Here is a 115343-nt window from a genome sequence, read left to right as displayed (position 1 = left end):
TAAAATAAAACGAACTACCCCAAAAATTCAGTAGTTCGTTTTATTTTACATCACAATCATAGCTTTAATCGTTTTTCTATCAGCCATATCTTTGTAGGCTTGGTCAATGTTTTCCAATTTGTAAGATTAAGTGAAAACTTTACCAGGATTGATTTGGCCGTCTAGAACTGCTTTTAACAAGACTTCTTTATCATAAGTTGTACAAGAAGCAGGTCCACCAGCCATTGCCAAGTTGACCATCCAATAGTCACCAATATTGATGTCTCCTGTATGTGGCACTCCGACACGACCAACAACCGCACCTGGACGCGCAACCTCTCTGACCTCCATTTTTCCTGGTTCTACAAAAACTGCTGCTTTCATCTTATTGTTCCTTTCTCTATTAAAAAGATGATGCTCCACATTCATCAAAAAATAAACTATTTACAATTTTATTATATACCTTAGAGTTAACTCGAAGTCAAGAATTTTTTGAAAAATCTTGCTAGCCTCTGCTTATACTCAACTAAACTTTTTATCAAACATATCGTTCAGTACCGTCTTTTATACATTTTTATGCTAAAATAGACTTAGAAATTTCAGAAGAAACAGGATTAGATATTTTATGCCCAGAAGAAATTATAACAATGTACGTTCTAGAAGATGGATCGGTATACTGCTTATTCTTATCGCAGTTGGTATTATTATACAGTACCTCATTCCAATCCTTCTTTCCATCGGCATAGGCTACGGAATTTACTACTATGCAACTCATAAACCGAAAAAAATCACAGAGCCAAGCGCCAGTCAGCAAATTGAAGATTTGAAAAAGGAAATCAGGGCTGCAGATAGTCGAATCAAACAGTTGGACAATTATCTGAAAGAAAAATCTTATGCAAATTACCAACAATTAGCTGATCAGCTCTTGCCTCAATTGAGTTATATTCAAGGCCGAGCCAACACCTTAAAAAAATATATCTCGCCTGAAATTTACCAGCGAATTCAACGGAAAGTGCAAAATGTAACAACAGATATCCATGAGCAACTACACAATCTTCACGCTCAAACTTCCGAAAGTTTAAAACCAAACTTGGAGGAATTAGCACCTGAATTACTTGAAACTATTCACAATATTCAAATCGACCACGAAGCGATTCTCAAGAAAATTTCTCAGTCAGAAAGCAATAACAAGGAAGAATTAACTGCGATCCATCAGTCTCAAATGGAGCATTATGAGGATATTTTGGAAGGCTACCTAAAAATCAAGACCTCACCGAAAGATTTTTATAATGCAGAAGAACGACTTTCTAGCGCCAAAGCAGCTATTGAGCAGTTTGATTTAGACTTGGATGAAACACTCCGTCAACTCAACGAAGCGGATCTACGAGATTTTGATATCAGCTTGAGGATTTTAAGTAAAAAAGAACCCAATACCGAACTATAACCATCAAAAGGAGACCTTATGAGCCAAGAATTTAACTTTGACATCGACAAAATCGCTAATAATGCCATTTCCAAAACAGACAGAACTACTGAAATCATCGAATCAACCGAAACACAAGCAAACGGACAGATGAACTTTTTGGAGAAATTAACTCCTGAACAACAAGATGCGATCATAGCAAAAGCCCCTCAGCTGGTAGATAACTTTATTTCCGATCAAAATACTCTTTTAGATTTTGGGCAGGCTGCAGTCGAAGAAGTTAATAATACTGTTAATCGCATTTTAGCCGAACAAAAGAAACTTCAAATCCCACAAGTAGATGAATTGTTAAAAAACACCAACAAAGAGTTAAATGGTTTTGTTGCTAAATATAAGGATACTCAAATTGCAGAACTAGATAAAAAGCCAAATTTTTTAGAAAAACTCTTTAAACAAAGTAAGAACACCTTACAAGAGTTCTATTTTGATTCACAAAATATTGAGCAAAAAATGGATAGCATGGCTGCCACTGTCGTCAAGCAAGAAGATCTGCTCGCACGCAATATCGTTTCTGCTGAAATGTTAATTGAAGACAACACCAAATCCATTGAAAATCTAGTCGGTGTCATTTCCTTCATCGAAGCCACTCAAAAAGAAGCTGGTGCGCGTGCCTCGACTCTTCAAAACGAGGTGGCACAATTAGATACTGCCACTCTCGATTACCAAACCAAATCACAAGAATTGGCTCGCTTAACTGAGGTTGTGAATACATTGGAACAACAACATACAGAATACATCAGCCGTCTATATGTCGCTTGGGCCACTACCCCGCAAATGCGTAATCTTGTAAAAGTATCTTCTGATATGCGCCAAAAACTTGGCATGCTCCGTCGCAATACCATTCCGACTATGAAGCTCTCTATCGCTCAACTAGGGATCCTGCAACAATCAATGAAATCTGGTCAAGTAGCAGATGCTATTTCTAATGCCAACAATGCAGCGCTGCAAATGCTAGCTGAAACCAGCAAAGAAGTCATTCCACAAATGGAGAGGATTTCCCAAAATCCAACAATCGCTGTCGAATCCGTCACCAAATTAGCTGAAAGCTTAGTCGCTCAAAACCAAGGAATCATCTCTGCCATTGATAAAGGGCGGGAAAAACGCGCTCTCCTTGAAGCAACTGTAATCAAATCCGCTGAAACCATTAATGACTCTGTTAAATTACGCGACCAAAAAATTATCCAAGCTTTGCTAGATCAGGGAAAAGAGAGCCAAAAAGAAGTGGATAAACCGACTACAAGTGAAACATAACGAGCTGAAACATGAACGTAAGACAAAAATAAACTCTTGTGGTATGCTGTTTCATCCAAACAAAGTAACAGTATACAGCACTAACTCTTTGCCATGTAAATAATGACCAACCTCGTTAATGGTGCGGGGCAGGACAACAAAATCACTTTCTTACGAAATACTGATTTTTGTCCCGCTCCCTTTTCTTTTTTATGTTACAATAAAAGGTATGGATAAGATTATTAAAACTATTTCAGAAAACGGAGCTTTCCGAGCTTATGTACTAGATAGTACCGAAACTGTTCGAACAGCTCAGGAAAAACACCAGACCCTTGCTAGCTCAACCGTAGCGTTAGGTCGCACACTCATTGCCAGTCAAATCCTTGCCGCAAACGAAAAAGGAGATACAAAAATCACCGTCAAAGTACTAGGGACAAGCTCTCTTGGTGCGATTATCACCGTCGCAGATACAAAAGGTACTGTCAAAGGCTATGTGCAAAATTCCGGTGTGGACATTAAAAAAACTGCAACAGGTGAAGTGTTGGTTGGACCATTCGTTGGAAATGGCGAATTTCTCGTTATTACGGATTATGGAACTGGAAATCCCTATCATTCTATGACTCCACTCGTTTCTGGTGAGATTGGAGAAGACCTTGCATTCTATCTAACAGAAAGTCAACAGACTCCTTCAGCCATTGGCTTGAATGTACTACTAGATACCAACGACAAGGTCAAGGTTGCTGGCGGATTTCTCTTGCAAGTTCTCCCTGGTGCCAAAGAAGAAGAAATCACCCGCTTTGAAAAACGAATCCAAGAAATGCCTGCTATTTCAACACTTTTGGAATCAGAAAACCATATTGAAGCCTTGCTTTCAGCTATCTATGGCAACGAACCCTACAAACGCTTGTCAGAAGAAGAGCTCCGCTTCCAATGTGATTGCAGCAAAGAACGGTTTTTAAATGCCCTCTCAAGCCTACCTAAGTCAGATCTTGAAGAAATGCGAGATGAAGACCACGGCGCTGAAATCACTTGCCAATTCTGCCAAAGCACATATCATTTTGACGAAAAAGACTTGGAGGAACTCATTCGTGACAAATCTTAATACCCCTTTTTTGATTGGTGATGTAAAAATTCCCAACCGGACTGTTCTTGCTCCCATGGCAGGCGTCACCAATTCAGCTTTTCGGACAATTGCAAAAGAGCTTGGCGCAGGACTTGTCGTCATGGAAATGGTCTCAGACAAAGGCATTCAATACAATAACAAAAAGACACTCCATATGTTGCATATTGACGAAGAAGAACATCCCGTTTCCATTCAGTTGTTTGGGAGTGACGAAGATAGTTTGGCGCGCGCTGCCGAATTTATCCAAGAAAATACTCAAACAGATATTGTGGATATTAATATGGGCTGCCCCGTCAATAAAATTGTCAAAAACGAAGCTGGAGCAAAATGGCTCAAAGATCCAGAAAAAATCTATTCTATTATCAATAAAGTTCGTTCTGTTCTAGATATTCCGTTGACCGTGAAAATGCGTACTGGTTGGGCAGATGCCTCACTAGCTGTGGAAAATGCTCTTGCAGCTGAAGCTGCTGGTGTGGCGGCTCTTGCTATGCACGGTCGTACACGCGAGCAGATGTATACTGGGCATGCTGATCTTGAAGCCCTCCACAATGTTGCGCAAGCCTTAACCAAGATCCCTTTTATTGCCAATGGTGACATTCGTACCGTGCAAGATGCTCAACAGCGTATAGAAGAAGTGGGGGCAGATGCAGTCATGATCGGGCGTGCTGCTATGGGCAATCCGTATCTTTTTCATCAGATTAACCACTATTTTGAAACAGGAGAAATCCTGCCTGATCTCAGCTTTGAGGATAAAATACAAGTCGCTTACGATCATTTGAAACGTCTAATTGACCTCAAGGGCGAGCATATCGCTGTTCGAGAATTTCGGGGGTTGGCACCTCATTACCTTCGTGGAACGGCAGGAGCTGCCAAGCTTCGTGGCGCTATTGCACAAGCTAATAGCCTCGTAGAAATTGAAGCATTGCTCCAAGTCTAAATATCAGAAAAACACCAATCATCTGGGAAATTATTCCTAAATGGTTGATGTTTTTTATTAGTCATTTCTACTAGGTATCCAGCCGAACCATTTCAATCCTTGCCTGATTGCGATAAATGAGATCTTCTCGAACAGAGAATCCTAATTTCTCCCAAAACTTGCTTCCTTCTTCATTCCTTTTAAAGACAACCAAGGCAACCTTATGAATTTTCAACTCATCTAAGACAGTTAAAACTGTTTCAACCAACTGTCGAGCAATCCCTCTCCTACGGTAATTCGGGTGAACAGCTGTATGATAGATATATGCCCTTCGACCATCAAAACCAACTAAAATCGCTCCAATAATTATTTGATTTTCTACTGCTACCAGACAAGTTTGAGGGTTCCTTTTTAGAAACTGTGCAATCCCCTCCTTAGAATCATCCAAATGATTTAAGCCCATACCTGCACATGACAGCCATAATTGGTAAACTTGATCGTAATCTTCTTCTATCATTTCACGAATGTTCATATTAAAACACCTTATCTACTCCCTGATGAATGCTTCGAATAGAAACTCAGAGCACTTCAAACTTCAATTTTCCAGCCTTGACACCGACTTTCAAGCTTTGCCCCATTTTTAACTCACCTGATAAAAGTAATTCTGATAAATGGTCTTCCACTCGAGTTTGTAGAATTCGACGCAATGGACGAGCTCCCATTTCAGGATCATAGCCCTCTTGAGCTAGAAGCTTCAAAGCACTCGGTTGGAATTTGAGTTTAATTCCTTTTTCTGCAAGACTAGAAATGAGCGGTTGCACCATAATTTTCACCACTTCCTGCATGTCTTCGCTAGTCAAACTGTGAAAAACAACCTTTTCATCAATTCGGTTAATAAATTCTGGACGATAAGCTTTCTTTAGCTCTTCCATCATTCGTTTTTCCATATTTTCATGATCAAAGCGAACATCTCTTGCTCCGAACCCAACCGTCTTATCGTCCCGTAAACTTGTCGCACCAAGATTGCTGGTCATAATGATAATAGTATTGGAAAAATCTACCTTACGGCCCTTGCTATCCGTCAGAACCCCGTCATCTAGGACTTGGAGCAGCACATTGAAAATATCAGGATGAGCTTTTTCCACTTCATCAAAGAGGAGCACAGAGTAAGGACGATTACGCACCTTTTCAGTTAATTCTCCCCCTTCTTCATAACCAACATAGCCTGGAGGTGCTCCATTGAGACGACTAGCAGCAAATTTCTCCATGTATTCGGACATATCAAAACGAATTAACGCTGTTTCGTCATCAAAGAGAACTTCTGCCAAAGCCTTAGCTAGCTCAGTTTTTCCGACCCCAGTTGGCCCTAAGAACAGAAAGGAGCCAATTGGACGCTTGCTAGTGCGGATACCGGATTGATTGCGCCGAATCGCTCGACTAATAGCAGAAATTGCTTCATTTTGTCCAATGACCCGCTTGTGCAGTTCCTTTTCTAAATTGAGGTATTTCTTCGCATCTGTTTGTGTCAACTTTTGCACAGGAATACCTGATAAACTGCTGAGTGTTGCTAAAACATCCTCGTCTTTCACCCTTAATTTATAAACAATTGGCTGACTCTCTTTCTCCAACAACGTATCAACTTTGTTCCAATCGCCTGCCATTAAAGCCTCATCTGCTGCACTCAATTCTGCTTTTACGTGATTTTGCGGGCTTTTATTTTGTACCCTTGCAGCAGCTTCGTCTAGCAAGTCAATCGCTGAGTCAGGTAGATGTTTACTAGTCAGGTAACGATGCGCATACTTAACAGCCGTCTCAATTGCCGAATCCGTAATCACGACCTTGTGGTGATCTTCATAACTTTTCTTGAGTCCCTGTAAAATAGCAATGCTGTCAGCTACCGTTGGTTCTTCAATAGTAACCTTGGCAAATCTTCGTGAAAGAGCTGCATCTTTTTCGATATATTTTTGGTACTCTTCTTGTGTTGTTGCACCGATCGTTCTGAGCGTTCCTTTAGCCAAAGCCGGCTTGAGAATATTTGCTGCATCTAATGTCGAGTCAATCCCGCTGCCAGACCCCATAATGGTATGAAGCTCATCAATGAAGAGAATAACATGCCCATCTGCTTCAATATCATTGATAATATTGTTCATCCGTTCTTCAAAATCACCACGAAAACGAGTTCCAGCCACCACATTCATTAAATCTAGCTCTAAAACTCTCATCTTTGCAAGCTCATTTGGAACTTGACCATCTGCCACACGTTGCGCCAAACCCAGAGCTAATGCTGTCTTCCCAACTCCTGCATCTCCTACCAAAACCGGATTGTTTTTTGTCTTACGACTTAAAATCTGAAGTATGCGAGAAATCTCTTTATCCCGCCCAATGACCGGTTCTAAAAGGCCCATATGAGCCATTTCAGTTAGATCACGAGTATAATCTTCTAGTCCGCCACTGGTTGCAGGAGGCATTCCCATCATATTAGCCATCGTTTGTCTTGTTGCTGCAGCACTTTTATTTAGGTGACGAATAGCCTTTAAATCCTCTTTATTCCAGCTGGCCTTATGCTCTAAATTTTTCCGCAGATCTGTCATGCGCAAAACGCCTTCTTTATCTTCGTAACTAAAACCAATAAATTCAAGAATACGCGCTGCCAAGCTTCCTCGGTCAAATAACATAGCTAGCAATATATGCTCTGTCCCAAGATTATTAGCATGAACCGCCCCTGCAATTTGTTCAGCAGTCAAAAATAGCACTTTCATGCGATAAGAAAACGGCCAAATAGTAAAGTCTCCCTCTTGTTGATAGACTTTCCCCGTGATATGAAAAGCTGCCTTTTCAAAATCATCAATTTCAAGTGGGTAATCATTTAAAACTGAACCAGCAACACTATAAGGATTATTTGCCATAGCAATCAACAGCTGCCAAGACTCTAAATAATCCGTTTCAAAATGACTTGCTAATAACTGTGCTGATTCAATACTTTCTGTCAAAGCTTTTGAATATTTCATATATTAGTTTTTCCCTTTTCTATCAACTTGCTGTAAAATTTTCTTTAACATCCGCGCACGAATCTGTGCAGCATTTGTCCCCAATACCCTGTCTGTTGTCGTTGCTAAAAGAAGGTTCCCTTCTCGTTCTGTCATGATCTGTTCATCAAATAACAGCTGAATAATATCTGTAAAGACCTGATGGCTAATCTGCTCACCAACGCTATGCAACAAATCACAAAGCAACTCATGGTGATTGGAAAATTCAATTCGACCAATCCGAATGTAGCCACCTCCACCACGCTTACTTTCAACAATATAGCCACGACTTTCTGTAAATCGTGTCTTTATTACATAGTTTATCTGACTAGGAACAACTTGAAAAACATCTGCAATCTCACTTCGCTTCAACTCTGCAATTCCTGCCTGCGCCAAAAGAGTTTTAATATATTCTTCAATACTATCTGATGTATTTTTACTACTCATGCCAACTCCTTCCCTTTAGACCTCATTCCAAAAATCATATCTGCAACTGACATTGACTATCTTTGACTAATATTATACCGAAATTCTTCCATTTTTGAAAGAGAAAGCGCTAAATGAAAAACTGAAAAGTCTGATTATTCAAGCAAGTGAAAAAGCTTATCTACTAGTAACAATTTAAGTGTAAACGCTTGCCTTTTAATTTTAAAGCGTTATAATATAGATGAAAATTTGACGATATCAATAAAGGAGGCCAAATGAATGAAAATGGATTGGTTCAAATATACACGTCATGTACTGGTTTGGTGGTTTTCAACTTTGTTCTTTTTTACAATTATTTCTGCTAACTATGTAGATGTTCAAGTCGCTACATTAGTCGCCTGTTTGTTTGCCCCGTTTTTATTTGAACCGTCTTCAATAAAACCAAAAACAAAATGGATAATTGATTTAGCCATCATTGTCATCAGTGTCTTTGCTGTTCTTTTTACACAAACTTACCGAATCGCTTTTACCTACTCCGAAATTACTTATCTACTCATCTCCTTGATTATTTTAATCCTTATCGATTTAGTTATTTCTCACAAGGGATTCACTAAAAGAATTGTAAAATAGTAACCGCAGCTAAAAAAGGTTAGAGAACTTCATCTGTTCTCTAACCTTTTGTTTGTTATTACATAATTGATTAACTTAGTTTTGTCCAAGTGCAGCAGCCATCGTAGCAGCTACTTCTGATTCAAAATCATTGGCAGCTTTTTCAATACCATCACCCACTTCAAAACGTGTGAAGCCAGCGATTGTAACACCTTGACTTTCAAGGAATGCTTCAACAGTTTTGCTGTCATCCATAATATAAACTTGAGCTAAAAGTGTATATTGTTGGTCGACTTTTGTGTTATCTAACATAAAGCGATCCATCTTACCAGGGATGATTTTGTCCCAGATTTTTTCTGGCTTACCTTCAGCCGCAAGACCTGCTTTAATATCTTCTTCAGCTTGTGCAATCACTTCATCTGTCAATTGAAGTTTAGAACCAAATTTGTAGTGTGGAAGTGCTGGTTTACCAACCATTGCACGGCTTTCATTGTCTTGGTCAATTTTATGGTTCATTTGCGCCAATTCATCATGGATAAATTCTTCGCTCAATTCTTTGTATGAAAGAACGGAAGGTTTCATAGCGGCAACGTGCATTGCTACATGTTTTGCAAGATCTTCGTCACTACCTGAAAGAACAGTAATAACTCCGATACGTCCACCATTGTGTTGGTATGCGCCAAATACTTGATCATCTGCTTTTTCAACAACTGCAAAACGACGGAATGAAATTTTTTCTCCAATTGTAGCAGTTGCACTAACATAAGCAGCTTCAAGCGTTTCTCCTGAAGGCATTATCAAAGCAAGTGCTTCTTCATTGTTCGCTGGTTTGCCTTCTGCAATCACTTTAGCCGTTTCGTTTACTAATTCAACAAATTGAGCATTTTTTGCTACAAAATCTGTTTCTGAATTCACTTCAACGATAGCAGCGATATTGCAACTCACATAGACACCAGTCAGTCCTTCAGCAGCAACACGATCTGCTTTTTTAGCAGCTTTTGCCATACCTTTTTCACGTAGCAATTCGATTGCTTTTTCGATATCGCCATCTACTTCTACAAGTGCTTTTTTAGCATCCATGACACCAGCACCAGATTTTTCACGCAATTCTTTTACAAGCTTAGCTGTAATTTCTGCCATTTTGATCCTCCAATTAAGATATTACGATTTGATTGAATAAAAAGGGGAGGGCTAGGCCCCGCCCCATAGGTTCGTTACTTGATTATTCGTTTGTGCCTTCAACAACTTCAACGATTTCTTCGATAGAATCAGCTTGTGTATCAGTTGCAGCTAATTCTGCTTCTACTGATTCAACGTTATCTTCACCTTGGCGCCCTTCGATAATCGCATCAGCCATTTTCGCAGTGATTAATTTAACAGCGCGGATAGCATCATCATTTGCTGGAATAATCACATCAATGTCATCTGGATCTGTATTTGTGTCGACCATCGCAACCACTGGGATACCAAGCTTCTTAGCTTCTTTTACAGCGATTTGTTCTTTATGTGGATCAACAACGTACATTACGTCTGGGATGCGAGGCATTTCTTCAATACCACCCAAGAATTTTTCAAGACGAGCGCGTTGTTTGTTCAAAAGAGCGACTTCTTTCTTAGGAAGCACGTCAAAAATTCCGTCTTCTTCCATGCGTTTGATTTCTTTCAAACGAGCAACACGTTTTTGGATCGTTTCCCAGTTGGTAAGGGTTCCGCCCAACCAACGGTGATTGATGTAGTATTGACCTGCACGTTCTGCTTCATCTTTTACAGCATCAGCAGCTTGCTTTTTGGTACCAACAAACAAGATAACCGCATCGTTAGCAGCAGCATCACGCATAAAATCATATGCTTGATCTGCAAATTTTACAGTTTGCTGAAGGTCAATTACGTGGATACCATTACGTTCTGTGAAGATGTATTTCGCCATCTTAGGGTTCCAGCGACGAGTTTGGTGACCAAAGTGAACACCAGCCTCAAGAAGTTGTTTCATTGAAATTACTGCCATGAGTAAGATCTCCTTTTTGTTTTTTTCCTCTTTCAGATTTCAACTTGCAAAATCACCCGTAGGCAACAATTTCACAATTCATCTGAAATGAGTATTTGCCGATTACACGACATCTACTATCATATCAAAAGTTCTTCTATTTTACAAGAGGTATTCTACTTTTTTATAGTCTTCTCAATCTCCATCCGTTTATTCTAGAGTTTAATCTTAGGTGATGAAGCGCTACAATTTTACCGAGAGAAACAAATCTACACTCTTGACGAAAACGATTTTTTACGATAAAATAATAAAAGTTGTGGCGGTATAGCCAAGTGGTAAGGCACGGCTCTGCAAAAGCTTGATCGTCGGTTCAAATCCGTCTACCGCCTTTCAATACCTGACTTGTCAGGAATCAACCGAACAAAAAGCCTGTAAAATCAGGCTTTTTGTTTTACTTTGAAACTAATCTGGGAATAAATTTGAGGCTATCTATTTGGTAACACTTTATTTTGTTTATACATAAAAAGCGGACATTACTGACCGCTTCTATATTATTCACGTAATTCTGTACGGATTACTTACTGTAATAGCTGACTAAAGTTCATTTCATTTCCTTTTCCTATCTCTACAAGGCAACTTATATGTAAAAATTATACTCTCAATCTACAGTACCCCTTCTAATAAAGTTGCAAGGTCATATTTGTATGCACTCATTCTATCATAGATTTGTTTTTGCCATTCTTTATCAAGAGTTCCATCACTATTGACAAAAAAGTTAGCATCCATATAACGAATAATCATAAATTCAGAAGTCTTTTGATCAAAACCGTTTCCACGACTGAAATCTATTCCCTTCCCTATATTTTTAGTAACAATCGCTTCAAATAAAGGTAAAGTAATTTCATTACAAGGAACCTTCATATCAGGAATATCCCAAAATGACTTTTTATCACTTTTGTACAGTGCAAGATTTGAAATCGTACCATTTGTTACACATTGTACTCTACGAATATCTTCAATACTAATTTTATGCTTTGAGCCATAAATAATACCACTAGCAATACGGATTTCTTTTTCTTTCATGCTAAAAGCCAGTATTATATCAAGATCCCTTAGGTTATTTGGGAAATCTTTTGTAAGTTTACTTGCTGCAAAAGCCAGTAGGATTGCTTTCGTTTCCAAAATGTTATGGCCATTATTGTAAATGGTGGTATCTGTATCAAATTCAGCCATATTCTTTCCATTTTTATCTCGAAAAATGAGATTATAACTTGAATTAGAGTTACAATAACGAAGTGACAAGATAGTAGAAACTTTGTCAAATGAAATATTCAGATTTTTCTTTTCACTTTTTGCATCTAGATAAGAAAAACCATCATTTCTAACAATGACCGTACTTCCATTCTTACGGTTCAATTTGACTTCTTGATTTTCAAAAATAGTCTTCACAACTTCTCCTTAAAGATGATTTTTTGTTCTATCAATCCTTATTCTAACATTTTCAAAGAATTATGTATTCGTTTTCAATAACTGGAAATCTATCATTATCAAGAGCATAAGCTCTTAGAGAGAATATTAAAACTTGCAAGTAAGCTAAAATAGCATATAAAAAGAGTGGAAAATTTTTCCCAACCCTTTTTATGTTTTTCAAGGAATTATAGCTCTGCAATTTGGCTGAGATTAACTTCTGCAACCGTGTCATTGCCAAACATAGAGATAATCATTTTTACCTTGCTATTATCAATTTCGGTGATTTTACCTGTATAATCTGCAAAAGCTCCATCAATGATACGCACAGTATCGCCAACTTTCACATGAATATCGAATTCTTGAACAGTTTGGCCCATTGAAATCAAGATTTGGCGAATTTCTTCTTCCAAGAGCGGAGTTGGTTTAGAGCGGTTCCCGTGTGAGCCAACAAATCCTGTTACATTCGGTGTATTCCGCACGACAAACCACGCTTCATCTGTCATCACCATTTCTACCAAGACATAACCTGGAAAACGATTTTCTTCAACTTCTTTCGTTTTTCCATTTTTCTCTACTTGTACCGTTTGTGTTGGGATTTCCACGCGCAAAATGTTTTCCAACATATTGTAGGTTTGCGCACGTTGCAAAAGATTTTCTTTTACTTTATTTTCATAACCCGAGTAGGTTTGCAGAACAAACCAGCCTTTATCAAAACTGTCCATGAGTTCTTCCTTTCCTAAATAAAAAAGCCTGTGGGCTTCGGTTTCTTTCTAGCCCTATTATACCATAAAAATAACAAATACAACCTTTTTATCGTTATTTTTTTACAATAAAAACCTACTTGACAAATAGCAAGCAGGTTAAAAATTAAAAGATATTTAACAATCGTACTAAACCTCTTGTGACAAAGAGATCGAAAAGATAAATAATAACAACAAAGAAAGCGGTATATTCCATAACTGAGATAAAATCTACCCAGCTTTGCTTTCTAGTTGGCCAAGTTGTATCTTTTAACACTTGAAATGTATCTCTGATGAATTTCACAACTTTCTCCTATCTAGTTTCTTTATGAATCGTATATTTACTACAATGTTTACAATATTTATTTACTTCCAGACGTTTTGGTTTTGGCGTACTACTCAACTTAATTGAATAGTTTCTCGATCCACAAACCGTGCACGCCAGACTTGCTTTTTTTAGTGCCATAACGCCTCCATCTTTTTTATTATATCAGGAAAGCTAATTTTTGACAAGTCTATCGGAACCAACTCTTAACAGCATCCCAAAGATTCCCTGCTTTTTCAGAAATTTTGGCATCATCGATTGCCTTTTTGGCTTGGTCGACCAGATTCTTAGCTTTATCTTGCACATCTTTCAAGATATCTGAATTACTACCACCTTGGTTTCTAGTATTATTCGTACCAGCCGTGTCCACCGGTGCGATGCCATTTTTAGCATAAGCATTTTTGTCACCAAACTTCGTGCCATTTGTGTACGGCAAAATACTGTTTGCCAGACTTCGGAAAATAGCGGAGGCTTCATTAGCGCTGGTCCCTGTAAGATAATGATTTTCATCTGTTTTTGGAAAACCTAGCCACTGGCTGATGACTACATCCGGCGTGTAGCCAATGACCCACTGGTCTCCTGATAAATCTGGATTAAAGTTAGTTTCTGTCGTTCCTGTCTTCCCAGCCATAGTATAGCCATAAGGAGCAGCATAAACACCTGTACCATTGGTAAATGTTCCTAGCATCATACTGGTCATTTTTTCTGTTGTTGAGCGGTTGAGTACTCGAGTCGAGGTGGATTTATGAGTTTTAACGACTTGTCCACTAGCATTTTCAATTTTGGTAATCAAATGGGCGTCATTCATAACCCCATTATTTGCAAAAGTAGAATAGGCTTGTGCCATTTGCAGCGGATTAGTTGTTACGCCACTACCAAGAGCTACCCCAAGGGTCTGCTCTACTTTATCCATATTCAGGCCAAATTTCTTACCATATTCAAAAACCTTTTTCAGCCCCAATTCATTGGCAGCTGCAACTGCGGGAATATTTAGAGATTGAGCCAAAGCTTGGTACATTGGTACAGTCGGACTAGACTTGATACCACCGTAATTGTTCACAGTGTAATTCCCATAAGTCGTTGTGCTATTGTCCAACTCTTTATTAATGGACCAACCTGCTGCAACTGCGGGACTGTAAACTGCTAATGGCTTAATAGTGGAGCCAGGACTTCTTGCGGATTGTGTAGCATAATTAAAACTTCTGAAATTAGCACTCGTACTATTGATTTGCCCGACAAGCGCACGAACTCCTCCCGTTTTAGGGTCTAGTGCTACGCTGCCAGATTGGGCCCTCGTACCATCTGCTGCTTGTGGGAACAAATCTTTGCGGTCATAAATGACTTGCATGCTAGCTTGATAATTTTGATCTAGCTCTGTGTAAATACGATAGCCATTATTGACAATATCAGATTCTGTCAATCCATAATCACGTACTGCTTCATTGATAACTGCATCAAAGTAAGATGGATAACGATAATCTGCCGATTTCCCAGTATAAGCATCTCTCAACTGGCTGCCCAGACCAATAGCGGTAGACTGGTTAGCAGTTGCTTGATTAATATAACCAGCAGCTACCATATTTTGTAAAACGGTATTGCGTCGATTCGTTGCGTTTTTTATAGAAGCAAGCGGATTATATAGTTCCGGTCCTTTGAGCATTCCTGCTAAGGTAGCTGCTTGATCTAGTGTCAGTTGGCTAGCAGATACTCCGAAATATTTCTTAGAAGCATCTTCTACTCCCCATACACCATTCCCAAAGTAAGAATTGTTGAGGTACATAGTGAGAATCTGCTTTTTACTATATTTCTTAGTTAATTCTAAAGCTAGGAAAAACTCTTTTGCCTTCCGTTCAATGGTCTGATCCTGAGATAAGTAAGCATTTTTAGCTAATTGTTGTGTAATGGTAGAACCACCACCAGAACGCCCAGCTGTTAAGACTGCTAGAATAAAACGACCATAGTTAATGCCACTATTTTTATAAAAGGAACGGTCTTCTGTCGCAATGACGGCATGTTGTAAGTTCGGACTAATTTTGGACAATTCTACGTAAGTACCCTTTTGCCCCGACAAACTTCCAGCTTTTTTTCCATCCTTATCATAAATTGCAGTTGTTGCTTTCAACGCATTCTGCAAGTCATTGACGTTAGTGGATTTGGCAACATAAAAGAGATAGCCTCCTGTCACCAAACCAAAACCAAGTCCCAGAATCAAAACAATTTTCGTTAGATGATAGCGACGCCAAAATCGACGAAATGGATGTTGAGAAATTGGCTTTTTCCGACTTTTTCCAGAACGGCTCAAATGCGATTCGCTTTCTTCCGCCTCTGTCACCTCTTGGTGGTTGCGCTCAGGACCATCTTTTTTAAAATGATTCACTACTATTTCAAATAATTCACTCAATTTTTTCATATCCTTATTCTATCACCTTCTCCATATCCAGACAAGAAAGGACCTCTCATTAGGCTTGTAGTTTAGAAAATTTTAAGAAATTGTTCAAGAATTAGCTGACTATTTGCAATCATCTACTATTTTGTTACAATAAAATCATGCATTTTACAATTACGATTCCACAAGATCTGCCAGAGATGACAGTCAAAGAATTGCTGGAAGAACACTTTTTAATCCCGCGTAAAATTCGCCATTTTTTACGTATCAAAAGACATGTCTTAATCAATCAAGCGTCAATCAATTGGCAGAGTATTGTTCATCCATCTGACGAAATCACGTTAATGTTCGATAAAGAAGATTATCCGGAAAAGTCTATTTTAATGGGTAAAGCTGATCTTGTGGAAGAATTATATCAAGATGAACACATCATCATTGTCAACAAACCTGAAGGTATGAAAACACATGCTAATGAACCGACGGAGCTGGCACTTTTAAATCATGTTTCTGCTTATGTTGGCAATACCTGCTATGTCGTTCATCGCTTGGACAAGGAAACTAGTGGGGCTGTCCTTTTTGCTAAAAATCCATTTATCCTCCCTATCTTAAATCGACTGCTGGAAGACAAAAATATTTCACGTGAATATTGGGCTTTAGTGCAAGGGACATTTCTCCAAAAGAGCCAAACCTATACGGATAAAATCGGACGCGACCGCCACGATCGACGAAAGAGACTGGTAGATAATAAAAACGGTCGGTACGCTGAAACCCATGTCACAAGATTAAAAGAATTTAGAAACAAAACACTCGTCAACTGCCAACTTAAAACTGGACGAACTCATCAAATTCGGGTACATCTTACGCATCACGGATACCCTATTATCGGTGATCCATTATACAATCCACAGGGTGCAAGACGCCTTATGCTTCATGCTCATCGCTTAACTTTCACACACCCTTTCACACTTGAAAAAATTAGTGTTGAAGCATTTTCCGAAAGTTTTGAAGAGGGATTAAAGGAAGAAAACTAAAAACGGACAGGCGTCAGTATATTTGCCTGTCCGTTTTTAATTACGCAACATTGACAACTTTATAAATTGTTTTAGCGAGTGCTGCTTGGTAGTCTTCTGCGCTGTAAGTGTGATCAGTAGTTACAGTAGCAACCTTTGTATCTAGATCAATTTGAACGTCCGATACCCCTTTTAGTGTTTGGAAGTGATTGGTAACGTGCTTCACGCAATTTTGGCAAGATATATTTTCTAAAGTGACGATTTGTTTCATGATGAACTCCTTTTATGATTTTAGTTTAAAACGTCGCAAACGTAATGCATTGGTCACGACAGAAACTGAGCTAAAACTCATAGCAAGACCCGCTAACATAGGATTGAGCAGCGGCCCCCCAAATATATACAAGAACCCCATTGCGACTGGTATCCCTAGGGTATTGTAGGCAAAAGCCCAGAAAAGATTTTCTTTGATATTTTTAATCGTAGCTTGGCTGAGCCGGATGGCCGTCACCACGTCTAACAGGTCACTATGCATTAAGACAATATCAGCCGAGTCGATGGCCACATCTGTTCCCGAGCCAATAGCAACCCCAACTTCAGCTTGTACCAGAGCAGGTGCATCATTAATTCCATCACCTACCATAGCAACCTTTTTCCCTTTTACTTGCAAGTCCTTGACTAGAGCTGCTTTGCCGTCCGGAAATACTCCTGCAATCACTTGATGAACACCAGCTTCTCTTGCAACAGCTTGAGCTGTCTCCTCACGATCACCTGTCAACATTATCACTTCTAAACCCATTTTTTGCAATTCAGAAATAGCTTCACGGCTATTTTTTTTGATTTGATCAGCAACTGCTACTATCCCAACTAAGTGTTTATCCAAAGCGACAAGCATAGCTGTCTTTCCTTGATGAGACAAGGAAATCAAGTCAGAAATATACTCCCCCAACTCAACTTGGTATTGTTTCATCAAACTTTCATTCCCAATCAAAATCTCTTGATCGTTAACTTGAGCCACGATCCCTTTTCCTGAAACTGCTTGGAAATCTGTCACTGGAGTCAAAGATACATCTTCTGCCTGAACTGCTTGCAAAATGGCTGTCGCTAGTGGATGCTCTGAATGTTGTTCACTACTTGCAATCAAACTTAATAAATCCCCTCGTGAAATAGTACCGAAGGTCAGTACATCAGTCAAACTGGGCTTTCCTTCCGTAATTGTTCCTGTCTTATCTAGGACAACAGTATTCACCATACGAGCTGCTTCAAGAACTTGTCCAGATTTGATAAGGACACCATTTTCAGCTCCTTTTCCTGTGCCTACCATAATAGCTGTCGGTGTGGCTAACCCCAGTGCACAAGGACAGGCAATGACTAGAACAGCAATGAAAATAGAGAGTGAGAATTGCAGACTTTTGCCTGCTACAAAGAACCACGCTAGAGCCGCCAAGATTGCTAAAAGTAAGACAATGGGTACAAAGTAGCGCGAAATTTTATCTGCCATAGCCGCAATAGGTGCTTTTGACCCTTGTGCTTCCTCCACCAAATGGACAATCTGGGCTAAGGTCGTGTCTGATCCAACTTTGCTTGCTTCATAGTCAATAGAACCCGTTTGATTTACCGTAGCACTCGTGATTCGATCTCCAATACTTTTTTCAACAGGAACACTTTCCCCTGTCATCATAGACTCATCCACATAAGTCTGGCCAGAAACAACGATACCATCAACTGGCATCCTCTCTCCTGGTTTAATCCGTACAATATCCCCAAGCTTGATGTCTTCGGTATCAATTGTCACAACTTCCCCATAACGAACAACAGTCGCTTGGCTAGGTACCAGACTCATCAAACTTTGAATCGCTTGCGAGGTTCGGCCCTTAGCATTGCCTTCTAAATATTTCCCCAGTAAAACAAGAGTGATAATTACACCAACTGATTCAAAATACAACTGGTGTACAAAAGAATAATGCCCCGATAAAACTTGAACAACCGAGTATAAGCTATAAAGAAAAGCTGCACTCGTTCCCACAGCAATTAAACTATCCATATTGGGATGCCGTTTTGCTAGGTTCCGAAAACCACGTGTATAAAAGCCTCGTCCTATCCCAATAGCTGGTAAAGTCAGGAGCAGTTGTACCAAAACAAAAGTTATCGGATGAGCTCTGGAGTCTAAGAAAGCCGGGAGAGGTAAACCAATCATGCTCCCCATTGACATATAAAGCAGGGGGATGGTAACTCCTACCGCAAACCAAATCCGGCGTGCCATATGACGTACATTTTCTTTCTTTTCCGCGACCTGTTTTGCATAATCAGACGGCTTTTGTTCTCCTTTTTCTGCCGCTTGGTAGCCAGCTTCTTTCACAGCCTCTAAGACTTGCTCGCTTGTAAATCCTTCTTTTGGAAAAACTGTCAATTTTTCCGTTGCCAAGTTCACAGTAGCTTCTTTTACTGTTGGAAGTTCTTTGACTACCATTTCAATGGTCATCGCGCAAGCTGCACAAGTCATTCCAGATAATTTATACTCTTTTTTATCATTTTCCATTTTTTTACTCCGCTATTTGATTAGAGGCGATTCATTTCATCCTGACAATCCCTACCACACGTACATTGACCTGGTGGACAATTGCATTGAACCCTTTTAGGAGCTTGTACCTGCTTTTCTTTTACAACATCTAGGATACGAGACAAATCTTTCCGACTGAATTGATTGCTTTCTAATATTGAAATCACTAAATCACCATGTTTAGTATTGCACATATTATCAAGCAAGGTGCGCCAGCTATTTTGCAAATGCTCATCTTCTAAAACCAAAGCATCATAATAAAATTTTCCTTCAATTTTTTCCATTGAAATAAATTCTTTGGTTTTCAAACGATTCAGTAAAGTTTTGACAGTAGCGGGCTTCCAAGCAAAATCAGTTTCTAGCCGCTCTATCACTTCCGTGCTTCTAATATGAGGATATGCCCAAAGTACGCGCATAACTTGCCACTCTGCCTGACTAATATTTTGGTGTTCCATTCTTTCTTATCTCTTTTCTGATTACACTTGTAATTTTCAATTTGTTTATAGCTTACATCTGTAATCAGAAATTGTCAAGCAAAAAATCGAGAAGATTTCTCAACTCGATTTTTCTCATTTTGTATAGAAAGCAGTAATTTTTTCTTTGCTTCTTCTTAACTGACATGGACTAAAGCCTTAAATAAATAGGAAAATAAACTATAAGGCGACTCCCTTAAAATGAATTTCCTATTTTTCAAACTTCTTGCATACACTTTTCATCGTGCATCAATGCGCCAGCATTTCTTGAGCAATTTCTTGTCCACTTAATTTAGTTGGGTAGTAAGTTGGCCAATTTTCTAATTCGTTGAAAAGTGCTTCTTGACTTTCACCGCCGTAGAAGATATGGAAATGCGCTGCTTTTGTTGGTGCAATATTATGGTCGCTAAATTGAACGTATTTATACTTACCTGCATCTGGGTCTGTCGCTTCAAACATGAAACGCACGCCTCGGTTTCCTTTAGAGTACGTCAATGTATGCTTGCCAACATATTTATAAGTATATTTCTTCTTTTGTCCGTTGACTACAAATTCCATAGTCTTATCTGTGATATTGATATGAGACACATCTGTCTTATAGCCTTTTTCATAATACGCTTTGTACTCAGCAGCTGTCATCTTACCAGTTAATTTTGCCTTGTAATCAAATACTTGGTCTAAAGTGCCATCTTGTAAGTATGGATAAACTGATTGCCATTGACCTGCATAGTCAGACAAAGTACGGTCTTTGACAGCACTATCTTCAAAGTAGCCATTTTGTACAGTCTTTGTATTTTTTTCTTTTTCAGCAGAAATTTCAGTACCAGCTTGATCTGTCGTCTTTTTCAAAGCTTTCAAGTTTGATTGCATGATGGAAATGTAGTCTGCTCCATCTTTTGTTTGCTTTTCAGTCAAACTTTCAAGCGGATTAAGGACATCTAACTTCACACCTGTTTCTTTTGCCAATGTAGAAGCCAATGCTTGAGAAGCATTTTCTTCAAAATAGATATACTTAATATTGTTTTTCTTAATATATTTTGTCAACTCAGCCAAACGCGCTGCTGAAGGCTCACTATCTGGTGAAAGTCCTGAAATAGGAACTTGTTTCAAACCATAATCCAACGCAAGATATCGAAAAGCAGCATGTTGCGTTACAAAACTTTTTTGTTTTGCATTTGCTAAACCAGTTGCATATTCTTTATCCAGACTTTCTAATTTCTTAATGTAAGCTGCTGCGTTCTTTTGGAAAGTCGCTTTCTTATCAGGATAGCGTTTACTTAAGCTGTCACGAATATTTTCCACCATTTTAATAGCACGTTTTGGTGATAACCATACATGGGGATCGTATTCATGATGATGTCCTTCTTTACCATGATCATGATCTCCTTCCTCTTCTGTACCAGGCAGTAGCAACATCTTCCCAGTCGCCTTCACCACATTCACTTTACCTTTTTTCAAAGTTTTAAGCAATTTTGGCACCCAAGTTTCCATGTTTTCATTTTCATAAACGAAAGTATCTGCATCTTGAATCGTTGCAACTGCCTTAGCAGAAGGTTCATATTCATGTGGTTCTGTCCCTGCACCGATTAGCAACTTAACATTAGCAGTATCACCTGTCACTTGCTTAGTAAACTCATAAACTGGATAAAATGTTGTCACAACATTTAGCTTCCCATTTGCGCTTTTTTGATTGGAACAAGCCACTAAAAAGAGACTTAGCAAGCTTGCTACTAATAGACCAATTTTCTTCATTTTTCACTCCTATTTGATAAATTTTTTTAATAGATTCACTAGTAAAAATACGCCGACAAAAATAATCGTAATACTTGCACTGGCTGGCGTTTCAGCATAGTAAGAAATATACAATCCAGCAATCATACCTACAAATCCGATAAAATTCGCTAATAAAATGACCGACTTGAAATTTTTCCCAAGTCGCAAAGCAATACTTGCCGGCAACACCATAATGGTAGATACCAACAGCGCACCTGCCGCTGGAATCATGAGAGCAATCGCAACACCTGTCACAATATTAAATAGAATAGACATAGTACGCACAGGTAGACCGTCTACAAAAGCTGTATCCTCATCAAAGGTCAAAATATACATCGGACGAATGAAGAGAAAAGTCAAAATAAGTACGATCGTCGCAATAATAAATAGTGAGATCACTTGTTCCGTACTAATCGTGACAATAGAACCAAATAAATATTGGTCTAAGCTCATGGAACTGGAACTTTTACCTCTGCTCATCACAATCAAAGCAATAGCAAGTCCTGTTGACATTAAAATAGCCGTTCCGATTTCCATAAAATCTTTGTAAATGGTTCGCAGATATTCTAAGAAAACAGCTGCAACCATAACAATAATGACTGTTGAAATTGTAGGTGAAATACCCAATACCAAGCCAAATGCAACTCCTGAAAGCGACACATGACTAAGTGTATCACTCATCAAACTTTGACGACGTAGAATTAAAAACGTTCCTAAAATAGGTGAGAACAAACTCATAGCAATCACAGCCAGAAAAGCCCGTTGCATAAAATCATAAGTTAGTAAATTAAACACGGCTCACCTCCTTGTCACTCTCATGAACATTGAAGCAGCGCCATGGCGAATCTTGATTTCGCACTAAATGGATATTGCGGTCTGCATATTTTCGGACTTCCTCTGGATCATGTGTAATCATCAGAACAGCTTTTCCATGCCGATGCGCACTATGGTGCATCAAATCATAAAATTCATCCTTACTACCAGCATCCATCCCTGTTGTTGGCTCATCCAAGACAAAAATATCCGGATCTGAAGCAAACATGCGCGCTATAACCGCTCGTTGCTTTTGTCCCCCTGACAGTGAACCTATCCGCTTATCTCGATGTTCCCACATACCAACGGCATCTAGACTGACTTTGATATGCTCCTCATCATGAGCATTTAAATGACGGAACCATCCCTTACGCGGATACCGACCGGATTTGACAAATTCGTAGACAGTACTTGGAAATCCCGCATTAAAGCTAGCAATTTGCTGCGGCAAATAAGCAATCCGCAACTTTTTACCAGCCGTATTTGTCTTAGAAATTGTTACCTTTCCAAACCGAGGCTGTAAAATTCCGAGACTAGCTTTAATCAAGGTCGTCTTTGCAGCGCCATTTTCTCCCGTCAAAGTTACAAACTCGCCACTATCTAAAAAGTAGTTGATATGCTCCAACACAGGCTCTTTGTCATAATAAAAAGACAAATCTTCAACTGTGATATACCTCATCTTCCGATTTCTCCCACTAAGGTTTCTAAGAATTGTTGAATAATCGCTTGTTCATCAGAACTATATCGATTAGCAATTTTTTCATAGATTTCTATCGTATGATGATGGTGGTGCTGATGTTCAGCCGCGACTGGCTTCGCCAACTCTGTCAAACGATAAAAAATGATGCGTGCATCTTTCGCATCTTTAAATGGTTCCAACATTTCTTTCTTAATCAATGACTTGATAGCCTTTGTTACCGCCGCCTGACTAACCTTTAAGCGCCTTGCTAACTCTGAATTTGTCAAAGATTCCTCAGATAACAACATCAAAATATGCTCTTGAGTATTGGTTAATGGCACATCACTCGTGCAAGACCCAATTAAAATCTCATGTTGATTCTCAGATTTTAAAATAATTTCATTTAAAAAACGATCAATTTCATGTGCTAACTGACTCATTGTTCTCCTTTTCTGATTAACCGGTTAATTCTTTACTAGTTAAGTATACCACAAAGAAAATAAGAGTCAAGCAAGAAATGTAGGTCCTTTTGTTATTTTCTGGTAATTTCATGGAAAAATGGGCTTCTTGCTACTTGTAAAGCTGTTTCTAACTCCATACACTTCCCCAATAATTAAAAATTTACAACCAAATATGTGGTTTTTTATTAATGTATAAAGCATATTTATAGATACAGATAAACAAATATAGAAATTTATATACTCACTCTTATAAACCTTCACTTTTTAAATATATAAATTACCAAACATTTATATTTTTCCATAAATACCTATATATAGCCGCTTTATCCATCTAACTCTTATCCCCAAAATATTTATCTAAAATTTTTTAAACATTATATAACTTTGAAAATGTACAAAAATGTTTATGTAATGACACAGATCGGTCTGTTATTTGTGTGTTTTTTATAAATTTTTGTTGATGTTTGCTCATCATAGTGTTAATATATAAATGAAAGCGTTAGCAATTTAGCAAAAGGAGGCTAATTTATGAAAACTAAGCAGAATATTGCTCGCAAATTGTCAAGAGTTGTTTTATTAAGCACTCTCGTTCTCTCTTCGGCAGCACCGATCTCAGCTGCATTCGCTGAAACACCTACCAAACCAAAAGCAGCTCAAACAGAGAAAAAACCCGAAAAGAAACCGGAAAACAGCAACTCTGAAGCTGCAAAAAAAGCTCTGAATGATTATATTTGGGGATTGCAATATGATAAACTAAACATTTTAACACACCAAGGTGAAAAATTGAAAAACCACTCTAGCCGCGAGGCATTTCATCGCCCAGGTGAGTATGTTGTTATCGAAAAGAAAAAACAAAGCATTTCAAACGCAACATCTAAGTTATCTGTAAGTTCAGCAAATGATGACCGCATCTTCCCAGGTGCATTGCTAAAAGCGGACCAAAGTTTGTTAGAAAATCTTCCAACCCTAATCCCAGTTAATCGCGGCAAAACAACTATTAGTGTAAACTTACCGGGATTGAAAAATGGCGAAAGTAATCTTACAGTTGAAAATCCATCCAACAGTACAGTTCGAACAGCTGTTAACAATTTAGTTGAAAAATGGATTCAAAAATACTCTAAAACTCATGCTGTACCAGCTAGAATGCAATATGAATCTATTAGTGCCCAAAGCATGAGCCAATTACAAGCAAAATTTGGTGCTGATTTCTCAAAAGTCGGTGCACCACTTAATGTTGACTTCTCATCTGTTCACAAAGGTGAAAAACAAGTATTTATTGCGAACTTTAGACAAGTTTACTACACAGCTAGCGTAGATTCTCCAAATAGTCCTTCTGCACTCTTTGGCTCTGGTATAACACCAACTGATTTAATCAATCGTGGAGTTAATTCTAAAACCCCACCAGTTTATGTTTCAAATGTATCATATGGCCGTGCAATGTATGTGAAATTTGAAACTACAAGCAAGAGTACAAAAGTACAAGCCGCTATTGATGCTGTTGTTAAAGGAGCAAAACTTAAAGCTGGAACAGAATATGAAAACATTCTAAAAAATACTAAAATCACTGCTGTTGTTCTCGGTGGTAACCCAGGTGAAGCTTCTAAAGTCATCACAGGTAATATTGATACTTTGAAAGATTTGATCCAAAAAGGTAGCAATTTCAGTGCTCAAAGTCCAGCTGTACCAATCTCTTACACTACTTCTTTTGTAAAAGACAATTCTATTGCAACTATCCAAAACAACACAGACTACATCGAAACAAAAGTAACATCCTATAAAGATGGTGCTCTCACCCTCAATCATGATGGTGCTTTCGTTGCACGCTTCTATGTTTATTGGGAAGAACTCGGACATGATGCTGATGGCTACGAAACTATTCGCTCAAGATCTTGGAGTGGAAATGGCTACAATCGCGGTGCACACTATTCTACAACTCTCCGTTTCAAGGGAAATGTTAGAAACATTCGCGTAAAAGTACTAGGAGCCACTGGACTAGCTTGGGAGCCTTGGAGACTAATCTATAGCAAGAACGATCTTCCTTTGGTTCCACAAAGAAACATTAGCACTTGGGGAACAACCCTTCATCCACAGTTTGAAGATAAAGTTGTGAAAGATAACACTGATTAAGCTTGTTTCATTGAACTATCTTCCATTCTAAAAGCCCGAGAGAAGCCTTGAATCTTCGCATATGAGGTTCATTGGATACATCTGGCTTATCGTTCAAAAAGGAATCATCACAATGATGATTCCTTTTCTTGTGTACTAAATATCTTTTCCCGCTTCTAAGGCGATATACAGTTTGACACTTCCCATTAAAGCACAGCTTTATAGAGCTTCTTGCGATAGCGTTTCCTTAACGGAGGAGGGCCCTCTCTTATTATCTGGCTCTCCTTCTCAAACCCTGTTCCTTCCAAATTAGTAATGGAACTTTTCATCAGATTCCGAATATAATCCTTTGTACCATCTCGTATAAAGACCTGTGGGTTCTCCCCATTCAACTCTAGTAAATTCGTATGTGGTTGCCAAGTGAAATAATAGATCTTCCCATTTTCAACTGAGCAATATTGTAAATAATGAATACCATGCTGATCTACCCAACGATTTTCCAATAGAAACAACTCTTTCCGATACAGCATCTTCTTACTAGAAGCATAAATCTTCAAGGAAGGGTTCGTATAATAGATGGTATGACGATTCGTAGTGCGTGTCAATAAATAACTTCCTATCGGCGAATCAGTAGAATCCGTCGGGAAAATATACAAAAACAACAAAGGCAATGCAAAGAACAGGGCAGGATACAGAAATAGATTCATAAAGAGAGGTCGCAACTCATAAAAGAAAGGTCGCTTGAAGAGGAAAAGGAGAAAACGAGGCATATTCATAGACGTCATCACGACCGCTAAAAGTAAACCAAAACGAAATCTCAAAGCAGAACAGATATTCCTCAATCTTTGCACGAAGAGACGGAAAAACTGCACCAGCCAAGAAGGCAGAAGCTTCTTCTGTTCGACAAAGCCATACCGAATCAAACGCGAACCATGGTGAGTTTAGTTTCCTAGGCTGACAATCACCCAAGCTAATAGCTTTTCTATTGCTAAGACTGTCCCATAATAAAACGAGAAAATCTTCAAACCTTCTGGAACACTCTCTAAAAAGTAAAAATAAAACCCAACAAGCGTTTGAATAATAAAGGTTAAAGACAATACAATCGTAAGCAAGTGGCTCAGGAAATAAAAACGACAAACTTTCTTTTCGCAATAATAGGCAATGAGAATATAGAAATACATTACCAGCAAAGAAAATAATAGTTGCACATAGGGAATCCGATAAACAAGAGTGTAGTACAAATTGGCTACTGTATTAATCACTTCATTGGTGTCGTCCTGCGCAAGATACACTAAGATCCGCGTCATTAATAAAGGAAACGTGAAGTAAACACTATAGCGATAGAGAAAGTCATGCTTGTGCAGACGTTTCCCATCTGACGTTCTAGCCCTGTAATAGCGCAAGCGATTTAGAAAAAGGTAAACAGGCAAGGTGAAATAAAACAAACCTCTATAAACTCCTTTGTAAAACCACCTATCTTTGTATGAACGAAGCAGCTGATAAACGGGATAAAAGTCTTCACGCTCAAGCGTCCGAAGCAAGCGTTTATCCACTGTTAAACAATAAATAAGATAGAAATAATAATAGGAACTGATTGTAATCCATAAAAGATGTTCTCTATCCATATAATCCCTCCTAGAATATATTTTTTTACTTTTTTTAGGTAATACTAGTTATACTTTTTTTTGGGTCCGTTTAGATAATATTTGACTAATTTTTTTCTAATATTTTACTATGTTTTTCGTTCCGCTACAAGTAGTACCTGCCAATAAAACACCAGTTTATGACTGGTTTAAAAAAAATAACATTAAAGAGGAATTTCTAGAGCATATCAAGAAACTACTGCATGACTCAGATAAAGATTGCCATATAAAAAAAGAAATCTAATGAGATCCTTCGTTGCTACGAAAATTCTCACTAGATTCCTAATTTAAACGACTCTTTTCTGATAAACTCTTATCTTATCAAGATTTCTTCTTCATCAGATAAACTGCACCAGCCAAAACAATGAGTCCAATGAAAATAGCTAAGGTATGAATGACAGTACCTGTCTTAGGCAAGCCCTTCTTCGGTGGAGTATAGCGATTTTCAAATGTCTTGATGTTCTTGTCGTAACTTACTTTGGCAACCAGATGACCATTGGCATCATCTGTGACAGTTACTGTCACCTTAATCACTTTCTTATCATAAGTGATTCCTTGAAGTTTTGTATTCTTCTCGGCAATCGTGTAATGGTAAGTACCGGTTGTGTTATATTCAAGAGCATCAAAGTTTACGGATCCATCTGCTGCATTTTTCTTCGTTTGAAGCACTCGACCTTTTTCATCCTTCAATACAAATTCAAATTCATTTGCTTTCAAGGCACGGCCAATCAATTTCTTGGTTACTCCAATAGTAGCAGGGACTGGATCTGGTGTATAAGTATTGTTGAAGACACGATCTTTTGTATCATAAGATACAGTTGCTACCAGTTTTCCTGCGCCATTATCTGTCACAGTAACAGTTGCTTTAATCACTTTGGTATCATATTTCACACCGCCAAGCTTCGTATCTTTTTCGGTAATCGTGTATTGATAAGTACCGACTGCTGTATAAGTTAGCGTCTTAAAGGTAATCTTACCGTCCTTATCATTTGTCACCGTTTCAAGCACTTCGTCCTTGTCATTTTTCAGTTCAAAACTGAATTCACCGGCTTTAAGGTCACGACCAGTTAATTGTTTATTAGCTGAAAGCTGAGCAGTCGTTGGAGCAGCTTGGTATTGGTTCGTAAAGGTTTGGTCGTTCTGCTCATAGGCAACTTGTGCTACCAATTGACCTTGACCATTATCTGTTACGGTTACGGTTGCTTTAATCACTTTCTTATCATACGTTACACCACCTAGTTTTGTATTCTTTTCAGTGATGGTGTAATGATAAGTACCGGCTTTCGTATACTCAATCGTATCGAAAGTGACACTACCGTCTTGAGCATTCTTCTTGCTTTGAGTAACTTTATCATCTTGGCCTTTCAATTCAAACTCAAACTCGCCATCTTTCAAAGCACGACCTGTCAAGGCTTTCTTAACAGAAAGTTGTGCGTTTGTTTTAGCAGCGGAATAAGTGTTCTTGAAGGTCTGATCATCTTTTTCATAAGCAACTTTTGTTACTAAGTGGCCTTGACCATCATCGGTAACAGTGACTGTCGCTTTAATCACTTTGGTGTCGTACTTCACACCACCGAGTTTCGTATCTTTTTCGGTGATGGTGTAATGATAAGTACCCACCTTAGTATACTCAATGGTATCGAAAGTGACGCTACCATCTTGTGCATTTGTCTTCGTTTGGCGAACTTGATCATCTGTACCAGTCAGTTCAAATTCAAATTCCCCTTCTTTGAGGTTGCGACCTTCTAATAGCTTCTTAGCAGAAAGAGTCGCAGTGGCTTTATCTGCTGAGTAAGTATTCGTGAAGGTGTTTTGGTTGTTTTCATAAGCAACTGTTGCATGTAGTTGACCTTTACCATCATCCGTGACAGTGACTGTTGCTTTGATTACTTTGGTGTCATATTTCACACCGCCTAAAGCACCAGCTTGTTCTTTAATGGTATAAGTATAAGTTCCAGCTGTCTTGAATGTCAACTCTTTGAATGAAATCTTACCATCTTTAGCGTTCTTAGCGGTATCCACCACTTTACCGTCTGGACCAATCAAGTCAAAGGCAAATTCATTCGCTTTCAATTCGCGACCAGTTAGCACTTTGTTCGCTTCTAATGTCGCAGTTGTTTCCTTAGCAAGGTAAGTATTGCGGAAGGTTGGATTAGCTGTATCATAAGATACTTGGGCAACTAACTGACCATTGCCATCATCAGTAACTTTGACAGTCGCTTTGATTTCTTTCTTATCATAGGTCACACCACCTAAGCCATTGTCTTTCTCTTTGATGGTGTAATGATAAGTTCCGACTTGTGCATAGTCAATCGCATCAAAAGTAACACGACCGTCTGCTGCATTTTTCTTCGTCTGACGAACGTTGTCATCAGATCCGACTAATTCAAATTCGAACTCTTGATCGTTTAATGCACGACCTGTCAGTTCTTTGGTTACGCTTAGTTGTGCACTAACCTTTTGACTAGAGTATGTATTGTTGAAGGTTTGGTCATTGTTTTCATAGGTTACTTTTGAAACAAGCTGACCTTTACCGTCATCAGTGACTTCAACTGTTACCTTGATGGTCTTGGTGTCGTAAGTCACACCACCCAATCCTGTATTTTTCTCAGTAATGGTATAGTGATGCGTTCCTACTGCTGAATACTTGATTGCATCAAACTGAACCTTACCATCTTTGTCATTCTTCTTGGTTTGAATTAATTCATTTGTGTCAGTATTTTTTAACTCAAAGCTAAACTCGCCATCCTTCAAAGCACGACCTATTAATTTCTTCGTAACAGAGAAAGTAGCATCGGTACCTTTGGCTGTGTATTTATTCGTAAAGCCTTGTTTAGAAATTGGATTCTTACCGCTCTCGTCAAGACCGAGGTAGACGATATTGTAAATCAACTGCCCATCATCTTCTTGTTGAACACGAATGGTAACCTTGATTGGTTGTTTATCGTAGTCAACACCCGGAACAGTGCCGTCTTTCTCTTTGATGAGGTAGTTGTAGAGACCAGCTTTAGTGAACTTAAGAGCTGTGAAAGGAATCGTACCATCTGCTTTATTTTTAACTGTTTGAAGTAGCTTGTTTTGTCCTTCATACAGCTCAAACTCAAACTCGTCATCTTGTAGATTGCGACCAGTTAAAGCTTTTGTCACTTTTAGTGGTACTGTGATTTCTTTTGGTGTGAACGTATTCTTAAAGGTCTTTTTACCACCGTCATAAGTCACGGTAGTACTTAGTTTCCCTTTACCATCATCCGTTACTTTAACTGTGACTTTGACTTCGCTCGAGTCATAAGTAACCCCTGTCAGGCCATTATTTTTTTCTGTAATGGTGTAGTGGTAGTCACCTGCTTTATCGTAGGTAATAGCTTGGAACTGAACTTTTCCTTGAGCATCATTTTTAGCTGTTTGAAGAACGTTTGGCTTACCATCTTCCTTCAACTCAAACTCAAATTCTTGCGCTTTCAGTTTGCGACCTGTTAACACCTTGGTCACATCGAAGGTTGCAGAAGTAGCTTGAGGTGTATAGGTGTTGTTGAAAGTGGTATCATTTTTTTCATAGATAATGTCAGAATGTAGTTTGCCTTTTCCGTCATCTGTAATTTTGACAGTAGCTTTCACTTCTTTCGTATCATAAGTAATGCCACCTAACTGACCTTTTTTCTCTGTAATGGTATAGTGGTAGTTACCTGCTTCTTTATACTCTAATTCTTTGAAGGTCACTTTACCATCAGTGTTGTTTTTCGCAGTATCTTCAACAACTCCTGTGTCATCGTTCTTCAACTCAAACTCAAATTCATCTTTTTGTAGCTGACGGCCTGTCAGAATTTTATTCACTTCTAATCGAGCAAAAGTCTTTCCTGGAGTATATCGATTGATAAAAGTCGGATTTTCGATCTCTTTATTGGCTTCTGAATACGTCACTTTGGTGACTTTCAGCTGACCACCCTGATCTTCAACTTTTACCGTAACTGAAATAAGATTAGGGTCATACTCTACACCAGCAACATTACCCGATTTTTCTGTAATAGTATAATTGTAGGTTCCGGCTTTAGTATATTCAATCTCTTTGAATTCAACCTTACCATCTGCTTTATTTTTTACAGTTTCCAAAATTTTGTTGTTGTTTTGTAGATCTTTCAGTTCAAATTCGAATTCACCATTTTGAAGATCTCGACCAATTAGCTTCTTAGTTACAGCAAGTTTTGTACTTGTCTTATCCGGAATATAATGGTTTGTGAATTTATTCTTTTCTTCTCTACCACCCTGAGCAGCAAGACCTTCATATTTGACAGTAGACACTAATTTACCAGACGCATCTCTTGAAACAGTCACTGTCGCATAAATATCATTTGGATCGTAATTGATTCCTTTTTCAGGATGGTCTTCACGCTTTTCAGAGATTATATACTCGTAAGTTCCGACTTCAGTAAATGTCAACTCTTTAAACTTGACTAAACCAGCACCGTCATTTTGCACAGTCTCTTCAAGATGTTTATCCGATTTTCTTTTTAATTCAAATGTAAATTCTTTATCTTTGAGTTGGCGACCGATCAATTCCTTCTTAACCTGAAGTTGAGCAGAAACTTTTTCGTTTTTCTTATTGATGACTTCAGCCTTATAAATTTTATCAGCACCAAAATCGGTTGGTCTTATTTTTATTTCTTTGTCAGATAATTGATAACCATCTGGAGCTTTTACTTCTTTTAGTGTGTAGTTATCTTTTAAAAGATTTTTTATCTCCGCATTACCATTCGCATCCGTTGTGACTTTTTTTACTTCACCAGTACTATCACGTGTCAATTCAAATTCTGCGCCCTGTAAATTGTTTCCTTTATCATCTTTTTTATGAACCCTAACACTATAAACGTAACCTTCAGCTTGACCACCACCTGCAAGATATCTTAACGAAAATGAGGTCTCATATTTTAGTTGACCATTTTCTAGTAAGGTTGCGTTATTCTTAAAAATTTCTCCATCTACTGGAGTATAGGAAACCTTTACTTGGTATTTAATGTAATATCCCTTGTTACCAACCTTACCAAGATTAACAGAAAAACCAGATTCGTCATTATCAAGCTTAGCATCAGAAGAACTTGTTACATCTCTATCACCAGCATGCTCATATTTCCCATTTTTAAAAGACCATGTTACTTCATAAACTTTAAGAGAACCCTTAACTATTTTTAATTTACTATTAGCAAGGCGATCTTTGACGATCACATTACCAAGATTTTTGCGGCTACGATTAACAGGGATACCATAATAGAATAAGGTTTTGTCATTAGAGTCTCGCCAACCACTTTTTTCCAGTATAGATTCATACGGTGGATTTGGACCTCTATATTTAACTTTTTTATTTGTAAATACAACTTTATTGTTGATTGTTAAAGTAAGGTCTATATCTTCTGCTTGTTGAACTTTATTATCATCAACACGTGCATAGAAGAAGAAGCTTCCTTTTATATCAGAATGATTATTCACATAATCAGTATAGGTTAGAGTAATTGTCTTTGTCTTCGGATCAGCAACTGCCTTTGCAACAACTTGGTTATTGGCATCTTTTAAATCAAAAGTTAACGATGCATCTCCCATCATCAATTTATCAGGTAATTTAATGGTTGTTTTATCCCCACCACGAACTGTGCTAGGAAGAGAAAAATTCGCAGTTATACGGAAATTCTCCCATTGTTCAACCGTTCTCTGTAAAGGTTTTCCTGAAGAATCCGTAATATTAAAATTAGTAAAATTCGCTTCTACTTCCTTCACATCCAACGCACCAGCAAAAGCGGATCTCCGTGTTCTTTTACTTCTCGGTGGAGCACCTGGTTGAGTTTCACTCTTTTCCTCTGTTTTGTTCGATTTTGATGATTCTGCACCTTTTGGAGATTGTTTCGACTTATCCCCAGTATTAGTAGTGCTGCTTGATTGTTGTGCTTGCTCCTTTGACACCTCTTTTGATCCACTAGTTGTTTGACTAGTTTGTGTACTGTTTTGCGTTTGTGCAACAACTGTACTTATTGGTGTTAAAATTGTTGAAGCGAGCAACAATGTTACTCCAAGCAAGCTCATCAATTTTTGACGCGCTTTCATGTTCGTCCTCCTTTAATAATCTTATGCATGCATAATGCACTCATTTTATATTATAACTATATAATCAATTAATTTCAATATAACATTTCTCTTTTTGTTTACAAACCGTCAACTTTTCGACCCCTTTTTACTAGACTACATATACTTTTTTAATTACAATATTTATAAGGAGGAATCACGATGGTACTGGATACAAGAAAAAAGATTTTAGAGGCTTTTTTTGAGCTTGCTATGGAACACCCCAATAAATTGTATTTTTCATTAGCAGATATTGCAAAAAAAAGCGGGAATTTCAAGACAAGCTATTTACAAACGTCATTTCAATGGAACTTATGAGATTCTTGATTATATCCATAAAGAGATTGATGCAGAATTTCAAACGCTTTTTCAGCAATATAATAAAAAACTCTATCCAAATCCTTTTATATTTTTTGCTGAGGTAGTTATTCCCATCTTGTATACTCGACGAGAACGGATTAGTTGTCTCTATAAGACAGCAGCTGATCCTTATTGGAGAGACTTTTTACTAAAAACCTATGGACAATGGATTGAACAACATATTACGATTGACTATCAAAAATTAAATATTCCAAAAGAAAAAGCAATTCAAGTTCTGGTCAGTAACATTTTAATCTTTATTGAAATTTGGATTACTCAACCTGAACCTACTCCTCCTAAACAATTCGCAAAGACCTTTTTAAATTTGATTCATTTCCCTCTTGTAGATTATGTTTGTTTCAAACCACGTTCTCTTAATGATAAACTAATGATTCCAAACTGTTTAGAAGGTAAAGAAAAAAACTATGATAAGATGATTCCTAATCTTAGACAATAAGCTTTTAATAATGATGAAAACGAGATAGATTGTAATTTCCAACAATTCCAGTTATCTCGTTTTCTTTTTCTCTTATTTTTTTGTGGACTAAATAAAAAGAAAAGCAACTATTTTGCTTCCCTTTAACGGATTATCTTTTTTATATCTACTAACTGATTGATTTTTTGATTGATTGTTGGTCGGTAATCACAGAAATTGATGGATTGAATACCGCTGTTAAAGGCCACATCTACATCCAGCGTTCGATCACCGATATAGTAAGTCATTTCTTTATTCAACTGATATTTTTCCACCAGATAATCCACCCCTTCTGGATCAGGTTTTCTTGCAAATCCATTAGCCGTCGTCACAATTTCTGTGAAATAATCCAAAATATCTAAATCAGCTAAAACTCGGTAGGCATTTTTCCCCTTATGGGTATAAACAAACTGCTGAATACCTGCTTCCTGCGCCCAAGCAAGGATTGTCTTAGCACCATCCATAAGCTCGATTTGAGCATTCTTCTCTTGCAAGCTTTGCCCTCTAAATCGATTCATCTCTTCTGCATTCAAGCCTTTTTCAACTGCGACTTTTTCCAGCAATTTTTGAACAGAATGCCGCAAAATATAAGCATGGATACCCTCTCGGTCAAAGTCCAATCCATAGTGAGTATAAGTTTCTTCAATCCCCGCCAAAATAGCGTCATAGGAATCTAGCAATGTTCCATCCAAATCCCAAATAAAAGCTCTTGTCATGTCCGCTCCCTCATTTTCCGTTGATAGAGTATTTGTAAAAATAGCCAGCGAAAGCCATTGTCCAAAAGAGTAGCCGTCCAAACTCCAGGCAAGCCCAAGCCCATCGTTACCCCCAGAAAATAGCCTGCTACAATGCGAATGAGCCACATACCAACCGTCGTGGCATAAAAAGGCAGCTTAGCATTGCCCAACCCTTGCCAAACAGCTGTATAGATGACTGTTCCTGCTGTCATAGGCACTCCCAAAAGTGAAAACAGAACAACAAATAAACTAGCCTGAACAGCACCACCGTCAGCTGTATAAAGTTGTGTTAACGGCTGCCCAAACCCAAAAAGAAACAGAGCTATCGGTAACATGAGGCTTAGAGATAACCAGTACGTCTGCTTTGTCAGCCTCCTAACTGCTTGAAGGTCTGCTTGTCCCACTGCATGAGCTACCAACATGACTGTTGCAGTAGCGACACCAAAGCTCGGCATGTAGTTAAACTGGGTCAGAACCTCTCCAATAGCATTTCCTGCGACAGCATCTGTCCCGAACTTAACAATAATAGCAATCATCACAACATCCCCGGCTCGCATCATCAATCGTTCCCCAGCAGCTGGCAGAGATAAGCGCAGCAGTTCCCAATCCAGCTTCCAACTCCAAGGCGCCAAAGGTAGCGGCAATTCTTTCCATAAAATGAAGACGCCCACCAGACGAGCTAAAATGGTTCCCAATGCCACTCCAACAATTCCCATGTGGAAAATAAAAATTGCAATGCTGGAAAAAAGGACATTAAGTAGATTGCTAAAAAAGCTGACATACATAGGCAGGCGGGGATTGCTGGTCGCTCGAACCAAAGCCCCTAGACTTGTCATCATTCCCAAAAGAACAATTGTTCCTCCGATTAAAGCGAGATAGAGACCACCTGCATTAGCGACTGCGGGCTCCGTTCCCAACCAAGCCAATATTTGCCGTCCAAAAGCAAGCGAGAAAAGTCCCAGAAACCCACTCAGTATCAGGGTCAATTTAATGGCTTCACTAGTATGATAAGCCAGATTATCTCGATTTCCTTCTCCTAAACTCTTAGAAATTAGACTGGATACTGCTGATCCTAGTGCAATAAAAATGGCCTGGTAAATGCTAATCATACTGCCAGCAACCGAAACTCCTGAAATAGCCACCAGGCCTAGACTAGCTACTAAATACGAATCTACCATTCCCATTAGCATCTGCAAAAAGTTTTCTACCATGGCTGGCAAAGCTATGTTTAAAATCTTTTTATAAGTAGTCATGCATTATGAAACTCCTGCTCTAATGATACCCTTTGCTGTATGAGACTTGCAATAGACTGTTTACAAGCCGAAAACACTCAGGTAAGTCCCCTCTGAGTGTTGAAAATGGTTAAAGCCCTAAATCCTTTTCTACTGCTGCCTGCATCTGGTCAGCAGCAACAATCATTTTATGGCGGACTTCAGCCGTTTCGATGCCATCCACTGCTGCTGGAATTGACACACCAGTAAGATTATGCAACTGAGCTAAAGCTTCAAAATCACTCAGTCCGGTTTGGCCAGTCACAGCTTCGACTGCAACAACTGGGAATTTGTAAGGACTGGCAGTTGAAACAACGACTGTCTTCGTGTCATCACCTGTTTTGGTCCGATATTTTTGATAAACGGCTGATGCTACTGCTGTATGCGGATCTTCAATATAGTTAGATGTTTCATAAACCCGTTTGATTTCAGCCGCGGTCTCCACTTCTGTGGCATATTCAGCCGCAAAGAGTGCTAGCATTTCTGAGTCAAAGTTGGTCAGCTCATACTGACCATATTTTTTGAGATTGGTCATCAACTCTGCTGTCTTTTCGGCATTATTTCCTAACAGGTGGAAAATCAAGCGCTCTAGATTTGAAGAAACTAAAATGTCCATAGACGGGCTAGATGTCACCTTGAAACAGCGCTTCTTATCATAGATATGTGTTTTAAAGAAATCTGTCAAGACATTATTTTCGTTGGAAGCACAGATTAACTTGCCAACTGGAAGACCTATTCGTTTAGCATAGTAGGCTGCCAAGATATTACCGAAGTTTCCAGTTGGAACAGAAAAATTGACTGCTTCACCAGCTCGAATCTGATCGGTTTTGACCAATTGTGCATAGGCATAGACATAATAAACAATCTGTGGCACCAAGCGCCCGATATTCATAGAGTTGGCGGAAGAAAATTGCAACTTGTGTTCTGCTAGTTTTTTGCGAAGCACAGCGTTATTAAACATCTGCTTGACATTGGTCTGAGCATCATCAAAATTCCCTTCAATAGCCACTACATGAGTATTGTCCCCTGTCTGAGTCGTCATTTGTAGCTCCTGAACCTTGCTGACACCGTCTTTCGGATAAAAGACGATAATCTCGGTCCCAGGAACGTCTGCAAAGCCTGCCATAGCTGCCTTACCCGTGTCGCCAGAAGTCGCCGTCAGAATGACAATTTTATTTTCCAAGCCATGCTTTTTCGCTGCAGTCGTCAGTAAATGCGGAAGGATGGACAAGGCCATGTCCTTAAAAGCAATGGTCGAACCATGAAAAAGCTCTAAATTGTACTGACCATCTAGCTTGATTAAGGGAGCAATGTTCGGCGTATCAAACTTATTATCGTAAGCATGGGCAATACAATCATCTAGCTCTTGATCTGTGAAATCATCTAAGAAAGCAGATAAAATTAATTTTGCTACTTCTTGATAGGAAGCATCTTTTAGTTTTGCAAAATCCAACTCGACCTGAGGATAAGAAATTGGAGTAAAGAGACCGCCATCTGTTGCCAATCCCTGCAAAATAGCTCGACTGGCTGTCGTTGTATTGTTTGCGTCACGCGTTGATTGATAAACTAAAGTCATAAATTTTTATCCCTTTCATGTAGTCTGTTCTATTATAACATGACTTATCAGAAAATTCTCGCATTTCTATGGAAAATACTAATGTGTGTAAACTTTTGGTTTATTCTTGCTTGCACGTCTAATCATCGAAAAGAAAAACAGACGTCAACTCATCAAAGCATCGTCCGTTTTGTTTTTTGATTATCGTTGTCAGCCATAGAACTGAATGTCAGTGACAGTGATTTTAAATATCGAGTATCCCACTACCGACTTATTACACAACATTATTTGGCTACCTCAGTTTTTTGAACACTCTCCCATCATTATTTCACTTTCATAACTCTCACTAGACTAGCTCGTTCAGCCTCTTCTAGCTTCATTTCGATATATTGAATGGTTTCTATGAGATCTGGAATAGTTGCATACTCTAAGCCATTGACCCGGCGGCGAGTTTTTTCAATTTCATCCGCCATCAACTGACAGCTCTTTTCAATCTCTGCTAAGCGCAAAAGATCTGACAATAGGTTACTCATATCTTCAATCGTCTCATCCATCTGGCTGTTGGATGCCACGTAGCTATAAACTACATCTCCCTCATCATCACCGTAAGGATTGGCAATATGGGCATGCATCTTAGGAACTCGCACGCTCATGATATTTTCCTGTTCGATATGGAGATTGATTTCTCGCATAGGGACAGCAAAAATTTCTTCCACCATAAGGTCGCTTTCCAAAGCTTTTGCCAACACAAAGTCCTGCATATGACCAACTAGAGCTTCTTCAACTTTTTGGCGAAGGCGATTATTTTCGCGAACAGCTTCAATAAAACGACGCATCAGTTCATCTCGCTTATCCTTGAGAAGTTTATGACCGCGAGTAGCTGTTTTCAAGCGCTCTTTTAGATTGTTGAGTTCCATTCGAGTGGGTTTGATATTCAAACGAGTCATCGGCTCACCTCCTTAAGCTTGCCGCCTACTTTCTGGTAAATATTGGTCAATCATATCATCCTTAATCCGCTTAAGCTCCGTCCGTGGCAAGATAGACAACAATTCCCAACCTAAATCTAGGCTTTCTTCAATCGTTCGATTGGTATAAAATCCTTGATTGATATATTCTTTTTCGAATCGCTCAGTAAATTGTACATAGAGCTTATCCGTATCAGATAATGCAGACTCTCCTAGTACAACTGCTAATTCTTTGGCCTGTTTACCTTGTGCATAAGCCGCAAAAAGTTGATTCATCGTTGCCGCGTGGTCTCCCCGAGTCTTTCCTTCGCCAGATCCTTTGTCCTTGAGGCGCGAAAGGGACGGTAACACATTAATTGGCGGACGATAGCCACTATTGTAAAGGTCACGCGACAGGATAATCTGACCTTCAGTAATGTAGCCAGTCAAATCAGGAATAGGATGAGTGATATCATCCTCAGGCATGGTAAGAATTGGAATTTGTGTGACCGAGCCTTTCTTCCCTACCAAACGTCCCGCACGCTCATACAGAGTGGATAGGTTGGTATAAAGATAACCCGGATAGCCTCGGCGTCCTGGCACCTCTCGACGAGCAGCGGATACTTCTCGCAAGGCCTCACAGTAGTTCGTCATATCTGTCATGATGACGAGAACGTGCATGTCCTTTTCATAAGCCAAGTATTCGGCAGCCGTCAAGGCAATTCGTGGTGTCGCAATCCGCTCAATAGCAGGATCATTTGCTAGATTGATAAAGAGGATAGAGCGGTCAATAGCCCCCGTCTCCCGCAAGTCATTCATAAAAAATTCAGCTTCTTCAAAGGTTGTCCCCATAGCTGCAAAAACGACTGCAAAATTTTCTTCTGAATTGAGCACAGTAGCTTGACGAGCAATCTGAGCAGCCAATTCCTTATGAGGCAGGCCCGATCCAGAAAAGACTGGCAGTTTTTGACCGCGTACCAAAGTATTGAGGTGATCAATAGCTGAAATCCCAGTCTGAATGAACTCATCAGGATAATCTCTTGCTACTGGATTGATCGCTTGACCGTCAATGTCCAGGTATTTCTCAGGCAAAATATCTGGACCACCATCAATAGGCTTACCCATCCCATTGAAAATCCTTCCGACCATATCTTCTGATACTGGCAATTCAAGAGGATGACCGGTAAAACGCACCTTAGTTTTCCCTAGATTGATTCCGCTAGAGCCTTCAAACAGCTGCACCATCGCCTTATCTTCTTGCACTTCTAAGACCTGCCCTTGACGCTTCGTTCCATCATGGAGTTGGATTTCCACTAATTCATTGAAATGCACCCCTTCTACTCGATCCACAATCATCAAAGGACCGACAACTTCACTGACGGTACGGTATTCTTTAATCACGTTCATTGGTTGCTCCTCCTTGGGCAAGAATATCATGCAGTTTTTCCCGAATAGCGGTATCCAAACTGCGAATTGCTTCCAACTGATCCTCTGGGATAAATTTAGAGCGGGCAATCTGATCTCTCAACTCCACAGTACCATTCATAATCTCAGTAAAATAGGCACCTAAATTCAAAGAACGGTTAGCTTCTTCATCGAACGTTAGGATATTAGTAAGAAGAGCTACTTGTTTTTTAAAGGAAGTGTAGGTATCCACTTCGTCAAAAGCATTCTGCTGCAGGTAGTCCTCACGGATCATTTTTGCTGTATTCATGGTAAGACGATCCTTTTCAGACAGCGAATCCAGACCAACCAACCGTACGATTTCTTGTAGTTCACTCTCTTTTTGAAGAATGTTCATTGCCTTGGTTACCTTTTCTGACCAAGTCAACTGTTCATGTTGATTGATATAGTGCCCTACCTCATCTAGATAAAGCGAGTAAGAACTAAGCCAGTTGATAGCCGGAAAGTGACGACGTTGTGCCAACTGAGCGTCCAATCCCCAGAAGACCTTGACAATCCGTAGAGTATTTTGCGTGACGGGCTCCGAAATATCTCCACCTGGAGGGGAAACCGCACCAATTGCAGTAATACTTCCCTCGCGCTCGTCACTACCTAAGGTTTTCACCCGACCAGCTCGTTCGTAATATTCAGCAATCCGACTGCCGAGATAGGCAGGATAGCCTTCATCGCCCGGCATTTCTTCCAAACGCCCGGACATTTCCCGCAGAGCTTCTGCCCAACGTGAGGTCGAATCTGCCATAATGGCCACAGAGTAGCCCATATCTCGGAAGTACTCAGCAATTGTAATTCCTGTATAGATAGAAGCCTCACGCGCCGCAACTGGCATGTTGGATGTGTTCGCAATCAGAACAGTTCGTTGCATAATTGACTGACCAGTTACTGGATCGATTAGCTCTGGAAATTCATTTAAGACATCCGTCATTTCATTTCCCCGCTCGCCACAACCAACATAAATCACGATGTCCACATTAGCAAATTTGGCAACCTGATGCTGAACAACGGTCTTGCCAGCTCCAAATGGGCCAGGAACAGCAGCAGCCCCGCCCTTGGTGACTGGGAAAAAGGTATCAATCACGCGTTGACCCGTCACCAAAGGTTCCTCTGGGATTAGCTTTTGAGCAAATGGACGGCCTCTCCGGACTGGCCACCTCTGCATGAGACTACCGACAAAGACAGAACCATCCGCACGCTCAACTTCATAGACTGCTTCCTCGACCGTGAAGCTACCAGCTTCAATAACCGTCAGCCGACCACTAACACCAATCGGTACCAGAATACGATGCACTACCAGCTCGGTTTCTTGAACGGTGCCTAGAATATCTCCAGCTTGGACTTCATCGCCGACAGCTAGACAAGGTACAAAGTCCCACTTAGTCTCACGATTCAAATTAGGCAGCTGAACTCCACGTACCAGAAAATCACTCTGTGTCACCATTTGAAAGCGTGCCAAAGGACGTTGAATGCCATCAAACATTTGCGAAATCAGCCCCGGCCCCAACTCAACCGATAACGGACTGCCTGTTGTTTCTACTGGTTCTCCTGGCCCCAGACCAGAGGTTTCTTCGTATACTTGAATAGAAGCCTCATCTTGACGCATCTCGATGATCTCCCCAATCAAGCCCAAATTGCCTACATGACAAATATCCTGAATGTTCGCTTCCTGCATTCCAGAAGCAACCACCAAAGGACCTGAAACTTTTATAATCTTTCCTTGACTCAAGTCTTGCTCCTTCTAATTTAAAATATTTTGTCCGACTGCTTTTTCTACATTCTCACGAATGCGTCCCCGTCCTAATCCCATTATTCCTTTATGAGTCGGGATTAAAATAATCGCCGGCAATACTTGCTTATCATAGTAAGCCAATGTTTCAGGGATTTCTGCAGCCACATCCTCTGTCAAATAAATAATGGCAAAATCTTCTCGGCTCAGTCGGCGTAAAGCATTCACAGCATCAGCTGCTCCTGTGACTGGAAAAGTCTGAAAACCAATCAGGCGAAAAGGTAGAATGGCATCACGATTTCCTACCACACCAATTTTATAAGTTTTACTGGCCATAAATTGGTCTCATCCTTTCTTTAATGATTTCTACTGGAAGCTGATTTGTCAAACCGGTCAAAATAAGTCGAAGATTTTTCACTTCTAGCTCTTTTCCCAATAAATAGCGAGCTAATGGAAGTGGACCACTTGTTTCAAATCGTCCTTGCTCTAAGAGTTTAAACGGAACCAAGTCTGCTAAATATTCCAGTTCAAGATTTGTCAGCTTCCCCAAATGCATTTTTTCTTCATAAGAGCGCAATTCTGCATCAAATTCTAGTGGGTTTACTTGAGAAAACCAGTTCGTTAGTTGCCCTTTTTCTGCTAACTCAATCCATTCTGCACTTGTCAAAGACCCATCATCAGATAAGAGTTGTGTCATAAAACTATGCGGTTTTTGGTGACGAATGGCACGCTGCACTGTTGTTGCATTGTAAAAATCAATCGTCAACCGCACTAACTGCTTAAGCCGCTCATCTTCAAATTCAGATTCCAACCTTTTTAAGTGTGCGAAATAAGCTAGGTCCATTCCGATTTCCAAAACACGCACATCTTGGTAATCTTGGTATTCTGCCCAAGTTGCTTCTATTTCATCCACCATCAATTTTGGACAGTATTCCGCAGAAAAGGTTGTAATCAGCTGCTCCAGCATGTCTAACGAATATGACCCGACAGGAATCAACAGATGCTTTAAATTTAAGCCTGTTGCCTTGTGCTTAAGCAACACTTTAAGATTGTGATAGGTATATTTAAGCGTGAAAAACTCCACCAAAGCAGATGTTGGACTGACTTCAAAAGCCCATGTATACTCTGCAAACAAATGCTTCATGAGAAATCTCTCAATCGTATTTAAGTCAGTTAGTTGTTCATGATTCGGATTATATGCTGTCCCTTCCAAAGCTGCTGAGCGACTTTCAGAAGTTGAAGCTCGCAACAACTGCTCATATTGCGCAGGACTTAAGAAACTACTCTCATGAATACTAATTTCCGTATTAACTTGTGCGAAAGTATTGTCATTCATGAACAGTCTCCTTACTCTTCTTTATCTTGGAAAATAGCCTGAGCGATCCGATAGCTTTCCTCCTGCCATAAAGAATCCACCAAATAACGGTAGAGATAGTTATCGTCAACATTCCCTCGCGAAAGGAGAAAACCCGCTTCTCCACTCACAACTGAAGAAGCTAATTTCACTTGCGGATAACGCTCTAACAATTGTTCTAATTGAACGGCTGAATATTTACCAAATGTTCGTGAACCAAATGTCAAAACCAGCTCTTCTTGAGGATACTTTTTTAAAATCTGCTCCAAAAAAGCCTGTTCTTGTTTGAGCGACCAAGCCGCCATCTGCTCATAAGCTCCTGCAAATAATTCTTTCAAAATCCGTTGCTTGGTCGCCAAAGTAGATTGACGTTTTTCATTTTCAAGTTGCTGCACTTCACGCTGTACTTGACGTTTTAGCACTTTTACTTCTTGCTCACGTTGTTGCATTTTTTCTTGTTTCAGCCGTGCTTTTTGTTCTTTAGTTTCGCGATCAAGGGTTTCTTGGGCATTAGCTACTAACTGTCGCCCATTTTCATGCGCCTGCTCTAAAACCGAATCCCTCAATTGAGATTCAAATCCCATATCTGCCTCCTTCTATGAAATCAGATGGTTCAAGACCCTAAAAACTGTCTCATTGTCATTTCACATTCAAAACCATTAAAAGAGACACAACAAAGGCAAGGATAGCATAGGTTTCGACCATGGCAGCAAGGATTACTCCTTTCATTACGTCTTCAGGACGTTTTGCCAAAATCTGCATGCCTGCTGTCGCTACATTTCCTTGATATTTAGCAGAATAATAACCAACAATTCCGATTGGCAGTGCGGCAAAAAAGAGTGCTAAGCCTGTTTGGAGAGCCATTTCGGGTTGAACTTTAAAGAAAATTAAAATTCCAATAACAAAACCATACAAACCTTGCGTACCTGGCAACAACTGCAAAATCAAAGCGCTAACAAATTTCTCGGGCTGTTCTTTTAACAACGCTGCTGCAGCCTGACCAGTCGAGCCGACATTCCGCGCAGAACCAATACCACTAAGAAAAATCGCCAGAACTACACCTAGTGCTGCGAAAAAGGCACCGCCATAAGTTGAAAAATAAGATGAAAAAGCTTGCATAAATAAACTCCATTTCTAATAGTAAATACTATTTGTTTGATTGTTCTAATTGTCAATGGTATAAAATTCTGTCTGAGCAATTAAAACAATTTCGCTGAACTACTTTTTGTAGCGAACATATTTCCCTGCTGGTTTCAAAGGTTTAAAGGCTTTTCCACCACCATCGTAGAATTTTCCAAAAAATTCAACAAAAATCAAACGTGCTCCGTGTACATAGCCTGATAAAAAGGAGAGGAACATATTGATACTGTGAAGGGCAATAAATAGCACAATACCAATACTGAAGCGAGCAAAAGGAGGAAAGAGACTAACAATTAAGTTAAAGGCCGAACCAATACTCGCACCTGCAAGACCCAAAGCCATAAGTCTCGTGAAACTCACTAAGTCGCCCACATAACTGCTGATATTGTATAAATTAAACAATGCAGGCCCTAATCCTTTCAAACTCTTAGCGCTGATAATAGAAACGAGTACAATACCCCCAGCATTTATAATAGCAAGCCATTGTCCGATCAAACCAGCAATAGCAAGCGATGGGAATAATCGGCCCGCTGCTAATAAAGCCAGCCCGACGAGAATCAGCATCCAAGCAAAGCCTGAATTATAGGCTTCCGCATAGTCTTTCATGCGAATATTCTTTGCGCCACTGAGGTAAAGCCCTGTCATGACTGTAATAAACCCAATCACGACCGACATAATGAGAATGGTGATCACATCCGTACTAGTATCAACAATCGCAAAAGGCAATTTGAAACCAAAGAATGAACCGTAGATGACTCCCCAGAGTGCAACACCGACTCCTAAAATTCTAAAAAAGCGTAAATTCTTAGCCAGATTTGGCTTGATATGTAGGGCCTTCAAAGCCCAACTTGTTCCACCAAAGAGCAACAAACCATAGCCAATATCAGCTGCCATCATACCAAAAAAGATAAAATAAAACAGCGACACAACGGGTGTTGGATCTTTGTCTTCGTACTTCGGCAGCGAATACATTTCCGTTACCAATTCAAACGGCTCAATCAGCGCATTGTTTTTGAGTTTTGTCGGCACGCGCTGTCGATCAGCTGCCGTCATTTCATGGATTTGAAGCAAGACAGCACCACCAAATTGCTGCTTGAGTCCCATTCTCAAATCTTCTATCTGCTCCTGCTCAATCCAGCCCTCTAAGGCAACCAAATTCTGTGTACTAGCAAGAGCTTCCTTGCTTTCTTGACGAGAAGTTAAATTCAATACATAATCCAACTGACACTTGAGTTGTTTTAATTCTTCGTTTGAAGACGCCAGTTGTATTTTTGTTGAAGTTATGAGTGCTTCTTGCTCTTTTATCATCGCTTGTAATGCTACCAAACGCTCCTTTGGCAATTCCTCAAAAGCATATTCAAACAGCTTGAAACCAAGTTCTGTCAAAACTGCTTGGGTTTCCTTAGCAACTTCTGCTTTGCATAACACAAGGATTCCTTTTTCTGTACTGCTAGTAAAAACCTCTCGAACTTCCAGATTGGGATAATCCTGCAATCGAATATTGAACTGATTGTTTCCACTGGTTGGAATGGTTCCCACAAACGCACGAAGATGTTTAAATTGCTTAAGTGCTACTGGAGTAACATCTAAACTTGCCCATTTTTCCAACTCCGCCACTTCCGACTGAGCCGTTTCTTTGGCTTCTTGTGCTCTTGCCAACACTTGAAATTGTTGCTGAATCGCCGCAAGAAACGCTTCTTCGTCACGTGCTTGTCCCACCTGTTCTAAACTGACAAAGCTTGTTTCCAACGGAGCTTCCTTCAATGATTCCAGCATTTTTTTCTTAGGAACAAATGCTTGCAGGTTTTCAATCATACGTGCGAGTTTTTCCTGCCGCCGAGTCAAAGCTTGAAGATGTTCCGAAAAAGATGTATCAGGATTCCACACTAACTCTTTCTCAAAAGCACCTTTCCAGGTCTCTTTTGCTTGTAAATCCTGAATTTCAACCGATTGGAGATTTTGCAGATAGGAAAGGATTTCATCCAACAATTCTCTTGGCAACAGCAGCGACAACTCCTGCATCTGACTAATTGCCATATTTTTCTACCACCCTGTCTACAATCATTTGCAGTAACGCCTCTTTTTTATTTGACAAAGCTGCTTGGACTTTTTCTTCGTTCTCTTGTTTCGTTTTTTCCAAGTCTTGTGTCAAGCTAGCAATCTCTTTTTCAGATTGTTCCTTTAACTCAATAAACAACTGTTGTTTTTCTTCATCATAGGCTCGCCCTAGTTGCTTCAAATCGCTGGCAGCTTGGTTTTGCAACTCCCGAATCTGATGTTGATAACCAGCTAGCACTTCGTCTGCTGCTCGCTCAATTTCTTGCATTTGCTCAAGAGTAGCGTTCGTCATATCTTGCACCTCCTTTGTATCATACAATGGCTGTAACGTTTACTTGTGTAAATTATAACACATTTTCAAACCATTCGTCACAGAGTTTTATCCCTTTTCTTTGCAAACAAGAATTATTTTACACGAAACACTACCATTTGTTAGACCAGCCTTATTTCCTTTTACTTTTCATCTGCTTGTATCATTTCTGAAAGCTTCGTTAATTCTCCATCACAACCACTTACTCAAAATACGGCATCATAGCAAAAAAACAACTTAAAATATTTGACTATCTGAATAGTCAAATATTTTAGCCCTCTTCTCTTACTTATTTTAGTTAAAATAAAGAATCTAAGATTTACCCCTAGATTCTCTAATGTCAAAAACAATTATTCCTTCAGTAATTTTTATATCTTAATGCATCCATCAATAACAATCTTTTACAATGATGGCACAAATAACCTAATTATCGTCTAATATTTCAAAGACTTGGTTAATAATTGTGTATCTTCTAATAACCTTCCTAACTGCTCACTATCCTTTTGAATCATAGCAAGATACAGCAGGTCTGTTAAAAATAAAGTATTGTTTCTAGAGTCAATAGCTCCCACTCTCACCTCTTGTTCATGTTTAGGGACACGAAATACAAGATCCCCTAACTGCGTCAGCGGATTTAGCCCAACACCTGTAATGGCAATCGTGAATACTCTTTGTTTTTTTGCAAATTGTAGTGGAGCAACAACCTCCTTTGTCAATCCACTATAGCTTATTCCAATTGCTAAATCTTTACTACTTGCTGAAGCAATACTGGCCATTTGAACATGACTATCCTGGACATACACACAGTTTTTTCCAATCCTATTTAACTTATAATAAAAATCACTACATACTGTTCCAGATGCACCTACCCCAAACAGATAAATTTTACTTGCTTGATTTAGTAAAGTACTCGCTTGTTCCAGCTCTTCGATTTTTAGAAGCTCCACTGTCTGCTTGATTGATTCTGTGTAAGAACTTGCTAATTTTAGCACTAAATCACTCAAACTATCATTGGACAGAATACTACCATTATACAAATTATCATACTTGGTTTTTGATAATTCTAATTTAAACTTAGCAAAATTTGAATAGCCGAATTTTTTCGCCAATCTACTCACTGTAGCAGTTGACACTTCTGCTTGTTCTGCTAAATTCCGGATAGTTAATTCTTCAATGTGCAAGAGGTTCTTTTCTATATAGTTTAACAACTTTTGTTCTGCTTTTGTTAAACCGCTTATTTGATTATGTATGATCGCCATATAATTTCACTTCCTTTGTTACTATTTTACATTTTTTTAGATAAATATTGAAATTTTATAACTTTTGTTTTATAATATGATTTGAGTAAGCGTTTACAAAAATGAAAGGGGCTTTATAAATGGATATTGACCAGCTCAATACTGAACAAGCAAATCCTGATTCGTTCGAGATTGAAAAAATGACCACCAAACAGATTACATCTTATATCAATCGAGAGGATCAAAAAGTACCTTTAGCAGTAGCACAAGCCCTACCGGCAATTAATAGCTTAATTGATGCTACTATTTCTCAATTGCAGCAAGGCGGTAGAATCATTTATGTAGGAGCTGGGACATCTGGACGTTTAGGAATTTTAGATGCTTCAGAATGTCCGCCTACTTATGGAGTAGAAGCTGACTTAGTCCAAGGGATTATAGCAGGAGGAAACAGAGCTATTCACCTTGCTCAAGAAGGAGCAGAAGATGATAGGCAAGCGGCTAAAATAGACTTAAGTAAGCTCAAATTATCAGATAAAGATATGGTTATCGGATTAACAGCTTCAGGTCGGACACCTTATGTAACAGCAGCACTCAAGTATGCCCATGAGCAAAATGCCCAAACAGGTTCCATCTCCTGTGTAAAAAATGCCGAAATTTCTACTATTTCAGATTATCCCATAGAGGTTTTAGTCGGTCCGGAAGTAATCACTGGATCAAGTAGAATGAAAGCAGGAACTGCACAAAAATTAATTTTAAATATGATTTCTACTACTAGCATGATCCGTCTTGGTAAAATATATAAAGGTTATATGGTCGATGTGAAACCAACAAATGAAAAACTTGTGGAAAGAGCCCAGAGAATTATTCAGAAAACAACCGGTGCCAACTCACAGGAAGCAAGAGATATATTTGAAAAAGCGAAAGGAAACGTAAAACTTGCGATTTTGATGCAATTAGGTCATTTAACTACAGAGCAAGCGGAAAATATGTTACTTGAAAATCACCAAAACATTGCGCTGTCTATTGAGACTCTATTACAAGAAAAGGAGAATACTCATGAATGTTGAACAAGTGGCAACTGAACTTTTAAACAATGTTGGCGGATCCAATAATATAAAAAGTAATGCCAATTGCATGACTCGGTTAAGACTAGGACTTAAAAACCCTGAATTGGCTAACATTGAAAAATTAAAGAAAATTGATGGCGTTTTAGGCGTTGTAGAAGCGGATACTTTGCAGATTATTTTTGGGCCTGGCATTATTACTAAAGTAGCTCAAGCATTTGCGGAACTCTCTCATCTTCCTCTCGGAAGCATAGACGAAACTATCGATGTTGAAAATCTCACCAAAATCAATAAAAGTGCTAATAAGCAAAAGCATGACAAACCACTACAACGCTTTTTGCAAAAAATAGCCAATATTTTCATCCCTTTATTACCAGGAATCATCGCTGCAGGAATGATTAATGGCATCACCAACATCATCAATGTTTCAACGGGAAATGCCTTTGCCATGGCATGGTGGTATCAATGTATTCGGACAATGAGTTGGGGATTATTTACATTTCTACCAATCTTTGTTGGCATGAATGCTGCAAAAGAATTTAAAGGTAGCCCAATTTTAGGTGCAATTGCTGGCGCTATGTATGTAAGTGTTCCCTCTATGCCATTACTAACAAAAGGGATTTTACTTCCTCTTGTAAACAAAGCTTATTCAACCGGAATCGGTGGGTTATTAGCGGCTTTATTTGGTGGTATTTTATTTGCTTATTTAGAACGCACCATCAGAAAATTTATGCCAGATTTTCTTGATACATTTCTCACACCACTGCTGACAGTCATTATTGGTGGTTTTTTAGCTTTGCTGATCATTCAACCACTTGGTGAGTTGATTACGGGAAGTATTTTTACTACTTTAAACTTCTTCTATGAAAAATTAGGTGTCCTTGGAGGTTATCTCTTATCAGCAGGATTTTTACCTCTTGTTTCAGTAGGACTACACCAAGCACTCACCCCTATCCATGTTCTCCTCAACAATCCATCTGGACCAACCTCAGGGATTAACTATCTGCTTCCAATTTTAATGACAGCTGGGGGCGGACAAGTGGGGGCAGGTCTTGCTCTTTATCTGAAAACGAAAAACAAAAAATTAAAACAAATTACGCGCGACTCTTTACCAGTTGGAATACTAGGAATTGGTGAACCGCTAATGTACGCTGTCACTCTACCTCTTGGGAAGCCATTTATCACAGCATGTCTTGGTTCTGGCTTTGGTGGTATCTTAGCTGTATTATTCCACTTAGGTACTGTCACTCAAGGGGTATCAGGCTTATTTGGTTTGTTAATAATGGTGCCTGGCACACAAATCCAATTTGTTATTGCAATGCTTGGTGCCTACTTAGCTGGCTTTGTGATCACCTGGTTCTTTGGTGTGGACGAGGAGCGAATCAATGCAATATACAACTGACCAGACGTTTAACACTCCTTTAGGCTTTTCCCTTTATACATCCAACAATTTAGCAGACAGCAAACAGTGGATAAGAGATTATCAAAAGGCAGGTTTCTCATTTGCTTTCACATCATTAAATCTTCTTGAAGAGGCAGACCAATCGAATAAAATACGTCCACTGCTTCAAGAATGTCAGGAACATTCTATTCATACCTTTGTAGACATTAATCGTCAAGTTTTAGATAGCTTCGGAATTGATGGATTAAAGAAACTCGGAATTGTTGCCCTGCGGATTGATGATGGCATTACTGATTCTGAGATCGTAATATTATCAAATCATTTTAAAATTGTTTTGAATGCATCCACTCTTACATCTCAAAAAATCAGTCGTCTAAAAATACAGGGACTAAAAACAAGCCAGTTAATTGCCTGCCATAATTATTACCCCAAACCATATACAGGATTGAGCCTTCACAAAGTGAAACAATTCAATCAGCAATTACACCAGTATAATATCCCTGTTGTTGCGTTTATTCCAGGAGAAATAAAAAGATTACCGATTTTTGAAGGTTTGCCAACTATTGAAGAACAGCGCCATATAAAACCTCTGCAAGCTGCTCTTGAATGCTTAGTAGCTGCTGAATGCGACTACATTTGTATAGGGGACAATGCACTCTCGGCCTCCTCACTAAGTAAATTTTCTTTCCTAGCAAAAGAGGTTATTCCATTAGAAGCCGCTGTCCCTTCTCCCTTGTATCATATGATTTTTGAAAATCGACTAGATAGTAGCGATTATGTTATTCGAGCGGCTTATTCGCGGCAACAACTAAAACAATTTAAGCTATCAGGAGCAATTCAGCAACGACATCTCGGCGATATTGTCATTGCCAATGAAAAATTTTTACGCTATGAAAAAGAATTAGAAATTTGTCTTTGCAACCTTCCAGTAGATGAACGACAGACTATAATTGGAAAAGTCCGAAATGAAGATTTAGCTTTATTACATTATGTTCAATCCCCATTTAAATTTTCTTTTGTGAAATTGAATGTCAAATAGTTTTTTATTAGTCGTTGGAGACAAGATCTATCAACTACTAATTTTTTAAATCAACCTCCTCATTTATGCGCTTACATTTATTATATCATTAATTTGGTTTACACATCACTTCGATAAAATATTTCAATAAATTTACAATTCCAATCCAGCCTTATCTTAAAAAAGCATGTTATAATATAACTACATAAGTAACAAATTGTTATATAGTAATGCAATGGAGATAGTGTTTGTATGAAAAATACGCAACGTATCATGGCGAGGATTGAAAGCCATTTTGATAGTATGACCGAGTTAGAAAAGCGGATTGCAAACTACTTTTTAAACCCTTCTAGTATCTACGACGATCTTTCCTCACAAAAAGTTGCGCAAACTCTCTACATCTCCCAAGCAGCATTGACTCGCTTTGCAAAAAAATGCGGATTTAAAGGCTATAGAGAGTTTAATTTTCAATATATTCACCAATTGCAAGGTAGTATTGAGCAAACAGAACATTTACAAAACGACCTATCTCGTAGAGTTCTACGAAATTATACTCAAATTCAGCAACAAACTGAAGAATTGATTGATGAAGACAAACTACTGCGCGTTGCTAATCTCATCGAAGTAGCTGACCGCGTCTATTTCTTTGGAACTGGAAGCTCTGGTCTCGTCGCACGTGACATGAAATTGCGGTTCATGCGACTTGGTGTTATCTGCGAAGCCTTGACAGATCAAGATGAGTTTGCTTGGACAACGAGTATCTTAGACGAAAATTGCTTGGTTATTGGATTTTCTTTGTCCGGAGGGACACAATCTATCATCAATAGTCTCATTGATGCTCAAACAATGGGGGCCAAAACAGTGTTAGTAACAGGTCACTCCAACAAAGTCAAAGAAACCTTTACCGAAATCATCACCGTCGCTACTCAAAACAAGCCAGAATATATTTTACGCATTTCAGCACAATTTCCTATGCTACTGATGATTGACCTCCTTTATGCCTTTTTCTTAGAAATTGACCGAGAAAGAAAAGAAAAAATATTCAACAGCTTTTGGGAAAATCAAAAATTAAATGGCTATTATAGGCGACATAAATAATGCATCAAACAAAAACGAGCAGCTCCTCACTGAAGGATTTGCTCGTTTTCATTAGATAGGAAGTTTTCCGTTAAGGATGTTTATTTTTAAAGTGATAATAAGCTCCAAACATACCAGCTGCATTTTGATGGTGAGCAAAAGCAAGTTTGGTCTTTTCAGCGATACTTTGTACCAAACAAGATTTCATGGCCGCTTCAATTCGAGGGCGGAGAATCGCTTCTTGCCCCATAATACCACCACCCAAAATCACCACTTCTGGATTGACTACATAGCAAATATTCGCAATCCCTTGTCCCAGATAGTTAACCATGCGGTCAATGCCTTGGATACAGCGTGCATTTCCTTCTGTTGCTTCCTTGAAAATGCGCCGTCCATTCCACATAGCAGGTTCCTCGTCGTGAAGTTTTGCTACATAATTGACCAAGGCAGTCGTTGAAGCCACATCTTGGAATGCACCATCTGATAGATACACATAACCGACTTCACAAGCTGAATTACTAAAACCATGAAAAACCTGACCATCCACCAGCAAACAACCGCCGATACCCGTCCCAATCGTCAAACAAATCGCAATATTCGTGCCCTTTCCACTCCCGGACATGACTTCCGCTAAGCCAGCACAATTGACATCGTTTTCAATCTCACAAGGAACGGCAAATGTTTCTTCTACCACTTTCTTGAACTGAGTACCAGCATAATTTGGAATCTGAGGGCCAGCATAAAAGATTTCTCCTTTATCTGGATCGACCATTCCGGCTGAGGAGATACAAACCCCAGCAACTGGAATTTGTTCTAAATAACGTGCTACAATTCCCTTTACCTTGTGTAAAATTTCTGGACCGCCCTTATGAGCCTCTGTTGGGATTTCATGCGCTTCCAGCAAGGTGTCCGTATCATCAATCAGACCATATTTGATATTTGTTCCACCAATATCAATGGCAACATATTTCCCCATAATCCACCTCTTTTTTATTACAAGAACGTTTCCTTAGCTACACGAATCAAGCGAGCTGCTTCTTCTACAATCGGACGATCTGTGTCTGTCACTGGTGTTAACGGAGCACGAACAGAACCAATGTTTAGACTTTCATTGATTTTCAAGACTTCCTTGATGACAGAATACATATTTCCATGTGCAGCAGTTAATTTTCCGATAATAGTGTTGATGGTAAATTGTAATTCTTTTGCTCTCTCCAATTCTTTGTCGGCAATCAATTGGTTGAGCTTTAAGAAAAGTTCTGGCATAGCCCCATATGTTCCGCCGATTCCTGCTCTTGCTCCCATCAGGCGACCGCCTAAAAATTGTTCATCTGGCCCATTAAAGACGAGGTGATCTTCCCCACCAAGTGCTGCAAAGATTTGAATGTCTTGGACAGGCATAGAAGAATTCTTCACGCCAATCACACGTTCATTTTTGAGCATTTCTTTATATAAACTTGGCGTCAGAGCTACACCTGCCAACTGCGGAATATTGTAGATCACAAAGTCTGTATGTGGGGCAGCCGCGCTAATATCGTTCCAATATTGAGCAATCGAGTATTCTGGCAAACGAAAATAAATCGGTGGTATGGTCGCAATAGCGTCCACTCCCAAGCTTTCTGCATGGCGCGCTAACTCCATACTATCCTTGGTGTTGTTGCAAGCGACGTGAGCAATAATAGTTAATTTCCCTTTTGCCACTGCCATTACTTCTTCCAAAATCAATTTTCTATCAGCAACACTTTGGTAGATACATTCACCAGATGAACCATTGACATACAATCCTTGAACTCCTTTGACGAGAAAATATTCTACCAAGGCCCGCACACGTTGCGGACTAATCTCGCCTTGATCATCATAGCAAGCATAGAAGGCCGGAATGACCCCTTCATATTTTTTTAAATCTTTCATATTTTATTCTCCAAGTTAATTGGTTTTATCGTTTACACTTATTAAAAATAGTTTCCATAATAGGCAATTGTAAAAATCCTAGGGCTGCAAACCCGATTAATACAAAAAGAGTAAAGCCCAGCAGCAATACAAATCCTGAACTAGAGAGGAAAAAGACGATTACAGCTAATAAGGCTATCATCAAAAAGAACCACGGGAAATGCAAACTCACCATGATCAGTCCTGTTTGTAAGATATCTTTTACCGTCATTTCAAACTTAGCTGCCAAAGGATAGATGCATAAAAACAGCAAACTAGTAAAAATAATGACGCCGATACAGGTTACTTTCAGCAGTTGAAATGGCATTGTTTCCTGCCTCCAAAAAAGCACAAGGTCAAATAGACTGATTCCTACAACTAGCAGTTCTAGTAAACCAAGCTTTAAACCGACTTTCCAACTTTTCCGAAAAGCCTGTATATATGCCACTGTGACTTTTATACGACGTGCACCTTTGATTTCAAACAAGGTCTGATATAGACTAACTTTTGCAATACCAATCGTGACAATCGGCAGACACGTCAAAAGAAAGATAAGATTCACAGTAACCAGATCTAATATTTTCTCACATACTCTCATAAAGAAATTATCTGTATCAAATAGACTTCGTATTAACTGAGAACCTCTCTTTTCCATGGTTCTACCTCCTAATCAATTATTTCAATCGTTGAGCAAAACTTTGACGACACATTTTTTGACCTTCTTACCTTTCCCAGCAAGTCTATTGGGCTGATGAGACTCATTGGGTAAAAATAGAACAAAATTCTGTTTATCCAAATAAAATGGAAGAGATTGCTCACAAGTCACAAAGCCAATGTCCTTCTTTTTATCATACGGTTTTCTCACTTCTTTTACCCTGTTGCCATATCGAATGATTTCATGCCCTGCTAAAAGCAAATGCAAGTCCAGATAATGGTGATGAAATTCAAATTCATCTGTCGTGTCAGAACACAATTCATTTTCCTGTACAAACAGAAATACTTTTTCTCCGTCAATCTCATACCGTCCCGAATCATAATCGTTTACATCGTGAGTTAAGAGATAATCAATAGCACAATCCAAATGCTTATGGATACCTTTGTAATGGGCAAGATTTTCCAATTCATCGAAAATCATTCGTTTTCCCTCCTTATCCTTTCACAGCTCCCATGGTAATACCTTGTGTGAAGGATTTTTGGAATATTAAGAAGACAGCTACAATCGGAACAGCTGCCATCGCAGCACCAGCCATAATCAAACCATAATTCGTTGCCATTTCAGCTTGCATCGTTGCCACTCCAAGTGAAATCGTTAGATTCTGCCGTGATGTCAACATGACCAATTGCATAAAGTAATCATTCCATGTGTTGATAAAGGTAAAAATGGCAAGGGCAGCAAAACCTGGTTTCACAATCGGAAAAGCAACATTCCAAAATGTCCGAATCTCACCACAGCCATCAATCTTAGCAGATTCTAACAATTCCGTTGGGATATTTTCACTAAATTGCTTCATGAGGAAAACCCCAAAAGGCCAACCGACAAGAGGCAAAATAACTGCAGCTAGTGTATCATGAATTCCCATAAAGTTGACGATACGGACCAAAGGAACCAGTACTACTTGTTTAGGCAGCGCCATGGCAGCGATAAAAGTTGCAAAAAGAATCCGCTGCCCATAGAAACGTTTCTTCGCTAAAACATAACCTGCTAAGGAAGATGTGATACAAACCAAAAACATGGTCGCTAGCGAGATAAAGACACTATTCCACATCCATTGCAGGGCTGGGTTTTGCACCATCAGCTGTTGGAAATTTTCTAATGTTGGCATCTTAGGCCACCATTGAGGTGGAATGACAATCGTATCTGGTTGAGACTTAAAGGCTCCGGTCAAAATCCAATAGAAAGGGAAAACAAAGAGAACGGTCAACACCAATAGAATAATCGTTGAAATAACCGTAAAGGCACTGATTTTTTTCTGTTTCATCTTGTCTCTCCTTTCGTTAATATTCGACATCATTTCCAAGAATCTTGAATTGGGCAAAGCTAATCAAAGCAATCATGACAGCTAAAAATACTCCCATGGTATTAGCATAACCATATTCAGATAACTTGAAGGCTTTTTCATACAGGTAATACATCAATGTACTGGTTGAATAGTTTGGACCTCCGGATGTCAACAGCTGAATCAAGGCAAAACATTGGAAGGAATTGATTGTTGTAATGATCGCAATATACAGAGTTGTTGGCAAGAGACTTGGCCATTTAATCTTCCAAAAAACTTGCAGCTCTGTCGCTCCGTCAACACGCGCAGCTTCCACCAATGAATTGTCAATGTTTCCCATAGCAGCAATATAGAGAATAATAGGCTGTCCGACAGAAGTTGTCAACAAAATCACAATAATCGCCATCAATGCCCAATGCTTATCTCCTAGCCAAGAAATATTCTGGTTGATAACATGTCCCGACTTCAGTACGAAATTCAAAATCCCTGACAGCGGGTCGTAAATCCATTTCCATACAACCGTTACAGCTACACTCCCTGTTACCACCGGCAAGAAGAAGACGAACCGATAAAATGACCGTGCAATCGCATTCTGACTATAGGTTTGAGAAGCCACAAACAAAGAGAACAGAACAACAATTGGTACCGAACCAATAACAATAATCACCGTATTAATGAGAGATTTAATAAAGACTGGATCTTTAAACATTCGTGAGTAATTGTCCAATCCAACGAATGAAAAGGAAGTCATAGAATAATTAAAGAAACTCGTTACAAATCCCATCACCATCGGTGCCAATACAAAGACAATAAAGAATAATAGAACTGGTGCCAAAAAAGCATAGGAAATCACCGTTTCTCTCATTCTTATTTTATTCACTTTCACATTCAACACCTCATTTAGCTAGAGGAGATACTGACCTCCTCTTTTTGATAAAAAATTCCCTTTTCCTATTTTATGAAACCAACAACAGAAAAAGGGAAATCGTTACATTATTATTTTTTACTTTTTTTAATGGTTTTATTTGCTTTTTCTGTAAAGGTCTTCAAAGCAGATTCAACTTTTTCATCGCCATTTGAAACAGATTGCAACATTGGGAACCAGAGTGTTCTCATTTCTGCAAATCCATCAATCGTGTTGTAATATGGTGAATAATATTTTGTCCAAGTGCTGATTTTTTCCATCCGTTTGTCATTATATAATTTTCCAAATGAGGAACGGACTGGGAAGGCACCTGTACGAACAACATTTTTTGGCCCCCACTTTTTATCATCCGCAATAAATTTGACAAACTTTTTAGCAGCTTCTACTTTCTTTTTATCTTTATTGTTAAAGATACCAAAACCATTTACAAGGTATTCCAAAGCTGGTTTTCCGTTATCTGATGGGAATGGCACTTCCACAACTTCGACGCCACTGGCTTTCAAGAGTTTAGCTTGGATGCCTTTTTGCGCAGGTGCCCAAAGAACAGTATAAGAAGTTTGGCCATTTGCAAAGTTTTGAATATCTGCTCCACCATCGAATTGAGAGCCGTTTGTCATCAAACCATCTTTAATCCAACTAACTGCTTTATTTAGCCCTTTGACAAAGTTTGGACTGTCTGTTGTATATTTTGTCACTTTATCATCTGTAACAGAACCACTATACAAATTAGCAATGAAAGCACGTGTTCCTTGGTCACCACCTTGACCATTACTGAAGAGCGAGCCAGGAGTATACCCTTTAGCTTTCAATGCTTTTAATACTTTTTCAAAATCAGCAGTTGTCCAGCCCTCTTTAACAAGGTCTAACACACCAGCTTCTTTCAGCATTTTCTTGTTCAATGCCATGTAAAATGGTGCAGAGCTAATTGGATACATATAAGCTTTGTCACCAGCTTTGCTAGCCTGAATGATTTGATTGTTATTGACATCTTTGACAAAATCATTTGTAAAGAGATCGTTCAAATCCGCCAATTTCCCATTTTTACCATATTGAATGATCCGTCCAGGTGCATCAAAGAGGACATCTGGTGCTGTTCCTGCTTCAATCGCAGTTGTAATTTTTTCTGGCCCCGATTTAAAGTCAATCGTTTCCAATTTCACCTTAATATCTGGATTAGCTTTTTCAAATGCCTTAATAATCTCTTTTTCATAAGTGCCAACACCATCGCTTGCTTTTGCTTGCGTGAAAACTGGAAATGCCCACCATGTAATCTCCGTTTTACCAGAAGAACTGCCTGAGTCAGCTGACTTCTTTGAACCACCTGAATTTCCACATGCTGCCAAAGATAAAATTGCAGCTCCTGCAACTAACGAACAAAGTATTTTCTTCATCCTCATATTGTTTCTCCTTTTATTGTCATCCTTTTTAGGATAAAATTGTTCCTACTTTTCACTTACTGCTGCAACAAAACGCTCTGTAATTTCTTTTGGACGCGTAATGGCACCACCTACTACAATTCCTCTAACACCTAAGTCATGAATCGTTTTGGCTTCACTTGGATAATGAATTTTCCCTTCCGCGATAACATCCAAACCTGCATCACATAAGTTTTTTATCAAATCAAAATCCGGCCCCTCACATTGCAAACTATAAGAAGTGTAACCCGACAAAGTTGTCCCTACAAAGTCCACACCCGCTTCTACCGCAGCAGTTCCCTCTTCAAAGGTACTCACATCTGCCATGAACAATTGATGAGGATATTTCTCCTTCACTTGCTTGATGAAATCCACAATCTTTAAACCATCAAAACGCTCCCGCTTTGTACAATCAAAAGCAATCACTTCAATATCAAGAGCTGCCAGTTCATCAATTTCTCGCATCGTTGCGGTAATAAATGGCTCTTGAGGTGGATAATCTCGCTTGATAATACCAATAATGGGTAGCGAAGTGACCTCTTTAATTTCCTTAATATCCCGCACGCTATTCGCTCGAATACCAACAGCACCTCCTTGTTCAGCCGCTTTCACTAAAAGAGGAATAACCCCACCTGCATCAGTATAAAGCGGTTCATGTGGCAGAGCTTGACAGGAAACAATAATGCCATCTTTTATTTTGGCAATCAGCTCGTCTTTTGTCATTTTTGCCATAGACAGCCTTCTCCTTTACTATTGTAGATTGATTTTTAAAGCGCTTTCAATCTCACAATGCTATTATAGCTGTTTTTTAAAGTGCTTTCAACGAAATCCGATTTTTAGGTTTTAATTTCTGTAAACGGTTACTTTTTCTTAAATTCTGAAAGTAGTTTCAACAAAAACACCCCAAATGTTAGACATAGAATCTAACATTTGGGGTACTGTTCTACGATAAGCAGAAGAAATACTCTTCAACAATTGAAAAACCTCCCTACTTTTTTGTAGGGAGGCATGACTGATAAAGAACTTATTTCCGACGTCCTGGACGTTCTTTGTATCCATAATATGCATCTTCAATAATTTCTTGCATATGATCAACCATTGGAAGACGAGGATTCGCTGGTGAACACTGATCTTCATAAGCTAAGAATGCTAACTCACGAGAATGTTCTTTCCATTCTTTCTCATCGATTCCTTGATCACGGAAGTTCATTTTAATTCCTACACGCTCACCAAGTTCGTAAACCGCTTTGGCATATGATTCAACGGCTTCTTCTGGAGTAGAAGCTGGAAGACCGAGCAATTTAGCAATATCTTGGTATTTTTCATCAGCACGGTAGTAGTTGTACTTAGGCCATGTAGCTGCTTTAGCAGGGCGAGTACCATTATAGCGAATAACATACGGCAACAGGATGGCATTTGTCCGACCATGAATTGTATGGAATTGTGCACCAATCTTGTGAGCCATTGAGTGAGAAATTCCAAGGAAAGCATTGGCAAACGCCATACCCGCCATAGTCGAAGCATTGTGCATCTTTTCACGAGAGTGGAAATCAGCATTCTTCACAGAATTTTCAAGATGTTCAAAAACTAATTTAATCGCTTGCAATGCCAAACCGTCTGTAAAGTCATTTGCCATTTGAGAAACATAGGCTTCTGTCGCATGTGTCAATACGTCCATACCAGTATCAGCTGCGATAAATCCTGGAACAGTCAATACCAGCGCAGGATCAACAATGGCAACTGTCGGCGTCAATGAATAGTCTGCAATTGGGTATTTACGGTTATTAGCTTTATCAGAGATAACAGCAAATGGAGTAACTTCTGAACCTGTACCTGAAGTTGTCGGAATACCGATAAATTTCGTTTTTCTGCCAAGCTGAGGGAACTTGAAGGCACGTTTACGAATATCCATGAATTTTTGAACAAGGTCATGGAAATCTACTTCTGGTTGTTCATAGAAAAGCCACATAACTTTTGCCGCATCCATTGGTGAACCACCACCCAAAGCAATAATTGTATCCGGTTTGAAGGTACGCATCAAATCTGTTCCCTTCATTACGGTCGAAATATCTGGATCTGGTTCAACCTCTGCAAAGATTTGATAGGTTACTTTATTGCGACGAAGTTCTAACTGCTCAATAATGCGGTCAAGGAATCCTAATTCAACCATTGAGTGGTCTGTGACAATCATGACACGCTCTACATCACGGCATTTTTGTAGATATTGAATTGAATTGCGTTCGAAGTATGTTTTTGAAGGAACTTTAAACCATTGCATATTATTATTACGTCTTCCTACTTTTTTGATATTCAAGAGATTTACAGCACTGACATTATCACCAACAGAGTTGCGTCCATAAGAGCCACATCCTAATGTTAATGAAGGTAAAAATGCATTGTAAACGTCCCCGATACCACCGAAAGTAGAAGGTGAATTGCAAATCACACGAATCGCTTTTACAGCTTTACCAAATTCTTTTGTCAATTCTTCATCTGCTGTATGAATAGCAGCTGAGTGACCAAGTCCATGGAATTCAACCATTTGACGAGCCTTGTTAATGCCGTCTTCACGAGATTCTGATTTCAAAACAGCGATGACTGGTGATAATTTTTCACGTGTCAACGGTTCTTTTTCGCCAACTTCCTTACATTCTGCAGCCAAAATATTTGTATCTTCTGGTACAGAGAAACCTGCTTGTTCCGCAATCCAAACAGCTGATTTACCAACAATATCTGGATTTAATTTAGCACCTGCGCAATTTTTGCTGTTGGCTTTCACACCAAAGCAGAACTCTTCTAAAAGAGCTTTTTCTTTCTTATTGACAAAGTAAGTGTGATAAGATTTAAACTCTTCAAGAAACTCATTGTAGACTTCTTTATCAATGATAACAGCTTGCTCAGAAGCACAGACCATTCCGTTATCAAATGATTTAGACATCACAATATCATGAGCTGCTTGGCGGATATTAGCTGATTTTTCGACATAAGCTGGTACATTTCCAGCACCAACTCCAAGAGCCGGTTTCCCACATGAGTAAGCAGCTTTCACCATCGCATTTCCACCAGTTGCAAGGATTGTTGCAATCCCTTCGTGGTTCATCAGTGCTGAAGTAGCTTCCATTGATGGTTGAGTAATCCACTGTACACAATTTTCGGGCGCACCTGCTGCAATCGCTGCATCACGCACGATTTGTGCCGCATGAGCAGATGATTCTTGAGCTGATGGGTGGAAAGCAAAGATAATAGGATTACGCGTTTTCAAAGAAATTAATGATTTGAAAATTGCTGTTGAAGTTGGGTTTGTTGTCGGTGTGATCCCACAGACAACGCCGACTGGTTCTGCAATAAGTGTCAAACCAGTCACGTCATCTTCATCAATGATTCCAACAGTTTTGGTATGGCGCATATTGTTTACCACATGTTCACAAGCAAAAAGATTTTTGGTTGCTTTATCTTCAAAAACACCACGCCCAGTTTCTTCTAGAGCATGTAAAGCCAGTTGACCATGTGCATCAAGCGCAGCAACAGAAGCTTTCGCAACGATATAATCAACTTGTTCTTGATCTAATTTACGCATTTCCTCAAGCGCAACAAGACCCTTTTGAACAAGTTCATCCACGTGTTTTTGAGCAGCTAAGACTTTGTCTTCTTTTGCTACAGTTTTTTTATCAGCCATATCTTCCTCCAATGGTTCTTAGGATTTTAAAACCCTTGTTAATTTTTTCACAAGATTATTATACCCTATTTTCCTGATATTGTAAACACTTTCACTTAAAATTCACAATCTTTTTATTTTATTTTGTGAATACCTTTTAAAAACGCCGTTCTAATCACATTTTTACAATCTATATTGTGAAACAATAAATATAAAATATTTATTTCACATACTTTCTCTGAAATTTGTTGAAATATAGCAATTACAAAGAAAGCGCTTTCTTGATGTAGGCCTTCATTTTTGCTGTAAAATCACCAAATAGTATTTAATATGAAAAAACTCTATGAACACTAAATCCATTCACAGAGTTTCGACTGTTATTCAAAATATAAAGCTACTTCTTTACACTTCCTTTTTTCGTTGCCTCATCAATCGTTTGTTTGATTGTTTGAGCATATAGTTCCCCACCTTTGGTGATAGTCGTGGACTCTGCACCAAAGTGTACATAATCTGTACCATACCAAATTTCGGGATGCTGAATTGCCGTCTTATACCAATCCGCTACAAAAACATAATCATACTTTTTAGCCAATTCTAATTCATACTGCCGCGTTTTTACAGCAATACTAGCCCCATTATGTGCAGTGCGTCCATCATAAGGCGTAACTAAAATCAAACGATGACCTTTCGGTAGCTTTGCCACTATTTGATTGAGCAATGCTTCATAGTTTTCTACAGTATTTGTACCAAGGGCAACTACCACATTCTCTAGTAAAATTTTATTTGAAATAGCTGTTTGATAAACTTCCAAACCAGACGACAAATTACGGCTAACAGCAGCATCCACTTGAATTTCTGGCATAGCTTGTTTAAGCCATGCACTTGCCCTCAAGGCGACAGAATCTCCGATGACTGTCGTACCTTTTGCTACATTGTATTGACTCGCAGTCGCATTATCAACTTGTGTACGAGTAATTTGCATTTTATTATCAGCTTGAACTAAGCTATTTGTCAAGAGATTTTCTTCAAAAGCACCAATTTTAGGAGCCGTTATGATGATGACCAAAGCAACTAACGTTAAGGGAATTAAACTATAAAATGCGGGCATTGTGATTTGCTTGATATCCATTTTCAAGCCAAATACTTTAGGTGGTTTACCAGCTAAAGTCGGCTCCAAAAGGTAGAAGGAGCCCGCAGCAAAAGCAAAGGAGAGAATGGTGGTCAAAAGCACTGCCAAACCATTGTTCAATAATTGAGAAAAAATGATATAGAATGGCCAATGGAACAAATATACACCATAGCTCGTATCTGCAATAAATGTGATAACAGGCGGCTCATCAAGATGTGGCGTTTTTTCGTGTAGCACACGCGTTGCTAGAATCATCACTAATGAAAAGACTGTGGAAAAAAGGAAACCAAATAGATAGGTTAATAAATTGTCAAATTTCAGAAGAAATGTCAGTAACAGCAAAGCTCCAAAACTAACACCAAGTAGATAGAAGGTTTTTTTCAAATCAAGCGCCTGTTCCATTTTTCGGAAAGGTGCCCCTAAGTCACTTATGCCTGAAACTGTAGCGAGAACACTGCCAGCAAAGAACGGAAAAATATGAGTAAAGCTTGAAAAGTAGATCACAGAGAAGTTTGAAGAGAAAAATGCTCTTATAAACATCGAAAGAAAACTAATGAAGAATAAGGCAGATGATAAAAGAAAAATCATTCCGCGAAATTGTCCAACCGATTTACTTTTTTTCGCTAAAAACCAAGTAGCCACACCCCACAATAGATAGTAGTGCATTTCCAAGGCCAAACTCCATGTATGTACAAAAAGATGCGGGATAAACTGACTTTCATAATTTCCGCCAGATAAAATTTCAAAAAAGTTTGTCACAAACCCTAGAGCTGCAGCAATCTGTGTGCCAATACCAGCTACAAAATCTTTCCGAATCAACACTGTAAAAGGCATGACAATCAAAACCATCAACACAAGCGGTGGCACAATCCGATAAAAGCGACGTTTCAGAAAGCCTCTGAGATCAATTGCCTTACTTCTAACAAATTCATCAATCAGGAGTGATGTAATCAAAAAACCTGAGAACGTAAAGAATATATCCACACCGATAAATCCACCAGGAAAAGCCTTCTGAAAGAAATGATAGAGTAAAACTAGGAGTAAGCCTGTTATCCTCACTAATGAAAACCATTTAATGCGCATTTTGATAAATCCCCTGTTTAAACTTTCCCTTGTAAACAACATTATTTTCTGTTGTTAATTTACCTTGTCCTTCAGGCTGACCGTTAACAAAATCACCCTCATACTTCCAGCCAGTCTTAGCAGTAAATGTTCCTTGTCCATCAAAAGTTCCATTTCTAAAATGACCTTTATAGACATCACCATTTTTAAAAGTCAACGTTCCCTGTCCGCTCATTCTACCACGAACCAGACTACCATTATATTTAATTGTTCCCTTATCTAAAGTCAATGCCCCTTGGCTAGGAATACCTGATGTAAAAGTCAGCAATGCTGATAGAACAATAACAGTTACTGCTAATAGCTCCAAATTGTGTCTTGTAATATACATGTTATATTTTTTGTAAAACTCTTTTAATGTATCCATGCTCTCCATTAATCTTCGCTTTTTACACGCTCAATCCATTTCTGACAGCCTGCCAAAACAAGCTGATAAGTCTCTTCAAAATCACCTGTGTACCACGGATCTGGTACACTTTTTTCTGCAAATTGAAAAACCTTCTCCAGATATTCATCTGGCGCAATTTTCATCAACTCTTGAAAATTAGATTCATCCATTCCAACAATATAATCAAAGTCTACAAAATCCTGCCGAGAAACTTGCTGAGAAGTTTTAGTTTTGTCATAAGGAATGGCATATTTTCTAAAAATCCCTTGTGTTCCAGAATAGATTGGATTCCCATGTTCCCAATCCGAAGTCGCTCGACTTTCCACATAAAATTCATCTGTCAAATTCTTCATCACAAATTCTGCCATTGGACTACGACAAATATTTCCCAAGCAAACAAACACAATTTTCTTCATAACATAGACCTCTTTACTATTATAACAAAATCTAAAGAAATATCACTTTTAATCCTCTCTAGTAAATAAAAAAATTCAAAATAGACTCTTACAATCTCTTACTTCTAAGCCACAAAGCTAACACAACTATCATAACAAAGATTATCTCACACAAATAAAAAGACTGAACTCTTTTGTACTGATCCCCAAAAGTTAGACATAAAAAATCTAACTTTTGGAGGTCAGTACACTCTTCTCAGCCTTTAATATTTTAATAAACTTTCATTTTGAGCTGCCGCCTTCTATATCGAAAATAGACAAGTGCAAAAATGATAAAAAGAATCGTTCCTCCCGTAATCAGAATAAGATGTAACACAGGATGCTGCCTAGTCGACTTATTGATTGCCTCTGAATTTTCTTTCTCTTTAAATATTCGATGTCCCCTAACTAACAAACGATGTGTATTCACACCATAAGGTGTACAGGTCACAAGAGTACAATAATCTTGTACAGGGTCAATTTTTAAAGCAGACAAATCTTCTGGTTTCACAGTCAAACTCTGATCTACTTCATAAATCAGCGTTCTTCCTAAAACGTGAATCATAAATGTATCACCGTTTTTTAATTGATTTAAATTTGAAAATAACTTTGCTGAAGGCAGACCGCGATGACCTGAAATAACTGCATGAGTCCCTTTCCCTCCAATGGGAAATGACGTCCCTGGAATATGCCCGATTGCTATTTCCAACACAGCCTCATCTGTTCCATGATAAATAGGAAGCTTAGTCTTTAGCTTAGGAATCTCAACATAAGCCATGATACCTGTTCCAGTGATATCTAAAATCTTGTTATAACGATCTTTTGCAGCGTTAGTAAGATTAAGATGAGGATTAATACCTACGGGAAGTAGTTGATTATAAGCCTCTGCAGCTACTAGCAATCTCTTTCCCCTTTGCCGACTCATATCATTCACATCATGTTTATAAGCTGCAATCGCCTTAGATTGATGATAAGAATTCCAAATATTACTAAATGTAGGATACAACAGTAATGATAACCCACTTAACAAAAGACCTATCAACAAACATGTAATGAAATGTTTCTTTATAAAAGAAAGCATGTTAAATGAGTTCACCCCCTTAAGTAAATAAAGGAGATAGATATTCAATTCCATCTCCTTTTCACAATATATAGTTTACATTATTGTGCATTCGTACGTTTTCTGATAACAAGTAAAGTTCCTGCTCCAATCACTAAGAATGAACCGATTAGATAAAGAACTGTCGTTCCGATGCTACCCGTTGAAGGAAGAATTGAGCCTTTCTTATTGACAACATTGGTCGTTAATGAACCAGCAGTAGTGTTGGCAGTAAAAGTCAATTTATTTGTAGAAGTTGATGTAGCCGTTAATGTCTTTAAAGTTGGATTATCAGATGTCTTGTCAACATCAGCAGTAATTGTAAATTCTACATCAGCAATTGTATTATAGCCAGCAGGCGTGGTAGTTTCAGAAAGTTTATAATCCCCAGCATTCAGTCCTTTAAAGGTAAAAGTCGTAGTTTCACCAGCTGCTATTTCTTTCACCTTATTGTAGGTCCCAGTCGAATCTTTCTTATACAGTGTGAAGCCTGCTCCTTTAAGAGGTGTTTTTGAATCTTGATCTAATTTATTTACGATAACTTGATAAGTGAAAACAACAACTTTATCCTTTGGTGTTTCACCCTTACTTCCACCACCCGTACTATTTGGATCATTTGAGTAGGTTAGACTAGCAGTATTTGAGTTCCCTTCTGATCCAATCACTGCGTTTTCATTTAGTTTTGCAGTATAGCGTACAATAACTTTCGAATCTTTTGTAATGTTTACAGCTTGACCACTATCATCTGTTGTTACGGTTTTCAAATTATTTACCGCATAACTTGACCCATTTGTAGCAATCGTGAATTTACTAGTTATTTCTTGTTCAGTAGAACCATTAACAACATAAATTTTTGCGTCATTATTATAAGTCAAGCCAGATGATAATGAATCGTTAAATGAAAGATAATATTCCTTATATGATTCATAATTGCTTGGCAACGTTGCAGTTAATTGGTATGGTACTGAATCGCCAATTGCATAGCTAGCCGCATCCTGATAATCAGTCCCTGATTGAACCTTCTTTTCAATTTTTGGTACATCAGATTTTAAATTAGCCTGTGTGTTCTTAACGACTTCTAAAATAAAGCGAGTATAAGCATCATTGGTTCCATTTTGTGAACCATCCTTATCTTTAACTAGATAGTAACCAGCAGCCAAACCTGAAACAGTTGTTGTAGTTGCTGTACTTGCTACTGTTGCAGAAGGATTTTGCAAATATGGTGCAACATCTTTTGCAAATTGTTGCGCTTCTGCCGCATCTTTTGTCTTTCCATCTAAACTTTCAGCTTTAGCAACAGCATCTCCAAGAGCCGCTTGCCCCTCTGCACTGACTCCCGTTCCCCATTTTATATTTGAAAGAGTACTATTAGATAAATCCCCACTAAAGATTTGATAAACTTCGTAAGTATGACCAGTTGTTGTTCCGTTTAAAGTTAATGTATAGGTATCTGCATTAGCGAACACCTTGCTGCCGATAACCGTCATTAATACAGCTACAAGGCTCATTAACGCCCATTTAAAGTTTTTCATATTTATTCTCCTTAAGATAAATTACCGATTTTGATTTTTAATAAAGAAAGGGAAATAGTGTTTATTTAAAATTAGCTTATTTTCTTGTTAGATGGTGCTTATAACGTAAGACTAAGAAAATTATAGAAATTGCGGTAAGTATTCCACCAGCAAGCATGTAAAACATTACGCCTTTGCCTCCTGTATTAGGCAAACTATATTCTTTTTGAACAGTGTTTGTAATCGTAATATTTCCATTATTGTTGGCAGAATATGTTGTGTCATAACCTTTAACTGCATTTTCTTTAACAGTATAGTTTATTTTTTTGCCATCACTAGTATATTCTGGTAAGTTGGTAAATTCATGTGTCCAATTCCCATTCGCATCAGCAGAAATTGTCACTGTTTGAATGACCTTACCATCCGCTAACAGGTTAACAACAATAGATTGCGGGCGTTTTTTGTACTTGTCATTATCATCATCCCATACTTTTGTGGCTTTAACACTCGTTCTCGTTGGAGTGGGGTTTTTCGTTGTATTGGTTTTAACCTCATTGTCTCCGGATACTACTTGAGCTGTATTTTCAATCAGCTTGCCATTGGCATCATCATTTACTTTTACTTTAAAAGTAACCTTAAAAGTTTCACCATTGGCAACATTCTTCGTCCAAGTAAGCTTACCATTAGCGAAGACTCCCCCGTTATCTGCCGACCCACTAACATAGGTTGTATACTCAGGAATAGCATCTGTAATGGTAACATCACGTGCTTCACCAGTCGTATTTTGATAAGTTACTGTGTAAGTAAGCGTCTGTCCCCACTGAACTTTTTTGCCATCAATACTAAGATTGGAATCATTTAAGACATCTTTTTCTGGTTTTTTAGGCGTTGGATTATTAGTAGGATTGGTATCTACATTTGTTAAGCCATCACTCACATGTCCAATATTAGTGATTTCCTTACCATCCACATTATCATTTACTTTTACTTTGAATGTAACTTTAAAAGTTTCATTCTTAGCAACCCTTTTGACCCAAGTGAGTTTACCACCAGCATATACACCACCATTATCTGCTGAACTATCTACATATGTTGTCAGTTTTGGAATAGTATCTGTAATGGTAACATCGCGATCACTGTCTGTTGTGTTAGTATAGCTAATAGTGTAAGTTAGAACATCTCCAGATTTAACTGCTTTACCATTAATCGTTGTACCTGAAGCATCTTGAACATCTTTCACTGGTTTAGTATATTCTTCGATAACCCATTTCCCAATAAAGTGGGCATCTTTGTTATTGATAACCTCAGAATCTTTATCATAGCCCTTAAAAATCCAGTTACCTTCTGGAACACTAACCTTAACAATCCCATTCTTAGGTTGGTCTGGTGTTACGGTTGTTCCATTCGGAATATTCAATTGATCTGTTGGTAATAAATCTAGAACAGCTTTTGGTAAGTTCTTGCCTGGTGTTCCACTAATAAATTCGTGCGTTTTTTTATAGAGAACTTTGGTCGTGACAGTATTTGAATGAGATGGAACATTATCTATCTCCTGAGTAACACGGTTTTTAATCTCCGTCCCATTTTGCAGGATTTTATTATTCGTTACCGTCTTATAGGTAATCGTATAATTTTGACCACCATTACCTCGAACTAGATGTTTTTGGTCAATAGTAACTGTTACCTTTTGCCCTTCAACTGTTACGGTATAATCTGTTCCCTCCGTTAATGTCCTTCCTTCAAGCTGAACGGTGAGGCTCTTATAGTCTAATCGTTCATCAAAAGTATCAATCATTTTCATGGAAGTCAAATCACCAATAACATCTTTACCTGGAACCGGCATCTTATATTTAGCTGTATAGGTCAACTCTTGACCAACTATTGGCTTAATAGTATCTTTGTCCACTTCTTTTGTAGGTGGTGTGGACGGTACTTCAGTATAGAATCCAAAGAGTCCTCCACACACAGCCGTTGTTCCATAAGAAAAGGACATTTTATTATCCACTGAACGAACCGCAAGTCCTGTTTTATTATGTTCAGCCCAATCGCCACTTGTTCCAGCAGAATCTGTAGGTAGCCATGTCGTTTTATTGCCAGTAGTTGCTTCTAGAAGATTATTAGCGTTATTTTCAACTATCTTATCAATTGTATTATTGATATTATATAACGAGAATGATTCTTTCAAATTCCCACTGATAACATCAATATCAGAGGGATTCATAACCATTTTTAAATCACACGGTGTTCCATCCTGATATTTTAGTTCAGCTGTTACATCAGCATCAAACCAATAAGTTTGATACATATCATGCGTAACATTTGCATGATCTAAGTAGATATAGTCCATAATTTGAATAGACTTTGTTCCCCAGTTTTCATCTACGGTTAAAAAAGGGACAACTGTTTTTGCTTGATTATAATAGTCACCGTTCTTACTTGCAAGATGAGTTTTAACATTTTTAATTGTTACATACACATCAACAGTCTTACCATAGACTGTACCAGCATTGGTGAACTTCAAAGTAAGTGGGCGAGAGAAATCTTGTGAATCTTTAGATTTGTCTACTTTCAAAGAGAACACTGTACTTTGTTTTGGACGATTCCCGTTAGGTGGGATAATATCCTTCACAACTGAGCTACCTTGATTAAGAATTTCCATATTTTCTTGTGTCAAAGTAAATTGGTACAAGTTAATTCTCGACAAATCTGTATCATCTTTAATTCTTGTCAAAGCAAAAGAATTCTGCGTTGAAAAAATCAAGCAGAAAAAACTTAAAATAGCTATTATTGACAGCGAAATCTTTTTATATGTCAAATGAACCATAAACCTTCTCTCCTAACTTTACTCTCTTTTCTATAAAATGCACTTTATTATACATTTATCATCCAAAATATTAAAGTATCATCACCAGTTTACTATTATATATCAAACTTTTGTATAAGTCAACGTCTTTAACATATATTATAAAATTACTCAATCAAAAAAAGCCACCGATTAGATGGCTCTTATAGGGAGATTATTATGAAAAAGAAAAGTTTTTAGGAGTTCAAGTTAAGCTTTTCTCAACTTGTGACTATAGTATAACGATGTTGACTTAAATTTTTCTTAAAGATTTTACCTTTTTCTAAAAAAATTTAAAGAAATTCGATTTGAAGCTTACTCCACTTCTTCTGCCACTCTTTTTTCTGTATTCTCTTATTATAAAGTTGTCTCCTACTTATATCTTCTAGGAAATGTGGAGTGGGCTGAACATAAAAATGGAAGATATCATCTAAACCGTAAGGAGCAAAAAGTTCCAACTGGCCATTCTCCAGCAAACGCAACCCCACAGCTGTACATCGCTCTGGATATTTACTCATGGCGTCTTGTGAGCTAGTATAGGGGCGGGTATTGGGACTGTGGAGATGCATATAGACTTGATTTTTGACTTCCCAATGGTAACTAGGGTAAGCTCGCTTAAGTCGGTTTTCAATGTTGATCGTTTCCTCATACGAAATATCTGGGTCAAAGAAAATCACATCCACATCGGTTTCTGCATTAAAACCCGATTTCCCCAATAGAATATTCCAGATAAAGTTTCGTACGCTACCAGCAGCCAACCAACTATCTTTTAATCGCAAACTGCGAATAAGCGTCAACATAGTCATTAAATCTTTATCTGCTGCGAACTGTTTTAAAACATCCTGCTCTGCTATTTTCATAAATTCTACTTTTCCAAATATTCATAACCCAAATGCTCATAAGCTTTACGCGTTGCTACACGTCCTGTTCGAGTTCGCATAACAAAGCCTTTCTGAATCAAGTACGGCTCATACATATCTTCCACCGTTTCTTGCTCTTCTGCAATATTGACAGACAAGGTTCCTAAACCAACAGGTCCGCCTCCATACACCTCAATCATGGTTTTAAGAATCTTCTGATCCACATAGTCTAAGCCTTCTTGATCCACATCAAGCATCGTCAGGGCTTGATCGGTAATCCGATCATCAATCAATCCGTTCCCCATGATTTGAGCAAAATCTCGTACGCGTTTGAGAAGCCGATTGGCAATTCGAGGGGTCCCTCTGCTACGTAAAGCCAACTCCTCAGCCGCTTCATGTGTAATCTCCATCCCAAAGATTTCGGCCGTCCGCTCTACAATCTCGGTCAAATCCGTCTCTTCATAGTATTCCATATGTCCAGTAATACCAAAGCGAGCCCGCAAGGGATTTGACAACATACCAGCTCGGGTCGTTGCCCCAATCAAAGTAAAAGGTGGTAAATCCAAATGAACACTGCGACTGGTTTCACCAGAACCAATCATAATATCAATGTAAAAATCTTCCATAGCACTGTAAAGCACTTCTTCAACAGACATGGGTAAGCGATGAATTTCATCGATAAAAAGGACATCTCCTGGCTCCAGATCATTCAAGATCGCTACCAAATCGCCCGATTTCTCAATCACAGGCCCCGAAGTCTGTTTGAGATTGACTCCTAGCTCATTCGCGATCACAAAAGCCATCGTCGTTTTACCCAATCCCGGAGGTCCGAAAAGTAGGGTATGATCTAATGCCTCATCTCGCAACTTGGCTGCCTCAATAAAAATCTTCAGTTGATTTTTAACCTTATTTTGGCCTATATATTCTTGTAAGTACTGGGGACGCAATGTCCGCTCAACGAGCTCTTCGTCTCCCATCAATTCATTATCTAACATTCTATTCATAACTATTATTATAACAAAAAATAGGTTAGATGGATAAAGTAGATTAATAGCCAGAGAAAATCTGCCTAATTTGGTATCCTACTTTCTATTCACTTCCTCATCCATACAGATACTGGCAGTTTTCACTATTAAAAAACCAATCCTCTTCCATTCAGAAGAACAAATTCATACTGAGCTTTTTATTAAATTTTCATTTCTACTTTATTCTTGAAGAAGCTATCATTTTGTCAAACTACTGTGCATCCTTTTGAGAATATTTGTTTTCCAATCAAACAGAATGTCATTTAGAAATCAAAGAACCCCTTTGATGATTACGGATTGATTTATCATTTAAAATATGTTACCTTTAATATGATTCATTTTGTATGCGCATACATTGTTGTTGTTTTATGAAAGGAGATATCAAATGAACAACATCCTTAAATACAGTTCAAAGCTTTTCTTCTTAGGACTGGCAGCCAGTACAATAGCTCTAGCCACTAATGTTCCTGCAACTGCTGAAGAAACACCTCAAGCTGGACAAGAATTGGTCAATCGCGCTGATGGGCAATGGATTAAGGACGCTACTGGTTGGTGGTTCAAATATCCTGATGGCACATATCCGAAAAACCAATGGAAACAAATCAATAGCCGATATTACTACTTTAACAATCAGGGTTATATTACTACTGGATGGAAGCAGCTAACTGGCTTTAATAAACACAAAGAGGTATCCTGGTATTATTTTGATTCCACAAACGGAGATATGAAAACAGGTTGGCAAGCCATTAATGGAAAATGGTACTATTTTGATCCAACAGAAGGCTATATGCTAACGGGAGTTAAACAAATCGGCGCACCTGGAGTTAGAAAATATTACTATCTCCATCCGACCAACGGCGATATGCAGACAGGTTGGCATAAATTACCACATTCCTATGCAAATGGGGAAACCATTTACTACTGGCGTTATTTTGATCCAGAAGATGGACATAGAGTTGAAGGTTGGCGGAAAATTGATGGCGATTGGTATCATTTTACAAGAGGCATGGGCGTTATGTCCTCATCTGCATGGAACGGCCAATATTATCTAAAGGAAGATGGAAAAATGGCACACGATGAAACTCTTTTAATTCGCGGAAAATATTACACTTTTAACTCAGATGGTATTGTAACGAGTGTTAAAGAAAAATAAAGCTATCACTTCATATAAAACAACCCAGCAGAATTGAACTGCTGGGTTGTTTGTATTCAAATACAGAATAATCTATCAATATTTTTTCGATATAGCTATTTATCCTGCTCCACAGTAGCATGATAAATGGTCGTGCTGGTAAAAATCTCGCCTGCTTTCAAGATAACATCTGATTTCAAATCGCTATGAATCGCATCAGGAAGTCCCTGAGTTTCCAGAGCTAAGCCGTTGTGCTGGATCATGGGATGCCCATTTAAAATGACCGTGTCATCCACAAAGTTTGCTGAGTAAGTCACCAAACAAGGTGCACTAGTTTTGAAAGTGAGGTAACGCCCAGATTGTGACTCATATAGAGATCCAGCGTATTCCTGCTTTTTATCCAAAGCAAATGGATGATCTAAACCGGAAACAATCTGAATCTGCTCATCTTGATCTGCAAAAATATCCTTCATAGAAACGCCTTGGCACAGCTGTTTTACAAAGTTATGTTCTGAATCTGGTATTTTAGCAGGTATTCCATCTGGTGCGATAGGATAGACACCGAGAGTATTCAGCTGCAAAATACAATGATCAATTGGCTGACTGAAATCGCCTGTTAAGTTAAAGTAACTGTGGTTAGTTGGATTAACTAAAGTGTCCTTGTCCGTTTGAACTTGATACGAAACCTCTAGCTCACCCAATTCTGTTAAAGTATAAGAAACCCAGACCTTCAAATTTCCTGGAAAACCACCTGTTCCGTCTGTGCGTTCAATATAAAAAGTGACACTTTCATTCGTGACCTCTTCCACTTGAAAAATGGCACTATCCCAGCCAGTAGACCCGCTGTGATTACAATTTTCTGCATTATTGACCTCTAACTGATAGGTTTCTCCATTCAACTCGAACTCAGCCTTTGCAATCCGTCCTGCAACTGGTCCAACGCTTGCGCCATATTTAGGGCTATTGCCTACATAAGCATCAAAAGAATCAAACCCAACTACGATATTTGTAAATTCATGATTTCTGTCCGGAGTGACATATTCTAAGACAGTCGCTCCATAAGTCATGACTTTCAAACGATAGCCCAAATCATTTTCAAATGTGTAAGAAACAATATCTTGCCCTTGAAATGTTCCGAAAATAGCTTCTTGATAAGATTTCATACAACTTTCCTTGTTTTTATTACCATTTTACATTTTCCTATTTTAAATTTCTAACTTCTCCATCCACGAAACAGCTGTTTCACGTAAGACACGATTTAAGTCGTTAATATTTTGACGCCCTGTTTCATCCAACCAAGCTCTAGCTGCATCCGCTCCTTGATCTGCAAAGACCGTAACAGCTTCTTTCCAGGTAGCACGACCACAAAGGACACCATTAAATTGAGAACCTGCCTCATGTGCCACTTTCAGTGTTTCTTGGAAAAGCTCTGCGCTAACTCCAGCACTCAAGAAAATAAATGGTAGATGCGTCGCATCAGATTGTTCCTTAAAGAAAGCCTTAGCTTCTGCGAGACTATAAACTGGTTCTACTCCATCTTTAGCAAAACCTTCTACAAAATTCATATTTACAGGAACTTCGACTTTTAAAACGTCTACATTATAACGTGGTTCTGAAAAGAGCTTCATGGCTTCATTGACCTTGTGAGGTTTTACTTTTGCATAATCTGCATCTACTACACTAGCACGCTTCGTATCATAAGTCAGAATTTCAAGGAAATAAGGTATATTTTCTGCTAGACATTCACTCCCTACTCGCTCAACCCAAGCTTGTTTGATATCGTTGATTTCAGGTTTGTCATCTACATCATAATAAATCAAAACTTTGACTGCATCGGCGCCTAGTTCTTTAATGCGTTTAGCAGACCAATTTGGTAGCAAGTCTGGCAGGCGACCTTCTGTTGTCGCATCATACCCTGTCTTTTCATAAGCAACAATAAGACCGCACTCTGATGCCCGTAATTTAGTAGCGGGGACACCATATTCTGGATCCAAAAGAATAGAAGTTGCATACGGAGTCAACTGACTGGAAATCAATTGTTTAAACTCAATCAGTGCTTCATCGCCCGATACAGTACGTGCACCACTTGCCAGCATTTTTTTCAGCGAACCTCTCTGATCAATCGCCAAAGCTCCAATCATACCATTTTCATCTGACAGCTTCCTTAAATGTGATAACTTTTCGTGACTAATTTTTAATTTTTCCATAGATTCCTTCCTATTCTTTATCAAACGGGTGAATGATGACACCTTGCACAACACGGTTGACCGTTCCTGTCGGAGACGGTGTGTCTGGACGATTTTGAACCTTAAGGGATGTTAATAAGGCAAATAATTGACCATAGACAATATAAGGGAACACGCGATAAACGTCATCTGCTAGTGATTGGCTAGAAAGAATGATCTGTTCAACATTTTCCAAATCTTCCCTCTGATCTGTCAATAAAATCACCTTGCGGGCAATATCATCTCCAGCCACTTCTCGTACTAAATCAAGATCATATAATTTGGTGTATGAGTCTGTCGAACCAAACACCACAATGACCGTTTCTTCATTTACTAATGATTTTGGACCATGGCGGAAACCAACAGGGCTTTCATACATCGTCGCCACTTGCCCGGCAGTCAATTCCAAAATTTTCAGTTGGGCTTCATGCGCCAAGCCAAAGAATGGCCCTGCTCCCAGATAAATGACTCGATTGTAATCCAAGGATACCATCTTTTGAATCATTTCTGCCGAATCTAGCACCTTTTGACTCAAAGCTATTAAAGCAGCAATCTTCCCTTCTTTTACAGCTAAATCTGCCTTGTCAAAGACGAGCAAAGCGGTTAACATCATAGACGTAAAGCTTGAGGTCATAGCAAAGCCAGCATCATTTGATAGTGCAGGCTGAAGCAAGAGCAAATTGCGTTCATCACCATGTGCTTGCTGCGCTAACTTCCCTTCTGCTGCACATGTAATTGTAATTTGGTACAGTTCCTCAACCAAGTCCTTTGCCAAATCAACTGTTGCCACACTCTCTGGCGAATTTCCGCTACGGGCAAAAGAAACCAAAACAGTCGGTACTTCCTTATGTAAATACGCCAAAGGATTGGCTACAATATCCGTTGTTGCAATGGCGTTGAAATTCCACTTGCGTTCATCATACAGCTTTCTAAAATAAGGTACAAGCGTATCTCCGACATAGGCTGATGTTCCAGCCCCTGTCAAAATAACCTTGATATAGTCATGCTTTTCATCAATGCCATTTAGAAACGCTATAATCTCATCAGCTTGTGCTTTATAATTTTCAAAAGCCGTCTGCCAAACCTGTGGCTGTTGATAAATTTCTCTCGTGGTGATTTCCGCACCTAATTCGACTAATTTTTCCTTTGTATAATTGAGCATATTTCTCCTTTCTGCTTTGCAGATGTGATGTTTTCTATTAACCAAAAGAAGGGGGCGGGAAATAAAGATTTCTAAGAAATCCATTCTCTTATCCCCTCCTCCTTATTATACCAAGTATGCGCTTTCTCGGCCACTATTAACTGGATATATTTTTATTCATCTTCCTCATCATTCATTGCTGCCAACATATCATTGACCTTCACAATGTATCTGTTTGCTTTTTCAATATATGTTGCTTCCACACCAGTCAAGGTAGAATTGATAAATTCTATCACCATGGGCATATTCATTCCTGCATAGAGTTCAATTTGAAGTCCTTCCAGAATCAGGCGACTAACGACATTACAAGGTGTTCCTCCAAGCAAATCAGCAAAGACAATGTAATCATCTAACTCTTTTACAGTCGCTAAAAATTTAGCCGTAAAGTCATCTATTCCTTCTGCTGGAAGTAAGGAAACTGTATGAACGAATTCCAGAGGTCCCATAATCATTTCGGTACTTTTTTTCAATTCTTCGCAAAAGTGACCATGGCTAACTAGTATAAGTTGTTTTGTCATTTATAGAAAAGCTCCTTTTAAACACCTAAGATTGGCGTATGAGTAAAGTGTGAAAGCGCAGAAACACCAATTGCAATAATAATGACAATAAAGATTGCTTTGGTTGAATTCATACCTTTCTTACCAAGCAGCCAATAAACAAATCCAGTAAACAATGCCGGAACCAAACGCGGGAAGATTTTATCCAACGTTTCTTGAAGATTGAATTTTACACCACCGAAACTTTGTACATAAGTAAACTTAAAGTTAATCATCGTAGCAATCAAAGCAGCTACCATGAACACACCAAGAACAGTTGCAGCATCTGTGATTGCGGACAATTTATCCTGCATCGTTGTAACTAATTTGACGCCTTCTTTGTGGGCAAATTCTAATTGTTTCCAACGAAAAACGTTAATCGCAATCGTTACTCCTATCCAAAGGAAAATACCAAGAGGATTGCCATCAATGGCAAGACCTGCTGCCAAGCCACCCATGATTGCAGGAATAGTTGAACCAAAAATCGCATCCCCAATCGCTGCAAATGGACCCATTAACCCCGTTTTAATCCCTGTAACAGTATCTTTAGCCGCAACCCCTTCATTTTCTTCAAGCGCAAGGTCAATCCCTGTCACCAAAGTATGGAAAAAGTTAGACGTGTTGAAAAATTGCGTATGTGTTCGCATCATTTCTTTTAATTCTGGTGTACCATCACCGTATATCTTACGCAACTGCGGCAAAATCATATAGAGATAACCTGATGCTTGCATACGCTCGTAGTTCCAACCCCATTGGAAAGTAAAGAGACTACGACGGTTGATTTGTTTAAAATCTTCTTTTGTTAATTTGTAATTAGAGTTCGTCATCGTCAATTTCCCCACTTTCTGATTGTTCTGCAGCAACAGTCACCACTTGTTTGTTGATAGCATTTTGATAGCTAAGAGCTGCCAAAGCAAAGCCAATAATCGCAATTCCAATCATTGGAAGACCTTCAAACTTAGCTCCACCGAGAGCCTTTGCAATGGGTTTGACAGCACTTGATGCTGTCGCTAATGTTGAAATATAGTCAAAAACAACTTTCAACATCGCTGTAATGGCAAAGCCTAAACCAAGATAATGAAGGTTTTTCTTTACTGAAAGGTAACGAAGCAAAATTGCAAAACCGACACCAGGAAGCATTTTACCTGCAAGAATCAAACCATCTGCAATCCATTGTGCATTATTGGCAAGCCAATCGGAGAATGCTTTTACAGCATCCCCACCAAGCCACAAAGCTAAAAATACTGGAAGTGCTCGTGAAAGCCCCCACGGAATAGCACCGAGTAAGTAATTGCGTTCAACACCTTTGTAGTCAAATTTTTCAACTGCTGCATCAATACGATGTGCAAAGTAAGTTGTAGAGAAACGTCCAAGAACATCAGTATAAACCAGCAACGCTGCTACCGGAACTGCGATAGCTGAAATCGCCAATTCCGCTTTGATACCTGTTGCCACAGAGAATGCTGTTGCAAGAACTGCACCAGAGGTTGCATCAATCCGAGAAGCACCACCGAATGTACCAACCCCGAGTACAACGAGTTGGAGACTACCACCAATAAATAAACCAGTTTTTAAGTCTCCCATGACCAGACCCGTGATAAAACCTGCAAAAACAGGTGAACCAGCTGATGAGTTAATTGTTAACTCATCCAAAATTTGATACGCTGAATACAGCGTCAATAAGAGAATTTGCCACCATTGTATCATAACAATGCCCTCCTAAATTTATTTCAATAATTTCATAAAGTCTTCAACTGGATCATTTGGAACCATTTGGGCTGTTAGAACCACACCTTTGTCATGTAATTTGTTAAATACGGCTACATCTTCATCCACCACGTTGATCGATCGTGTGATCGAACGCGTTTCAGATGTCTGTGACATATTGCCCACATTGAGCGTTTCGATTGGTACTCCTGCTTCCACCAATCTCAAAAAACGATCTGGCTTTTTCGCAACAATGAGCAGACGCTGGCTATCGTATTTGCCTGCTAGGATATTTTCTGCCGCTTTTGCAACTGGTAACACACTCAATTTTACACCAGCTGGTGTCGCCAACTTGAGGCCACTCTTTTCAATAGCGTTTTCTGCTACTTCGTCATCCACAACCATAATGCGTGAAATATTTAATGTTGTAGTCCAAAGATTGGCTACTTGGCCATGGATCAAGCGTCCATCAATCCGATTAGCTATAATTGTCATAATTTGTCCCCCTTTATTGGTTTAAATGTAGGTTTATGAACTAAATCAATGAATTTACTATATTTTCCTTCAGTTTCAAAAATAATAATGCGATTGTTTCCGATCCGTAAGAGAGCATGTGGAATGTAAAGTGATAAGGTTGGGCCAACATCCCAGAAACGACCAATATTGACGCCATTGACGAAGACAATTCCCTTACCAAAATGGGTTAAATCTAAATACGTATCTTTAAGCGCTTTCAATTCAACGTCAAATGCATAGAATGCTGGCTGATTTTCATGCCATTCTTTCGTAAAATTAATCGCTTCTGGATTTTTGAACTCTAATGGATACTGATTCCAATGAAGCATAAAATGGAGGTCTTTGCAAACTCCTGTGCGAATACCTTTATGCTGGCTCTCTGCCAGAAGTTTATGCCCATAGTTAACACGCCCCATATTCTCCATCAAAATATCCAGCCTGTGTGTCGACCGTTTCTGTTGTGAAATAAAGATATCTTCACCAATTTCTGTCTGATACTGAGTGGTGATGAAGTTCCCATCTACAAAAAGCTGCATCCGATCACGCCCGTCAATAACACGAACCCGTTCCGTATCCGCATCCCATTCTGCTTGTGTACGATAGAGCAGATAGCCAACATTTTGACCCAACTCCTCCATTTTCATAGGATACAGACTCTCGATTGGCTGCGCTATATCTTCTAAAGTCTCAAATAAGCTAACTTTCTCACTGAGCGGAATATTCTTTAACTCAAACGTTTCTTTTACCAAAGGCTCTCTCTGTGGATACTCTGGATAATATTTTTTTAACATTCGCTGAATGGCAAAGTATTTTGGTGTTGGATTTCCTTGTTCATCAAGGAGAGCTTCGTAATCATAAGACGTCACTTGCGGTAGATCAATGTTTCCTCGCGCTGAACAGCCATTCATAAAACCAAAATTTGTCCCCCCATGAAACATATAAAGATTAATACTACCCTGTTGCAAGACTTCGTGAACTGCTGTTGCCAACTCTTCTGGATCTCGTGTGATGACCGGCTCCTTCCAACGATTGAACCAACCATCCCAAAATTCCATACATATGAGTGGCCATTTCTTGCCATATTCATCGAAGAACTCCTGCATTTGTGCAAAATTTTCTTTCGCTTTGGAACCAAAATTCCCCGTTACAAACACATCATCTTCAATCAGCGTTCCTGCCCGTAGGGTACCCCGCCAGGGTCCATCTGACGTAAAGAGCGGACAAGTCACACCTCGCTCTAGCATCATGTCTCGAACAGCTCTCAAATATTCCTTGTCTTCACCATAAGAGCCATATTCATTTTCTACTTGCATCATGAGAATACTGCCACCATTTTCCAAAAGATGTGGCACTAATCGTGGAAGCAATTCATCATAATAGTTGGCAACTGCAGCAAGATAAGCAGGATCAGAAGACCGAATTCTCATGTTTTCTTCTAAGAGCCAAGCGGGTAAACCGCCAAATTCCCATTCTGCACAGATATAGGGAGAACTCCGAAGAAGAACATACAGTCCCAAATCTTGTGCTGTTTGCAAGAATTTTTCTACATCAAGGATACCTTCAAAATTGAATTGCCCTTTCATTGGCTCATGCGCATTCCAAGGGATATACGTTTCTACTGTATTAAAGCCTAAAGCTTTCAGATTATAAAGCGAATGATACCAATCATCTGGCTGAATCCGAAAATAATGAATAGCACCAGATAATATTTTAAAAGGCTGTTGATTCAGATAAAATTCTTCTTTAATCTCAAATCTTGCCAAACCATTCCCCTCTTTCATACACTATTTTGCAATCGTTTCCATAGGTTAATATAATATATATTGCACAAAATGTCAATAGTTTTTTAAAGATTGAATAAATTTAACCATTTTAGCAAAATTTATGGTAAAATTTTTTATGAGAGGGAAGCGAAAGAGAGGTGAACAACATGGCAATCCCTAAGTACCAATATATAAAAGATGAACTCAAAAGCAAAATTATCTCAGGCCAATTTGAAAATGGGGATAAATTTTATACAGAAGCTGAGCTAATTACAATGTATGATGTGAGTTCTATTACCGTCGTCAGAGCTCTAAATGAACTAGCAAAAGATGGGTACATTATCCGCCAACAAGGAAAAGGAACATTTGTATCACGTGCGCGCAAGCACAAACTTGTTGAATTTTCTGATGTTGAGATATTCCCTACCCAAAATGATCAAGTAACCGTTTTATCTATCGAACGTGGAAATGACTTAAAATTTCTTGACAAGTTAGATTTAAAGAGATATCAATTTTACTATAAAATTGAGAGACTTCGTAAAGCGAAAAATACTCCTTATATCTATCATCAATCTTATATTCCAGAGCAATATATCAATGCCAATTACCCAAACCTTGAATATTACAGCTCGATCTACAATCGCTTCAAACAAGATTATCATATTCACATGAATGACGAACACTTTGAAGAAACAAATGAATTAATCTTCCCGACGCCAGATGCTGTTGCAACATTACTGGAAATTGACACAAACTTCCCGACAGTTTTCCAAGTAAAAACAACGCAATTGGAAAGCACGGGGCAAATTTTAGAGTACAGTGAAACCTACAAACGTGGCGACTTCTTTAAAATCAAGTTTGTATCACGCAATGGCAATCATTAATTATTTCACGTAAAGAACATCTGAGTATCAGTTGTTCTTTTTTTAAACCTAAGATTATTATAGCCTATCTAGACCAATTTGCAAAGTATTTTATTCATCAGCTTTCTCATCATCGTTATAAACCAAAAGAAAAGGTTGGGACAACTATTCCCAACCTCAAAGCGTGCTGCAAAAGAAATTAAGCAGCTTACGACAATATTTGTTTTATTACATAGTATACTTTGAAGCTAGGAACTCTTGTCTCAGCTTCTTTGGAATTTTGTGTTAATCCAGACCTATACGGTGGAAAATGTCATCCACGCGCTTGGTGTAGTATACTGGGTTGAAGATTTCATCAATTTCTTCTTGAGTCAAGCGAGAAGTGACTTCTGGGTCCGCTTCGAGCAGAGGCTTGAAGTCCACTTGATTGTCCCAGGACTGGGCAGTCTTTGGCTGTACCAAGTCATAAGCCTGCTCCCGCGTCATGCCTTTCTCAATCAAGGTCAACATAGCCCGCTGGCTGAAGATAAGGCCAAAGGTTGAGTTCATGTTACGCTTCATGTTTTCTGGGAAGACGGTCAGGTTCTTGACGATATTACCAAAGCGGTTGAGCATGTAGTCGATAAGAATGGTCGTGTCCGGTGCGATAATCCGCTCAGCAGATGAGTGGGAAATGTCGCGCTCATGCCAGAGAGAGACATTCTCAAAGGCTGTCACCATGTGGCCGCGAATAACACGCGCCAGACCAGTCATATTTTCAGAGCCGATTGGATTGCGCTTATGCGGCATAGCTGAGCTACCTTTTTGACCCTTGGCAAAGAACTCTTCGACTTCGCGCTGCTCAGACTTTTGCAGACCACGGATTTCAGTCGCCATGCGCTCTATAGATGTCGCAATCAAGGCTAAGGCTGAGAAGTATTCAGCGTGGAGATCACGCGGCAGGACTTGGGTCGAAATCTCCTGCGGACGGATGCCTAATTTCTCACAGACATAGCTTTCCACAAATGGCGGAATGTTAGCAAAGTTCCCAACCGCACCAGAAATTTTCCCAGCTTCCACACCCGCAGCCGCAATCTCGAAACGCTCGATGTTGCGCTTCATTTCGCTGTACCAAGTCGCAAGCTTAAGTCCGAAAGTCGTAGGCTCCGCATGCACTCCGTGGGTTCGTCCCATCATGATGGTGAACTTGTGCTCCCGCGCCCGCTCCGCAATGATGTCAGTGAAGCGACGCAGATCCTCACGGATGATGTCATTGGCCTGCTTGTAGAGGTAACCGTAGGCCGTATCCACCACGTCGGTTGAAGTCAGGCCATAGTGCACCCACTTGCGCTCCTCGCCCAGCGTCTCAGAAACCGCCCGCGTGAAGGCCACCACATCGTGACGCGTCTCCTGCTCAATCTCCAAGATGCGGTCAATGTCAAAGCCAGCCTTCTCGCAAATCAAGGCCACATCTTCCTTGGGAATCTCACCCAGCTCAGCCCAGGCCTCATCAGCCAGAATCTCTACCTCCAGCCAAGCCTTGTACTTATTTTCCTCAGTCCAAATGTTCGCCATTTCGGGGCGAGAGTAACGGTTGATCATAATTAATTTTTCCTTTCCTTTTATACTTGCCTTAAGTAGTGGGAACAGAAGTGACCTCTTACAGAGTTCCATTTCCAAGTTGTGAGCCTTTAAAGGCTCACAACTTCCCTGCAACCAAACTGATAGTTTGGTTGCAGGGAAGTATCTAGTGGGCGACCTACGGTCGCAAGATTGATTTCATCTCTTATTTAATACACTGTTGCAACTTATTTACACAACTTCTCCAAAAATTTATGAATAAATTTATAACACAAAGATGTTCAATTTTTAAGAACTCTCTTTTTGACTCCTCATTATATATAATTTTTCTATAGGCAGCATTATCAATAATACGATTTTTATAAGTTTCACCACCAAAATAAATTGCATCTCTCAAATCTTCATATGTGGCGTTTTCACTGTATAATATACTATCATATATGTTAGAGGCTCTCAATTCTCCTAGTTTCAATTTAATATTAATAATAAAACTACCAAGTACATAGCCAGATAACCATAAAAAATTAATAGTTGAAAATATTTTCAGCTTACTTTTTATTATTACTAAAAATAATAATTCAATAGTTTCATTAATCTCTTTAATAAATCCACTTTTGTATAATGAATCATAAAAATCCCTAGGTAAAACATTTGATAAGTTTTGCACCGTCATGGTGGATTGTGCAAACTGACCTATAACATAGTTTGATAATATATGTTCCATTAAGGTGGGAACTATGATAGAAAATAATGCTCCAAAAATTAATGTTGAATTAGTCACTTTTCGAAGATAAGGAACCGGCAGCAACAAAGTGAAAATCAGATACATTATTATCACAAAGCAAAAATACTTAACAATTGACTCAGTAGTACCCACATCTTCAATTTTAACCGATAATAGACTTAAAGAAGTAATAGGAATTATAAAATAATATGTGGGAGTCCAGTGATATCTCAATTTTAATATAATAGCTATAAGTACTAATAAAATGGCTACATGAGCTACATTCAAATCACTACCGAAAATTTTCATTTTACGTAAATCTATTCCAACTTGATTAAATAAATAAAAACTTAGAACTACTGCAAAAAATATTCCATACGCTGTTATCAGAGACACTTCGTCAATTTTTCGTCTTTTGACAATGTCGGTTTCATGACCTAAGTCTGTTACATAAAAATAGACACGCTCTCGGACCTTTTCTCTACTTTTTCTTGTATCTGTCCACTTCTTTATAATTTCCTTCCGCCAAAGTGCTAACATGGAGAAATAATATATAGAGAATAAAAAAATTAATAATTGTTGATTTGGATAATAGTAATTCAGTAACATTATCAAAAAAAACAAACCAAAACTTACCCATTGTTTTGGCGTAAATTGTATTTTAGGGTTGTTATTCTGCATAAACTCCTCCCTAGAATTGTTTTATATTAAAGTCTAAATTCTTCTTTAATTTGTTTTCTTGAGAAATAATTAGATATCTGGATACTCTCTTCATTTACCAATCAATCCCTTTCCCAAACTCCTCAACCTCATCCGGCGCATCACTAAACACTGTCACATGCCCTACCTTACGGTTGTGCTTGTCTTCTATAATCATTTATTTACTGCCCACTCCGCTGCTTTCTCTGCATGGATCACTGTTGTGTCGTAGAGTGGCAGGTCTGTGTCGGATTGCTTGACGAGGAGACCAATCTCGGTACAGCCCAAGATAACAGCTTCTACGCCTGCTTTTTTCAAATTATCTATAACGGCAAGATAAGTCTGCTTTGAGTTTTCTTTGATATCTCCTAGACAGAGCTCGTCATAAATGATCCGATTGACTTCTGTAATGCCAGCTTGGTCTGGAATCAGCACTTCTAATCCAGACTCTATTAATTTCTCCTTGTAAAAATCTTGAGTCATGGTGTACTTGGTCCCTAGGAGGCCAACTTTTTGAATACCGTCAGCCAACAAGGCCTGCGCGGTTGCTTGCGCAATATGCAAGATTGGAATTGCAATCTGCTCTTGTATCTGCGGAGCAACCTTGTGCATGGTGTTGGTGCAAATAACGATGAAATCTGCACCTGCTTGCTCCAGGCGCTTAGCAACATCTGCCAAAAGTTGACCGCTTTTCTCCCAGTCCCCGACTGCTTGATAATGCTCAATCTCTGCAAAATCAACACTGTAAAGCAGAATCTTAGCTGAATGCAAGCCTCCCAGCTCTTTTTTGATGGTTTCGTTGATGATTTGGTAGTAAGATGTGGTACTTTCCCAACTCATACCACCAATCAAACCAATAGTTTTCATAGACTATTCAAACTCCTCTCGACCTATCGCCACCGACGGATAGTGTGGCAAGCTACTTAGAACTGTATCCAATGGCAAATCATAGATAGCTAGATAATTGTTTGGATATTGAATCTTTAATTCCTGATATTTGGCTTTTACTTTTTCATGGTCGGCACTGGCAAAAAGCACTTCCACAACGGCAGTTTCTTTGCCTTCTTCCAAAAAAGCATTAACGATGATTTGAATCATAAACTGGTCTCCATTTAGCTTTAAAGATTATCATTTTCTGAGTCTTCATGTATAGAAAATTCAAATGAAATTCTCTCAGGATGTCTAGGCAGGCCGTAACTACTCAGATAATCCTTAACTTCCTTCACGGAACAAGAATATTCTAAGACTAGCTGATTGCCAGCTCTCTCTAAAATATGAATCCCCTCTCTATCCGCAATCTCTGGAACAATCAAATCGTCCGTATAAGTCAGTGTTACGGTCGTTATTTCATCATCTAGCAATTCATCAAATTCTTCTGTCATTTCAAAAATCAATCCCCTCCCCAAACTCAACCACACTATCCGGCGCATCACTAAACAAAGTCACATGCCCCATTTTGCGGTTGTTCTTCGCTTCTATTTTACCATACATGTGGAGGTGGGCGCTTGGATTTTCTGTGACATATTTTTCAGCAGCCTCGACATGCTGGCCGAGAACATTAAGCATGACAGCTGGCGCATGTAGGTGGATAGCTGGCAATGGTGCTCCGAGAATGCCCAGAATATGGGTGTCAAACTGCGAGAAGTCGCAGGCTTCGATTGAGTAGTGGCCAGAGTTGTGTGGTCGTGGAGCAATCTCATTGACGACGATGTCATCAGCCGTCGCGAACATTTCCACACAGAGGGTTCCAGACAAGTTAAGCTGTTCTGCGATTCGCACCGCCATAGCTTGGGCCTTGTCAGCCAGACTTTCTGAAATGCGGGCTGGCACAATGGTCTTAGACAGGATATTGTTGCGGTGGATATTTTCCTGAACTGGGAAAACCGTCACATCCTTGCCATTTCCTGACACGATGACGGAAATTTCAAGGTCAAAGTTGACGAATTCTTCTAAGACGCAGTCTGCTGAGTCAGCTAGCGCATAGGCTTCTTCCAAGTCTGCTTCTGAGCGAATGACCTTTTGCCCATGTCCGTCATAGCCACCAGTCGCCGTTTTAAGGACATAGTTTTTTGATAGGTCGATACCCGCCAAGTCTTGGCTAGAAGTCACGACTTTGTAGGGTGCCACGGTGACTTGAGCCTTGTTTGCAAGAAAATCCTTTTCAAAGATCCGATTTTGCGAAATGCGCAGCAAATCAGTCCCCTGCGGCAGCTGAGCGTCTCCTACGACCGCATCAAGGCCGTCAGCGTCGACATTTTCAAACTCATAGGTCAGCAGGTCGCAACGCACAGCCATTTCTCGCAAAGCATTCACATCATCGTAAGGCGCCACAATCATCTCAGACACGCGCGAGGCAGGACAGTCCGCCGTCGGATCCAGCGTCACCACCCTGTGCCCCATGTAAACCGCCGCGATAGCCATCATCTGACCCAGCTGACCGCCGCCGATTATGCCAATGGTTTTAGTTAAGTTCATTCGTTGACTCCTCTGCGATTTTTCCTTGTTCCTCTGCGAAATCTGCTAACGCGGCTGCCAAGTCTTGGTCTTCAATGGCCAAAACACGCAGGGCTGTCAGGGCAGCGTTGGTCGCTCCCGCTTCACCAATAGCCATGGTTGCCACAGGCACACCGCCCGGCATCTGCACAATGGAATAGAGCGAGTCCAAGCCGCTGAGGGCGCGTGATTTGACAGGCACACCGATAACAGGCAGTGTTGTTTTAGCTGCCACCATACCCGGTAAATGTGCGGCACCGCCTGCACCTGCAATGATGACCTTGATGCCGCGGCTGCGGGCTTCTTCTGCATGTTTGAACATGAGGTCTGGTGTGCGGTGGGCTGAGACGACTTTCTTCTCATAAGCTACGCCGAAGTTATCCAAAACTTGAGCGGTTTTTTGCATGGTTCCCCAGTCGGATTTGGAGCCCATGATAATAGAAATAAGTGGTTTCATTGTTAATATCCTTTTTCTTTTTGATAATGGTCTTAGGTGGTGAGTCGGAAGCAAACCTTCGGTTTCATTCCTAAAATTTGAGCCTGAAGTCTCAAATTTTCCCTAGACCAGAACATACACTGTTCTGGTCTTTTCACCACAGCGACCATTATCGTATTTGGTGACTGCGTAGCCTAAGCTAGCGCTAGTATTGAAAATGCCCGAATAAATTCTCAGAATGACAGGGCAAAACGATGAAGTTCGAACTAAAGTTCATCAAAGAGCTTTAACACAGTCAATCGTAGATTCTCGAAGCGTTTTATTTAATCGCCTTGCTTCCGATGTCCGTACGATAAAAGAGGCCTGTTGTGTTTTGTTTATTCAACTGGGTGTAGATTTTGTCCTGCGCAGCCTTGACGCTATCGGCTGTGGTAACCAGCATATAGACGCGGCCGCCGTTTGACAAGAGTAGCTGGCTATTGCCATCAAACTTAGCCCCTGCATAATAGGTGATGATATTGCCACCAGTCTTTTCTGGCAGAAGCACCCCTTTTTCGTAGGTGAGCGGATAGCCATTTGAAGCAACCACCACGCCTAGGGTCACGCCCGAATCCAGCCAAGTGATGTCAGGGTTCCTGCCAGCCAAAATATCCGTGATATTCTGTGCAAAGTCAGAAGTCAGGCGCGGCAGGATAACTTGGGTCTCGGGATCGCCAAAGCGAGAGTTGAACTCAATAACCTTAGGACCGTCCTTAGTCAAGATAAGCCCCGCGTAGAGCACGCCAAGATAAGGGCGACCCTCAGCAATCATACCCTCAAGCACTGGTTTGACAATGGTATCAACCGACTGGTCAATCACGCTTTTCGGCAGGTGAGGAACAGGAGCGTAGGCACCCATACCGCCTGTGTTTGGTCCCTTGTCACCATCATAGGTACGCTTGTGATCCTGCGCCGCAGGCATAATGTAAAACTTGTCCCCATTAACAAAGGCAAATAGGGAGAATTCCTCGCCATCAAGGAACTCCTCAATAACCACGCGCGCACCCGAGTCGCCGAACTTATTGTCCAGCAGCATTTCATGCGCCGCCTCGACCGCCTGCTCCACGGTTTCAGCCACGACTACTCCCTTACCCAATGCCAAGCCATCCGCCTTGACCACGATTGGAGCGCCCTGCTTTTCGATGTAGGCTTTAGCTTTCTCGAAGTCGGAAAATGTGCCATAGGCTGCTGTCGGAACACCATATTTGACCATGATTTCCTTAGCAAAATCCTTAGACCACTCCAGCTCTGCTGCTAACTTAGTTGGACCAAAAGCCTCAAGCCCAGCTCGGTTAAAATCATCAACGATACCAGCCGCTAGTGCATCATCAGGACCAATAAAGGTCCAAGCAATAGCATTTGCTTTGGCAAAGTCAATCAACTTGGAATGTTCGGAAATTCCGATATTCACCAAATCCAAACCATCTAGAGTCATGCCATCATTGCCGGGAGCAACAAAGACCTGCTCAACATCCTGAGACGCCAACAACTTCTTAGCAATCGCATGCTCACGACCACCAGAACCAACAACCAAAAGTTTCATAATGCAAGATACCAAGAGCGAATAGAAAAAGCAGCAGAATTTTAATGAATCAACGCAGTGTGCTTGGACACAAGACGATCCCTCTAAATTCCGAGCCTTCCGCTCGGGTTCAATTCCTTTCATTTCGCGAATTATACAGGGATATTATAACATATTTGTTCGTAATTTTAAACAAAGGAAAAAAGATAAATGTAACTTGATCATCAACCCCAATAATATACAGTGTAGGTTTAAAAACATTATCTCTAGCATAATCATACCAAGATAAAATTTTTAATTTTAACAATATTGAATGTATTATTTTTTATACTTTTACAAACACCCTTATTTGACCGATTTACTATCCATAAAATACTGCTTTTTCAACTAAATTCTCTATTTAACGAGTAATTATCAGCCACTTAATTAATATTTTTGATAGTTACTTATCTCTTATATTTGCATTAATAAAATATTTTACTTTTTTAATAAAGTATTTTCATCCAACTTTTGATGAGTGAATAACTTACCTATTTGTAATTGAGCATGATAACCTCCATTTTCTTCGACACCTTCAACCAATTCATAGTTTTTATTCAAAATATCAAAAATATTTGTCATTTTAAAACAATTATGTTTTGGAAAATTCATCAAATTATAAATAAATTTTTCATCAGACAACTCATAAACTACTCCCTCGTCAAAAGAAAGTTTTCCTGTACTAATGTCACCAAATCCCATTAAATCTGTTGTATAGTTACGTTTTACTAAATAAAGATTCCAAACACCTTTATATTGCTCATTTTCAACATTTTTAACAAAATCTCTAAAATCAAAATTTTCTTTTTTGGCTTCTGGAAGAGATAAAAATTTCCCAAATACTGCTTTGATTATTTGTAATTTTGTTTTTCTTTGAAAACCTTTAACCTTTTCTGGATTACCAAATACATTAAAAAATTTTTGATAACTTTCATCATACTTTCCTAAAAATGTATTACAAGCCCTACATAAAGAATAGGCTGTGCGTCCTTCTGGATATAAATCCGTAGCTAAATAACTGTCAAAAATTTCACCAATTACATTTTCATACTTTTCTCCTTTAATAACCTGCTTGTTAATTACATTGTGTATTATAGGTGACTGTATTGTATCTATCATTTTTGTAAAATCAAGAGCTATAATATCATTGTTTCCGACACTTTTTGCAGGATAATGCTCTGCACTTAGTTCAGACTTTTTAAAATAGTTTTGACATAGTGCACACCTGTATTTTCTTTTTTTCTTTGACATATATACCCCCTTTTTCTAACTACAATAATAAGCTACTTTTCCCATTATATCAAATACTTTAGAACATTTTAGGAAACGTTCCAAAAGCAAGCCAAATACCAATCAGAAAAGGCTCGGTAAGTCCATTGCAGAACGTCCAAAAGCCATTAACGATCGCTCTGAATTTGGTCATTAGGAAATTGACTTAGTTCTTGGGAAGAAAACCAAAGGTGAAGCTGTTCTGATGACCTTAGTAGAGCGACAAACACGATTTGCCATTGCTGTGAAACTAGCTGACAAGCAGGCTAGAACAATCAATAGTGCTGTGAAGAAATTATTAACACAGTATCCTATTTCTTCAATCACAGCGGACAATGGTTCTGAATTCAGTCTCTTGTCTGACTTGAAAGGCATTAATGTTTATTTTGCTCATCCTTACTCATCCCATGAGAAAGGTTCAAATGAGAATTTCAATGGTCTCTTGCGAGAGTTTCTACCGAAAGGTGTTTCTCTTAACTTCTTAACAACAGCGGAATTCAATCTCTACGTCTCGGTCATCAATAACAGATCTAGACGACTTCATCAATACTAAACCGCAAATGTTCTGTTTGAACTAGCCCGAACAGCCTAAGAAGAGGAAATCTAATTCAGCTTCGAACCTGTTGCATTTGACTTGACAACAGGGCAACATTATTTTTCTTATTGAACTTCTGAAAAAAGACTTGACAAACAATTCAAAAAAATAAATAATGAATTAGGTGAAAATTATGAAACTAGATGACAAGCAAATTCGAGAAGTTTTAAAAGAAAGATTATCAACATATAAAGATTGTTATATTTATGATGAATTTACTCTTCCTTCAGGTAAGTCAAGAGCCGATTTAGTTGCTGTTAATGGACATTTCACTGCTTATGAAATCAAGAGCGATTTTGACTCTCTCAAAAGATTACTTTCCCAAGTAAAAGAATATGATAAAGTGTTTGAGAAAAATTATATTGTTATTGGAAAAAAATTTATCAATCAGATTGAACCTCAAATTCCCAAACATTGGGGAATCATTCTTGCCTCCACAACAAGGCAAGGTAAAATTACTTTGAATTTTGTACGAATTGCTAAGCTAAACCCCAACTTTTCTTTTCATTCATTTCTTTATTTACTATCAAGCAATCAAATAAAGTATCTAGCTAAAGAATTGCCAAATTATCAAAAAATATATAAGCGAACAGATATCCAGGCAATGATGAAACAAGATATTGTTACAATGATTAACTCTAATGCCTCTAAAAAACAGCAAAATCTGATAAAAAATCTAACTCGTCAAATTTTTAAAGGATATGATATCCGAAACTTATATAAAGATGGAACACTTCTATAGTGTTCCATCTTTACTATATTGAAATAATTATTTATCTAGTTTCATCTATACATAGTTGAATATGGTGATTTAAACCTATAGACACCCAAATACTTGGATTACCTTGATTATTTCCCGTTACGTGAATTTCTTGAATCAATTGCTCGCCCCAACAATGATTCTCATCAAAAATGGGATGTTTACAAATTTCATTGGCCACTGGAAACAGTTTATAATTCCCCCTAAATTGACCATTTCGTACAAAAATATAATTATCTGAGGTCGTATACTTAATTTGTACAGTTGCAGTAAATCCTTTACCCATAGGCAACGGATGAATAGTGCCATAATCACTATATATTAGTTTTTTATGGGTCAAAGTCTGTAATTCATTGAATAGCAATTTCTCATATCTTTGCAAACTGTAATTTTCTTCTCTCTTTACAGGAACCACATCTGGAACTGCACCACTTGAAATTATTATATTTTTTGTATTTAATCTTCTTATGGCACCAGAAACTTTATTTATATCCTCAATAGTGGGCATTTTTGAAATATATCCAAAATCAAATATAATATTTTGAGGAATATCTTGACTATCAGAAACAAGCCAATTACTAACTATAGGATTAAGTTCAGTAAGAGAAATTTTTAAAAAATCACTTACCGCAGTGTTATTAGAGAGATTATCCAAATTATATACTAATGAAATATTAGAACTTACAGAATTGATATATTGAATAAGATCTGGAAGCTCATTTTTAGAAAAATTCTTAGTATCTACCAGAAATTTCAGCTTGTAATCTTGGATAATAGAAGAAATTTCTTGCTGATATTTCTTCACTTCATTACTCAATATAAAATTAGGAAGAAAATCAGTCTCAGAAAGTCTTGTAAGATGTGAAACAGCCCTTCGTTCACTTTGTTTAGGGTTCAAATTAATTATATACATACTGCGTCTCAATTCTAAATTTCACTTTGTTTTAATGCTTAAAATATATTAATGAAAGAGTATACATTTTTAAATTAAAATTGTATACTCTTTCATTATAACAAAAAAGCAAACTATATAGGGCTTACTTCTCGTCCAATATTTATGTTAAAAATGTTCGCCTTGTCACTTCAAAGAAAGGTGGGCGATCCTATTAACATCATTTTACTAAAGTTATCAGTAATTTGTCAAGAAAGAAATGCTTATTGCCACGACGTCCGCATGAAAAATCCACCCTTCCCAGCTTACTTCTTAGTATAAACATCTTTCCTGTTTCTATTGTTGACAGCTACAATAATCTGATGCGATAGTATCCAACGTGATGTCATCATTCCCCTGCCCCTTTTCGAACATTTTACAAATAGAGCAAAGCTGACTCTTCCGTCATCTCACAAATTCACAAAAAAATAGTTTTTTAATTTTTAATTTCTTTCCCGAATAATCTAAATGGAACTATCCAAATTATTTATTCAAAGGAGATTTATGAAAAAATATAGTCAATTGTTTTTACTATCCAGCGCCCTTTTGAGTGTTTCTTCAGCTCAACTAACAGTTCAAGCCTCGGAAGCAAATAATGCTTCAAAAAGCTCAAATCCAACAACTCTTGCTAGCGATGTTACTGTCAATGTTTCTGGCAATAGCGTTTCTATCAACTACATACGTTCACAAGCCCAAAACCCCTACACCATTTCCCATGCTGTTTGGTCTGATGAAAATGGACAAGATGACCTTAAATGGTATTCCGCATCTCAAACATCAACAACTGTTGATTTGAGCCAACATTCTGGGTACGGTACTTTCCATGTCCATACATATATCAACATCAATGGAAAAATGATCGGTTTAAATGGAACGACATTCACTCTGAACAGACCTACTAGTCAAACAAAAATTACGACAGCTGGGCAGATTGGGCAAATTCATTTTACACGCAATAAAGATCAAAAAAATTCTAAAATTATTCATGCCGTTTGGTCTGATGAAAATGGTAGTGATGATCTCAACTGGTACGATGCTGAACAGGAAATAACTAAATTTGACTTTTCCAAACACAAGGGTTATGGGAGATATTTTGTAGATACTTATGAAAATAAAAATGGTAAAATGATTTACCAGTCAGGTACCACTTTTAACCTTGAAAAACCAAATCCTGCCATTCAGACTAGTTTTCCAGAACCTGGTATTATGGATATTCAGATCAAAAATGTCCCTGAAACAATCTATAAACTTACTGTTCCAACTTGGTCTGATAAAAACGGACAGGATGATCTTCAATGGTATGCAGCTACTAAAAATCCTGATGGAAGCTACAATGTTAGAGTTGAGCTAAAAAAACACAACTATGACACAGGAACTTATCACATTCATCTTTACGGAGAAAGCTATGTCAAACCAGAGTTTACTGGCTTAGCTGGAACTACAGTACAAGTTCGTCCCGATCAATTACCTTCGGAAGAAGAGCAAAAGCCATTATTCTCTGTTGAAAATATCAATCAAGAACAAGGAACATATACGGTCAAAATTAAGGAAACTTCAAAATCCAAATCCATTCAATCCGTTCGCGTTCCTATTTGGAGTACTACAAATCAGAGTAATATCAAATGGTACACAGCCACTGACAATGGAGACGGAACTTTTTTAACAACCTTTAATATCCGCAATCATCAGGCTTTGTCCGGAACCTACATCAATCATATTTATGTAAAATATAAAGACGGTAGTGAGCATAGTTATGCAACAGATTCGGTTAGCATGTCCGCAGAACAGATAAAAACGAAAGTAGCTGTCACGAAACGCTCGATCTACAATTATGAAGTAACAGTAACAGATGCTTATGGAGATGGAAATATCATCCTGCCTACCTGGTCTGAAGTCAACGGGCAAGATGATATCCAGTGGTACACAGCTACTAAAACTGAAAATGGTATCTACAAGTTCACTATTGATACGCTAAAACACACTGGTAACGGGCTTTTCCACACACATGTCTACCGCAATCTCAACGGTAAAATGATTGGACTAACAGGTACGAGCTATCAAGTAGAGAAACCTGTTATATCCTTTCAACCCAATTATGCCGCTGCAACGACTTATCCAAAAGGTCAATGCACTTGGGGCGCTAAAGCTCTAGCACCTTGGGCTGGAAATTATTGGGGAAATGGTGGCGATTGGGCTACTAGCGCCAGACGTGCTGGTTTTAAAACAGGAACAACTCCACAAGTCGGAGCCATTATTTGTTGGACAGATGGTAGTTACGGACACGTTGGAGTCGTCACTCACGTCGCCTCAAACACACGCATTCAGATTCAAGAGGCAAACTACGCTGGGAAACAGTACATTGGCAACTTTCGTGGCTGGTTTAATCCCCATACAGCAGGACAAGGTGCAGTTAGTTATATTTATCCAAAATAACTCTCTCTAAACAACTTTAAAAACCTTGGAAAAAATTCCAAGGTTTCTCCTGTTCTCAATGTCTAAAATGTCTCACACCCGTAAATACCATAGCAATGCCGTATTTATCAGCCATATCGATAGACTCTTGGTCACGGACGGAACCGCCGGGTTGAATGATAGCTTTGATACCAGCAGCTGCAATTTCTTCAACGTTATCAGCAAACGGGAAGAAAGCGTCAGAAGCAAGAACAGCCCCGTCAAGGCGATCTTTAGCTTGGTCAATGGCGATGCGAACAGAAGCGACACGATTGGTCTGACCCGGACCGACACCAAGTGTCATGTGGTCATTGGTCACGATAATGCCATTAGACTTGACATACTTGATAGCTTTCCAAGCAAATTCAAGAGCAGTTTCTTCCGTTTTAGTTGGCTGGCGCTTGGTAACGACCTGCCAATCGGCTGGACTTTCTTTGACCACGTCTTGATTTTGCACAAGGAGGCCACCAACCACGCCAGTATACTCTTTTTCAGCCTCGCTAGCTTCTTGAGCGTCAAAGGGAAGTTGCAGAATACGCAGATTTTTCTTTTTGGTTGTGAGAATAGCTAGCGCTTCGTCTGTATAAGATGGCGCAATGATGATTTCTAGGAAGATAGCGTGCATCTTCTCAGCTGTCGCTACATCAACCTCACGGTTTAGGACAACAATGCCACCGAAGATCGAAACTGAATCAGCCTCATAAGCGTAATCCCAAGCTGTTTCAATGTCATCAGCCTGACCGATACCACATGGATTCATGTGCTTGAGCGCCACAACGGTTGGACGGTCTTTAAAGTCACGAATGACACGTATAGCCGCATCAGCATCGCGAATATTGTTGAAGGACAATTCCTTACCGTTGAGCTGCTTAGCAGAGGCAATAGAATAAGCAGTTGGCAAAGCTTTTTGGTAGAAATCCGCATCCTGCTGTGGATTTTCACCGTAACGCATTGGCTGCTTGAGGTCATAAGTCAGCGTTAGTTTTTCAGGTTTTTCTTCACCCACTTGAGCAGTGAAATATTCAGCGATGAGGGCATCGTAAGCTGCGGTGTGACGGAAAACTTTAGCTGCCAGACGCTTACGAGTTTCATAAGTTGTTTCTCCGTTCGCTGACAATTCGTCAAGAACCTCAGCGTAGTCAGCAGGGTCAACCACAACCGTCACACTGGCATGGTTTTTAGCTGCTGAGCGCAGCATAGATGGTCCACCAATATCAATATTTTCAACCGCATCCGCATAGGTCGCATCTGGTTTGAGGATGGTCTCCTTGAATGGGTAAAGGTTAACAACGACCAAATCAATCGGTGTGATACCATGTTCTTTCATAGCATTAACATGACTATCAAGGTCGCGGCGCGCCAATAGACCGCCATGAATGTTTGGGTGAAGAGTCTTGACACGACCATCCATCATTTCAGGAAAGCCAGTCACATCGTCAATAGCGATGGTGTCAATCCCTGCCTTGTCAAGGGCAACCTTAGTTCCGCCGGTTGAGACAATTTCCCAACCCAAGTTTTTCAATTCTTGAGCAAAGCCAACAATGCCCGATTTGTCTGAGACGCTGATAAGTGCGCGTTTAGTCATGTTTTTTCCTTTCATTTTATCAATAGATTCCTTCAAATTATCTAAACTAAAGACTGGCGATTATAGTCTGTAATCTGATTTCCAAGCTCTTGCAACAATTTCCTTACCTCAAGCTTACTTGTTTCACTTTCATAAACACTTCGCAGTTCTGCATCTGTCGCACCAATCAGAGTGACAAATTCTACTTTTCCATGAGGAGTATCTAGAGGCTTAGCTAGATTGTCACTAGCGGTCAGAAAACCTGTCAGTTTAGATTTCTGCTGGATATCGATTCCTACCGTTTGCTTCATATAAATATATTCTTCTGGTAAAACTACTTTACCTGTTTTAAAAATATATCTTGCAACATACTGCAATAAACCACAGCCATTTTTGATTTCTTCTTCGTCATTAGTAGATTTCTTTAACTTAAAAGTCAATTCAATCCCATAACCACTGTATTCTGAGTCGGTGCTTTCTTTTGTATATAACTCCGACAAGCCATAGCTGACAAAATGCCAAAAATCTCCCGCATCGTAGACACTTATACCGTCAAGCGGATCTGGACCCCCAAACATATACTTGACAACCGTCCCATAATGAAGAGGATTGGGCTGATCAGGATATAAACGATCAAATTCTGCATCAATCGCTTCCCATCCTGGAGCGCTATCATCTATATCTTCAGATTTAACAACAGTCTTATCTCCATCTTCAATTGGTGTCTCTTCACTGGAAGATTTCTTCTTAAAAAAATCAAATAGACCCATAAAGTTCTCCTTAGCTAACGCCCCTACTCATGATTTACCAACCCTGATAGAGATAGTTTATGAACAGGCCTTTACCTTTACCATAAAATCATCTCTCACTACCTTCTTATCTTCTCTCGACCCCTAAACTCTCCAGCACTTGAGGATAGAGCTGATACTCGGCAGCATGGATGCGTTCTTCAAAACTTTCAATCGTGTCATGAACTAGCCGTGGGACACGGACTTGTTTAATGACCTTGCCAGTATCCACACCTGAGTCCACCCAGTGAATGGTCACTCCGCTCTCAGTGACACCGGCATTCCATGCATCTTCGATACCATGAGCACCTGGAAATTCTGGCAAATAGGCTGGATGGATATTGATAATGCGACCTTGATAGGCAGCCAGCAAGGTTGGGCCAACAATTTTCATGTAACCAGCTAGGCAAACAAGATCAATAGCATATTTTTCCAAGAGGTCAATGATAGCCTGCTCATAAGCAATTTTATTGTCAAATTCCTTGAGTTCAAAGGCGTAACTTTTGATACCGAGATTTTTAGCACGCTCCAAGACATAGGCATCACGATGGTCAGAAAAAACAAATTCTACTGGGAATTGCTCGCCGATGATCTGAAAATTTGACCCATTACCGGAAGCGAAAACAGCAATTTTTTTGCTCATTATTTGATCACCACACTTGCGTCAGCTTTTTTCACGATACGCCCAAGCTCATAAACAGGCTCATCAAGGACTTCCTTGACACGGTCAACCTTTTCAGGACTGACAGCCAGCATGAGCCCGATACCCATGTTGAAGATTTCAAACATTTCGTCGTGCTTCAGCTCACCATATTTTTCAAGCGCCTTGAAGATTGGCAGAACTGGCACCTTGTCTTCTTCGATTTCGGCTGCCAAATCGTCCCGAAACATACGTGGGACATTTTCGATAAAGCCGCCACCTGTGATGTGGGCAATACCGTTGACTAATTCTTCCTTAATCAATGGCAGAGCTGCTTTGACATAGATACGAGTAGGTTCAAGTAAGACATCTTTGAGTTTTTTACCTTCCAATTCTGGCAGTTCTTCCTCACCAGTATAGTCTGCAAAGACACGGCGGACAAGCGAATAACCGTTTGAATGGATACCGCTGGAAGCCAATCCCAGTAGCACATCTCCTTCTTTGACTTTTGAGCCGTCGATGATTTGTGATTTTTCAGCCACACCGACCGCAAAACCGGCCAAGTCGTAATCGTCTTTGCCATACATACCAGGCATTTCAGCTGTTTCGCCACCAATCAGACCAGCACCAGCTTGGACACATCCTTCAGCCACACCAGCAACTACCTGCTCCAGTTTAGCAGGTCCATTCTTACCCGTTGCAATGTAGTCTAGGAAATAAAGAGGTTCAGCACCCGCAGCAATGATGTCGTTGACACACATAGCCACACAGTCCTGACCAATGGTATCGTGTTTGTCGTACTTGATAGCCAGTATGAGCTTGGTTCCGACACCGTCCGTTCCTGAAATCAAGACAGGCTCTTTGACGTCCAGCTGGGACAAATCAAACATCCCACCGAAGCCACCAAGAGCTCCTAGAACACCTAGACGCTCCGTACGCGCCACGTGTTTCTTAATTCGAGCAACAACCTCGTATCCCGCCTCAACGTCAACACCAGATTGAGCGTAAGCATTTTTTGTCATAATAATTTTCCTTCTCTTTTTTGTCAAAAAACTATATTGAAGATTGCGACGTTTTTTCAGTCAAACCATAATTTTGACTGAAAAAGCTAGTCAGGTCTTTAGCTTTGGCCCCATAGGACAAAGCGTCCACTGACAAATGCTTTAGCCTTTAGTCAGTGGTAAGACGTGGAGCGTAAGCATTTTTTTCTGTCATAATATTTTTCCTTCTTTTTTCCTTTGGAAATAGCAGAGCTGCTATTGAGTTCGGTCTATCAATAAAAACTAACCTTCTCATCCAAGCTTCTACGATAATCTTTCTCGTAATCGTAAATCGGTGTTGGGTACTTGCCATCAAAGTAAGCAACACAGAGACCGCCGTTTGGGGCATTTGTTTCAAGTCCGATAGAGTCAATCAAGCCGTCAATAGACAAGTAAGTTAAGCTATCCGCACCGATAATCTGGCGTGTTTCTTCAACAGAATGATTAGCCGCAATCAATTCACGTCGTGTTTGAATATCAATTCCATAGAAACATGGATATTTTAGAGGTGGGCTAGCAATTGCCACGTGAACTTCTGTAGCTCCAGCTTCTTTCAAGAGCTGAACGATACGACGTGAAGTTGTCCCACGCACGATGGAGTCATCAATCATGACGACACGTTTGCCTTTAACCACTCCAGATACGGCAGAAAGTTTCATGCGAACCCCTTGCTCACGCAGTTCTTGCGTCGGCTGGATAAAGGTTCGTTGGGTGTATTGATTTTTGATGAGACCCATTTCATTTGGCAGTCCTGATTCTTCGGCGAAGCCCATAGCTGCGCTGAGTGAGGAATTAGGTACACCGACCACAATGTCTGCCTCATGTTTGAACTCACGCGCCAGCTGTGCTCCCATACGTTTACGAGCAGTGTGGACATTGACCCCGTGAATATTTGAGTCAGGACGGGCAAAGTAGATGTATTCCATTGAACAAATAGCCAGCTGCGTATCTGTCGTGTAAGTGTCGTACTGGATACCACTGTTATCAATGATAACCACTTCACCCGGCTTGACATCACGAATCCACTCGGCACCCACCACTTCAAAGGCACAGGTTTCGCTGGAAACAACGATGGCACCATTTGCCATTTTACCAATAGAAAGCGGACGAAAACCGTTTGGATCAAGAGCTGCAATCAGCTTATCTTCCATCATCAGAAGATAGGCAAAACCACCTTTGACCGTATTGAGCGCTTCCTTAACCTTACCCATAAAGCTTGGATTATGGCTGCGGCGAATAAGATGAGCCAGAATTTCCGTATCAGATGAAGAAGAGAAGATAGCGCCGTTATGTTCTAATTCTTTCTTCAGGGTTTTCGTATTAGTCAGGTTACCGTTATGTGCCAGACCAAATTCCATATCGTAAAACTTGAAATGGAAAGGCTGGATATTATCAATGGAGGCTTCTCCAGCCGTTGCATAACGGACATGCCCAATAGCAGCCTGACCTGTTAATTTTTCCAAATTAGCTGGATTTTTGAAAACTTCTGAAATTAATCCTGTATCACGATGTCGTATCAATTTGCCAGCATCATTTGTCAGAATGCCAGCACCTTCTTGACCACGGTGTTGCAGACTATGCAATCCAAAATAAGTGACTTGAGCTGCTTGAGGATGTCCCCAGATACCGAAGACCCCACATTCTTCGTTGAGAGATTTTACTTCGTATGTCATTTTATATACCTTTTGTACTTAAATTCTAGGCATCAATAAATTTACTTGCCAATTTATAAACTTGGTTAATTTCTTTACTTTCTAATTTCCAATTTTTCAACTCAATTTTAACTAAATCTGGAAATTTTTTGCTAATATCTCTTAAAGCATTCCCTACTGATTTCCTAACATATTCGCTTACATCCTCTTTTAAGTCAGCTATTCTTCTGATAGCTTCATTAGGGTTCTCTTTAAAGTATGGTCTATTTGTCCATATTCTTAACCCTTCTGTAACAGCTCTCCTCGTTATGGAGATTGCTACCTTTTAACCATTCATCAATAATTGGAAGTGCTTTTTTATATCCTATTTTCTTACAAAATTCATCAAACGCCTTTGCTAACACTTCTTGAACTCTCCAGTCATTATCTTTAGAAACTTCATCTCTCATGAATATTAAAATTTCTTTATCTTTTGATAAGTATCCGAAAAGGAATACAGCGTACATTCTTACTTGGTAAACATCAGATTGATAAGCTAAAAATGCTAATTTCTTGATATACTCACCATCATTGGATTTATAATCAGTTAAGGCTCTTTGTTCTTCCTCTTTAAATCCGTGTTCTATGAGTGAAAAATCTTTTTCTAGCCTTGCAACATACTGTTTCATAATATCCCTTCTACAAATAGGCTATTTCCCAGTAAAGTATTTCACTGCACTTTCAAATAGGCCTTGATCTTTGTTACCTGGGATGTTTTGAAAGAGCCCGTTTTCATAGCGTTCCGAGTGTCCCATCTTACCAATGATTTGACCGTTCTTGCTCGTAATCCCTTCAATAGCGTTGAGCGAACCGTTTGGATTGTATTTAGAATCCATAGAAGGCTTACCATCAAAGTCCACGTATTGGCTCCAGATTTGACCATTGTCGCACAGTTCCGCAAATTCTTCAGCTGTCACGACAAATTTCCCTTCACCGTGAGAGACTGGAATCGCATGAATATCACCGACCTTAACACCTGCCAACCATGGAGAGTTGGTATTAGTGATACGGGTTTCCACCATCTTAGCCACATGCTGATTGGCATCATTGTAGAAGAGGGTTGGGCTTGTCTCACCAACTTCTTCAAAGTCACCATAAGGCAGAAGACCGGATTTGACAAGAGCTTGAAACCCATTACAGATACCGATGATGAGGCCACCCCTTTCAATGAAGCTGTCAATAGCAGAGCGAACTTTTTCATTAAGTAAGATATTGACGATAAACTTAGCCGAACCGTCTGGCTCATCTGCCGCTGAGAAGCCGCCGACAAAGAAGATAATATTGGCTTTAACAATGTTGTCAACCATGGTGTCAACAGAAGCCTCAATCGCTGCTTCATTAAGAGTCACAAATGGCACTGAGTTGACTTTGGCACCAGCTTGTTCAAAGGCCTTAGCTGAATCGTACTCTGAATTGGAACCAGGGAAAACTGGGATATAAACCAGAGGCTGTGCAATTCTTTCTTTAGCTTTAATAACAGCATCAGATACCACAGCAGGTATTTCTTCAAGAGCTGTTGACTGTTCAAATTCGGTTGGGTAAACCTCCTCTAACCTGCCCTCAAAAGCTGCAAGTAATTTCGCAGCAGACAGGTTGACACCATTGACAGTTACTGTAAAGTCTGCCACAGTTTGACCAATTTTCACTGCGTCAGCAATGGCTTCATCAGATGTAAAGACGAAACCACCAAGCTGCGATGTCAAGCTGCTGTCAAGCTCAGCTATTTCTACAGTTGCACCAATACGGTTACCAAAGCTCATAAGTGCTAAACTTTCAAGAACACCGCCGTATTTAATAGCTGAAGCTGCTGTTACTTTATGCTTAGCTTGAATGGCTTCAAATTGTGCAAAGTTATCTTTGATTAAGTCAAAATCAATATCTTCTGAAATAGCCTGTCCTGGGATGTAGTAAATGTTCTCACCAACAGTCTTGAATTCTGGTGAAAGAACCTGACGACTATCTACTGTTGTCACACCAAAGGCAACCAAGGTTGGCGGTACCGTCAATTCTTCAAAGGTCCCTGACATAGAGTCCTTACCACCGATTGATGGCAAACCAAGTTGGATTTGTGCCTCGATCGAACCAAGCAGAGCAGCTACTGGCTGACCAAAGCGATCCGCTTGTTTATCCATGCGTTCAAAGTATTCTTGGTAAGAGAAACGCGCACGAGACCAATCAGCACCTGTCGCTACCAAGCGAGCTGTTGCTTCAATAACAGCGTAAGCTGCACCATGATAAGGTGACCACTCCGCAATATAAGGATTGAATCCCTGTGCCATGACAGAAGCTGTTGTTGTGACACCATTTTGTACTGGCAATTTTTGCACAGAGCTTTCAGTAGGCGTAATTTGATAACGACCGCCGATTGGATGATTAACTGTTGAACGCCCAACCGAGCTGTCAAAGATAGTTTGCAACCCTTTTTGACTAGCGTGGTTAAGATCAGACAGAACTTTCACTGTGTCTGCTTCAAGTGTTGCTGCTGATGTTGTACGCACCTCAGGAAGGGCAACATCCTTATCCACAACGTTTGCATCAACAACCACACGCACACCATTGGTATCAAGGAAAGCACGTTCCAAGTCAACGATGGTTTCACCCTTCCAAGTCATGACAAGGTTTGGTTTTTCAGTAACAGTCGCGACAACAACTGCATCAATGTTCTCTTTATGACATGCTGCAATAAAGGCGTCCACATCACTTGGACGAACAACAACAGACATGCGTTCTTGTGACTCAGAAATGGCAATTTCGGTACCGTTAAGACCTTGGTATTTTAGTGGGACTTTGTCCAAGTCAATTTCAAGACCATCTGCCAATTCACCAATAGCCACACAGACGCCGCCAGCACCAAAGTCATTTGATTTCTTGATGAGACGAGTGACATTGCCATTGCGGAAAAGACGTTGAATCTTACGTTCTTCAATAGCATTCCCTTTTTGCACTTCGGCACCTGCTGCCTCAACCGATTCAACCGTTTGAACCTTAGATGAGCCTGTAGCACCACCGACACCGTCACGTCCTGTTTTTCCACCAAGAAGGATGACCACATCACCAGCTTCTGGTTTTTCACGCACGACATTTTCTTTTGGTGCTGCACCGACAACAGCACCTAGCTCCATACGCTTAGCAACGAAGCCTGGATGGAAGTACTCTTTGACATAGGTAGTCGCAAGTCCTATTTGGTTCCCGTATGACGAATAGCCGTGCGCCGCCGTTTTAGAGATGACTTGTTGTGGCAATTTACCAGCGCGTGTTTCTGCTATTGGTGCGGTAATATCACCTGCACCTGATATACGCATAGCTTGGTAAACATAAGAACGACCTGACAATGGGTCACGAATAGCACCACCAATACAAGTTGCAGCTCCACCGAAAGGTTCAATTTCCGTTGGGTGATTGTGGGTTTCATTTTTGAACATGAGCAGCCAAGGTTCTTTGATGCCATCTACATCTACCTCAATTTCAACCGAGCAGGCATTGATTTCGTCCGACACTTCCATGTCGTTCAAACGACCGTTAGCACGCTCATAACGACCAAAGATTGTCGCCATATCCATAAGCGTCTGTGGCTTTTCAGAACGTCCCAATTCGTCACGCATGGCAATATATTTATCATAAGTTGCCTGCAATTGTTTTTGGAACTTAGAAGCTGAAAAGTTAATATTTTTCAATTCTGTCTCAAAAGTCGTGTGACGGCAATGGTCAGACCAGTAGGTATCCAAAACTTTCAATTCCGTTTCTGTTGGCACACGCCCAATTGATTTAAAATAATCTTGAATAAAAACAAGATCATCCACTTCTATAGCCAAACCTTGTTCCGCCTTGTAAGCCGCAAAATCTTCGGCTGTATAAGTCTTGAAGAAATCCAAATTTGGAATTGTTTTGTCAGAATTTGAAAATTCCTGTGGACGAATAGGCAAGGTGATATCTTTGAAACGCGAATCAACTGGATTCAAAAGATAATGCTTCACCGCTTCCAACTCAGATGCATCAATATCCTTATTAACCAGATAAAGCTGGGCAGTATTAACCGTTACGTTGCTGTCACTACCAAGTAAGAGCAAAGCTTCTTGTGAACTTGCTGCCCGCTGGTCAAACTGACCCGGCAAAGCTTCAATAGCAAAAAAAGCATGGTTGTTAAGATCCGCCTGCACAGTTGCTTCATCTAAAATTGTATCTGTCACCTGCTCAGAAAAGACATGCTTTTGCGCACGCGCAAACAGGCTTTCTTCTAAATTAAAGATATCATAAACCTGCACAATACGTAAAATTTTTAAGGAGGTTAACTGCAAATTATGTGTTAGTTCTTTGACCAGTGACTCCGATTTAATGCTAAAGTTAGCTTTTTTCTCAACAAAAATACGTCTATCCATGTTCAATCCTTACTTAAGTTCTTGCAATTTTTCCCATACCACTTCGTAAACATCCGTTAATTCTCCTAACCCTCTTCGGAAGACATCTTTGTCCATGTGATGTCCTTGCGCATCCCAAAGACGACAGTTATCTGGTGAAAACTCATCTGCTAGGATAATTTTACCATCTTTATCAAAACCGAATTCCAATTTAAAATCAATTAATTTAAGTCCGATTTGATGGAACCAATCTGACAAGAGTTTGTTTATCCTACGTGTTTCAGCTTTAATATAGGCAATATCTTCATCGTTAGCAAGCTTTAAAAATTTCACATGTTCATCATTAATAAAAGGATCATCCAAATCATCATTTTTATAGTAAAATTCAACAATTGGCTTCTCCAACTGAATACCTTCCTTAACGCCAAAACGTTTGGAAAAAGAGCCTGCTGTCACATTACGCAAAACAACTTCAAGCGGAATAATCTTAACTTTTTTATTCAATTGTTCTGTTTCTGAAATCTTTTTAATAAAATGCGTTGCAACCCCAGCTGCATTTAATTTTTCAAAAATGAAAGACGAAATCTGATTATTAAGCTGCCCCTTACCTGCGATTTGTTCTTTTTTCACTCCGTTAAGAGCTGTCGCTTGGTCTTTATATTGTGCAATAATCACATTTTCGTCTTCTATCGAAAATAAATTTTTCGCTTTTCCCGAATATAATAAAATATTATCCACTTTAATATTCGCCTTTCGTATTTTTCTAGCTTAATTCTATCATAATAAAAATCTATTTTCAAGAAAATGTCGTACAATAACAAAAAACAACTGTTTTCCAGTTGTTTTTTAAATTTATCTCTCATATAGATAAGCTATTCACTCTTATGATTTATTCGAGCCTTTCTGCACGCAAGCAACAACGTCTCTCACATTATTCAGCTCGTCTATTTCTTCATCTGAAATTTCAACACCAAATTCATCCTCCACAGTTAGTATAAATTCCATCAAATCAACAGAATCCGCTTTTAAATCATCTTTCAAACTAAGTGTTTGAGAAACTTGAAATTCTTTACCACGACTTTCTTGAATAATTTCTACAATTCTCTCGTAAATCTTTTGTTCTGTCATTTTGCCTCTCCTGAAAATTCTTTTACTGCCTTTCCAATAACATCTGTTTCCAACATAATCCGAATCTGACGAATCGTGCTGTAAACGGCTTTTGCATCACTCGCCCCATGTGTTTTAACAACAGGTGCCTGCACTCCAAATAAAACTGCACCACCTACATCAGAATAATTTAAATTACCCTTCAACGATTTTAGACTATCTTTCAACAATGCTGCGCCTAGTTTTGCTTTCCAGCCTCCATTTACAATCGATTTTTTAAGCTGGCTCATAATTCCCATAGCTGTACCCTCCATGGCTTTCAACACGGCATTACCTGTAAAACCATCTGCTACAACCACATCTGCTACATGATCCATTAAATCACGCGCTTCCACATTTCCAATAAAATTCAATGAGTCATCTGACACTAACAAATCATACACTTCCTTACGAAGCGGATCACCCTTGCTCGCCTCTGTTCCATTGTTTAAAAGCCCTACCCGCGGCTTCTTAATTCCACGTACATTTTCAGCATAAAATGACCCTAAAATAGCATACTGATGCAAATGATGAGCCGTATTTTCTGCATTAGCTCCCAAGTCCAACATATCAAATCCTTTTCCATCTGTCGTTGGTAATGTGGACATCAAACCCGGACGGTCAATATTCCTGATACGACCGACGATGAAGAATCCAGCAGCCAAAAGCGCTCCAGTATTCCCCGCAGAAAGAACAGCATCAGCTTCTCCAGTCTTTACCGCTTTGGCCGCTAACACCATACTGGCATTTTTCTTCTTACGAATAGCTTTAGTCGGCTCATCATCTGAATTGATTTTTTCATCTGTATGAACAATACGAACCCGCTCAGTTGCCGTTAGATACTGCTTGATTTTTGCTTCATCTCCATAAAGGATAACTTCAACATCCGAAAAATCATTCAGGGCTTGATTAACCCCCTCTACAATAGATTGTGGGGCATAATCACCACCCATGGCATCAATTGCTATTTTTTTCATTCCGACTCCTTGTTCTTTAAGATTTCTCCCCAGTCTTCCAGAGAATCAATAAATTTTTTGGATTTTAGATGAATCCCAACATATTCTTCATAAATTTGATCAATTACTTTTCGCAATTGATATTTTAATTCAGAATTTAACGAAATTGTTTTCAGGTCATTAAATTGAACTGCTTGAAATTGGTCTAATAAATAAAGAATATTGGGTTCCAAATGACTCCGTCGCTCATCTTTGCTATAATGTTCTGGACATAAAACGCCATTATAGGTAAAAGAAAAATCAAACGGTAGCCCTATTCGGTGGCAAAAACAACACTCATGAAAATTCAAAGAAACGCCAAAACGCGACAAAATTTGAATTTCAAAAATATTGGTCAGCACTTCGTAATCCAAACCTTGCTCCATCAATTCTAACATTTTTTGCAAAAAAGCAAAGAGAGCAGAGTCTATTTCGTTATCCTGAATACTAGCATCCGCTAGAGCTACCACATAAGTCGCATAAGCCATTGTAAAAAGATCATGGTTGATATGCTGGAAAACGGTAACCTCTTGATAATCATCAATATAGCTCAAACCGTCATCATTTACCTTCATCAAAAAATTAGCGACTACTAAAGGTTGAATAACTGGACTTAACTTAGAATTTCTAACGTGTTTCACGAAAAACATCCTCTTGCCAGCTTGTTCTGTGAAAATTTTAACTAGCTTATCATCTTCACGAAAATTACGGTTATAGAGAACCAAACCTTTACTTGTGATGGATTTCAGCATACTCCTCCATATATTCCTTAAGCCGCTTCATTGCTTCCTTTATCGTGTCCATGCTAGCCGCATAAGAAAGCCGTACATAACCTTCTCCATACCGCCCAAAAGCAGCCCCAGGAATAAACGCAACTGCTTTTTTATATGCAAAATCCTTTAAAAAAGCAAAAGAATCTTGATTGTAGCCAGCTGGAATTTTTGCAAAAATGTAAAATGCACCATTAGGTCTAATAATCTTAAAACCAAGCTCTGTCATTTTTTCCAGAATATAATCACGTCGCTCAATATATTCCCTTTTCATTGGCTCTGCATCATCTTTACCTGCTCTCAATGCCTCTACCCCTGCAAATTGAGCCATCGTATTTGCAGCTGTCACCAAATATTGATGACTCTTAATCAATTGCGCCGTAAAAACAGCCGGAGCAAAGATGAAACCCAGACGCCAGCCTGTCATCGCATGTGACTTAGATAAACCGTTGATCACAATAGTCTGATTAGGTAAAAATTCTGCAATAGATACATGAGGCTGTTTGGTATACGTCAACTCAGAATACACTTCATCACAAACAACAAAAATGTCATACTTTTTCAATACATCAGCTAGAGCTGCTATTTGTTCGCGTGAATAAGCGACTCCTGTTGGATTAGCTGGATAATTCAAAATCACTGCTTTAAGCTTATCTCCCTGCTCCAAAATTGCTTTTTCCAACATTTCAGGTGTTAAAACAAAATCATTTTCTGTCGTATCAATCTCAACAACTTCTGCCCCAATAAGATTGACAATCGGCTCATATCCTGGATAAGCAGGTGCGGGCAAAAGCACCTTATCTCCTTCTTCTAAGATAGCTGTCAACGTAGCAGACAAAGCTTCAGTTGCCCCAATTGTCACTAAAATTTCTGTTTCAGGATCATAAGAAAGCTTATATTTCTCATTCACAAATTGACTAGCTGCCTGACGCAATGCTAACAACCCACTCATGCCTGTATAATGGCTCTCATTTGCATCAATTGCAGCTTTCGCAGCTTCTTATACATGATCTGGAGTTGTAAAATCAGGTTCTCCTAATGTCAAACGAAGAATTCCAGGAATGCTCGAAATAGATTGATCAAATTGTCGAATCAAAGAAACTTCAATTTTTGCTAAATTCTTGTTAAAACGTTTGGTCAAATCCACATCTTACCTCCAAAATCTAATAGAACTATTATACTATAAAAACTAAGTCATGGCAAAAATATCATAATATTGAGAAAATTTATCACTTATCAATTGATTGAAGCAAAAGAATCACTCCAACTATCAGAGTGATCCCTACCGAGATTTCTTTCTCTTACATTAATTAAAGAGCCGTCAAAGTTTCAAATAAGGGCGAAAGAGGACGTTTTTCATGGATACGTACAATAGCCTCCGCCAATAAATGAGCAATCGAAATTTGCTCTATTTTATCAATTAAACGTTCTTCCGGCAGATAAATTGTATCTAACACGACTAATTTTTTAATAGCCGATTTTTGAATATTCTGCATAGCAGGCCCTGAAAGTACTGGGTGAGTACAACTCGCATAAACCTCTACGGCACCTGCTTCAGCAAGCGCATCAGCAGCATGACAAATTGTTCCTGCTGTATCAATCATGTCGTCAATTAAAATACACGTTTTTCCTTCTACTTTACCGATGATATTCATCACTTCACTCGTATTCATCTTATCTACACTACGACGCTTATCAATAATAGCAATCGGTGTTTTCAAAAATTCAGCTAATTTACGAGCACGCGTCACCCCACCATGGTCAGGACTGACAACCACATAATCGCTGCCTGTCATCCCACGGCGTTCAAAATAATCTGCAATGAGAGGAGCACCCATGAGATGGTCTACTGGAATATCAAAAAATCCTTGAATTTGTGCTGCATGTAAATCAATTGTCAACAAACGATCCACACCAGCTACCTGCAACATATTTGCAACTAATTTTGAAGTGATAGGTTCACGTGCGCGTGCTTTTCTGTCTTGACGAGCATAACCGTAATAAGGCATGACCACATTAATTGACTCAGCACTTGCACGCTTTAAAGCATCCACCATGATTAAAATTTCCATTAAATTGTCATTAACAGGTGAGCTCGTTGACTGCAAGATAAAAACATGTTTTCCACGGATAGATTCTTCAATATTAACTTGAATTTCTCCATCAGAAAATTGACGTACAGTTGACTTCCCAAGATCCATGCCAATCTCTTGAGCAACACGTTTCGCCAATTCCTGATTGGACGAAAGAGCAAAGAGCTTTAAATCAGAAAACGACATGATGTCCTCCAGTATATATTCGTTTCTTTGTAAACCAGTTACAATATTTCTCCAATTAACATTGTAACCCTTTTTAGTTAATTTTTCAATCAAAAATAAAAAACGCAAACCGCGCTTTTTATTTCTTTATTCATTAATTTGGATAGATATAAGTAAATGAACCTTGTCCTGCAGCAGCTGGATTGAACCAACCACGATAGTTTCCAATAGCTTGATGCCCTGCATAGTTTGCTTCAGATACTTGAATACGTGTAGGAGATTCTACAGCTGTTACCACAGCAACGTGTCCATAACCACCATCATTCCATGAAATGATAGCACCAACTTGAGGTGTTGAACCTGTACGGAAACCAGCTGCTGCCGCACTTGCTGCCCATTGAGCACCATTACCCCAATAATCACCAGCCCACGGAGCTAATGTTTTTGCACCCCAAGTACACTGACCAACTGGATAAGTCGAAGCAGATGAATTATAAGTTGGGCGCGAAGTAGAATGAGACACTGTAGGAGCTGAAGAATGATTTAAAGCTTGAACTTGCGCTGTAAATGTTGTATTACCTGACGAAGCTATCGCCTGAGCTTGTGCTGCTTGTTGTGCTTTATAAGATGCTTCTTGTGCTGCTGCCTCTTCTGCTGCTTTTTGTGCTGCTGCCTTTTGAGCTAATAGTGAGTTCTTTTCTCCTTCAGCCGTAGCTTTTTCTGCAGCAAGACTTAACTGAGCCGCCTTTAGTTCAGCTTGCTTAGTAGATAAAGTTTTTGCATCATTTGCCAGTGTTTGTTGATTTGCAATAACAGTATTGATTGCTTCATTATTAGCTACTTGTTTTTCAGAAATAGCTTTTTTATCTTGTTTTTGTTGTTCCAACATTTTATTGTTTGCTGAAACAATTTCATTCATCGCAGAAACACGCGAAATAGCTTCTGTTATAGATTTTGAATTTACAATTGTATTAATATAGCTTGTAGCTGTGCCACTTGTTTGAGCACTACGTGCTTGATTAGCCAATGATTTATTACGCGCTACAATATTTTTAGACAAAGTTTCAATTTCAGCTGATAATTTTGCTGATTCAGCTTGAAGTTTTTCATTTTCAGATTTCAACTTTTCTTGTTGAGATTGAATAGATGAAACTTGGCTTTGAATTTGATCTACTTGAGCTTGAGCTGATTTTTGTTGATCAGTCAAACTGTTAATTTTACTATCTTGTGTAGCAATTTTGTCATCAGTAGAATCTGCATGTACATTTACAAGAGATGCCCCCTGTGTAAGAACCATTGTACTTAATAAGATTGATGTAAGTAATTTTTTCTTCATAAACAATTTTACTCCTATTCGATAAGACATTTATAAGTATAACAAAAAAAGGCGCTGAGTATGTTACGCCTTTATTACATTTCTATTTCCAATTTATCATAAATTTTTATCATAAATATATCTTTTCTAAAATTAGTTGAATCACTAAAAAGAATAGTAAATTTAACACCATCGTTGGTGCAATTGTATAAACAACAAAATCTGCAAAAGACATTCGAGCCAAATGAGTCACAATTGCCAAAGTAAACGTAGCCGCCTCAAAGAAAAATACCAAAATAGCGACTGAGAAAAAACGACTAACTCGATTAGACATCAAAACAGAATTATATTTGCTAACAACAATTCCCATCAATGGCAACAATAATGTCGAAAGGCCGATAATATGAAAATAATAGATATCATACAATAGGCCAATTAACAATAAAATAATAAAATTGGTATTTTCTGAAAGATTTATAGAAATGTATAACACAAAAATAAGTAAAAGATGACTTAGTAAGTGAATATCAGTTGAAAAAAGAGTAGTTAAAAGATTTGAAAGATGACCATCTACTAACATAACAACAAATAAAACCCCAAAAGGTAAAATGTAGTCCTTAAAAAATTTCATATTAACTTCCTACCAATGTCACCACACGAATATCTGTTAAATCTGCACTCGGTTTTACAAATACTTCTTTTGTCAAATGGTCAGATTTTTCAGTAACAGAAAGGACTGTCCCAACTGGAATGTTGGGAATGTTGTACGTTCCTAAGCCACTAGTCACAACTTTCGCACCTTCTTTAATTATGTCTGAGCTATTTAACTGGCTGATAATGAATGCAGTTTTTTCTTTACTGTAGCCAATAATCACCCCATAAATAGTGCCTGTATCTGTTTGAATTCTTACTGAAATATTATCAATATTTTTATTATTTGTTAATAGATTTACTCGACTAGAATGAGAAGCAACATCTTTCACACTACCTATCAAACCACCATTTGCTACTGCTAGCATTGTATTTTGAACTCCGTTTTGATGCCCAGCATTGACAGTTAATTCAGCCAACCAAGAAACAGGTATACGCGAGACAACATCAGCTGAAACTTTCTTTTTGGACTCATAGAGATTCTTCATTTCTAATAGTTGCCTTAATTGACTATTTTCATCTTTTAATGAATCTGAAGCAGCCAATTCTTCTTCCATTTTGAATAAAGCTTTTTTTAATTGCTTATTTTCCTTATAGGTCCTTGTTAAATCAGTTAAATCTGATTTAACACCTGCTAAAAAATTAAATGGTTTTGAAACAATATTATCCAAAACAGACACAACATTAGAAGCTTTATTCACCACACCTAAAGAACGAGTTGAGACCAGAAGTACAGAAGTTACTATTATCAAAATAGTAGCCATAACAACAAATTTGGATTTTTTCATACGATTCACTTTACTCCATAATGGCAGACAAAATCAATAGACAAGAGAAAAGGAGATAGCTATCGCTACACTCCTTAAATACGGAGAATGGGGGATTCGAACCCCCGCGCCAGTTACCCGACCTAACGATTTAGCAAACCGTCCTCTTCAGCCTCTTGAGTAATTCTCCAAAAATATGATGGGCACGAGTGGACTCGAACCACCGACCTCACGCTTATCAGGCGTGCGCTCTAACCACCTGAGCTACGCGCCCAAGTTCAAAAACTTGGTATGAACACCTCTGTTCAAAGCGGGTGACGAGAATCGAACTCGCGACAACAGCTTGGAAGGCTGTAGTTTTACCACTAAACTACACCCGCTTAATCAATCAAACAAATGGCGCGAGACGGAATCGAACCGCCGACACATGGAGCTTCAATCCATTGCTCTACCAACTGAGCTACCGAGCCAACCTATTGCGGGAGCAGGATTTGAACCTACGACCTTCGGGTTATGAGCCCGACGAGCTACCTAGCTGCTCCATCCCGCGCTATTCCTACTAAGGAGGATGTGGGATTCGAACCCACGCACGCTTTTACACGCCTGACGGTTTTCAAGACCGTTCCCTTCAGCCGGACTTGGGTAATCCTCCACAATACAACAAAATGGACCTTGTAGGACTTGAACCTACGACCACTCGGTTATGAGCCGAGAGCTCTAACCAGCTGAGCTAAAGGTCCAACAAGATCAATATAGCGGCGAAGGGGATCGAACCCCCGACCTCCCGGGTATGAACCGGACGCTCTAGCCAGCTGAGCTACACCGCCATAGGATCGGGAAGACAGGATTCGAACCTGCGACACCTTGGTCCCAAACCAAGTACTCTACCAAGCTGAGCTACTTCCCGTATAGGTAGAAAAACGAAGCCCTCTGACTTCTTCCCTATGCACCCTAGAGGAGTCGAACCTCTAACCGCCTGATTCGTAGTCAGGTACTCTATCCAGTTGAGCTAAGGGTGCTCTCTATTCCTATGCCGAGGACCGGAATCGAACCGGTACGATTGTTTCCAA

Annotated in this window: 97 protein-coding genes, 11 tRNA genes and 5 pseudogenes; 18 read left to right on the top strand and 95 right to left on the bottom strand. The window is 39.1% G+C overall.

Going from position 1 to position 115343, the window contains the following annotated elements:
- Positions 1 to 45: 45 nt before the first annotated feature.
- Positions 46 to 294: pseudogene (locus PCY10_RS08200) on the bottom strand (alcohol dehydrogenase); the annotation flags it as partial.
- Between the two features lie 310 nt (positions 295 to 604).
- On the opposite strand from PCY10_RS08200, the gene PCY10_RS08195 reads away from it, so the two are divergent.
- The 4 genes from PCY10_RS08195 (at position 605) to dusB (ending at position 4752) form a co-directional block, all read left to right on the top strand.
- The gene (locus PCY10_RS08195) at positions 605 to 1423 is read left to right on the top strand and encodes a hypothetical protein (protein ID WP_009567837.1); all 819 of its coding nucleotides are present in this window, start codon (positions 605 to 607) and stop codon (positions 1421 to 1423) included.
- 18 nt (positions 1424 to 1441) lie between these two features.
- Positions 1442 to 2713, top strand: coding sequence for a toxic anion resistance protein (locus tag PCY10_RS08190; protein ID WP_021002330.1), 1272 nt, complete (start codon positions 1442 to 1444; stop codon positions 2711 to 2713).
- 208 nt (positions 2714 to 2921) lie between these two features.
- A complete protein-coding gene (gene hslO, locus PCY10_RS08185) occupies positions 2922 to 3794 on the top strand; it encodes an Hsp33 family molecular chaperone HslO (protein ID WP_006269717.1) in 873 nt (290 codons plus the stop codon).
- Positions 3781 to 4752 (top strand): tRNA dihydrouridine synthase DusB, encoded by a 972-nt coding sequence (dusB, locus tag PCY10_RS08180; protein WP_021002328.1) that lies wholly within the window; start codon positions 3781 to 3783, stop codon positions 4750 to 4752. Before hslO ends, dusB begins: the two co-directional genes overlap by 14 nt.
- A 70-nt stretch (positions 4753 to 4822) precedes the next feature.
- Here dusB and PCY10_RS08175 read toward each other — a convergent pair whose 3' ends face one another.
- Genes PCY10_RS08175 through PCY10_RS08165 form a run of 3 tightly spaced genes read right to left on the bottom strand, consistent with a single transcriptional unit; the run spans position 4823 to position 8204 of the window.
- Positions 4823 to 5263, bottom strand: coding sequence for a GNAT family N-acetyltransferase (locus PCY10_RS08175; protein WP_301558980.1), 441 nt, complete (start codon positions 5261 to 5263; stop codon positions 4823 to 4825).
- A 46-nt stretch (positions 5264 to 5309) separates the two neighbouring features.
- Entirely contained in the window at positions 5310 to 7739 is a 2430-nt protein-coding gene (locus tag PCY10_RS08170) for an ATP-dependent Clp protease ATP-binding subunit (protein WP_021002326.1), read from the bottom strand.
- A 3-nt stretch (positions 7740 to 7742) separates the two neighbouring features.
- A complete protein-coding gene (locus tag PCY10_RS08165) occupies positions 7743 to 8204 on the bottom strand; it encodes a CtsR family transcriptional regulator (protein WP_003077510.1) in 462 nt (153 codons plus the stop codon).
- A 258-nt stretch (positions 8205 to 8462) separates the two neighbouring features.
- Between PCY10_RS08165 and PCY10_RS08160 the strand changes: the two genes are divergently transcribed.
- Positions 8463 to 8813 carry a hypothetical protein gene (locus PCY10_RS08160; protein ID WP_009567828.1) on the top strand — a complete coding sequence of 117 codons (351 nt, stop codon included), beginning with the start codon at positions 8463 to 8465 and terminating at the stop codon, positions 8811 to 8813.
- A gap of 75 nt (positions 8814 to 8888) precedes the next feature.
- On the opposite strand, the gene tsf is transcribed toward PCY10_RS08160, so the two are convergent.
- Entirely contained in the window at positions 8889 to 9932 is a 1044-nt protein-coding gene (tsf, locus tag PCY10_RS08155; protein ID WP_021002325.1) for a translation elongation factor Ts, read from the bottom strand.
- Between the two features lie 82 nt (positions 9933 to 10014).
- Positions 10015 to 10797, bottom strand: a complete 783-nt coding sequence (gene rpsB / locus PCY10_RS08150; protein WP_003074779.1) for a 30S ribosomal protein S2 — start codon at positions 10795 to 10797, stop codon at positions 10015 to 10017.
- A 297-nt stretch (positions 10798 to 11094) separates the two neighbouring features.
- On the opposite strand from rpsB, the gene PCY10_RS08145 reads away from it, so the two are divergent.
- Positions 11095 to 11165 (top strand) — tRNA-Cys (locus tag PCY10_RS08145).
- 274 nt (positions 11166 to 11439) lie between these two features.
- Here the strand turns inward: PCY10_RS08145 and PCY10_RS08140 are convergent.
- From PCY10_RS08140 to pbp2a, 5 genes are all read right to left on the bottom strand, one after another.
- A complete protein-coding gene (locus PCY10_RS08140; protein WP_021002324.1) occupies positions 11440 to 12225 on the bottom strand; it encodes a hypothetical protein in 786 nt (261 codons plus the stop codon).
- 206 nt (positions 12226 to 12431) lie between these two features.
- Positions 12432 to 12968: a transcription termination/antitermination protein NusG gene (nusG, locus tag PCY10_RS08135; protein ID WP_003074879.1), complete on the bottom strand. Its 537-nt coding sequence runs from the start codon at positions 12966 to 12968 to the stop codon at positions 12432 to 12434.
- A gap of 145 nt (positions 12969 to 13113) precedes the next feature.
- On the bottom strand, positions 13114 to 13290 hold the full coding sequence (secE, locus tag PCY10_RS08130) for a preprotein translocase subunit SecE (protein ID WP_003074881.1): 177 nt from the start codon (positions 13288 to 13290) through the stop codon (positions 13114 to 13116).
- Between the two features lie 9 nt (positions 13291 to 13299).
- Positions 13300 to 13452 (bottom strand): 50S ribosomal protein L33, encoded by a 153-nt coding sequence (gene rpmG, locus PCY10_RS08125; RefSeq protein ID WP_003074882.1) that lies wholly within the window; start codon positions 13450 to 13452, stop codon positions 13300 to 13302.
- A gap of 49 nt (positions 13453 to 13501) precedes the next feature.
- Positions 13502 to 15721 (bottom strand): penicillin-binding protein PBP2A, encoded by a 2220-nt coding sequence (gene pbp2a, locus PCY10_RS08120; protein WP_021002323.1) that lies wholly within the window; start codon positions 15719 to 15721, stop codon positions 13502 to 13504.
- A 137-nt stretch (positions 15722 to 15858) separates the two neighbouring features.
- Here pbp2a and PCY10_RS08115 point away from each other — a divergent pair, with 137 nt between their 5' ends.
- Positions 15859 to 16728 (top strand): RluA family pseudouridine synthase, encoded by an 870-nt coding sequence (locus tag PCY10_RS08115; protein ID WP_021002322.1) that lies wholly within the window; start codon positions 15859 to 15861, stop codon positions 16726 to 16728.
- Positions 16729 to 16768: 40 nt separating this feature from the next.
- Here the strand turns inward: PCY10_RS08115 and PCY10_RS08110 are convergent, their stop codons facing one another.
- From PCY10_RS08110 to PCY10_RS08080, 7 genes are all read right to left on the bottom strand, one after another.
- The gene (locus tag PCY10_RS08110) at positions 16769 to 16978 is read right to left on the bottom strand and encodes a heavy-metal-associated domain-containing protein (protein ID WP_021002321.1); all 210 of its coding nucleotides are present in this window, start codon (positions 16976 to 16978) and stop codon (positions 16769 to 16771) included.
- Positions 16979 to 16990: 12 nt separating this feature from the next.
- Positions 16991 to 19243 carry a heavy metal translocating P-type ATPase gene (locus tag PCY10_RS08105; protein ID WP_021002320.1) on the bottom strand — a complete coding sequence of 751 codons (2253 nt, stop codon included), beginning with the start codon at positions 19241 to 19243 and terminating at the stop codon, positions 16991 to 16993.
- Positions 19244 to 19263: 20 nt separating this feature from the next.
- Entirely contained in the window at positions 19264 to 19719 is a 456-nt protein-coding gene (locus PCY10_RS08100; protein WP_003074887.1) for a CopY/TcrY family copper transport repressor, read from the bottom strand.
- 267 nt (positions 19720 to 19986) lie between these two features.
- The gene (locus PCY10_RS08095; RefSeq protein ID WP_021002319.1) at positions 19987 to 21489 is read right to left on the bottom strand and encodes a zinc ABC transporter substrate-binding protein AdcA; all 1503 of its coding nucleotides are present in this window, start codon (positions 21487 to 21489) and stop codon (positions 19987 to 19989) included.
- A 9-nt stretch (positions 21490 to 21498) separates the two neighbouring features.
- Positions 21499 to 22305, bottom strand: coding sequence for a metal ABC transporter permease (locus PCY10_RS08090; RefSeq protein WP_003074889.1), 807 nt, complete (start codon positions 22303 to 22305; stop codon positions 21499 to 21501).
- Entirely contained in the window at positions 22298 to 23002 is a 705-nt protein-coding gene (locus PCY10_RS08085) for a metal ABC transporter ATP-binding protein (RefSeq protein ID WP_021002318.1), read from the bottom strand. The genes PCY10_RS08090 and PCY10_RS08085 overlap by 8 nt, the downstream gene beginning before the upstream one ends.
- Complete coding sequence (locus PCY10_RS08080) at positions 22999 to 23442, bottom strand: zinc-dependent MarR family transcriptional regulator (RefSeq protein WP_003074891.1); 444 nt, start codon at positions 23440 to 23442, stop codon at positions 22999 to 23001. Before PCY10_RS08080 ends, PCY10_RS08085 begins: the two co-directional genes overlap by 4 nt.
- A gap of 549 nt (positions 23443 to 23991) precedes the next feature.
- Between PCY10_RS08080 and ily the strand changes: the two genes are divergently transcribed.
- On the top strand, positions 23992 to 25590 hold the full coding sequence (ily, locus tag PCY10_RS08075; RefSeq protein WP_009567818.1) for a cholesterol-dependent cytolysin intermedilysin: 1599 nt from the start codon (positions 23992 to 23994) through the stop codon (positions 25588 to 25590).
- A gap of 185 nt (positions 25591 to 25775) precedes the next feature.
- Here ily and PCY10_RS08070 read toward each other — a convergent pair whose 3' ends face one another.
- From PCY10_RS08070 to PCY10_RS08060, 3 genes are all read right to left on the bottom strand, one after another.
- The gene (locus PCY10_RS08070; RefSeq protein WP_235046483.1) at positions 25776 to 26390 is read right to left on the bottom strand and encodes a hypothetical protein; all 615 of its coding nucleotides are present in this window, start codon (positions 26388 to 26390) and stop codon (positions 25776 to 25778) included.
- Positions 26391 to 26510: 120 nt separating this feature from the next.
- Positions 26511 to 27194, bottom strand: a complete 684-nt coding sequence (locus PCY10_RS08065) for a hypothetical protein (RefSeq protein WP_301558979.1) — start codon at positions 27192 to 27194, stop codon at positions 26511 to 26513.
- A 339-nt stretch (positions 27195 to 27533) separates the two neighbouring features.
- Positions 27534 to 33299 (bottom strand): FctA domain-containing protein, encoded by a 5766-nt coding sequence (locus tag PCY10_RS08060; protein WP_301558978.1) that lies wholly within the window; start codon positions 33297 to 33299, stop codon positions 27534 to 27536.
- 180 nt (positions 33300 to 33479) lie between these two features.
- Between PCY10_RS08060 and PCY10_RS08055 the strand changes: the two are divergent.
- A pseudogene (locus PCY10_RS08055) lies at positions 33480 to 34134 on the top strand (TetR/AcrR family transcriptional regulator).
- A 122-nt stretch (positions 34135 to 34256) separates the two neighbouring features.
- Here PCY10_RS08055 and PCY10_RS08050 read toward each other — a convergent pair.
- The 13 genes from PCY10_RS08050 to PCY10_RS07990 all read right to left on the bottom strand — a co-directional run bounded on the left by PCY10_RS08050 (position 34257) and on the right by PCY10_RS07990 (position 47964).
- Positions 34257 to 34868, bottom strand: a complete 612-nt coding sequence (locus tag PCY10_RS08050; RefSeq protein WP_021002316.1) for an HAD-IA family hydrolase — start codon at positions 34866 to 34868, stop codon at positions 34257 to 34259.
- The gene (locus PCY10_RS08045; RefSeq protein ID WP_021002315.1) at positions 34865 to 36142 is read right to left on the bottom strand and encodes an MATE family efflux transporter; all 1278 of its coding nucleotides are present in this window, start codon (positions 36140 to 36142) and stop codon (positions 34865 to 34867) included. The genes PCY10_RS08050 and PCY10_RS08045 overlap by 4 nt, the downstream gene beginning before the upstream one ends.
- Before the next feature lie 109 nt (positions 36143 to 36251).
- Positions 36252 to 37736 carry a threonine synthase gene (gene thrC, locus PCY10_RS08040; RefSeq protein WP_021002314.1) on the bottom strand — a complete coding sequence of 495 codons (1485 nt, stop codon included), beginning with the start codon at positions 37734 to 37736 and terminating at the stop codon, positions 36252 to 36254.
- A 302-nt stretch (positions 37737 to 38038) separates the two neighbouring features.
- Positions 38039 to 38662: a V-type ATP synthase subunit D gene (locus PCY10_RS08035; RefSeq protein ID WP_301558976.1), complete on the bottom strand. Its 624-nt coding sequence runs from the start codon at positions 38660 to 38662 to the stop codon at positions 38039 to 38041.
- 12 nt (positions 38663 to 38674) lie between these two features.
- Complete coding sequence (locus PCY10_RS08030; RefSeq protein ID WP_003071147.1) at positions 38675 to 40066, bottom strand: V-type ATP synthase subunit B; 1392 nt, start codon at positions 40064 to 40066, stop codon at positions 38675 to 38677.
- Positions 40053 to 41843 carry a V-type ATP synthase subunit A gene (locus tag PCY10_RS08025; protein WP_021002313.1) on the bottom strand — a complete coding sequence of 597 codons (1791 nt, stop codon included), beginning with the start codon at positions 41841 to 41843 and terminating at the stop codon, positions 40053 to 40055. The genes PCY10_RS08030 and PCY10_RS08025 overlap by 14 nt, the downstream gene beginning before the upstream one ends.
- A 12-nt stretch (positions 41844 to 41855) precedes the next feature.
- Complete coding sequence (locus PCY10_RS08020) at positions 41856 to 42179, bottom strand: V-type ATP synthase subunit F (RefSeq protein WP_003071151.1); 324 nt, start codon at positions 42177 to 42179, stop codon at positions 41856 to 41858.
- Positions 42169 to 43179, bottom strand: a complete 1011-nt coding sequence (locus PCY10_RS08015; RefSeq protein ID WP_009567808.1) for a V-type ATPase subunit — start codon at positions 43177 to 43179, stop codon at positions 42169 to 42171. Before PCY10_RS08015 ends, PCY10_RS08020 begins: the two co-directional genes overlap by 11 nt.
- An 11-nt stretch (positions 43180 to 43190) precedes the next feature.
- Complete coding sequence (locus PCY10_RS08010) at positions 43191 to 43781, bottom strand: V-type H+-transporting ATPase subunit E (protein WP_021002312.1); 591 nt, start codon at positions 43779 to 43781, stop codon at positions 43191 to 43193.
- 55 nt (positions 43782 to 43836) lie between these two features.
- Positions 43837 to 44316 carry a V-type ATP synthase subunit K gene (locus tag PCY10_RS08005; RefSeq protein WP_003071156.1) on the bottom strand — a complete coding sequence of 160 codons (480 nt, stop codon included), beginning with the start codon at positions 44314 to 44316 and terminating at the stop codon, positions 43837 to 43839.
- A 99-nt stretch (positions 44317 to 44415) separates the two neighbouring features.
- The gene (locus PCY10_RS08000; RefSeq protein ID WP_021002311.1) at positions 44416 to 46374 is read right to left on the bottom strand and encodes a V-type ATP synthase subunit I; all 1959 of its coding nucleotides are present in this window, start codon (positions 46372 to 46374) and stop codon (positions 44416 to 44418) included.
- Positions 46364 to 46687, bottom strand: a complete 324-nt coding sequence (locus tag PCY10_RS07995; protein WP_021002310.1) for a hypothetical protein — start codon at positions 46685 to 46687, stop codon at positions 46364 to 46366. The genes PCY10_RS08000 and PCY10_RS07995 overlap by 11 nt, the downstream gene beginning before the upstream one ends.
- Before the next feature lie 452 nt (positions 46688 to 47139).
- Positions 47140 to 47964 carry a MurR/RpiR family transcriptional regulator gene (locus PCY10_RS07990; RefSeq protein ID WP_009567803.1) on the bottom strand — a complete coding sequence of 275 codons (825 nt, stop codon included), beginning with the start codon at positions 47962 to 47964 and terminating at the stop codon, positions 47140 to 47142.
- A gap of 119 nt (positions 47965 to 48083) precedes the next feature.
- On the opposite strand from PCY10_RS07990, the gene murQ reads away from it, so the two are divergent.
- The 4 genes from murQ (at position 48084) to PCY10_RS07970 (ending at position 52525) form a co-directional block, all read left to right on the top strand.
- Positions 48084 to 49010, top strand: coding sequence for an N-acetylmuramic acid 6-phosphate etherase (murQ, locus tag PCY10_RS07985; RefSeq protein WP_102570400.1), 927 nt, complete (start codon positions 48084 to 48086; stop codon positions 49008 to 49010).
- Positions 49000 to 50409 (top strand): PTS transporter subunit EIIC, encoded by a 1410-nt coding sequence (locus PCY10_RS07980; RefSeq protein WP_021002308.1) that lies wholly within the window; start codon positions 49000 to 49002, stop codon positions 50407 to 50409. Before murQ ends, PCY10_RS07980 begins: the two co-directional genes overlap by 11 nt.
- Positions 50393 to 51448, top strand: a complete 1056-nt coding sequence (locus PCY10_RS07975; protein WP_021002307.1) for a MupG family TIM beta-alpha barrel fold protein — start codon at positions 50393 to 50395, stop codon at positions 51446 to 51448. Before PCY10_RS07980 ends, PCY10_RS07975 begins: the two co-directional genes overlap by 17 nt.
- Positions 51449 to 51679: 231 nt before the next feature.
- The gene (locus PCY10_RS07970; protein ID WP_301558975.1) at positions 51680 to 52525 is read left to right on the top strand and encodes a MurR/RpiR family transcriptional regulator; all 846 of its coding nucleotides are present in this window, start codon (positions 51680 to 51682) and stop codon (positions 52523 to 52525) included.
- Between the two features lie 70 nt (positions 52526 to 52595).
- On the opposite strand, the gene PCY10_RS07965 is transcribed toward PCY10_RS07970, so the two are convergent.
- The 17 genes from PCY10_RS07965 to ruvB form a co-directional block, all read right to left on the bottom strand.
- Positions 52596 to 53480, bottom strand: a complete 885-nt coding sequence (locus tag PCY10_RS07965; protein ID WP_003077592.1) for an ROK family protein — start codon at positions 53478 to 53480, stop codon at positions 52596 to 52598.
- Positions 53481 to 53497: 17 nt separating this feature from the next.
- Entirely contained in the window at positions 53498 to 54415 is a 918-nt protein-coding gene (locus PCY10_RS07960) for a dihydrodipicolinate synthase family protein (RefSeq protein WP_021002306.1), read from the bottom strand.
- A 25-nt stretch (positions 54416 to 54440) separates the two neighbouring features.
- Positions 54441 to 55088: a DUF624 domain-containing protein gene (locus PCY10_RS07955; protein ID WP_021002305.1), complete on the bottom strand. Its 648-nt coding sequence runs from the start codon at positions 55086 to 55088 to the stop codon at positions 54441 to 54443.
- A 24-nt stretch (positions 55089 to 55112) separates the two neighbouring features.
- Positions 55113 to 55568 carry a YhcH/YjgK/YiaL family protein gene (locus tag PCY10_RS07950; protein ID WP_003077717.1) on the bottom strand — a complete coding sequence of 152 codons (456 nt, stop codon included), beginning with the start codon at positions 55566 to 55568 and terminating at the stop codon, positions 55113 to 55115.
- Between the two features lie 13 nt (positions 55569 to 55581).
- The gene (locus tag PCY10_RS07945; RefSeq protein ID WP_003074938.1) at positions 55582 to 56412 is read right to left on the bottom strand and encodes a carbohydrate ABC transporter permease; all 831 of its coding nucleotides are present in this window, start codon (positions 56410 to 56412) and stop codon (positions 55582 to 55584) included.
- Between the two features lie 16 nt (positions 56413 to 56428).
- Positions 56429 to 57316 (bottom strand): carbohydrate ABC transporter permease, encoded by an 888-nt coding sequence (locus PCY10_RS07940; protein WP_003074939.1) that lies wholly within the window; start codon positions 57314 to 57316, stop codon positions 56429 to 56431.
- Positions 57317 to 57426: 110 nt separating this feature from the next.
- The gene (locus tag PCY10_RS07935; RefSeq protein ID WP_003074942.1) at positions 57427 to 58752 is read right to left on the bottom strand and encodes an ABC transporter substrate-binding protein; all 1326 of its coding nucleotides are present in this window, start codon (positions 58750 to 58752) and stop codon (positions 57427 to 57429) included.
- Positions 58753 to 58797: 45 nt separating this feature from the next.
- Entirely contained in the window at positions 58798 to 59502 is a 705-nt protein-coding gene (locus PCY10_RS07930; RefSeq protein ID WP_009567792.1) for an N-acetylmannosamine-6-phosphate 2-epimerase, read from the bottom strand.
- A gap of 292 nt (positions 59503 to 59794) precedes the next feature.
- Entirely contained in the window at positions 59795 to 62446 is a 2652-nt protein-coding gene (adhE, locus tag PCY10_RS07925; protein WP_021002303.1) for a bifunctional acetaldehyde-CoA/alcohol dehydrogenase, read from the bottom strand.
- A 373-nt stretch (positions 62447 to 62819) separates the two neighbouring features.
- On the bottom strand, positions 62820 to 64637 hold the full coding sequence (locus PCY10_RS07920; RefSeq protein WP_301558974.1) for an acyltransferase family protein: 1818 nt from the start codon (positions 64635 to 64637) through the stop codon (positions 62820 to 62822).
- On the bottom strand, positions 64627 to 65040 hold the full coding sequence (locus PCY10_RS07915; RefSeq protein WP_021002301.1) for an MORN repeat-containing protein: 414 nt from the start codon (positions 65038 to 65040) through the stop codon (positions 64627 to 64629). The genes PCY10_RS07920 and PCY10_RS07915 overlap by 11 nt, the downstream gene beginning before the upstream one ends.
- 8 nt (positions 65041 to 65048) lie before the next feature.
- On the bottom strand, positions 65049 to 65477 hold the full coding sequence (locus tag PCY10_RS07910; RefSeq protein WP_021002300.1) for a low molecular weight protein-tyrosine-phosphatase: 429 nt from the start codon (positions 65475 to 65477) through the stop codon (positions 65049 to 65051).
- A gap of 250 nt (positions 65478 to 65727) precedes the next feature.
- Positions 65728 to 66576, bottom strand: a complete 849-nt coding sequence (locus PCY10_RS07905) for a class C sortase (protein WP_021002299.1) — start codon at positions 66574 to 66576, stop codon at positions 65728 to 65730.
- Positions 66577 to 66656: 80 nt separating this feature from the next.
- Positions 66657 to 68126 (bottom strand): isopeptide-forming domain-containing fimbrial protein, encoded by a 1470-nt coding sequence (locus PCY10_RS07900; protein ID WP_021002298.1) that lies wholly within the window; start codon positions 68124 to 68126, stop codon positions 66657 to 66659.
- A 76-nt stretch (positions 68127 to 68202) separates the two neighbouring features.
- A complete protein-coding gene (locus tag PCY10_RS07895) occupies positions 68203 to 70929 on the bottom strand; it encodes an Sgo0707 family adhesin (protein WP_021002297.1) in 2727 nt (908 codons plus the stop codon).
- A 311-nt stretch (positions 70930 to 71240) separates the two neighbouring features.
- Entirely contained in the window at positions 71241 to 71807 is a 567-nt protein-coding gene (locus tag PCY10_RS07890) for a nucleotidyltransferase family protein (protein WP_021002296.1), read from the bottom strand.
- Positions 71808 to 71812: 5 nt separating this feature from the next.
- Positions 71813 to 72811 carry a Holliday junction branch migration DNA helicase RuvB gene (ruvB, locus tag PCY10_RS07885; protein ID WP_021002295.1) on the bottom strand — a complete coding sequence of 333 codons (999 nt, stop codon included), beginning with the start codon at positions 72809 to 72811 and terminating at the stop codon, positions 71813 to 71815.
- A gap of 406 nt (positions 72812 to 73217) precedes the next feature.
- Between ruvB and PCY10_RS07880 the strand changes: the two genes are divergently transcribed.
- Entirely contained in the window at positions 73218 to 73985 is a 768-nt protein-coding gene (locus tag PCY10_RS07880; RefSeq protein WP_021002294.1) for an N-acetylmuramoyl-L-alanine amidase family protein, read from the top strand.
- Positions 73986 to 74080: 95 nt separating this feature from the next.
- Here PCY10_RS07880 and PCY10_RS07875 read toward each other — a convergent pair whose 3' ends face one another.
- The 8 genes from PCY10_RS07875 to PCY10_RS07840 all read right to left on the bottom strand — a co-directional run bounded on the left by PCY10_RS07875 (position 74081) and on the right by PCY10_RS07840 (position 81930).
- Complete coding sequence (locus PCY10_RS07875; protein WP_301558973.1) at positions 74081 to 75127, bottom strand: aldose epimerase family protein; 1047 nt, start codon at positions 75125 to 75127, stop codon at positions 74081 to 74083.
- Positions 75128 to 75169: 42 nt separating this feature from the next.
- Complete coding sequence (gene lacD, locus PCY10_RS07870) at positions 75170 to 76171, bottom strand: tagatose-bisphosphate aldolase (RefSeq protein WP_021002292.1); 1002 nt, start codon at positions 76169 to 76171, stop codon at positions 75170 to 75172.
- A gap of 10 nt (positions 76172 to 76181) precedes the next feature.
- Positions 76182 to 77351, bottom strand: coding sequence for an SIS domain-containing protein (locus PCY10_RS07865; RefSeq protein ID WP_041787647.1), 1170 nt, complete (start codon positions 77349 to 77351; stop codon positions 76182 to 76184).
- Between the two features lie 152 nt (positions 77352 to 77503).
- On the bottom strand, positions 77504 to 77908 hold the full coding sequence (locus PCY10_RS07860; protein ID WP_021002290.1) for a PTS sugar transporter subunit IIA: 405 nt from the start codon (positions 77906 to 77908) through the stop codon (positions 77504 to 77506).
- A gap of 17 nt (positions 77909 to 77925) precedes the next feature.
- A complete protein-coding gene (locus tag PCY10_RS07855; RefSeq protein WP_003075051.1) occupies positions 77926 to 78753 on the bottom strand; it encodes a PTS system mannose/fructose/sorbose family transporter subunit IID in 828 nt (275 codons plus the stop codon).
- On the bottom strand, positions 78740 to 79633 hold the full coding sequence (locus PCY10_RS07850; protein ID WP_021002289.1) for a PTS mannose/fructose/sorbose/N-acetylgalactosamine transporter subunit IIC: 894 nt from the start codon (positions 79631 to 79633) through the stop codon (positions 78740 to 78742). Before PCY10_RS07850 ends, PCY10_RS07855 begins: the two co-directional genes overlap by 14 nt.
- A gap of 18 nt (positions 79634 to 79651) precedes the next feature.
- On the bottom strand, positions 79652 to 80128 hold the full coding sequence (locus PCY10_RS07845) for a PTS system mannose/fructose/N-acetylgalactosamine-transporter subunit IIB (protein ID WP_003075053.1): 477 nt from the start codon (positions 80126 to 80128) through the stop codon (positions 79652 to 79654).
- Positions 80125 to 81930 carry a beta-galactosidase family protein gene (locus tag PCY10_RS07840; RefSeq protein WP_041787327.1) on the bottom strand — a complete coding sequence of 602 codons (1806 nt, stop codon included), beginning with the start codon at positions 81928 to 81930 and terminating at the stop codon, positions 80125 to 80127. Before PCY10_RS07840 ends, PCY10_RS07845 begins: the two co-directional genes overlap by 4 nt.
- A 149-nt stretch (positions 81931 to 82079) precedes the next feature.
- Between PCY10_RS07840 and PCY10_RS07835 the strand changes: the two genes are divergently transcribed.
- Positions 82080 to 82796 carry a GntR family transcriptional regulator gene (locus PCY10_RS07835; protein WP_020998168.1) on the top strand — a complete coding sequence of 239 codons (717 nt, stop codon included), beginning with the start codon at positions 82080 to 82082 and terminating at the stop codon, positions 82794 to 82796.
- A gap of 264 nt (positions 82797 to 83060) precedes the next feature.
- Here PCY10_RS07835 and purB read toward each other — a convergent pair whose 3' ends face one another.
- From purB to PCY10_RS07790, 9 genes are all read right to left on the bottom strand, one after another.
- Positions 83061 to 84356 carry an adenylosuccinate lyase gene (gene purB / locus PCY10_RS07830; RefSeq protein ID WP_021002287.1) on the bottom strand — a complete coding sequence of 432 codons (1296 nt, stop codon included), beginning with the start codon at positions 84354 to 84356 and terminating at the stop codon, positions 83061 to 83063.
- 184 nt (positions 84357 to 84540) lie between these two features.
- Entirely contained in the window at positions 84541 to 85740 is a 1200-nt protein-coding gene (locus PCY10_RS07825) for a hypothetical protein (protein ID WP_021002286.1), read from the bottom strand.
- A 192-nt stretch (positions 85741 to 85932) separates the two neighbouring features.
- Positions 85933 to 86625, bottom strand: coding sequence for an aspartate/glutamate racemase family protein (locus PCY10_RS07820; protein ID WP_021002285.1), 693 nt, complete (start codon positions 86623 to 86625; stop codon positions 85933 to 85935).
- Between the two features lie 3 nt (positions 86626 to 86628).
- On the bottom strand, positions 86629 to 86856 hold the full coding sequence (locus PCY10_RS07815; RefSeq protein ID WP_021002284.1) for a hypothetical protein: 228 nt from the start codon (positions 86854 to 86856) through the stop codon (positions 86629 to 86631).
- Positions 86857 to 86876: 20 nt separating this feature from the next.
- Positions 86877 to 87140: a hypothetical protein gene (locus tag PCY10_RS07810; RefSeq protein WP_002931759.1), complete on the bottom strand. Its 264-nt coding sequence runs from the start codon at positions 87138 to 87140 to the stop codon at positions 86877 to 86879.
- Position 87141: 1 nt separating this feature from the next.
- Complete coding sequence (gene purK / locus PCY10_RS07805) at positions 87142 to 88233, bottom strand: 5-(carboxyamino)imidazole ribonucleotide synthase (RefSeq protein ID WP_021002283.1); 1092 nt, start codon at positions 88231 to 88233, stop codon at positions 87142 to 87144.
- Positions 88220 to 88708: a 5-(carboxyamino)imidazole ribonucleotide mutase gene (purE, locus tag PCY10_RS07800; RefSeq protein ID WP_021002282.1), complete on the bottom strand. Its 489-nt coding sequence runs from the start codon at positions 88706 to 88708 to the stop codon at positions 88220 to 88222. Before purE ends, purK begins: the two co-directional genes overlap by 14 nt.
- Positions 88709 to 89006: 298 nt before the next feature.
- Entirely contained in the window at positions 89007 to 90269 is a 1263-nt protein-coding gene (gene purD, locus PCY10_RS07795) for a phosphoribosylamine--glycine ligase (protein ID WP_021002281.1), read from the bottom strand.
- Positions 90270 to 90725: 456 nt separating this feature from the next.
- Positions 90726 to 91538: a hypothetical protein gene (locus PCY10_RS07790; protein ID WP_021002280.1), complete on the bottom strand. Its 813-nt coding sequence runs from the start codon at positions 91536 to 91538 to the stop codon at positions 90726 to 90728.
- A gap of 70 nt (positions 91539 to 91608) precedes the next feature.
- Between PCY10_RS07790 and PCY10_RS07785 the strand changes: the two are divergent.
- A pseudogene (locus PCY10_RS07785) lies at positions 91609 to 92109 on the top strand (IS30 family transposase); the annotation flags it as partial.
- 175 nt (positions 92110 to 92284) lie between these two features.
- Positions 92285 to 92893 (top strand): sce7726 family protein, encoded by a 609-nt coding sequence (locus PCY10_RS07780; protein WP_021002278.1) that lies wholly within the window; start codon positions 92285 to 92287, stop codon positions 92891 to 92893.
- A 31-nt stretch (positions 92894 to 92924) separates the two neighbouring features.
- On the opposite strand, the gene PCY10_RS07775 is transcribed toward PCY10_RS07780, so the two are convergent.
- A complete protein-coding gene (locus PCY10_RS07775; RefSeq protein ID WP_021002277.1) occupies positions 92925 to 93824 on the bottom strand; it encodes a hypothetical protein in 900 nt (299 codons plus the stop codon).
- 522 nt (positions 93825 to 94346) lie between these two features.
- Here PCY10_RS07775 and PCY10_RS07770 point away from each other — a divergent pair.
- Entirely contained in the window at positions 94347 to 96275 is a 1929-nt protein-coding gene (locus PCY10_RS07770) for a GBS Bsp-like repeat-containing protein (RefSeq protein WP_021002275.1), read from the top strand.
- Between the two features lie 55 nt (positions 96276 to 96330).
- On the opposite strand, the gene purH is transcribed toward PCY10_RS07770, so the two are convergent.
- The 26 genes and pseudogenes from purH to PCY10_RS07640 all read right to left on the bottom strand — a co-directional run bounded on the left by purH (position 96331) and on the right by PCY10_RS07640 (position 115292).
- The gene (purH, locus tag PCY10_RS07765; RefSeq protein WP_021002274.1) at positions 96331 to 97878 is read right to left on the bottom strand and encodes a bifunctional phosphoribosylaminoimidazolecarboxamide formyltransferase/IMP cyclohydrolase; all 1548 of its coding nucleotides are present in this window, start codon (positions 97876 to 97878) and stop codon (positions 96331 to 96333) included.
- Positions 97879 to 97919: 41 nt separating this feature from the next.
- Positions 97920 to 98627 (bottom strand): suppressor of fused domain protein, encoded by a 708-nt coding sequence (locus tag PCY10_RS07760; RefSeq protein ID WP_002275346.1) that lies wholly within the window; start codon positions 98625 to 98627, stop codon positions 97920 to 97922.
- Positions 98628 to 98733: 106 nt separating this feature from the next.
- Complete coding sequence (purN, locus tag PCY10_RS07755) at positions 98734 to 99288, bottom strand: phosphoribosylglycinamide formyltransferase (protein WP_021002273.1); 555 nt, start codon at positions 99286 to 99288, stop codon at positions 98734 to 98736.
- Positions 99288 to 100310, bottom strand: a complete 1023-nt coding sequence (gene purM / locus PCY10_RS07750; RefSeq protein WP_301558984.1) for a phosphoribosylformylglycinamidine cyclo-ligase — start codon at positions 100308 to 100310, stop codon at positions 99288 to 99290. The genes purN and purM overlap by 1 nt, the downstream gene beginning before the upstream one ends.
- A gap of 248 nt (positions 100311 to 100558) precedes the next feature.
- Positions 100559 to 101998 carry an amidophosphoribosyltransferase gene (gene purF, locus PCY10_RS07745; RefSeq protein ID WP_021002271.1) on the bottom strand — a complete coding sequence of 480 codons (1440 nt, stop codon included), beginning with the start codon at positions 101996 to 101998 and terminating at the stop codon, positions 100559 to 100561.
- A 25-nt stretch (positions 101999 to 102023) separates the two neighbouring features.
- A pseudogene (locus PCY10_RS07740) lies at positions 102024 to 102645 on the bottom strand (DNA alkylation repair protein).
- Positions 102646 to 102666: 21 nt separating this feature from the next.
- Positions 102667 to 106392, bottom strand: coding sequence for a phosphoribosylformylglycinamidine synthase (locus PCY10_RS07735; protein WP_021002269.1), 3726 nt, complete (start codon positions 106390 to 106392; stop codon positions 102667 to 102669).
- A gap of 9 nt (positions 106393 to 106401) precedes the next feature.
- Positions 106402 to 107109: a phosphoribosylaminoimidazolesuccinocarboxamide synthase gene (gene purC / locus PCY10_RS07730; protein WP_021002268.1), complete on the bottom strand. Its 708-nt coding sequence runs from the start codon at positions 107107 to 107109 to the stop codon at positions 106402 to 106404.
- Positions 107110 to 107253: 144 nt separating this feature from the next.
- Positions 107254 to 107499: an acyl carrier protein gene (locus tag PCY10_RS07725; protein WP_301558972.1), complete on the bottom strand. Its 246-nt coding sequence runs from the start codon at positions 107497 to 107499 to the stop codon at positions 107254 to 107256.
- Complete coding sequence (plsX, locus tag PCY10_RS07720; RefSeq protein WP_301558971.1) at positions 107496 to 108494, bottom strand: phosphate acyltransferase PlsX; 999 nt, start codon at positions 108492 to 108494, stop codon at positions 107496 to 107498. Before plsX ends, PCY10_RS07725 begins: the two co-directional genes overlap by 4 nt.
- On the bottom strand, positions 108491 to 109264 hold the full coding sequence (gene recO / locus PCY10_RS07715) for a DNA repair protein RecO (RefSeq protein ID WP_009567705.1): 774 nt from the start codon (positions 109262 to 109264) through the stop codon (positions 108491 to 108493). Before recO ends, plsX begins: the two co-directional genes overlap by 4 nt.
- Positions 109242 to 110429: pseudogene (locus PCY10_RS07710) on the bottom strand (pyridoxal phosphate-dependent aminotransferase). The gene recO and the pseudogene PCY10_RS07710 overlap by 23 nt, the downstream one beginning before the upstream one ends.
- A gap of 163 nt (positions 110430 to 110592) precedes the next feature.
- Positions 110593 to 111561, bottom strand: coding sequence for a ribose-phosphate diphosphokinase (locus tag PCY10_RS07705; protein WP_003075138.1), 969 nt, complete (start codon positions 111559 to 111561; stop codon positions 110593 to 110595).
- A gap of 133 nt (positions 111562 to 111694) precedes the next feature.
- Entirely contained in the window at positions 111695 to 112876 is a 1182-nt protein-coding gene (gene pcsB / locus PCY10_RS07700) for a peptidoglycan hydrolase PcsB (protein ID WP_003077627.1), read from the bottom strand.
- Positions 112877 to 112985: 109 nt separating this feature from the next.
- The gene (gene mreD / locus PCY10_RS07695; RefSeq protein WP_003075140.1) at positions 112986 to 113486 is read right to left on the bottom strand and encodes a rod shape-determining protein MreD; all 501 of its coding nucleotides are present in this window, start codon (positions 113484 to 113486) and stop codon (positions 112986 to 112988) included.
- Between the two features lies 1 nt (position 113487).
- On the bottom strand, positions 113488 to 114294 hold the full coding sequence (mreC, locus tag PCY10_RS07690) for a rod shape-determining protein MreC (protein ID WP_021002267.1): 807 nt from the start codon (positions 114292 to 114294) through the stop codon (positions 113488 to 113490).
- A gap of 81 nt (positions 114295 to 114375) precedes the next feature.
- Positions 114376 to 114463: transfer RNA gene (locus PCY10_RS07685), tRNA-Ser, on the bottom strand.
- A 10-nt stretch (positions 114464 to 114473) separates the two neighbouring features.
- Positions 114474 to 114547: transfer RNA gene (locus PCY10_RS07680), tRNA-Ile, on the bottom strand.
- 35 nt (positions 114548 to 114582) lie between these two features.
- Positions 114583 to 114653 (bottom strand) — tRNA-Gly (locus tag PCY10_RS07675).
- A gap of 17 nt (positions 114654 to 114670) precedes the next feature.
- Positions 114671 to 114743, bottom strand: a tRNA-Phe gene (locus tag PCY10_RS07670).
- Positions 114744 to 114749: 6 nt separating this feature from the next.
- Positions 114750 to 114823: transfer RNA gene (locus PCY10_RS07665), tRNA-Met, on the bottom strand.
- A 12-nt stretch (positions 114824 to 114835) separates the two neighbouring features.
- A tRNA-Ser gene (locus PCY10_RS07660) sits at positions 114836 to 114925 on the bottom strand.
- Positions 114926 to 114939: 14 nt separating this feature from the next.
- Positions 114940 to 115013, bottom strand: a tRNA-Ile gene (locus tag PCY10_RS07655).
- 13 nt (positions 115014 to 115026) lie between these two features.
- Positions 115027 to 115100, bottom strand: a tRNA-Met gene (locus PCY10_RS07650).
- A 6-nt stretch (positions 115101 to 115106) separates the two neighbouring features.
- Positions 115107 to 115180 (bottom strand) — tRNA-Pro (locus PCY10_RS07645).
- A 38-nt stretch (positions 115181 to 115218) separates the two neighbouring features.
- Positions 115219 to 115292: transfer RNA gene (locus tag PCY10_RS07640), tRNA-Arg, on the bottom strand.
- Positions 115293 to 115343 lie beyond the last annotated feature (51 nt).

The sequence above is a fragment of the Streptococcus sp. SI1 genome (genome assembly GCF_030439945.1).
GTDB lineage: Bacteria > Bacillota > Bacilli > Lactobacillales > Streptococcaceae > Streptococcus > Streptococcus intermedius.
The sequence above is the reverse complement of the archived record's forward strand: the minus strand, read 5'-3'. Positions and strand labels throughout refer to the sequence as shown.

Bases quoted from the DNA above. Each gene is read 5' to 3' on its own strand.
- lacD (WP_021002292.1), bottom strand. From the start codon at position 76,171: ATGGAAAAATTAAAAATTAGTCACGAAAAGTTATCACATTTAAGGAAG.
- PCY10_RS08030 (WP_003071147.1), bottom strand. From the start codon at position 40,066: ATGAACGTGATTAAAGAATACCGTACCGTCAGTGAAGTTGTCGGTCCT.
- PCY10_RS07810 (WP_002931759.1), bottom strand. From the start codon at position 87,140: ATGACAGAAGAATTTGATGAATTGCTAGATGATGAAATAACGACCGTA.
- PCY10_RS07970 (WP_301558975.1), top strand. From the start codon at position 51,680: ATGAAAAATACGCAACGTATCATGGCGAGGATTGAAAGCCATTTTGAT.
- PCY10_RS08045 (WP_021002315.1), bottom strand. From the start codon at position 36,142: ATGACTACTTATAAAAAGATTTTAAACATAGCTTTGCCAGCCATGGTA.
- PCY10_RS08010 (WP_021002312.1), bottom strand. From the start codon at position 43,781: ATGGGATTTGAATCTCAATTGAGGGATTCGGTTTTAGAGCAGGCGCAT.
- PCY10_RS07850 (WP_021002289.1), bottom strand. From the start codon at position 79,633: ATGATACAATGGTGGCAAATTCTCTTATTGACGCTGTATTCAGCGTAT.
- PCY10_RS08105 (WP_021002320.1), bottom strand. From the start codon at position 19,243: ATGGAAAATGATAAAAAAGAGTATAAATTATCTGGAATGACTTGTGCA.
- PCY10_RS08170 (WP_021002326.1), bottom strand. From the start codon at position 7,739: ATGAAATATTCAAAAGCTTTGACAGAAAGTATTGAATCAGCACAGTTA.
- PCY10_RS08175 (WP_301558980.1), bottom strand. From the start codon at position 5,263: ATGAACATTCGTGAAATGATAGAAGAAGATTACGATCAAGTTTACCAA.
- PCY10_RS07915 (WP_021002301.1), bottom strand. From the start codon at position 65,040: ATGGATACATTAAAAGAGTTTTACAAAAAATATAACATGTATATTACA.
- PCY10_RS08165 (WP_003077510.1), bottom strand. From the start codon at position 8,204: ATGAGTAGTAAAAATACATCAGATAGTATTGAAGAATATATTAAAACT.
- PCY10_RS07705 (WP_003075138.1), bottom strand. From the start codon at position 111,561: ATGTCGTTTTCTGATTTAAAGCTCTTTGCTCTTTCGTCCAATCAGGAA.
- nusG (WP_003074879.1), bottom strand. From the start codon at position 12,968: ATGGACAGTTTTGATAAAGGCTGGTTTGTTCTGCAAACCTACTCGGGT.
- PCY10_RS07840 (WP_041787327.1), bottom strand. From the start codon at position 81,930: ATGAAAGAGGGGAATGGTTTGGCAAGATTTGAGATTAAAGAAGAATTT.
- PCY10_RS07770 (WP_021002275.1), top strand. From the start codon at position 94,347: ATGAAAAAATATAGTCAATTGTTTTTACTATCCAGCGCCCTTTTGAGT.
- PCY10_RS08100 (WP_003074887.1), bottom strand. From the start codon at position 19,719: ATGGAACACCAAAATATTAGTCAGGCAGAGTGGCAAGTTATGCGCGTA.
- rpmG (WP_003074882.1), bottom strand. From the start codon at position 13,452: ATGGCACTAAAAAAAGCAAGTCTGGCGTGCACGGTTTGTGGATCGAGA.
- ruvB (WP_021002295.1), bottom strand. From the start codon at position 72,811: ATGAATAGAATGTTAGATAATGAATTGATGGGAGACGAAGAGCTCGTT.
- PCY10_RS07835 (WP_020998168.1), top strand. From the start codon at position 82,080: ATGGCAATCCCTAAGTACCAATATATAAAAGATGAACTCAAAAGCAAA.
- PCY10_RS07930 (WP_009567792.1), bottom strand. From the start codon at position 59,502: ATGGCAAAAATGACAAAAGACGAGCTGATTGCCAAAATAAAAGATGGC.
- PCY10_RS07910 (WP_021002300.1), bottom strand. From the start codon at position 65,477: ATGAAGAAAATTGTGTTTGTTTGCTTGGGAAATATTTGTCGTAGTCCA.
- PCY10_RS07960 (WP_021002306.1), bottom strand. From the start codon at position 54,415: ATGAAAGATTTAAAAAAATATGAAGGGGTCATTCCGGCCTTCTATGCT.
- PCY10_RS08065 (WP_301558979.1), bottom strand. From the start codon at position 27,194: ATGGATAGAGAACATCTTTTATGGATTACAATCAGTTCCTATTATTAT.
- adhE (WP_021002303.1), bottom strand. From the start codon at position 62,446: ATGGCTGATAAAAAAACTGTAGCAAAAGAAGACAAAGTCTTAGCTGCT.
- PCY10_RS07855 (WP_003075051.1), bottom strand. From the start codon at position 78,753: ATGACGAACTCTAATTACAAATTAACAAAAGAAGATTTTAAACAAATC.
- PCY10_RS08095 (WP_021002319.1), bottom strand. From the start codon at position 21,489: ATGAAGAAAATTGGTCTATTAGTAGCAAGCTTGCTAAGTCTCTTTTTA.
- PCY10_RS07975 (WP_021002307.1), top strand. From the start codon at position 50,393: ATGCAATATACAACTGACCAGACGTTTAACACTCCTTTAGGCTTTTCC.
- PCY10_RS08035 (WP_301558976.1), bottom strand. From the start codon at position 38,662: ATGACTCGTTTGAATATCAAACCCACTCGAATGGAACTCAACAATCTA.
- purF (WP_021002271.1), bottom strand. From the start codon at position 101,998: ATGACATACGAAGTAAAATCTCTCAACGAAGAATGTGGGGTCTTCGGT.
- PCY10_RS08080 (WP_003074891.1), bottom strand. From the start codon at position 23,442: ATGAGTCAGTTAGCACATGAAATTGATCGTTTTTTAAATGAAATTATT.
- PCY10_RS07980 (WP_021002308.1), top strand. From the start codon at position 49,000: ATGAATGTTGAACAAGTGGCAACTGAACTTTTAAACAATGTTGGCGGA.
- PCY10_RS07945 (WP_003074938.1), bottom strand. From the start codon at position 56,412: ATGAAACAGAAAAAAATCAGTGCCTTTACGGTTATTTCAACGATTATT.
- PCY10_RS08085 (WP_021002318.1), bottom strand. From the start codon at position 23,002: ATGAGGTATATCACAGTTGAAGATTTGTCTTTTTATTATGACAAAGAG.
- PCY10_RS07905 (WP_021002299.1), bottom strand. From the start codon at position 66,576: ATGCTTTCTTTTATAAAGAAACATTTCATTACATGTTTGTTGATAGGT.
- PCY10_RS07775 (WP_021002277.1), bottom strand. From the start codon at position 93,824: ATGTATATAATTAATTTGAACCCTAAACAAAGTGAACGAAGGGCTGTT.
- PCY10_RS07955 (WP_021002305.1), bottom strand. From the start codon at position 55,088: ATGGAAAAGAGAGGTTCTCAGTTAATACGAAGTCTATTTGATACAGAT.
- PCY10_RS07995 (WP_021002310.1), bottom strand. From the start codon at position 46,687: ATGACGAACGCTACTCTTGAGCAAATGCAAGAAATTGAGCGAGCAGCA.
- purH (WP_021002274.1), bottom strand. From the start codon at position 97,878: ATGACTAAACGCGCACTTATCAGCGTCTCAGACAAATCGGGCATTGTT.
- hslO (WP_006269717.1), top strand. From the start codon at position 2,922: ATGGATAAGATTATTAAAACTATTTCAGAAAACGGAGCTTTCCGAGCT.
- PCY10_RS07950 (WP_003077717.1), bottom strand. From the start codon at position 55,568: ATGATTTTCGATGAATTGGAAAATCTTGCCCATTACAAAGGTATCCAT.
- PCY10_RS07880 (WP_021002294.1), top strand. From the start codon at position 73,218: ATGAACAACATCCTTAAATACAGTTCAAAGCTTTTCTTCTTAGGACTG.
- PCY10_RS07860 (WP_021002290.1), bottom strand. From the start codon at position 77,908: ATGACAAAACAACTTATACTAGTTAGCCATGGTCACTTTTGCGAAGAA.
- PCY10_RS07895 (WP_021002297.1), bottom strand. From the start codon at position 70,929: ATGGTTCATTTGACATATAAAAAGATTTCGCTGTCAATAATAGCTATT.
- PCY10_RS07875 (WP_301558973.1), bottom strand. From the start codon at position 75,127: ATGAAATCTTATCAAGAAGCTATTTTCGGAACATTTCAAGGGCAAGAT.
- PCY10_RS07725 (WP_301558972.1), bottom strand. From the start codon at position 107,499: ATGACAGAACAAAAGATTTACGAGAGAATTGTAGAAATTATTCAAGAA.
- mreC (WP_021002267.1), bottom strand. From the start codon at position 114,294: ATGAAAAAATCCAAATTTGTTGTTATGGCTACTATTTTGATAATAGTA.
- pcsB (WP_003077627.1), bottom strand. From the start codon at position 112,876: ATGAAGAAAAAATTACTTACATCAATCTTATTAAGTACAATGGTTCTT.
- PCY10_RS07820 (WP_021002285.1), bottom strand. From the start codon at position 86,625: ATGAAAACTATTGGTTTGATTGGTGGTATGAGTTGGGAAAGTACCACA.
- purB (WP_021002287.1), bottom strand. From the start codon at position 84,356: ATGATCAACCGTTACTCTCGCCCCGAAATGGCGAACATTTGGACTGAG.
- rpsB (WP_003074779.1), bottom strand. From the start codon at position 10,797: ATGGCAGTAATTTCAATGAAACAACTTCTTGAGGCTGGTGTTCACTTT.
- PCY10_RS07965 (WP_003077592.1), bottom strand. From the start codon at position 53,480: ATGGGGAAATATGTTGCCATTGATATTGGTGGAACAAATATCAAATAT.
- PCY10_RS08160 (WP_009567828.1), top strand. From the start codon at position 8,463: ATGAAAATGGATTGGTTCAAATATACACGTCATGTACTGGTTTGGTGG.
- PCY10_RS08020 (WP_003071151.1), bottom strand. From the start codon at position 42,179: ATGGCCAGTAAAACTTATAAAATTGGTGTGGTAGGAAATCGTGATGCC.
- thrC (WP_021002314.1), bottom strand. From the start codon at position 37,736: ATGACTTTAGTTTATCAATCAACGCGTGACGCAAACAATACAACGACA.
- PCY10_RS07920 (WP_301558974.1), bottom strand. From the start codon at position 64,637: ATGCGCATTAAATGGTTTTCATTAGTGAGGATAACAGGCTTACTCCTA.
- PCY10_RS08115 (WP_021002322.1), top strand. From the start codon at position 15,859: ATGCATTTTACAATTACGATTCCACAAGATCTGCCAGAGATGACAGTC.
- tsf (WP_021002325.1), bottom strand. From the start codon at position 9,932: ATGGCAGAAATTACAGCTAAGCTTGTAAAAGAATTGCGTGAAAAATCT.
- PCY10_RS07760 (WP_002275346.1), bottom strand. From the start codon at position 98,627: ATGGGTCTATTTGATTTTTTTAAGAAGAAATCTTCCAGTGAAGAGACA.
- PCY10_RS07780 (WP_021002278.1), top strand. From the start codon at position 92,285: ATGAAACTAGATGACAAGCAAATTCGAGAAGTTTTAAAAGAAAGATTA.
- PCY10_RS08015 (WP_009567808.1), bottom strand. From the start codon at position 43,179: ATGAATGACAATACTTTCGCACAAGTTAATACGGAAATTAGTATTCAT.
- PCY10_RS08000 (WP_021002311.1), bottom strand. From the start codon at position 46,374: ATGGCAATTAGTCAGATGCAGGAGTTGTCGCTGCTGTTGCCAAGAGAA.
- PCY10_RS07825 (WP_021002286.1), bottom strand. From the start codon at position 85,740: ATGCAGAATAACAACCCTAAAATACAATTTACGCCAAAACAATGGGTA.
- PCY10_RS07845 (WP_003075053.1), bottom strand. From the start codon at position 80,128: ATGACAATTATAGCTAATCGGATTGATGGACGCTTGATCCATGGCCAA.
- pbp2a (WP_021002323.1), bottom strand. From the start codon at position 15,721: ATGAAAAAATTGAGTGAATTATTTGAAATAGTAGTGAATCATTTTAAA.
- PCY10_RS08190 (WP_021002330.1), top strand. From the start codon at position 1,442: ATGAGCCAAGAATTTAACTTTGACATCGACAAAATCGCTAATAATGCC.
- purD (WP_021002281.1), bottom strand. From the start codon at position 90,269: ATGAAACTTTTGGTTGTTGGTTCTGGTGGTCGTGAGCATGCGATTGCT.
- PCY10_RS07890 (WP_021002296.1), bottom strand. From the start codon at position 71,807: ATGAAAATAGCAGAGCAGGATGTTTTAAAACAGTTCGCAGCAGATAAA.
- PCY10_RS08195 (WP_009567837.1), top strand. From the start codon at position 605: ATGCCCAGAAGAAATTATAACAATGTACGTTCTAGAAGATGGATCGGT.
- PCY10_RS08050 (WP_021002316.1), bottom strand. From the start codon at position 34,868: ATGACAAGAGCTTTTATTTGGGATTTGGATGGAACATTGCTAGATTCC.
- PCY10_RS07990 (WP_009567803.1), bottom strand. From the start codon at position 47,964: ATGGCGATCATACATAATCAAATAAGCGGTTTAACAAAAGCAGAACAA.
- PCY10_RS07935 (WP_003074942.1), bottom strand. From the start codon at position 58,752: ATGAGGATGAAGAAAATACTTTGTTCGTTAGTTGCAGGAGCTGCAATT.
- purE (WP_021002282.1), bottom strand. From the start codon at position 88,708: ATGAAACCACTTATTTCTATTATCATGGGCTCCAAATCCGACTGGGGA.
- murQ (WP_102570400.1), top strand. From the start codon at position 48,084: ATGGATATTGACCAGCTCAATACTGAACAAGCAAATCCTGATTCGTTC.
- PCY10_RS07900 (WP_021002298.1), bottom strand. From the start codon at position 68,126: ATGAAAAACTTTAAATGGGCGTTAATGAGCCTTGTAGCTGTATTAATG.
- ily (WP_009567818.1), top strand. From the start codon at position 23,992: ATGAAAACTAAGCAGAATATTGCTCGCAAATTGTCAAGAGTTGTTTTA.
- plsX (WP_301558971.1), bottom strand. From the start codon at position 108,494: ATGAAAAAAATAGCAATTGATGCCATGGGTGGTGATTATGCCCCACAA.
- PCY10_RS07865 (WP_041787647.1), bottom strand. From the start codon at position 77,351: ATGCTCAATTATACAAAGGAAAAATTAGTCGAATTAGGTGCGGAAATC.
- purN (WP_021002273.1), bottom strand. From the start codon at position 99,288: ATGAGCAAAAAAATTGCTGTTTTCGCTTCCGGTAATGGGTCAAATTTT.
- PCY10_RS07790 (WP_021002280.1), bottom strand. From the start codon at position 91,538: ATGTCAAAGAAAAAAAGAAAATACAGGTGTGCACTATGTCAAAACTAT.
- mreD (WP_003075140.1), bottom strand. From the start codon at position 113,486: ATGAAATTTTTTAAGGACTACATTTTACCTTTTGGGGTTTTATTTGTT.
- purK (WP_021002283.1), bottom strand. From the start codon at position 88,233: ATGAACTTAACTAAAACCATTGGCATAATCGGCGGCGGTCAGCTGGGT.
- PCY10_RS07815 (WP_021002284.1), bottom strand. From the start codon at position 86,856: ATGATTCAAATCATCGTTAATGCTTTTTTGGAAGAAGGCAAAGAAACT.
- recO (WP_009567705.1), bottom strand. From the start codon at position 109,264: ATGCTGAAATCCATCACAAGTAAAGGTTTGGTTCTCTATAACCGTAAT.
- PCY10_RS08005 (WP_003071156.1), bottom strand. From the start codon at position 44,316: ATGCAAGCTTTTTCATCTTATTTTTCAACTTATGGCGGTGCCTTTTTC.
- PCY10_RS07735 (WP_021002269.1), bottom strand. From the start codon at position 106,392: ATGGATAGACGTATTTTTGTTGAGAAAAAAGCTAACTTTAGCATTAAA.
- PCY10_RS08060 (WP_301558978.1), bottom strand. From the start codon at position 33,299: ATGAAAGCGCGTCAAAAATTGATGAGCTTGCTTGGAGTAACATTGTTG.
- PCY10_RS08110 (WP_021002321.1), bottom strand. From the start codon at position 16,978: ATGAAACAAATCGTCACTTTAGAAAATATATCTTGCCAAAATTGCGTG.